The following is a 115,343-nucleotide window of genomic DNA, read 5'->3' as shown; positions in this document are numbered from 1 at the left end:
TCAACATTTTTTTATATTTTTGTTGAATTATTTTCACACATATAGTATATTTAAGGTGCGAGGTGAACAAAATGTTACAATTATATGCGAATATAAAAAATAGGCGAATTGAACTCGGAATGACTCAATCTGACCTTGCTAATAAATTAGGTTATGCAGATAAAAGTATGATTGCTAAAATTGAATCTGGAAAAGTAGATTTGTCACAATCAAAAATAGTTGCTTTTGCAGATGCTCTAAATATAAAACCCAGTGATTTAATGGGATGGGAAGATATAAGCAACAATAATATAGAACCTATAAAGCTATCATCTTCAATCACTATCCCTGTATACGGTCGTGTTCCTGCAGGAGTTCCTATTGAAGCGATTGAATCAATAGATGAGTATATAGATGTTCCTGCTGAATATGCTAAAGGTGGCAAAAGGCTTTTCGGACTAAAGGTCAAAGGCGACAGTATGTATCCTAAATATCTCGACGGAGATATTATTGTAGTCAGAGAAGAATCCGACTGTGAAAGCGGACAAGATTGCGTTGTATATGTGAACGGCTACGATGCCACTTTAAAGAAAGTCATAAAAAAGCAGACCACAATAATATTGCAGCCGCTTAATCCAGAATATGAACCGATAATGTATGAATACAACGACGAAAATCACCCGGTTACTATAGCAGGTGTCGTTGTGGAGATTAGGAGAAAGGTATGAGGTTTCTAAGGAACGTCTTATCTTCCATATGGGCTCTACTCGCTATAGGGCTTGCTTTAATATTATGGTTTGACGATTGGGAAATTTTTAAAGAAAACGTACTGATAGGTTTGATTTCCCTTTTAATTATAGGACTCATGGGCGTAAGTTCTTTTGCTATGTTCGACCATGTAGATTATTTAGATGAGAAAAATGTTCAACGAGAATCAAGAGCCTTGGCTGTCATAGCAACTTTTTTCGCAACAGTTTTTATCTTCTTTGGAATATTGATTTTTACAAATCATCAAGAAATGTGGTATACCGCAAGCGAAGTAAATCTGCTAAACGATGCACATACCCAAAATTATGATGAGGGATATGATAAAGGATACGAAGACGGAAAAACTGACGGTTATAATGATTGTTTATCGGCAGTAAGAAATCACCCAGAAAACTTTATAACTAATAATTCAAACGTATCTCAAAATAATGAAATATTATCCACAAGTGAAGCTCCAGATTCATATGTATTTGTCACTCCATCTGGAAGCAAATATCACAAAGATGGTTGCCAATATATAAATGGCAGATATGATTTATCTTATTTTGAAAATGCTGATGAAGCAGAAGCAAACGGTTACAGTCCGTGCTCTATATGTAATCCATAAAAGACAAAAGGCACCCTTCCGGATGCCAATTGCTGACTAGACCCTAGTCATTTTAGTTGTGATGTGTATCACTTATGCATATTTCCTAAAATAGTATATCACATCACGGCTGTATTTAACATACAGTTTTTTTATTGAAAGGAGTGGTATTGTGCCAGGAACAATCACACAAAGAGGTAAAAACGCATGGAGACTTCAAGTCTATGCAGGCTTTGATTTCAATGGAAAACCGATGAGATATACCAAAACATTTCACGGAACTAAAAGAGAAGCTAACGCAGAACTTGCTAATTTCTACAACGAATGTCAGCTGGGTAATATTCAACCTGGCTCAAATGTAATAGTCAATGACCTTATGGAACTATATCATAAAGAATATGTATTATTGTATCTGAAAAGCACAAGCCGAAGGAGTTTTGAAGGTATATATAAAAAGTGGATTAAAAACTCTATCGGAAAGAAAAAAGCCAACAAAGTTCAGCGTGTAGATATACAGAAATGGATTAACAATATAGCTCAGCAAGTGTCGCCTAAAACGGTCCGCAATATATATTCTATACTGCGTTCTGCTTTTAATTATGGAATTGAGTTAAACATAATCAATAACAACCCATGCAATAATATCAAAATGCCACGAAAAGAACATACAGAAGCACAGTTTTACAATATCGACCAAGTAAAACAGATCTGCAGCAGCCTTGACGAACTACCAGAAAGAGACCTTGTATTTAAGTGTGCAATACTTCTTGCTCTTTTCGGTGGGCTTCGTATAGGAGAAATAAACGGCTTAGATTGGGATGTAATTGACTTTGATGCAAATACCATACAGATTGTAAAAACCCGTATGTATGAGCCTAAAACAGGCTTGTATGAAGATACTCCAAAAACTATATCGGGTAACCGTACTGTTACACTTCCGGAAGATATAATGCTGCAACTGCAATTTTTGCAAAAACATCAAAATACTGTTAATCCGTATTTTAAAAACAATGCTGTTTTCAAGACAGACGACGGAATTATCATGCACTCTAATGTGATAAGAAATTGGTTTATGAAGTTCTGCCAAAATAGCGACTTGCCTTATTATGGACTTCATGCACTCAGACATACTCACGCTTCAATGCTTGCATCTCTTGGGGCTGAATTACCTCAAGTGAGCACACGATTAGGACACTCCACACTGTCAACTACATTGAATATTTATACTCACTTATTTGAAAATAAAGATAAAATGCTGTCGCAGCAGTTACAGGAATTTATAAAAAACGAATAGCAAATCACACCAAATTCACACCATTTTACCTATGAATAAAAGAAAACCGTTGAAATTTCAACGGTTTCGTGGAGCTAATGAAGGGAATCGAACCCTCAACCTGCTCATTACGAATGAGCTGCTCTACCATTGAGCTACATTAGCACATCGTTGCCTCTACAACAACGATGTGATTATACTATATTATTTTGCTTTTTTCAACTTTCCCAAAAGGCCTCTACAGCCCCTTTCAACATCATCATAAGTTAAGTCGAAATTGCCAGTATACCAAGGATCTGCAATATCATCCCTATCACCTTTATCATCTGCCCAGTCCAAAAGTTTAGAAACTTTACCCTCGGCATCTCCTCCTACTATGCGCAGTATATTTCTTATATTTGCGTCATCCATTCCTATAATATAGTCATAGTAAGCATAGTCGGCAGCATTCATCTGCCTTGCTTTTCTCCTGGTATATGATATGCCCATTTCGTCTAACTTACGTTTTGTACCGTGATGAGTATCGTTGCCGATTTCCTCTCTACTGGTAGCAGCTGACGCTATTTCAAACTCGTGAGAAAGCCCTTGCTTTGCCGCCATATCTTTAAGTACAAACTCAGCCATTGTGCTGCGGCAAATATTGCCGTGGCATATGAACAGTATTTTTTTCATCCTTCAAATTCCTCGCTTTTGTTGAAATTTCAATGTTTGTAAATTTATACCATTCGGCATATTTCGGCATAATTTAGCATATTTTGTAGTCAAAAGGTATAAAATTAGGTATAAAATTTTCAGTTTTATACCTCGCTTTTTTTGTCTAATAATTTCTTATTTTCGCTGTAAATCCAATACTTATTTCTTATTCTGCATATATCATATTTAAAAATACTGCAGCTTTTTTTGGTAAGCAAAAGGTATAAAACTATCAATTAAATTTCTCAGCTTCTTTATTAACCAATTTTAGCCTAATTTTTCTAATTCCTTTTTTGCATCTTCAAATTCAAAATGTGTATACGTATTTAGTGTTACACTTATATCTGAATGTCCCATAATATACTGCAATGCTTTTGGATTCATTCCTGCTTTTGCCATATTAGAGCAGAATGTATGTCTACAAACATGAGGTGTTACTTTCGGCATTGGCTCTCTATATATATTGTTATATTTAGTCCAAATGCGTTTAAAATAATGTGACCAATGCAGACTATACACTATACTGCCATTCTGATCGAAGTATAAAAATCCTGCTACTCCATCTACCATTGGCTCTATCTTTGGCGGATTTCTATTTTCAATAATCTTCTTAAAGCAATCTTCTACATCTTTAGTCATCGGAATTTTTCTATACCCGCTTTTAGATTTGGGAGCTTCGATATAATAGTCTTTAACGCTGTTCTTCTGTAATTGCCTTTTAATATGAAGTATATGATTTTTAAAGTCTATATCCGATACAGTTAAACCACAAAATTCTGAAATACGTAACCCGGTTTTAAATAGTATATAAATTCCTTCATAATACTTTTTAAAATGTTTATCTTCTTTTACAAACTGTAAAAATTTTCGTTCTTGTGCTTGAGTTAAAGCTTCTCGCCTCACACTATCATTGACAACTACATCTACAAGAGGAAAGTTGAATGGATTCTTTTTTATCAAATCGTCATCTACTGCCATCTGAAATGCAGGTCTTAAAACACCTCTTATATTATGAATGACACTGTAGCTTTTACCATCTTTTTGTTGAAGCTTAATAAGCCAATATTTGGCATCCGATATTCTAATTTTATCTATCCTCCGATATCCAAAATCCTCTTTCTTTAAAAGATTTATTACAGTTCCATATCCTCTTTTAGTAGTCGGCCTAACTCCAATTCTCGTAGTAGTATATTTTTCTACTAGTTCTAAAACTGACATATTATCGCCGTATACAGTCAATCCGTCAAATTCAGCCCTTTGTATGTCCATTTCAATTTCTCGCAACGATAGCGTTTTCTTCTTTGTAGGATCTATGGGGTCGTGACGAGTAAGCCTCCAGCTATATACAACTTTTTCTTCTCCTCGGAAATTTATATACTTGTAACGATACTTTCCATCGGACATTTGCATTTCACCATTATGCAATATCCTTCCTTTATTATCTCTCCTTTTCTTTGACATATTTGGTCTCCTGTATATATTTCTATATAATAAAGACCGTCATTACACTGAAAATTCTAGCATATGACGGTCTTTTCTGCCATAGAATACCGTTAAATTTCGTTAACATTATTAAGGTATTCTTCGAACATTTCTCTTTTAATTCTAGTTTGACTGCCGATTTCCAGAAGAAAATATTCTTTAGGATTATCTCGTATAATACCGTATAGTCTTTTCTCCCCTATGCCATAATATTTTGCGGCTTCTTGAACACTCAATGAATATTTGTGCCAAATAGGTATCTTGTTTTCCATTTGCTCACCCAGCTATCTATCAAAATAATATCCCTTAAATACAGTTCCATTATTTCGTAAGAATAGTCCTTGTTCATCTTTAGGAATAAGCTCTGATGCATCGGTATTATCAAGTATAATTTTAGATAGCACATCATCTGCTCTGCCACAAATCCTGCAATCAATGTTATTTCTTATCTGGCCGCTAAGTATATTGGCATCAGGTCTTTGTGTTGCAAGTATTAAGTTGATACCAAAGGCTCTACCTTGCCTTGCAATAGTAGAAAGCTTACTTTCAACTTGCATAATCTTTTCCTTATATTCTTTACTTGCTCCGGTTTTATCAAGTATTTCAGCCACTTCATCACAGGCAAATATAATATGGTTTAATTTATGATGACTTTTGTTATAGGCATAAATGTTTTCAGCACCAGTATTAAACAAGAGTTTTTTCCTGCGTTCTAATTCAACGATAATCTCCTCTAAACGCTCTGCGAGAATATCCATATCAGTAATAATTTCCAACTCTTTTCGCCATGCTAAGCCAAAGTCTACTCCGCCTTTAAAATCAGATATTATTACTTCTGCTCCCTTTGCCTTTGCTTGGTATAAGAGATTCTTTAAAAGTATACTTTTACCTGATCCTGTGCTGCCACCTATGAGAATATGTGGTATTGAGTTGAGATTTACTTTTTCTTGTCCTATCAGACTATCTCCTAGCACTAGTTCAAAATCAACCTTAGAAAGCATACTATCGTCCCAGGGCATAGTCATATATACATTTGAATTGTAATCTACAGCCTGCACAAATATCTGATCTAACGTTCTTCCAGATTTAATTCTAACTATTTTAATATTCAGCACAGACTCTATCTCATTTCTCTTTTCTTCCCATATACTTAGAGGAATGCCCTGACAAAAGAATTCTAATATAACAAAGCCGTCTCTTTTCTCTTTACTAATTAACTTTGGTAACTCGCCTATACTGTTTTTAAATCCAATTCTCTGAAGGTTCCAAGATACCATCTTTGCATCCATAGGCATTCCAATTAGCACCAAGTATATTAATAGTAGAAACATCATTATAAGAAAATATATAAAGGTAGCAATCTGGTTAAGGATTATATCAAAATCATCAGCATATGGCCCGATATTGTTTGCAGTATTTACAATTATGTAAACTCCGATTGTGAAAATAAATATACCAGGTATAACCTTAATCGGCTTACCTTTTATAGCCTTTATTCCAGCTGCAAGTCTTTTGAATATGCAGATGAGTCTGCCTTCCCTATGAAGTCTTTCATCTTTATACTGTTTCATTAGTCCAGGCTCCCAAATGATGCTGTTACTTTTCCCATTGCATCTACATAAAGACAGTCATCAAACAAATCTCTAAAGCAATCATCTGTTTTATCTAAATAATCGAATTCCATTTTTACGTATTGCATCGATAGCGGAATATATGACACTACAAATATTCTGTTATATCTAGCCAGCTTATCTTCTCCTACTGAAGGTAGCATTAAAGGAGTTCCTTGCAAATAGCATAAGATATCTTTAGCTGGTATCTGACCATTGAAGTTATCAAATATTATTACCTTTTGGTCTTTATAGTTCTTAAATGCAAGACCTCTATCGACATTATAGTTTGTAACACGATAAGTGTTTCTAATATCATATTTATCGTATATACACTTCAATTTGTCTGTTTTAATATCTCCATGTATGTAAGTAACTCTTAGATCTCGATTCCTAACACCACATTTTGCTTTATCAAAGATTTCAAATATATCATTCTTTTTCTCTTCTTCAGAATCTGAGTCTGTATCTTCTTCTTTATATTCGAATTCTTCATCATATGCTTCATCTTCAGCATCTTCTTCTATTGAAAAGTCATCATATTCATCTCCAAAATCGAAATATTCAAATGCTGGATCAAATTCCTCTGCTTCATCAATATCATAAAAAGTCTTTTTCATTTCTAGATTTTCTTTTTTATCATTCATCGTTTTTTCCTCCTTTAAGAATTTCAACATTTTGTCCATCTACGACGTGCCAAATCTCATCAATCTTCTTTATAAATGAGTCCCATAGGGCCTGCTTCTTTTCCTGGTAGTATGCGTACTGATATTTAAGCGGCATATTTGCTACGATATACACTTTCGTATAGCAAGCAATTCTATCTTCATATCGTGACGGAAGGGTTAAAGGATATTTATCAAGATAAGAATTGAATTCTTCAAGAATTATCTGACCTTCAAAATTGTCAAAGACGATAACATCCTGGCCCCTATAAGTATCAAAGGATATTCCCTTCTTTTCTCTGTAGTTGGTTATCCTGCATATTTCCATAAATTCGTGTCTATCATATATACACTTTAACTTATCGATACTTGCATCACCGTAGATGTATATGACCTTCAGCTCTCTACACTTATTTAAGAACTCTTCTTCCTTTATTACTTTTTTTAATGAAGATATATTGTTTGTTCTAAGTGCTAGCTTGGGTAGTTCATCTACTATTTCTGATGTACCTTTTCCTTCCTTTACAAGATCAATTAGCCTGGACATATCAGGTGACTTTTCTTCTCGCTCTGTAGGGATTTCACCGAATTCCGTAAACGTTCCCGGAATTGATGTTTTACCCTTTTCATCTTCCTTCCACTTTCCTTCCTTTTTTATATATGCCCTATTTTCTCTTACTGTTCCTCTTGCTCGCTCTATATGAGCTATGGGAAATCTTTTTTTAATCGTACTAAACCTAGTATTAGACTTTGTATAAAGAAAGATATGAGTATGCGGCGTTCCACTATCGCCTATCTCATCTGCCATGCACACATACTGATAAGAAAATCCCTTAATGATCTCCTCTATCGCATCACGATTTAGACCTGCTTTAGACGGATTATTAATTGTAATCTGCCATTTCTTTCCTTGCGGATCCATTGTTATTTTGCCTTTCAGTTCTATTTTGCGACTGCGATTTATTTCCCAAGAGGGTAATACTTGCCTCTTGGGAGGCGGCGCGCCCGCCATACCTTTTGAGAAGGCAGCCCCGGCGCGCCAAGGTGTTGAGGCTACTTAACTTCTTTGATGTCTTTTGCCTTGCAAGATAGCACCGGCTTGCCATCTATCACATATGCCCTAATTTCAAGATCTGTAAATTCCACATTCTTATATCCGTCCTGAGAAGGCTGCATCTTCTGCGGTCCGTCGATCTTAACGGAGATCTTTTCAAGCTTGTGCGCCGGAAGTGCGATGACGTACTTGTAGCCGCTTACCATACTGGTTCTTTCGCCATCCTTGTATTCTGCGATAGGGAGTACATCGATGAGTAGTTTCTGTTCGCCGATTGACTTAGTGTCAATTAATAAGTTACTAAGATTCATATCTTTTTCCTCCTTATATATCAATAGTTATATTTTCATAAGAAGATCTTCTTGCTTTCACTTTATCAGCTTTTTCGAAATCTCAATTGGGAGTTTTATATCAAAACTGCCAATTTAGAAAAAAATTTAAAAAAGCGCAAGATTTATCTCAATCCTGCGCTTTTTACTTCCTCCTAAAAATTCTTATCCATAAACTGCAAATAGCCTTCTTCGTAGATTTCTTTCAATAGCTCATATCTACTTTCAAATCTTTTTAGTGCTTGGCGTACAGTTTGGATATGTATTTGCTTTTCATTCATACATATGTATTTCATGGCCGCTAAGAATCTAGCTACATTCTTGTTCAATTTGTCCTTTTTTAATTTTTCAGAATCGACGAATCCGCCTAAATCTAATAAGTTAAGTGCATCATTGTAGTCATAGGCAAAAAATACTACCAACCAACAATAATCGTGCAAAGGCATTATTTTTTTCCTTTTGCCTTTCAAAAATTCACTTAATGCAGCTGCTTCCATTCTTACTAAGCTAGCAATCAAATTATATGTCAGATATCTGCCGTTTTCATCTTTTATATCTTTTCTTCTTTTATTTAGTTCTTCGGCAGCAACGGTATAATTTGATCGCTTATGCAAATACTGTTCTTCCTCCTCAATAAAACTTTTGTAGACATCTAATAAATGCCTATCCAAGAACTATTAATTCGAGTCGCTTAAATGTGTATCTAATCTTTCCCAATATGTTTAAATTTTCCTATTAACAATTTTTTGTGTTTAATAAATGTAAAGAGTATATTAATGCTTTTCATTACATATGTACTCCTTTCCCACATTTAAGCAAATTAAATTGAATAGTTAAATACCTCCTAAGTATCATTTTGGACATATTATGTCCAAAGCATTTCAAATCGAAATGCTTCCCCGTTAAGGGTTCCTCCTTATAAAAAAACACGCATCTCTTATTACTTCTTGCACTTCTTCTTTCTACCAGTGCCCAACTCTTTGTGCGCCCTCAGAAGTCGAACCTTACCTTCTGAGGTATCAAACTAGAAATACTTTTGTACTTCTTTATCAAAAAATAAAAACACACCAAAAACAGGCTGGTGTGGGTAAAAAAACATTAATTAAAAAAAACTACATCTTTATTATATCATATAAAAAATAAGATACAACTATTTTTATAAAAAAAGTATTTCTGTTATAAAAGCCCTGCCTTTGCAAAGAAGCATTGGCACAGCTTGTCCGCCGTTTTCTTCATTTTGTTCTGCAGGGCATCCAGAGATTTACTGATAACAGATTTTTTATCAGCCGAAACATTGCTTTCTCCCGTAATCCACTTCTGATAATTCGCCACAACCTCTAAATCCTGTTTCTGGGTTTCTGCAAAAACAGTTTCCGCAATCACTTCACAGGCTTTCTCATAAGCGGTATCTGCAATTTCTTCCACCAAAGATTCTGCATCCTCCAACTTCATTGTTATTTCTGAAAGTGCCTGTTCCTTTTCTTCCATGACCTGCTTTTGCTTCTCGATGAAAAAATCATTTTTCTCCAGATAGGCTTTTCCACCGTAGATTGGCTCACGATCCAGATGCAAACCATAGCGTTCCCAAATCTCAAACAACATTTCTCTGCACATAGCATCAAAAGTCTGCTTGCGATTGTTGTGTCTGCCCTTCGGTTTGGTTGGATCGGGAAGTGGTATTCCCAATTCCTCCAATGCCTTTTCCTGTTGGGGACAAAGCTCGCCGTATTGATTTTTACAATCAAATACATGGCGTTCCTGAATGTGTGGTGTTCCCTCATCCAGATGCAATGCCCAGTTCAGAATATGAACGTGAGTGCCAAACCTGCTTTCCATTTCTCCAAAGAAATCATTTGCAATCTGCAACAGAATTTCCGGTGGTACGGATTCTTCAATCGTACCAATTTGATAGATAGTTTCTTCCGGACAGGTCTTTTTATTTTTCAGCAAGTCCTCCACGGTTCTGTTTCTCTCCGGATGTCTGTTCTTTATATTTCTCTCATTCTGAAAGAAAATGAAATCGCCATATTGGGCGGTGTAATACATCTGCTCAACTTTTTCAAAAGAAAAATCCTGTTCGGCATCTGCATTACGGTTATCGGAAGTTGTGATACCACGATAACAGTCCCAATAAATATTTCTGTTGGCTCGTTCCGCATCAATGTGTTCACTGTTTTCCAAATCAAACCTACGGTCATTATGCTTTGGATTGTAAGCACCATTTTTACCGGAACGACCATTGTGTCGTGTCAACCTCAAAGGCTTTTCCTCCATTTCTTTTTGAGTGTTGTCAAGGAAATCGAAGCAGCTTTTGCTGCTGTCCTGCTTCATTTATGCGCAGGTAATACCCAGTACTAAGTGGCGAAACGCCACTGACTGGGCAAGGCTGCCGCCCTTGACCCGCACAGGGACATTGCATCCCCTTTACCCTTGCACAAAGAGCTGCGCCCTCTGTACTCCTGCCGGACAGCCTGTTTCAAACCACTGGCCAGTTGGTTCTCACAGCTTCTCCGTTTTCTAAGAACGCTCCACCAGAGCCTTCTGAGAAAATTTCAGGCGATAACACTTCACATATTCTGTGATCTATCATCACCTGCTCTTGTATGCCGGTACCTGCATACTCGATTTATAAATTGCCATGTCAATTTATCTTTGCAAATGAGCAAAACAAAAGCGACCAACTTTTTACGGTTGATCGCCTTTGGCTTGATCATTTGATTATTTTTTCTGCCTTTCTTTGAACCAATTATTTATATACTCTCTTTCTTTTTCATCTATTTTATAGATTTCATATACTATTTCATCAATCTGTTTATCAATTTCCACATTTGGATTATCCAACATGCTTTTTACTTTCTCAACTAATTGTGTTAGCAAAGTTTGTTCTGAAAGCCTAATAGGAATTTTTCTTACATCATTCACCAATATCTTAGGAAACAATCCTTTGGTAGCCTTTGGAGATGTAATATTATGATAAAATGACATCAGTTCTGAATTCAATATTCCAAGCACATAATATATATCAATCTTAAAATCAATACAATTGATAATAGACGGTGTATTGTAATACTCCTCTTCTGTATAAGTCGCAAGAACTCTTGGATTTGTGATTTCACGAACCAAAATTCGTGGACATCTGAAAAATTCTGGTTTTCGAGGTGCTGCTAACCAATCTCCATAGCTAATCCAATCTTTTCCATTCCACTGTAATTTATATCTATCTACATCTTTACCTCTTAATTCTCTTCTGTATGTGTCATCCTTCTGATAATCAGCATTCCAAATTTTGTTTTTAATTATTTCCTCAGAATGTCCTCTATACTTATCGTATGGTATTAATCCCTGTGATATATCTGATATTTCTCCTAATGAAATAGATTCATTTTCTATTTTTTTTGCTATCGCAATAGCAATTTCATCTTTTTCAATCAAGTTTAACCAGTTATTTATATTTTCAGTGAGTACTTGAACGTGAAGTGTTTTTTTCTTTAAAACTTTTACATTCAAATTTTCTACTGTGAGCTTTGTAAAAATTGAATCATTCCATTCTTCTTGCTTAATAAAAAATACAATACAATTTCGAACCTTTGCACTTTCAAATACATCTATTTCTGAAAGATTATCTATTTCTTTCAAGCACCAATCATTCATCAAATGTTTTCTATATTTTTCAGCAAAAACATTTGCCATAAACATATTGGGGATAATATAAGATAATATTCCATTTGTTTTTGAAAGTTTATATCCTACCTCGATAAAAAAATCCGCTGATTCATAATCCGGAACATCAGACTTCTCGTAAATACGAGATAAAACTTTTTTCTCTTTAGTAGAAAATTTTGCTCCATACGGCGGATTTCCAATTACAATATCAAAGCCTCCTTTTTCACGGAACACTCTTGCAAAATCCAACTGCCAGAGAACATACGGTTTGGATACCATATGCTTGCTCTCATTATATCTCTGAATTTTATCAGAACCACATCCTTCCAACTGTGATATAATAACCATATCTCTCAGAGATTCAATTTCGTCTTTCAGTTGTTTTTTCTTTTCCGTATTATCGCAACGAAACAACTCATTCTGTTTATCAATCAATGCACTGACAATAGATTCAAAACGAGGATGGTTCATATCCAGCTGATAAGTACTGTCACCAAACAATTCACTTTCTTTAACCAGTCTTGTTCCCTCAAACTCATCAATCAAGCTGTTGCCACAAAGAATATTGCTTTCCAAGTTTGGAAGCGGCAACGGATTTCTATGACCGTCATCCCAGCTCTGTGCGTCTGGATTTATTTCATCATCAATTACCAATGATAACCATAAACGAAGTTGTGCAATATCTACCGCAGATGGTTCAATATCAACTGCAAAGATACAGTTCTTGATGGTTTCATATTTCAATCTGTGCGGTGAACGTTCCATCTGATACATCAGTCTGGCATCGTATTGATTCATTGTGATTGCCATGTAAGCAGAAATATTCTGTCTTGCACGAACAATCTCATTCAGCATACCAAGAGGGAATGCACCAGAACCTACCGCAGGATCTGCAACTCGAACGTTCTTAAGAGCATCATCCAGTTCTTTTAAACGATTTACTTGTTCTTTGAATGATAAAATTTTTCCGGAAATCAATAGTTCTTTATTGAAATCAAATTCCATATGAGATGTACCAAATTCATCATATACACGAATGGTCTTTTCTGTATCTTGTTCACGCATATAATCCCCATATAAAATGAACTCTCTGATATCAGTTTCATCCATATGCAAAGTATTGGTCAAATAGTTGATCAAACTTTCTTGACACATATAATGTACGATTTCACGAGGTGTATAGAAAGCACCTTTGGATTTTCTATCATTTACCTCCAACAGATTTTCAAATACTTTACCCAACATTTCAGGGTCGATAGCTACCTCACGTTCCATCGGCTCATCTTCGCTTATAGTAAAGTTGTATCTGTCGAAAATATCCAGAATGCCATCTGCTTCACGACCTTTGGTCGCAGCATTGGAAAACACTTCGTTCGGAATATTGAAATTATTGTGTTCCCAATCATACCCGTCAATCGGCTCAAACAGACCGCCGGACAGGAATGGAATTCTGCAGTGCAGAGCAGGACAATACCCCTGTTCTCCACGGTTTACATTCAATGCATCATAGAATAGTGGTTCCAGTAATTCATCAAAAAAATTCTGGTTCTTCTTTTCTGCAATTTCAAACAGTTTACGCATGAAATTGTGAGGCCCACTGCCCCAAGGCTTACCCTTTACGCACATCGCAAGAACTGCTTCGTCCTCATCACTGATACTGTTTAATCCAGCACTGGAAACACGATATGTACCATCCCCAACAGGGCGATATACCATCGGAATCAGTTCTCTTGATTTTGCTCCACGGGCATAATAAGCATTCTTGTATTCTTTTTCGGTCAAAGTGTTAGGCCATGCACCTACACCCAGCCAACCTTTCTTCTGTAAGAAATACAGGAATACAATCTGCCCCATCAGCTTCTTGGCAAACTGTGCAGAAGTAAAATTATGCTGTTCTGCTTCAATGCGGAAATCTTCATTTTCTTCCAGCTTTTCACGCAGCTGATGGAATTTCTCGCAATACAGTTTGAAAAACTCATCTGTAACCTTTTCAACACTGAACGCATTTTCAAGATCATCCAGTGTAGGATGTTCCGGATTTGACATACTGTCAATGATAAATCGTTCAAATCGGCTGATCGCTGTATGGCAAGGCTCATTTTCACCCACAAGATAAGAATATCTCTTTGCCGGAGTCAGATTTTCTGTTGTCTTCAGACGTCCGTTCTCGATTTTCATTTCATAATCAAGACGAACAAACGACAATCTCCATTTCGGCTCACCTTCCGTATAGAAAGCAATGAACGCAGCGTCTGCATTAGCATTTTCAATCAGTTTTTTGGCATAGCTACGCTGAGTGCTTCTGGAATTTTCAACGTACCCCGCATTTTTCAGCTGCACTGCCATGATAATGATATTCTTTTTGTCTGGCGTTTTATAATTACCCACATGAATAGAACCTTCAATATGGGATGAAAAATTCGTAAATTCTTTTCTGAACTTGTCCGGTGACACCATGCTTACTTTCGGAAATATTTCTCGAATCAAATCCACATAATTTTTTGTATCATACGGACTTTTCAGTATTGTTTCTATCTTTTTAACAACAGCATTCATTTATCGTGTACCTCCCGTTTTCAGATAGCAGGAGAGAACAATCTGCTTTTCCCCATCCACCTGTGTTTTCTGGCTCTTGCGTTCCTCAAAGTAAGTTGGAGGTACTAATTTCAGGATTTCATAGTAAAGTTCCAGAACATCTCCAACAACTTTGCTCTTTTTCATGACATCCTTCGAAACCTTTGCCGGAATCTCACCGTTTTCCCAAAGTGCTATCAACTTCTCAATCGTCTGCTCCTGATAATCAGTAAGACGTGGCTCTGTTTTCATTGCTTTCAGCAAACGAATAATTTTTGCATCATTGCCGGCAACCATTACTTTTTCTGTAGACACTTCTTCCTCTGCCACAAGCATCTGGTCAAAAGCAGTGCTGTTACTGTCGAAGTGTTCATAAAACTTACTTGAAACACTGACTTTTGCATCATCCGGTTCTGCCTTAATCAAATCAATCGCCTGCATAAAGGACAGTTGTTTAGTCTCAGCTTCAGAGCTGACAAAAAATGTTTTTAATGCGCCCTGACGGATAAAAGTAACTGTAGAATCTTCTGATAGCTTTTCAGAAGACTTACCTGCCTTTGCTTTTTTTGGCAAACGCTTAATCATCGAAAACAGTTTCGGGTCATTATCACGAATCTGGCGGATAATAGCCAGATAAGCCAACTCAGGGTTGGTACTTTCTTCCTCTCCATCCAAATCGGATGTCAAATCCGAGAACAGCTTTTTGGAAGATACTTCTTCATCATCAGACAGATATTTGAAGTCCTCACCAAGTGTATCGTGGAAAGCCTGCAATTTTTCCAGAATACGTTCTTCTAATGGCATCTGCTTCTTACTCTGTGCAGTCGGAAAGAAGTTAAATACATAAATTCGGTCGTACTCTGTACCAACACGATTGATACGACCGACACGCTGCATGATGCGAGTTGGGTTCCAAGGAAGATCATAGTTCACAAGAACATTCGCACGATGCAGGTTGATACCTTCTGCCAATACATCCGTAGTAATAAGAAGGTCATACTTATCGTTGTTTTTATTCTTAAATTTCGGATTAAAACTATCTTCAATTTCAACTTTCAATGCTGCACCGCTCTGACCACTGAAATAGATAATTCGTTCTCCGTAAATTTCTTTTAATTCTTCATACAGATACTGTGCTGTTTCCGTAGATTCAGTAAAGACAATTGCCTTTTTTCCTTTCATCAGCGGATTTGTTGTAAGATTTCGCTTAAACTCGTTCAGTTTCGGATCATTGCCAATCAACGACCAGATAAACTGCATAGACTTCAACTGTGCCAAATCTGTCTGCAAATCACGGAAGAACTGGGAAGAAAATTCCTTTGTTTCAAATTCCATGACATCCTGTTGTTCAATCAGATACATCAGCTTCTGTGTATTGCCATCATCCAAAAGGTCGTACACATTTACTTTCTTGCTGATATAAATTTTTCCAGTCTTGGACATTTCAATGAATTTTTCATAGGATTCAATGAAACGCTCCAAAGTCTTACGGAACGCATAAAAACTGCTTTCCAGACGTTTTACAAGGATACCTTTCATAAATCCGCCCATGTTACGCTGTGCAGCAAGCATAGTTGCATACTTCTTTTTATCTTTCAGGTACAACAAAGGTGTATAACGGGCATATTTAAAATCCTTGATGATATTGATAGTCTGGGAGAACGCATCATCCGTTTCCTCGTCAAAGGAATAAATGATTTTCTCCGGACTACCTGCTTTCGGGAATGTCAATCCCTGTTTTGCAAGATCATCTGCATAATATTGCTGAATTTCACTTCTGGTACGACGAATCATAACTTCACGAATCAGCTTGTCACGAATAATTTCCGAATTCTCTCGAAGCTGTTCCATATATGCAGCCGAACCCTTTGGTTTCTTCGCAAGTTTTGCATTTAAGCCACGGAAAAAGCCTTCGATATTTTTAATACCGTTAATCGTGCCACTCTGCTTTGCCTGGAACAGATAAATCTGATTTTCCACATCACTGGTATAATTGTTAATAGGTGTTGCAGAAATTAAAATAACCTTTTTCCCACGACAAATCTGATGCAATTCTGTAAATGCCTCGGTGCCGCTGTTACGGAAACGATGCGCCTCGTCAACAAACACATAAGAGTATTTATCAGTCCCTCTTGCAATAATCTTGTCTAACTTACCAAGAGATTCCACATCACAGCGGGCAACATCAAATTCCTGCAAAACACTTCTCCAGTAATCGACCAATACAGGCGGACACACAATCAGCTTATACGCATTTCTGTTGAAACTGTTTGCAAGCATGGCGCAGATATAAGTTTTACCAAGACCTACAACGTCTGAAATAAATACGCCATTATACGCATCCAGTTTCTGTCTCGCCTGTGTTACAGCATCAATCTGATACTGTAAGCGCATATATCCTTCTGGAAGCAATGTTTCAAAATTCTCTTTGTCTGCATTGATTTCTTCTTTGAAGAATTCATATAGTGTTTTCAAATACAGCTGATAAGGGGTAATATCATCCCTCATCCAAGTGTGCTGTTCTACGGCTTCGATATAAGTGTCACGAATATCTGTACCCTGCGCCCATAGTTCTTCAAATTTATCAAGTGCAAACTTGACATCTGCGTAGTCTTTCAATTCCACATTAAATTCAAGGTTATTTACCAAACCGGCTTCAGAAAAGTTACTGGAACCAGTAATCACACTTCCAAATGTGTCCGGTACTTTCTCCTGATCCTTTCGCATGATATAAACCTTTGCATGAATCGGTGCTTCAGTGTACATACGCATTTCCAGTTTTCCAGATTTCAGCCAATCCATGAAAACACGGACACCTTTTTCCACCTGTGCGGAGCTTGTTGCTGTTTCAAATTCTTTTTCGATTTCACTTGCGATAATTTCTTTTCCATCAGTAGTTGAAATAGCAGCATATTGTGCTTCATTATTTACACGGTCAATAATTTTAACTGTATATCTATCCACATTAAGACCAACCAGTATTCTGATTCTCTCTACTTGTTCCAGAGCTTCGTACATTTTGAAAAAGCCGCTGGCTCTGAAATAACCAACAAGAACATCAAAAAATTGTGTATTGCTTTTCAGAATGGCAGCAAAGCGACTGTATAAATCTCTTTCCGGCTCATTCGTAAAAAATTTCAAATCTGTGTGAACCATGATGTTTCCTCCTGTGTTATCTCAAACGGCACTTTCCAAAATGTGTACCTTTCTGTAAAATGCCTGTTTTTTTCATTAACCTAAATCATACCACAAAAACAAGCGTTTTTCCATATATTTAAAGGCTTTCTACTGTACGTCAAGTCAGATTTTTTCCTGTATCGAAAAGGTACATATAATAGTAGCAAATTGGCTCGGAGCGGTCTTGCTTGCAAGGTCACCGGGTTGAACCTTTTTGCTACTATTTTTTATACTTTAAGTTCAAATCAATATACTTGACACTATCTAATCATTTCAATAGAATAATGTTAGTAGAAGTTAGGCCCTTAAAAGCCTGGGCGGCTCCGCCGCCAGCTTCTACTAAAAAAGAAGCAGTCCCACTAGTCGTTTCGGACATACGGACGCCGGCTTGTACAGGTGTCGGAGTGGCTATGCTTCAAAATATCTGGTTAACTCTGACGGCAATTGTAGCCCGAGCGACACTGATCAGAAATAAAGACTATCAATATTTGTAGGTTGAGGACTTGTACCCTCGACCGCTGTAGAGATAGTCTTTTTTATATAAAAAAAAGAGTTTCGCTCTAGAAACTCTTCCTTAAATTAATATAATGACGGTCTTCCTACTTAGTAATAACGTATAGGTATAAATTAGGTATAAATCATTTTTACAAATCACGCAAACATTGTTTTTTCAAGATTTAAAAGATGATATAAAATATTGCCGTGGCATATGAACAGTATTTTTTTCATCCTTCAAATTCCTCGCTTTTATCAATAATCAATCCTAAAATAATCCAAATATGCCTTATATTTATCCTGCGCCGCAAGACAAGTATCAATTAGATATCCTCTTTCTTGATTCCACTCCTTTAAGCCACGATAGTAAAAAATCTTTAAGTCGTCATCAATAATAAAGGGCACGATATTATATTTTAGACATTCCTTAAACATAATCAATCTTCCCACACGGCCATTACCATCTTGGAAAGGATGTATATGCTCAAATCTTACATGAAATTCAAGAATGTCCTCCAAAGTTTTTCCTTTCTTGCTGTTATACTCAGACAGCAATCTTTTCATCTTATCATTGACTTCTTCTGGCAAAGCCGTTTCCATCCCTCCGACCTCATTAGGTAGTTTTTTATAATCACCAACAGAAAACCAAGCCTTACCCGCATCGCTAGTGCCGGTTTTCAAAATAAGATGCAGCTCCTTTATAAGTTTTTCTGTTAATGTAGCTTTTGCATTATCAATAATCACATCAACACAGCGAAAATGATTTACCGTTTCAATAATATCATTTACATTCAAAACTTCATTTTCAACACCAATAGTATTGGTTTCAAATATATATCTTGTCTGGTCATATGTCAGACGACTTCCTTCTATATGATTTGAATTGTATGTCAAGTCAATCTGTGTTTTATGATAAATACCACCAGAATACTTATTCTTTTTTTGATCCTGCAAAATATCAAGTAAAGTAATTTGTGATTCCTTTTTCTTATTTAAACGCTCCGGCTTTTCTGCGTTTTCCGGAATACTCCAAGTCTTTCCTTTTAAAATGGCACCTTGTACTCGTCCTTGAGTGCAATAGTTTCTTACACTTCGTTCTGACATATTCCATTTTTTAGCCATTTCTCTTACCGAAATATATCTCATATATCAATTTCCTTCCAATTTAAAAGATATCTTTCATTATGAAATAGCATATCATATTATCGGCAATAAATCTATAACTGCAAAGTAATATCATTTTTTGTTTTTTGCCGATACAATAAAAGCCCACGAACATTGTCGCGGGCTCTATTACTTTGATAATCCTATTCAACTGTCACCAGCTCATATTCTCTTGTGCCGATACCGAGCTTTTCTGCATGTATAAGTCCTGCTTCCCAGTCGGTGTCAGGGTGTACAACCTTGAACAAATCGTGAACATGGTCGTGATCGTGGTCATGGTCGTGCTCTTCCACATCGGCTGCACTACCTTCAATAACAGGCTGTCTGTTTGCAGCATCTACACATGCCTGGTCAATGGCAACTGGATCAAAGGAAGCGAACATTCCTACATCAGGAATAATAGGCACATCATTGCAGCTATCGCAGTCGCACTGCGGAGAAACATCTATCAGCATGTTGATATTAAATGATGGCTTTCCGTCGATTACTGCCTTGGTGTATTCGGCAATTTTCTTATTCATTACCGGCTTAGCCTCATCCCACTTTGTCATGATAGCTTCCTTAGGACAGTATGCGATACAGAAACCGCATCCAAGGCAGTGCTCTTCATCGATAACAGCTTTACCGTCGATTACATGGACACCATCGTTGGCACAGTTCTTAACGCACATTCCGCATCCGATACATCTGCTCTTTGAAATTCTAGGTGTTCCGCTGCTGTGCATTTCCATCTTACCCTGCTTTGATCCGCTTCCCATACCGATGTTCTTAAGGCATCCGCCAAATCCGGCATTGATATGGCCCTTGAAGTGAGAAAGGGCAATTACGATATCCGCTTCCGCGATGGCTGCACCTATCTTGGCTTCCTTTACATATTCTCCGCCTTCAACAGGAATAGCTCTTTCATCGGTTCCTCTAAGACCATCGGCAATAATTGTATGCACCCCTGTGGAAAGAGGATTGTAGCCGTTCATATATGCCGCATCCAGATGATTGAGAGCGTTGTTTCTGTATCCCACATAAAGAGTGTTTGAGTCTGTCAAGAAAGGCTTGCCTCCCTTTTCCTTAATGTGGTCGCACAGAACCTTAGCATACTGCTGACGCAGAAAAGCCATGTTGCCAACTTCTCCGAAATGCACCTTTACCGCTACAAATTTATCCTGAAAATCGATTTCGTCGATTCCGGCTTTAATAATCAATCTTTTAAATTTATCGAGTATGCTGTCTCCCATTTTGACATGCATATCTGCAAAATACACTTTTGAGCTCATCTTATTTCCTCCTCTTTATTCAGATATATATATTTTATCACGAAACCGGCCTTTTGCCCATAATTAACAGATGATATCTATTCACATTAAATATTTATTCAACACGCTGCAACCTCTGAATCAACAAACGATGAAGCAATGGATTCTGACAAGGGTTCTAACAAGGATTCCGAAAGTGATCCTGTAAAGACTTCCGACGACTTTGCCATGGCAGCTGCTTTGACTCTGCTCGTTGCAGGTGGTGCAGGCTGTGCGGCACTTCTTAAAAAGAAATATATTAAATAAAATATTCCCCAAATAACTTGTTTCCATATAAAAACAGCGGCCTTTTATCCTCGGTCGCTGTTTTTCTATAAGTATATATTTTTATTCTATTTTAAGATTTCTCTTAATGCATTAAAAACTCCCTTTGAAGCAATTTCAAATATTTCCTTAAGCATATCTCCTTCTGAATGCTTTCCTTTATTGTACCAATTTCTTATTACTCCTAAAGCACCTGAGAGTTGGTAATCAAGAACTATTTCTAGTTTTTCCATATCGGATATTGTTTCTTTATGGTGAGTCATCACGCACATCATTAAATTGTTTTTAATTCTATCTCCCAATATATATTCATCGTGCCACTTAAATAATGTTTCTATATGTTTATTATTTTTAAGGAAGTTACCAGAAATCATTAACTCCACAGCATTGCCGTAAAACAACATTTTAATATCTTCAATATCCATAATTTTAGCCTTAACCGGTTCTAGCATTTCATCAACGCACTTTTCGCGCAACTCATATATATCAGTAAAATGATTGTAAAATGTCGAACGGTTATACCCTGCACTCTGACACAGCTTTCCTACGGAAATCTTTTCCAATGGTTCCTTCTCGTAACATTTCCAAAATGCTGTTTGAAATTCCTTTTCAGTATCAATACCCTTCATATTTTCCTCCGATTCTGAGTAAAAGTTTATCACAAAATGGACATTTTTCATATTATTGTCGATTGAAGTCATAAAATATGGCAGTTACCATTTGTTTATAAAGCCAAATAAGGAGACCAGTTATGAAAGCCATAGAAATAAACAATCTTACAAAAGACTATGGTAATGGAAAGGGCATATTTGATATAACCCTTTCCCTTACTCATGGCGAAGTATGCGGCTATCTTGGACCAAACGGAGCCGGTAAAACCACTACAATGCGCCACCTGATGGGATTCATAAAACCCCAATCCGGCAGCGCATCCATATGTAATATGAACTGTTGGTCTAATCAAAAAGAGATACAACAAAAGATTGGTTATCTTCCCGGTGAAATTTGCTTCCCTGATGATATGACAGGAATCGCATATCTTCATCTCATATCACGCATGCGCAGTACAAGAGATTTTTCTTTCGCTAAATCTCTAATCAATATATTTGAGTTTGATCCCAATATTAAAATACGAAAAATGTCAAAGGGTATGAAGCAAAAGCTCGGTATCGTTGCCGCTTTTATGCATAATCCTGACATATTGCTCCTAGATGAGCCCACTAGCGGTCTTGACCCTCTTATGCAGAGCAGATTTATAGACCTTATACAATCCGAAAAAGAAAAAGGTAAAACCATACTGCTTTCCTCACATATTTTTGACGAAGTTGAAAAAACTTGTGACAGAGTAGTTATGATTAGAAACGGCAGGCTAATACGCCAGATTACCGTTAAGGAAATGAAAGATGCTCAATACAAAACATACAAAATCGGATTTAATAAAGAATCCGACATAGCAACATTTGCACTCATGTATCCCAATTCAGAAATAGATAAAAACGGTAAATTCGCTATCGTTTCTATAACTGACAGTGAACTCAATCGGTTAATACACACACTTTCTCAATATGAAATTGCATTTTTCACTGAAGAAAAACATACTCTTGAGGAATATTTCATGCGCTTTTACGGAGGTGACGAAAAATGATAAGCATCCCTTATTTTAAATACATTACAAAATCCAATCTGAAATTCCTTGCGGCATTTACTATTGTTTTATGCATTTTCCTCATAGTAATGACAAATGTATTTACACCTGCCATCATGACAGATACTCAAGCAGGATTAAGCGGTACTCTTCTGGAAAATATATTAACTGGAAACGGTACTCTGATAGGCTTTATGGCAAATTCCTTTTATGCTCTTATGGCAATATTGTTTCCCATGGTGTATTCAATCCTTGTGGGAAATCGCCTCATAGCCGAGAAAATCGACAAAGGCTACCTTGCCGGTTTTTTATCTACGCCAGTAACACGCCTTAAAATAGTTTTATCAAGTGCATTATATTTTATATTATCTCTAGCTGTTATGTGGGGAATCGTATCCGCCACTGGTATTTTCTTTGCTGATATGTTTCAGCCCGATGCACTGGATATAGAGATATTTCTCAAAATGAATCTAGGTGTTTTTTTGTATCACCTTACCATCAGTAGCATTTGCTTTTGTTCTTCCTGTATTTTTAACACATCGAAGAACTCTCTTATACCTGGTGCCGGAATACCTCTTTACTTTTTTGTCATAAGCCTTATTATCAAGCTTTCAGATAGCCTAGACTTTTTAAAATATTTTACCCTTAACACTTTATTTGATACACAAAAAATTCTTGATGACAATGGTTATCTTCCCAGCTTCATCATAATGCTATCCATTTCCATAGTCCTCTATATTACAGGTACCATTATATTTACTAAAAAGGATTTGCCGCTGTAATAAAATACTTTCAAATTAAAAGCGACCCTCAAGAAGGTCGCTTTTACAATATATACAAAATTACTTATTTTATCTTATACACTCTGCCTTCATTTCTCGGCGCTGCCTTAGGATATTCATCTTTGACATATCCGATAACACAGTGGCCTATTCCCTCATATTCACCTTCTATTCCAAGGTTTTTAAGGATTTCCTTTCCTTCCGGTCTGTCAAATTCCTCCTTGGCTCTGTGAATCCAACAGCTGCCAAGACCCAGGCTGTGAGCTGCAAGCATCATGTTACCCATGACAAGGCTTCCGTCATATACATAAGTAGGTCTATTTTTATCTGCCAAAACGATAAGCACAACAGGAGCTCCATAAAATGGATCTATATCCTTACCCATGATTTCAGCATTTAATGCAGATAGCTTGTCTCTTGTTTCTTTATCTGTTACTTCTATTATTATCGGAGACTGCATACCCATGCCGCTGGCCGCATAAAGACCCGCTTCAATAACATCATCTATAAGCTCTTCAGAAGGCATATCCGGCTTAAATCCGCGGATGCTTCGTCTTTCCTTCATAGCCTTTAAAATATCGTTTCTTTCCTTCATTTCAAATCACTCCTTTTCTATTATCTATTTTATATTATATCACACATTAACTGGTACAAACTCCGCCAAAAGTTGTATACTTTACATATACGGGAAAAAGGAGGTACAAATCCATGAAAACCATAGGACTTATAGGAGGACTTTCCTGGCACTCCTCACTGCAAATGTACGAATACATAAATAACTACATAGCCGAAAAGCTCGGTGAATATAACTGCGCTGAAATGGTGCTGGTAAATGTCAATCTTCAGGATGTTTTTGTAAATCGCAAAGACGAACAGGAACAGGTGCTTTTGGAAGGAGCAAAAAAAATCGAAGCTGCCGGTTGCGATTTTTACATTATCTGCTCAAATACAATGCACAAGCACGCTCCTTTCCTGGAAGCCAATGTCAGCACACCTCTGCTTCATATAGCCGATGCAACAGCTGATGATATCCTCTCCAAAGGAATCAAAACCATAGGACTGATGGGTACGCGCATTACCATGGAAGAGGATTTTTACAAGCAGCGCCTCATAGACAAGGGCCTCGATGTGATTATCCCTGACGAAGCAGACAGAGAATTTATAGATAAGGTTCTTTATGAGGAAACGGGCTTTGGTATAGTAAAGAAAGAATCCCAGGATGCCTTTTATCACATTGCAGAAAAACTTATGGCACAAGGCGCCGAAGGAGTTATACTGGGTTGCACCGAAATAGGGCTTCTTATGCAGCAGGAGCATACAGACATTCCTCTCTTTGATACTACAATCATACACGGACTTACCGCTGCAAAGCTCGCCATCGGTGAAATGTAGACTTCAATAGAAAGGAATTCAGATGATGAATAATAATTTTAATGATCTGCGTGCTGCAGTTGTCGGTATCGGTGGCGTCGGCGGATACATCGCAGCCATGCTATGTAAGCATTATGAGCATATAACATTGGCAGCCCGTGGCAGCCGCAAAGAAAGTCTATCTCAAAATGGAATATCTATGAAAAGCGAAATACACGGCAGCTTTACTGCATATCCGGAAAAGGTGACCGAAACCTCCGATATCGGAGCCCAGGATATTATCTTTATATGCGTCAAAGGTTTTTCCGTGGAACAGGTTTGTAATGAGCTAAAGGAACAGGTAGCTGCTAATACAATCATAGTTCCGGTAATGAACGGAGTTGACAACGCCGAAAAAATACGCAAGGCCTTTCCAAAGAATATCGTTTTGGATTCCCTCATATATATTTCGGCCTTTGCCAATGAGGACTTCTCCATAAGCCAAGTAGGAACTATCGCCCCATTATATATGGGCACTATTGTAAATGACGAAAGACACAATGCTGCCGTTCATATCGTCAATGCCTTCTTAAAAGAAGCAGGTATCGACTGTCAGATTCCTGCAGACATAGAGGCTGAAACATGGAACAAATATATACTCAACTGCTCGCAAAATGTCATCACCGCATACTATGACTGCGACACAGGCCATATCAGGGAAAATCCTGAAAGAACCGCACAGTTTGAAACCCTTATGGATGAGGCATGGAGTGTAGCAAAAGCGAAAAACATAAATGTTACACAGGCGGATATAGATGAGCTTATGAGAAAGTTTCGCTATGTATTTCCTGCCACATCAACAACTTCCCTTCAAAGGGATTTTCATGACGGCAAACCCACAGAACTGGACATGTTCAGCGGCTATATAATTAAAGAGGCAGACAGGTTAAATGTTCCTGTTCCCCTCACCAAAGAACTATATACACAGTTAGTAAAAAGAATCTAATTAAGAAAAAAACACTCGACTGATGATTAAGGATTATAATTCAGCCGAGTGTTTTATTTTAACTCAATTTCTTTTATTTTCTATTCACTTTGCAGCTTTTCAAACTTGCGTACTCCTACAGTCATAAGATACCTATATGCTAGAACGGTAAGGACTGCAAATATAACCAATACCAATGTCATATAAATTTCCATGTTAAGCCCAGTATCCTTTATAACAAAGAAATACAAAAGCACAGGTATCACCACAAGAGCCATGGAAACCAGTATGGCCACAGTCGGAGCCAAGCCCTGTTTAACTGCAGCAGATTCATTTACCCAGTTAAACTTAGGATATTTCAGATTGATTATAACGCCTGCTATACCAGTAAGCGCCACAAAAGCGCACGGCACCAGTATCATTAATGCGATTCCCACAATATTCATTTCATATGTAACAGCCAAAATAATCGCCGATACCAGCACAAATGGCAAGCTTATTACAATATGCATCATCGCCTTTGCCCACAGCACATCTCTTCCTGCCAATGGAAGGGATTTTAAAATCCACAGTGTCTTTGCTTCCAGAGAAATCGTAGGTGCTGATATTATCGTAAGGGAAGCCATTGCCATAATAAGCAGACATCCCATTGCTGCAGTCATCATATGTGTAGGATCTATCATGGCGATTACCGGAGCAAAATCGCCGCTCTTAATTGCGAGATACACGGAAATACCCACCATAAAGGCAAGACCAATAGCCGCATTGAACATATACATGTTGCTGCTTCCAAGCCTTCTCATTTCGTTTACGAGAAGAGCCTTTTTGATGCCACTTTCCTTCATGGCCTTCTTTCTGTATTCTATCTTCGCACCGCCTCTCTTGGCTGTAGCAATCTTTATAAAGCTCCTTGAAACGAACAGATATATAAGTGCAAAAGGCAAAATTGTCCACAGTGCAAATATCAGCATGGAAATTATATTGCCATCGCTTATAGCAACGCCCATGTGATAAAACGGCGGCAGCGTTCCCTTTATTGCCTCTGCCACAGCCTGTCCATTTTCGATAAGCTTTTGCACATACATCTGCCACTGCATGCACACATACATGTAAAGTCCAAATAGTATCAGAGAAAGTGCCATGCTGACTATTCTCTTGCTTTTCATTTTAGAACTGATAGCTGCCACAATCCATCCAAACAGCGATGATACAGTGACTGCCAAAAGTGGGAGCAGCAATATACACAGAATATACGCAACGACGCCACCTGCGGTAAATCCGCCCAGCGCTCCGTAAACTATTCCCGCAGGCAGAGCAATTATCATCTCATAGGCATAGTTTAACAAAAGCAGGGAAATCATCCTAGAAGCCAGTATCATCGAAGGCTTAACAGGCATCGACAGTAACAGTTCATTGTCTTTTGATTCGTATATCTGCGTTTGGGTTACAAATACGCTTCCCACAAAGCACAGTAGAAATACAAAGATACCCATCATCGCAAAATACAGCCAACCTAGACCTAAAGCTATAAATGGCCTTCCTATCTGCCAAAATATCGTAGCAAACAAACCGCCTACGATAACCACAAGGAAGATTATAAGGAAAATGTATGAAGCCATTTTACCTTTGCCGCTCTTTTCTTTTTTTGAGGACTTTCCGCCCTTTGTCTTGGAAGAAGCAAACATCCCCTCAAACATGGCTTTCATCTTTATGGAAATGAGAAGTTTAAGCATCTTTTTCTCCCTCCAATTCCAGGAATACATGTTCCAGAGAAGCATCTCCCTTAACTTCCTCCATGGTGCCCGATGTAATAAGCTTACCGCCCTTGATTATAGCCACCTTATCACAGAGCTTTTCGGCAACTTCCAGCACATGGGTGGAAAAGAATATCGCCCCGCCTCTGTCACAGTGTTCTCTCATGGTCTGCTTGAGAAGATGGGAAGCCTTTGGATCAAGCCCCACAAAAGGCTCATCCATGATTATAAGCTTAGGATCATGAATCAAAGCCGAAATAACCGCCAGCTTTTGCTTCATACCGTGGGAATAGGCATTTATCGGCTGTGCCAAATCCTTTGTAAGTTCAAACATATCGGCATATTTGCTTATGCGCTCTTCTCTGTCCTGTCTGCTTACACCGAACACATCGGCTACAAAATTCAAATATTTGATTCCCGACAGGAACTCATATAAATCCGGATTGTCCGGAATATATGCAATCTTCTTTTTACATGATAATGGATCATCTTTAATGGAAACACCATCCACTAAAATATCTCCTTCATCAAAGTTAAGTATCCCGCAGCAGGATTTTATTGTAGTCGTCTTTCCTGCGCCGTTATGACCGATAAAGCCGTAGATTTCACCTTTCTGTATATGCAAAGAAAGATTATCCACTGCCTTTTTATCTCCGTATCGTTTGGTTAGATTGTTAATTTTAAGCATCTCTTTTATCCGCCTTTCACAAGTATGTTTAATGCTTTGCTCCATCCCCATTAGTAAACCACATTATGGTTAACATGTCTACCAAAGTATTGTTAAATATATGTGATTTTACACGAAAAAAAGGGAGGGCAACGATTGCCCCTCCCCCAACTGAAAAATCAGCGTTTTAGCTTATCAGTAAGCTGTATTAGTAACGTCCTTCTTTGTTCAGCATAATATCAAGGATGAGATTGTCCATCACCTGAGAACCCTTGTTTCCGAGTTCTGTAAAGTTGATGATAGTCTTTTCCGCATCTGTTTCAACGATACCGTCTGTGTTCTTAACATATACATGATCCATAGCCATGAATGCGCAGTGACATGCAGCGTTGATGCATGTGCTGATCTTAAGAGCACAGTCAGCCTTTGCTCCGTCGCACATCATACCTGTAACGTCGCCCATCATGTTGTTAACAGCGTATTTCATTTCTTCTACGCCGCCGCCCAGCAGATATACGATACCGCATGCTGCTCCTGTTCCTGCAACTGTAGCTCCGCACAGAGCAGACAGAAGTCCGAAACGTGCGTGAATATGAATTCCGATCAGGTTACTTAAAGTTACCGCACGGAAAGTCTTATCTTCGTCAGCTCCGAGAGTCTTAGCTGCGGAAAGTACGGATACTGTAGCAGTAATACCCTGGTTTCCGGAACCGGAGTTTGTTACTACTGGAACATTTGCTCCTGCCATTCTGGCATCAGCACCTGCGGAAGTTGCTTCCATAGCTCTTGTTACCAGGTCATCTCCGATGTATCCCTTTTCTCTTGCTCTTGCAATGTTTTTACCGATATTCAGGCCATATGTTCCTTCAAGACCAACTTCGCTTATCTTGGAGTTGATAGCGATAGCGTTTTCGATCATGTGAAGGTCATCCTTTTCACGGTCAAGTTCGTTAACAAAATTGTAGATTGTTTCGATGCTGAGTGTTTCGATAATCTTTTCTGCAGGTACACCTTCTACAAGAGTTCCAACATCATGCTGGCTGATAACTTCTCCGTCCTTTTCTTCGTAGATTACGTTAGTGTGAGCGGATGCGATTATAGCTCTTGCAGTATGACCTGTTTCACTTTCCAGAGTAACATCAATGTAGAGTTTTTCTGGGTTTTCAGACTTGCTCATTTCAACGTTGCCGCTGTGAACAAGTGCTGCAGCTTCTTCGATTGCTTCCTTGCTTGCGTGGTCAACTACCTGAAGTCCACGGCTAACATCTCCGCCTGTTGCTCCGAGAGCTGCCGCATAGTCCATTCCCATGTACTCTGTGCCAGGAATGCCTGCAGACATCGCGTTCTTAATCATGTTAACGCTGGCGCTTACTTTTACCTTACTAACTTTTCCTTCCAAATGAGTTCTGGCAGTAGCCGCTGTCAATGCGATAGCTGCAGGCTCAGTACAGCCTGTTGCCACTACCATTTCACTGTTAAGAATATCACATATCAACTTATGATCCATGACTTCTCCCTCCTTAATATACATAAAAAATTATACATAAATTATAGTTTATTTCACAAAAAAAATACACAGTCTATAGTCTATATCTATACTTTAAAAATTTATTATAGATAATTATAATGCGCATATTCATGACCGCTCAAATCCTTGAAAATAAAGGCTTCTTTCTCATAAATAATGTAGCTTCTTTCACTGTTTTCCTTTGGAATCGACACTGAACCCGGGTTTACATAGGTGTAAGATTGTTCTTTTTTAAATACAGGCACATGGGTGTGTCCATTTACCAAAATATCACCCTCTTTTATCTTAGGAAGATTATCTCTATTATACACATGTCCGTGGGTTAAAAACATTGTATGTCCATCCACATAAACAAGAGCATAATCAGCCAAAACAGGAAAATCCAAAACCATCTGATCCACTTCTGTATCGCAGTTTCCTCTCACGCAAAGCAGATTTTCCGCCATGGGATTTAGCATTTCTATTACTTTCTTAGGTGCGTATTCCTCAGGCAAGTCATTTCTCGGACCGTGATAAAGTATATCTCCCAAAATTATAAGTTTATCCGGTTTTTCTCTGTCATATGCCTCAAGCAGCTGTCTGCAGTATTTTGCAGAGCCGTGTATATCCGAAGCTATCATAAGTTTCATATATTTATCCTCCTTATAATCCTTTAAATCAGATTTCTTAAAATGCCGAAAACCACAAAACACGCTATGAGAGCAACGGCAATCCTGCCACTTATCTTTGAATTTGTAAGTTTTCCGTCATTTACATATGATACTGTCATTTCCGCCAATATAAACAGTATAAAGGGCAGAGAAATAAGCAGCATACCATTACTTTTAAATGCCCCGATAAAGTCCAGCTGAAACAGATTTAAAAACATGCGAGTTGCACCGCAGCCAGGACACAGATAGCCGGTCAGGCTTCTGAAGGGGCAAGGCAGATAAAAGTTTAGCCTTATCATTACAAAGGAAGCGGCAATTCCCATCAGAATCGCCCCTCCCCATATAATAATCGCTTTTTTCTTTCTCTCTTTTATTTCTGTCATAGATGCCTTACATTCTTCCCATATCTCTCATGGCTTCTTTATAAATCAAAGTATTATTTATTTCGTTCTGTGCCAATGCATATACGATAATGCCAAGGCCAAACAATTCAAGTATCAAATATACTATCCTATCATCGGAGCTTCCGCCGCCTCTTTTTTCCTTCATAATACCTGTTTTTATTCCCATACGATAAGCCCAGTATATGCCATAAATGCCGCATGTCACCAGTGTAAGCAAGAATGCAATACCGCCGGAAGTATCATCTTCACCTGAATGCTGATTTACCTCATCGGTCAAAACTATAAACCAGTAGATGCCGTATATACCGCAGGTTATAATTGTCAACAGTATGCTTACAGGCAAGCTTCTTTCCATTTCTTACTCCTTCGTTTAACATAGTTATAAGCTTTCGCCTGTTATTATAGCATATGCACATAAGTTGCGAAACGATAAACTAAAATTCCTTTTTATATATTACTTTCTGAGCTAGATACCAAGATATAAGAACTATTATCCCCGTAACCACAAGCAATAGAATTGAAAATGACATTTTCCCCAGACTTCCCAAAGACTCAATCAATCCATCTATGTCTATATCATACAAACTTAATATTTTAGCAAAAGCATAACAAGCTATGAAAATCACTACACAAGCCACCAGTACTGCAAATACACCTTTTTGTGATCCAAATTTAAGATATGTCGGAATACCTATGGAAGCAATCACCATACTTGCACATGTGAGACTAATCAAAGTGTACGCTCCTTCTTCCAAATTAGTCTGATTTCCTGTCATGTTGCTACTGATTATCATAAGTACCACAGCAATAACCGAAGCCGCTACTGCAGCCAACAAGCATGTAAGATATTTCGATGTCACATACATTTTCCTTGTAAATGGCATGGTCATAAGATAAATGAATCCATTATCCGCCTCATCGTATGAAATCGTCATAAGCCCCATGACTGCACCTATCATAACAAGATATCCACACATAAAGCCCGTACTGAAGCTTCCATTTTTTGTTGCACTGGTTAACGTTATTACCGCAACTACAACCAGTAGTATCGCTATCATAAAGTCCTGCTGCTTTATGAAAAGCATATCTTTTTTTAACAGTCCTTTCATTTTTCATCACCTCTTGCCATAAGGGATATAATATCGTCTACATTTCCCCTTTCAATAACGATACCGGAATAGTTCTCTTCATAGTAGTTGCGCCTGTCGGTCAGAGCTATAACACCAGTTTTTTCTTTTTTGATTTTCAATAAAAATTCTTTATCGATTTTTTCATACTGATCATATGTCATTTTCAATATTCCATATCCGTCTCTAATAGTATCAGTTTCCTCATGAAGCAAAATCTGTCCGTCTTCTATCAGATATACATCATCGCAAAGACCTTCGATATCACCGGAAATATGAGAACTTATAAGCACAGACCGTTCACCGTCCATCATATATTCTCTTATCATGTCAGCCATATCCCTTCTTGCCACCACATCAAGGCCTGCCGTCGGCTCATCTAGAATCAAAAGTCTTGCACCGTAAGATGTTACTGCTATTATTTTAAGCTTTGCTATCATTCCGCTTGAAAACTTTTTAATGCTTTTATTTAAAGGAAGTTCCCATGCCTTGCACCTTTCCAAAAAGCCATTTTTATCAAATTTAGGATACATAGACTCCATAAGAGAGGCGATTTCCTTCACTTTAAAATATTGGCTAAATCCACTGTCCGAAAAGACGGCACCAAGCATACGCTTCTTTTCGATTTCGCTATAAAATCCCTCATCATTAAAGACTTCTATATCTCCATCGTCCATTTTGACAAGTCCCATGATTGCCTTGAAAAGTGTACTTTTGCCTGCACCGTTTCGACCTATTAACCCAGTAATGTAGCCTTTTTTTACTTCAAGGCTCACATCGAGACAGAAGTCTCCATAATTCTTTTTCAATCCTCTAACCTTAAGCATATTCTTATCCTTCCATTAAAAGCCTTACAAGCTCAATGATTTCATCGTCGCTCATGGAACAGGCTCTGGCTTTTATTATTGCCTTCTCAAAAGCATCTTCTGTCACTTTTAAGGCCTCTTCCCTTGCCAGTTCTCTATTAGTGGAAGCAACAAAGCTCCCTTTGCCATGAACTGTAACGATAAATCCGGCTTCTTCCAAAGTATCGTAAGCTTTTTTAACAGTAAGTGCACTGATGCGAAGATCCTTTGCCAAACTTCTTACAGATGGCAACGGGTCGTGCTCAGCGAGCCTATCAGTTAAAATAAGCTGTTTCACTTGATCCACTATTTGCTCGTAAATAGGTTGCATTGATGTGTTGTTTATAACTATGTTCATAGACGCGTCCTTTCTGTTATATAAACACTATATAACAGTATATAACACTTGTCAAGGCATAATAATAGAACGACCTGTAAAAACAGGCCGTCCTAAAACGTACATCCTATTCGGATTTATTTCATGTTCGCTTTTATAACCTTTGCGAGTCTCTTTACACCTTCAACGATCTTGTCGTCAGGCATGTTGGAGTAGTTCATTCTGAATGTGTTCTTAGTGTTTCCATCAGGATAGAATCCTTCGCCAGGTACGTAAGCAACATTTTCCTTAAGAGCTTCCTTAGCAAGAACTGCAGCGTCCATGTATTCTGGAAGTTCAACCCACAGGAACAGTCCGCCAGTTGGTTTTGCAAACTTAACTTCTGGTGGGAACTCTTCTTTCATTGTGTTGTACATAAGGTCTCTTCTCTTGCCGTAAACTTCAACAAGTTTAGCAACATGAGCGTCCAGATCGTACATTTCTATCCACTTAGCAGTTTCCATCTGGGAAATAGTGGATGCCTGAAGAGCTGCTGCCTGAGCCATGAAGTTGTACTTGTCAAGGATTTCGCCATCAGCGCAAACCCATCCAAGTCTGTAACCAGGAGCCAGAATCTTGGAGAATGTTCCAAGGTAAACTACCAGGCCCTTAGTATCCAGAGACTTCAGAGCAGGCTGAGCTTCGCCTTCAAATCTCAGTTCACCATATGGGTTATCTTCGATTACAGGAATTTCATACTTGTTGATGATTTCCATGAACTTCTGTCTTCTTTCCAGGCTCCAAGTTCTGGAGGATGGGTTCTGGAAGTCAGGAATTACATAAATCATCTTAACTCTGTCTTCCTTTTCAAGGATCTTTTCAAGTTCTTCCATGATCATGCCGCCATCATCAGTAGGAACTTCGATGAATCTTGGTTCGCATGTCTTGAACGCGTTAAGAGCGCCCAGGTATGAAGGGCTTTCGATAAGAACGATATCATCCTTATCCAGGAATACTCTTCCGGAGTAATCCAGACCCTGCTGTGATCCGCTTGTAACGAGGATATTATCAACTGTAGTGTGGATATTGTTCTTTGCAGCCATTCTGTCAACGATCTGCTGTCTCAGAGGAACATATCCTTCTGTTGATGAATACTGCATCGCAGCCTGTCCCATTTCTTCCATAACGGCATTAGCTGCTTTTTCCATCTGTTCTACTGGGAACAGTTCAGGAGCAGGCATACCGCCGGCAAAAGAAATAATTTCAGGTTTAGCTGTCAGCGCCAAAAGTTCTCTGATAGCAGAACCCTTTAACAGTTCCATTCTTGAAGCAAATCTAATCATTTGATCCTTCCTTTCACTGAAGCCAGGACGGTCTCATAAAGAGATGTATAGGTGTTACTTCTATGCCGTCCAGTTCTTCTTCTTTGATATTGTTTAATATTTTCTCGTTGCAGTAAGAACCAATAATCGGAATATCAAGCAATTCGGATACCTCTTTGCACAATTTATATCCTTTCTTGATGTCTGCTGCACTCGTTTCAGACAATAAATGAGTATTGTTGATGATACCGTCCACCTTTAAGCCGGTTTCCACCTGAATGGCATCAAGATGATGCAGACAGCCCGAGACCGTAGAGGTCTCAGGTCTGTTTGCATTTATAACAAATATCATCTCACAGTCATCTGCAAGGAAATACTTTCTGAACTGGTTCAGAACCCTTGCTCCCGAGTCATCGCCACCGGCGTCAACTATGGTGTGATAGTCTTTGTTCTCAAGAGGCTTTTTGATGGCCGCAGACAAAGCCGGTAAGTCCTGTGTAATATCGTAACCGAAAGAGTTGTGGAAAACTTCAATACCCATGTCTTCCATCATATCCTGTCTCTCACGGCTTCTGAAATAAGGATTAGCTATGTCAAGGTCAACTATGGCCACTTTATCATACTGTTTCTTCAGTTCAGTAACCATATTCACCGATAGTTCACTTTTGCCGCTTCCGTAATGTCCGGTAATGATTCTGATCCGTTTCATGTTCAAAAATTCTCCTTATTCGTCCCAAGCTTCCAGTGCCTGCAGGTTAGCAGGTATCAGCTTAGCTTTCTTGCCTGTGAATACTTTGTTAAATACTTTTTCCATGATAGCAAGGCTAACAACACCAGTCTTTCTGATGATTGCGCCCAGCATTACCATGTTAGCTGTCTTAGCATTGCCTATTTTAGATTCAGCAACTTCGTTGCAGTCTACTCTGTAGATGTTAATGTCAGATCTTGTAGGCTCGATGTCTACAATTGAAGTGTTGATGAACAGGTCTCCACCTGGCTTGAGGTCCTTTTCGAACTTCTCAAGGGAAGGTCCGTTCATAACGATCAGTACGTCGAAGTCTTTAGTTACAACCGGTGAAGCGATAGGGCTGCTGGAGATATTAACTGTACAGTTTGCCACACCGCCTCTCATTTCAGGACCATAGGATGGCATCCATGTAACTTCCTTATCTTCATACATTGCTGCATAAGAGAGCATCTGTCCTATCAGCAGTACGCCCTGTCCGCCGAATCCGGCGATCAATATTTTCTTAACGTCACTCATTAGTCCTACACCTCCTCTGGACACTTGAACTGTTTAACTGGGTAGTAAGGGATCATGTTTTCTCTGAGCCACTTGATGGCATCTGTAGGAGTCAGTCCCCAGTTTGTAGGACAAGTAGACAGGATTTCTACGAAAGCAAATCCCAGCTTCTTTTCCTGTACGTCGAAAGCTCTTTCGATAGCCTTCTTAGCTTTTCTTACATCTCCAGGAGTTGTAACAGTAACTCTTTCTACATAAACAGCTCCGTCAATCTGAGAGATAATTTCAGACATCCTGAGTGGGAATCCCTGCTTCTTAGGGTCTCTACCGTCTACGCATGTAGTAGCCTTCTGACCTACCAGTGTAGTAGGAGCCATCTGACCGCCTGTCATACCGTAGATAGCATTATTGATGAAGAATGTGCAGAACTTTTCGCTTCTTTCAGCTGCGTGAATAATTTCCGCAGTACCGATGGAAGCCAGGTCTCCGTCGCCCTGGTATGTGAATACAGGTGCGTCAGGATGAACTCTCTTGATACCGGATGCAACGGCTGGAGCTCTTCCGTGTGGAGATTCGAGCATATCGATATTCATGTACTGATGTGCTACGATGGAGCAGCCTACAGGAGATACGCCGATTGCATCGCCCAGCTGTCCTCTTTCATCAAGAACTTCCATGATGAGTCTGTGCGCGATACCGTGAGTACATCCCGGACAGTAGTGAAGTTCCTTTTCGCGCATTCCCTTTGTATATTCAAAAACTGGTTTCACTTATTTCACCTCCAAAATCTCTTTAGTTCTTGCTACGACTTCGTCTGGGTCGAGGAGCATTCCGCCGTATCTGTTGATCAGTGATACTGGGTATTTTCCTCCAAGAACGTATTTAACGTCGTGCATCAGCTGTCCGCCCTTGGAAAGCTCAACGGAAATAACATGTTTAACATTATCGCCGAGTTTTTCAAATGCTTTCGCTGGGAACGGCCACAGAGTCTTAGGTCTGATCATACCAACTTTGATGCCTTCCGCTCTGAGAGCCTGTATAGCTTCCTTAGCTACTCTGGAAGTGGAACCGTATGCTACGAATACTACTTCAGCGTCGTCGAGCATAACTTCTTCCCAATCCTGAAGTTCTCTCTCAGCCTTTTCGTACTTAGGCCAGTATTCGTCGATGTAGTTTTCGAGAAGATCCTGCTGCAGCCATACGGAGTTCATTGCATGTCTTTCTCTCTTGTTCTTATGTCCTGTGAGAGCCCATGGCTTAACTGCGGCAATTGCTTCATCGCCCATTGCTGCTTCCTTAGCTTCAGGAAGAGCAACTGGTTCCATCATCTGACCGATAGTACCGTCAGCGCAGACAATAACAGGGTTTCTGTATTCGTCAGCAACATCAAATGCATGGTAAATCATGTCGCATGCTTCCTGGATGGAGCTTGGTGCGAATACGATTGTATGGTAGTCACCATTACCGCCGCCTTTTGTTACCTGTTCATAGTCAGCCTGTGAAGCCTGAATAGAACCGATACCAGGGCCGCCTCTCATTACGTTGATAAGAACGATAGGTACTTCTACTGAAGAGAGCAGGGAAATGGATTCCTGCATCAGTGCAATACCAGGGGATGAAGATGAGAGAAGAACTCTTCCGCCTGAAGCTGCAGCACCGTATGCCATGTTGACAGCTTCAAGTTCACTTCCTGCCTGGATAAATGCTCCGCCTGCATTTGCAAGTTCTCTTGACATGTATTCAGGTACTTCGTTCTGTGGTGTGATTGGATATCCAAAGTAATATCTGCATCCAGCATTGATCGCTGCCTTGGCGAATGCTTCATTACCTTTCAGTAACTGTTTTTCACTCATCTTTACGCCTCCTCTTTATAAACATTGATGATTCCGTCAGGACACATTAGCGCGCAGCTTGCACAAGCGATACATTCATCAGGATCTGTAACGTATACGTTGTGGTAGCCCTTCTTGTTTACTTTAACTTCTTCCAAAGCTAAAATGTTTTTCGGACAAACAGAAACGCAAAGCTCGCAGCCTTTACATCTGTCCTCTCTGATTGTTAATTTTCCTTTTGCCAATTTGACTCACATCCTTTTCTTTAAAAATTTAGCAATCTAAGACATAATTTTACTGCTTTAATTTTACTCTATTTTCTGTCAAATTCCAAGATATGCGAGTTTCGTTAAAGTAAACAAATATTGTCTTTATAGTCTTTTGGATATGTTTTTTGCAGATTTTTCAGAATTTTTATTCAAACCTTATTAAAATGTCAGATAATTTACGCATTTTTTCCTTTTCACGAAACTTTTACATTGACGGTACATAATAAAATAAAGTAAAATGAGTACATAGGGAGGTAGAAAAATGAGTAAAATCACAGAGCATGTAGGACAGCGCATCCGCACATGCAGAAAAAAGAAAGGCTATACCATCGAGGAATTTTCCAAGATGATTAACAAAAGTAAAGCCACTCTTTCCAAATACGAGAACGGTTCCATAGCAATCGACATAGATACCTTGCTGGATATTGCCGAAGCTTTGGAAATGGATTTGTCCCATCTGGTGGATTATATTTCACCTAAATCCAAAAGGCCTGCGGCCCACGGCAACTCGTATTTTAACAGTGCTTATTTTTATGTCTATTATTACGACGGTCGAGGCAGACGCCTTATCAAATCCTTAATGCGCCTGTCCCACAACGAGGACTATCAGAGTTCCGTCGGCATAACCCTTTATAAAGGCGTAAAGGATTTTTCCGATTATGACAACTGTGAAAACATATATAGCGGTACTCTGGAAAGCTTTGATGCAACTTCCCACGCCACTCTAATAAATCAGATTAACAAGTCAGAGCGTATACATCTGCTCCTTATGAATCCGATGCAGAGAGAGGCTCCGGCTGTAGGACTTTTGGCGGGAATCGGAGATCCACCGTACTTTTCACCGGTAGCCATAAAGATTGTCGTTTCCAAATACATACTCAAAGAAGACGATGTCTTTAATAAGGTGATAATGATAAACAAAAATGAGCTTAAGCAATACAAGCAGCACAATATGATGCTTGTTGGACCGGAAAATTACATATCGCTTCCTACGGAATAAAAAGCAGGGCTTTCCCATTATTGAGAAGGCCCGTTTTTTATGTATATGTCAGATTGCGATTCTGATTTTTATATATTATACACAAAAAAATGCACGGAATATATTATCCGTGCATAAATTTCTATATTTTACGATTAATCTTTGACTATATTACACAAGTCTTCTAAAGCTGCATCCCTGCCAGATTGCCTGTGTCTTTACACACTGTCCTGGTGCAGGTGCATGTACCATCATGCCGCCGCCTACATAGATTCCTACATGTCCTGGCATTACTACCAGATCTCCAGGTCTTGCCTGGCTTGCTGATACTGCATATCCGCATCCTGCCTGTCCGCCAGAGCTATGTGGCAAGCTTACTCCAAATGCTCTATATACATACATTGTAAAGCCTGAGCAGTCAAATCCTGATGGGCTTGCTCCGCCCCATACATAAGGTACTCCGTGGAAGCTCTGTGCATATCCTACGATACCACCGCTTGTTGATGCGTTATAGCTTGGAGCCTTGTATGTCTTGTTGCTTGAGCTTGAAGCACTGCTATTTGCTCTTGTACTTGTTGTAGTTGCTGCTACTTCTGTTACTTCTGGTTCAGGTTCCTTTGTTCCCTTTGCAACTACTTCTGTTACTGGCTGTGCTGTTATCTCTTCGGAGAATACTTCTGTGCTCTTAACTTTTCCGTTAACTACGATGCTTTCTCCTGTTACTATCTTTGCTCCATCCTTACCTTCTGTAGTTACCTTTGTTTCACCCTTTTCCAGTTCGTCTGTTTCAACTGTCTTTGTTTCATGGGCGATTGCCTGCTTTGCTACTACTGGCTGCTTTACTACGATTTCAAAGTATGGATCTGATGTTTCGTTCTGAGCAAGTATATCTTCTGTTGCTTCAGATATTGTCTTTACATCTACAGCTTCTGCTGTTACATATTCCTTTTCCACTACCTTGATGGCTGGTGTTACCATTGCAGTTTCAAGGCTGTTATCCTTGCCGTACTGCTTTTTGATATTTTCCACTACCATGTTGGCATCTGATTTTGACTGGAGCACTGCTATTTCTTCGTCTCCTGCCATTATTGCGTGAGGTGTGCCTTCTCCGCTGCTTGCTGCGTATGCTACTCCTGCAGCTGCATCATACAGTACGAAGGTTCCCAGCATCATCACTGTAAGTCCCACACATATAAGTTCCTTTGTTTTTCTCTTAAGACCTCTCACGTTGTCGTATGCTTTTTTAAGCGTCGCTTCGAGGCTTTTGTGTTCAAAGTTAATCATAAATGTCTCCTTAAAGTCTTTAGCGTTTCCGCTTTTTGCTACGGTGCTATATTACATGATGGTCTTTGTTTGGGTCAAGGAATATCACATTCTTTCACTTTTCTTCACTTTTTCTTCACAAAAGTGACAATTTAAGTTCACATTCGCTTAACATAAGACTTTATATATTTTCATTTTTTAACAAATTGATGATAGAACATAGTTCTTCATAGTGAGATAATTATATAAAATTGATTTCATTTTATGGAGGAATACAAAATGAAAAACATTCTGGTCATATATGGTTCTAAATACGGCTCCTCTGAGCAATATGCTCATATGATTGAAAAAAATATAAAATGTAAAACGGTAAAAGCAGAGTCTATCACTTCCGATATGATAAAATCCGCATGCATGTTAATCTTCATCGGTGGCATTTATGCTGGCAAGCTGAAAGGACTTGATGCCTTACATAAAAAAATACACCTCTTTAACGGCAATAAGGTTATCCTTATCGCAGTAGGTGCCAGCCCATACGACGAATCCGCAGTCAAACATCTCCGAGAAAAATGTACCAAAGGATTTCCTGAAGGAACAGCTTTCTTCTACGCTAGAGGATCTTATAACGAAAATGGTATGACTTTCACAGATCGCACCATGTGTCGAATGCTTAGGAAATCAATCTCAAAGAAAGCCCCTGATGAACTTGAACCTTGGATGATTGCAATGCTTGAAGCAGGAGAAAATAGTTGTAGCTGGGTAAACGAATCTTACCTTCAGCCAGTATATACATACATAAAAGCCGCGCAGTAGTTGCACGGCTTTTGCTTTACAAATCATATTTTAATTATTTCCTACAGGTAATTATATGGATTTACATGGCTTCCGCCCAGCCATACTTCAAAATGCAGATGAGTTGCCACAGAATCCCCTGTGCTTCCGCAGTAGGAAATTGTCTGTCCCTTGGACACCTTCTGGCCTACGCTTACAGCAAGAGAACTGTTATGAGCATATTTTGTCTTAAGTCCGTTAGAATGCTGTATTACAACCTGATATCCGTAGCTATAATGCCAGCCAGCTTCCACAACGGTACCTCCGTCTGCTGCGACTATAGGAGCGCCATAGCTTCCGGCTATATCTATACCCATATGGAACTCGTTACCGTATATAGGGCCTACTCTTCCGCCATATCCAGATACAACATTATGGCTGCTTGGGATAGGCCATGTAAAGCTTCCTGTTGTAGTACCAGAGCCCTGTGAGCTTGAAGTAGCTTTTGAGTTTGAGCTGCTTTGAGATGATGTTGCAGCCTTTTTAACTTCCTTTTCCTTAGTTCCCTTATGTATTACCTTGTCCACAGGCTTCTTTAAAACCTTTGTCTCAAGGATATTGGACTCCTTCTGCTGTCCGTTAACCAGCACAGTGTCTCCCATTATCAGAGAAACTCCGTTTTCACCTTCTGTAACTACCTTTGTCTTTCCCTCTTCAAGATCAGAATCCTCAACTGTCTTGGTTTTATATGGAACGCTTATCTTGCTGAGTCCAGAGCGTTTAACAGCAACTATAAAAATCGGTTCATCTCCGCTGTTCTTTTCTATAATGCTCTCAGCAGCATCTTTAGCGTCCATAACTTCAGGATCCTTTTCAGCCACGGCAGTTTCCACCGGCTTAACAGTTATAGCAGGACTTACAATAGCTTCCTCTGCACTGTCATTGGCACCGTAGCTATCCTTTATCAGTTCCACTGCCATTTCGCCTTCGTTATATGAGCCTACAACTGCAAGTTCAGTATCACCTGCCATAATAACATGGGATGTGTCTGATACATCCGCACCTGCGGCTCTTGCCTTTGATGCCACAGAAGCATCCCACCATACGAGGCTGACAGCCATAAACATAGCGATGCAAATCGCAGTCATTTTAAATCTATTAGAATTTTTATTCCAAATCATTTTCATGTGAAATCATTCCCTCTCTTTTTTCTAATGCTCACAATTCACATTTTACATATGAGCGATTTAGGGTCAAGACACTTAACATTTTCTTCAAATTTCCTTCACTTAATTTTAATTGAAATTAGGGCTACAGAGTAAAACTGCTGATACAAAAAATTGCACCGCGGATAAACCGCAGTGCAATTTTAAGTTTACTGTATTGTTCTGTCGACTGAGATCTTACAATCACTTATCCGATGGCTTAAATTAAGCAGCTCTCTTAGCTTCTACTTCTGCCATCTTAGGTCCAGGAATGATAAATCCGATAATCAGACCTACTATTGCAGGTACTACCCAGCCGAAGCCATATGTATCAAGTGGCAGGCTGTGGATCCAGTTCAGGCCTTCTACGCCAAATGTGTCGCAGATTGTCATGATCAAGCTCTGCAGGAAAGCGAGTCCAGCAGTGCAAACGTAAACGTTTCTCTTGAGGGACTGCTTTGAAGCGTATGAAAGCAGGAACAGTACGATTACTGGCGGATATACAAGACCGAGGATAGGTGCCGCAAATGCAACGATCTGCGAAAGTCCCAGGTTGCATATCAGAGTCGTCAGTATGCAAGTGATAACTACTGCTTTTCCGTAGCTCAGTTTACCATTAGAGATTCCTGAGAAGAAGTTAGCTGTAGCGGATGTCAGACCAATAGCTGTTGTCAGACATGCAAATGCTACGATAACTCCAAGGATGATAAGTCCTGGTCTTCCTACCAGTTCTTCAGCTATGTTAGCAAGAAGTCCTGCCTGGTTGATTGTGCCGGCAGCAACATCACTATGCCAGAGCTGACCTGTGGAAGCTCCAAGATATCCAAGTCCGCCGTATACCAGGCAGAGGAGGATAGCTGCAAGAACTGCAGCCTTAGCTGTCATTCCATTTGTTTCGCTCTTTTCAGTGTAGCCCTTGTCCTTAATGGAAGTGATGATAATCATACCAAAGAACAGTGCAGCCATACCGTCAAGAGTCTGGTATCCGTTGTAGATACCGTCTTTAACTGTAGTGTCAACCATTGCAGGCTGAATGTCTGCAGCTGGTGCTACAAAACCGATTACGATTATGATAGCCAGTGTGATCAGCAGTACAGGTGTCAGGATGTTACCTACGATGTCTACTACTCTGGATGGCTTAATAGTCAGTACCAGAACGATAGCAAAGTATACTACAGAGAATACAGCCAGTGCAATCTTGCTGTCGATTCCTGTGATAGGTGTGAATCCCATTTCAAATGTTGTAGCTGCTGTTCTTGGTGTAGCTACCAGTACGCCGATACAAAGTATCATGATAGCGTTGATAACAACACCCATTTTCTGACCTACAGTACCAGTGATCTTTTCGATATCACCGTCATATTTAATCAGTGAGAACAGTGCGATAAGTGCGATACCTGCGTCTGCGAGGATGAAGCAAACTACTCCAATCCACCAGTCAGGACCGGCTTTAACACCGAGTTCAGGCGGGAAAATCAGGTTTCCTGCGCCAAAGAACATTGCAAACAGCGCAAATCCGACCGTCATTACGTCAACGCCGCTGCGTCTCTTTTTGTTCAAGTTTTCACTCATTTTACCTCTCTCCTTTATCTCTTATTTGACTTTCTCCAGATTTTCTGCTCTTCAGCAGCTCTGATTAAGTCTTCTCTGTGATCCGGGTGAGCAAGAGAAATAAGTTTCTCTGCCTTTTCCCAAGTCGACAGACCCGCGAGATTTACAAGTCCATATTCGGTTACGAGGATGAAGCCCTGGCTTCTTGGGTCAGTAACGATATCGCCGTTGAAAGTAGGCACAATTCTTGATTTGAAGTTGCCCTGCTTATCAGTAAAGGACGATGTCATACAGATGAAGCTCTGACCGCCTTTGCCGTCAAAAGCTCCTGTCAGGAAGTCAAGCTGACCGCCCGTACCGCTTATGTGTCTCGTACCTGCACTCTCCGCGCAGATCTGACCGTAAAGGTCTACAGAAATACAGTTATTAATAGAAACAAAGTTGTCCAGCTGAGCAATGGTTTCAGGCGCATTTACGTAGTCGATAGGTGCAGTTACCAGACCAGGGTTTTCCTTAACCCAATCATAAAGGGACTGAGAACCAAGTGCGAAGCCAAATACTCCCTTGTTCTTATCGATGCTCTTGAGTCTGTTTGTAATCTTGCCTGCCTTGTACATATCCAGGTAAGCGTCTACAAGCAGCTCTGTGTGAATACCGAGATCCTTGAGATCCGACTGAGCTATCATCTGACCTACGGCATTAGGCATACCGCCGATACCAATCTGGATAGTTGAACCGTCTCTCATGTTCTCTACAACCATCTTTGCGATAGTTTCATCAATTTCTGTTGCAGCCGGTGTAGGAAGTTCCTTCAGAGGGCCGTGAGGGCCTTCTACTATCATATCAACTTCTGAAATATGAATGCTTTCGCCGAAGCCACCGAATACTCTTGGCAGATTTTCGTTGATTTCAAGAATAACAACATCAGCCTTATCCAGTGTAGCTCTTGCTGTAGCGTTGTTCACCGAGAAGTTGAAATAACCGTGTGCATCCATCGGTGGAACTGCCATCATTGCAACATTAACAGTGAGATATCTCTCGTAGTATGCAGCTACATTTCTGAATACCATAGGGATGTAGTTGCAAAGACCTCTGTCGCAGAGCTTTCTTTCATATCCTGAGCAGTGCCATGAGTTATAAGTGAAATGCTCTCTTTCAGGGTCACATTCTACAGCCTCAATAGGCTGCAGAATGAGATATCCCCTAATTTTTACATCTTCTAATTCATCTTTTCTCTTTGCGAGAGCAGCATCCAGCAATTCAGGGAAGCCCAGTGATACACTATAGTCAACCCAGTCGCCGCTTTTAACGACTTTGACTGCTTCTTCAGGAGTAGTCAGTTTCTGCTGGTACTCTTTAGTAAAATCCATAGTCTATAACCTCCTAAGTACATTCTTTTACAAATGCAAACATTAATGCTTTTTAGCAATATTATACTCTATTATACATGGAACTACTTGTTCTCTGCAAGATTTTTATAAAATTCATATCTTTCTTTTGCAGACGCTTCTGCTTCAGCAAACAGAGTTTTAGCATTTTCAGGGAAAGTGATATCCAGTGCGGAGTATCTTACTTCGCCTCTCATGAATTCAAGGAGATCCTTTGATGGTTCCTTGGAGTCAAGAGTGAGAACCTTAGTAGTTGGATTCCATCTGTACAGATTCCAGTATCCGGATTCTACGGCTGCCTTCATTTCTGCCTGAGCGTTGCTCATGCCCTTCTTGATACCGTGGTTGATACATGGAGCGTAGCAGATTATGATGGAAGGTCCCTTATGCTCTTCGGCTTCCTTGATTGCCTTAAGCAGCTGATTAGGGTTTGCACCCATAGCGCACTGAGCAACATAGATGTTGTCATATGTCATCATCAGTCTTCCAAGATCCTTCTTCTGAGTCTTCTTACCGGAAGCCTGGAACTGAGCAACGGCGCCGATAGGTGTAGCCTTTGAAGACTGTCCACCTGTGTTGGAGTAAACTTCTGTATCTACGATAAGAACGTTAACGTCTTCTCCCATGGCAAATACATGGTCAAGTCCGCCGTAACCGATATCGTATGCCCAGCCGTCTCCGCCGTACATCCACATTGTCTTCTTGTTGAGATGTTTTCTCTTTTCAAGAATTGTCTTAGCGACATCAGCGGCTTCTCCGGAAAGATCTCCTTCTTCCAGAACTGCGATAAGTTCTTCAGAAGCTATTGCAGAAGCATCCAGGTCGTCGTAAGTTTCAAACCATTTTTCGATGGCTGCCGCTTCCTTGCTGCCCGCATCTACCATGCCCTGAAGTTTTTCAACATCCATCTTAACATTTTCTCTCTGATGGATTACCGCAAGGCACATACCATATGAAAATTCAGCGTTGTTTTCAAACAGTGAGTTGGACCATGCAACACCCTTGCCCTTCTTGTTCTTGCAGTATGGCATACTTGGCATTGCAGCACCCCAAGCCTGAGTACATCCTGTAGCGTTGGCAAAGTACATCTTGTCACCGTACAGCTGAGTCAGAAGCTTAGCATAAGCTGTTTCTCCGCATCCTGCACATGCGCCAGAGAACTCAAGGAGTGGCTGATAGAACTGTGAACCCTTGATGGAGTACTTGTCTATGCCTTCTGTCTTTTCTTCGAGGGACATTGCGTATTCCCAGTTAGTCTGGTCAAGATCAACATCTTCAACCGGTACCATCTTGATAGCTTCTCCGCCCTTAGGACATGTAGCTACGCAGACTCCGCAGCTTGTGCAGTCAAGCGTTGATACCTGCATGCTGTACTTGTAGTTTTCAAGACCTTTGCCCTTTGCTTCAGTTACTACAAAGCCTTCAGGCTTAGCGGCAACTTCCTTTTCATCCAGCAGGAACGGTCTGATTACAGCATGAGGACATACATATGAACACTGGTTACACTGTATACATGCTGTTGGATCCCATACAGGAACTGCTGTTGCAATACCTCTCTTTTCGTATCTTGAAGTTCCCTGTGGCATTACGCCGTCCTTCATATCAACAAATGTGCTTACCGGCAGATCGTCACCCTTCTGAGCGTTGATAGGTACCAGTACATCGGAAATGATGGATGGAACATCCTTGGCATCAGCCTTAGCTTCGTCCTTTGCATCCTTCCAAGAAGCAGGGACATCAACCTTTACAGGAGCGTTGATACCTGCATCAACGGCTTCCATGTTCATGTTTACAATCTTTTCGCCCTTCTTACCGAATGTCTTTTTAACGGCTTCCTTCATATGCTTAACAGCATCGTCCACAGGAATTACCTGGGAAAGATTGAAGAATGCAGCCTGCAGTACCATGTTGGATCTGTTTCCAAGACCTATTTCCTGAGAGCACTTGTTAGCATCAACGATATAGAATTTAATGTCGTTGTTTGCAATATATCTCTTAACTTCTGCAGGAATATGTTCATCCAGTTCCTCAGGTGCCCAGTTGCAGTTGAGCAGGAATGTTCCGCCCGGCTTAAGCTCGGAAATAATGTCGTACTGTCTCAGATAGTTCTGATTGTGACAAGCGATGAAGTTTGCACTCTTAACCAGATATGTTGATCTGATAGGAGTATCTCCGAATCTCAAGTGGGACTTAGTGATACCAAAGGACTTCTTTGTATCATATTCAAAGTATGCCTGACAGTACTTATCTGTCTGGTCACCGATAATCTTAATGGAGTTCTTGTTGGCACCTACTGTACCGTCGGAGCCAAGACCCCAGAATTTGCAGCTTATTGTACCTTCGTTTTCGATTACGAAATCCTTGTCCAGTGCAAGGGATTTATGAGTTACATCGTCGTTGATACCGATTGTGAAGTGATTAATCGGTTCAGCGGCATCAAGATTGTCATAAACCGCCTTGATGCAGGCAGGATCTGTATCCTTTGAGGAAAGACCGTATCTTCCGGAAAGAATCATTGGTCTTTCACCGTCATATTCGTTATATGCGGAGCATACGTCTTCGTAGAGAGGTTCACCTACAGCACCTGCTTCCTTAACTCTATCTAAAACAGCAATCTTCTTAACTGTCTTAGGAATAGCGTTGAGCATGTGCTTTACGGAGAACGGTCTGTAAAGATGTACCTGCAGCAGACCCAGCTTCTGACCTTCGCCGTTGAGTCTGTCGATAACCTCCTGAGTTGCACCGCATACAGATCCCATTGCTATGATGAGCTTGTCTGCATCAGGAGCTCCGTAGTAGTTGAATATATGGTATTCTCTTCCTGTAATCTTTGAGATTTCAGTCATATAGCTTTCAACAATATCAGGAAGTGCTTCATAATCAGCGTTGTTTGCTTCTCTTACCTGGAAGTAGATATCAGGGTTCTGAACTGTTGATCTCATTGTAGGAGTTTCAGGGTTCATAGCCTCATCCTTCCACTTTCTCAGTGCTTCCTTGTCCAGCAGCTTTTCAAACTCATCGTATGTGAGAGCTTCAACCTTCTGAATTTCGTGGGAAGTTCTAAATCCGTCAAACCAGTGCAGGAATGGAATTCTGCCCTTGATGGCTGACAGATGTGCAACACCGGCCAGGTCCATGATTTCCTGTACGCTGCCTGTAGAAAGCATTGCAAAACCTGTCTGTCTGCAGTTCATTACATCGGAATGATCTCCGAAGATTGAGAATGCGTGTGTTCCGACAGTTCTTGCAGCCACATGCAGTACGCCCGGATGTCTCTGTCCTGAGATTCTGTGAAGAGTAGGAATCATCAGCATCAGACCCTGGGAGGATGTGAATGTGGTAGCTAGAGCACCGGATTCCAGGGCACCGTGAACGGCACCTGCAGCACCGGCTTCAGACTGCATTTCTACCAGTCTTACCTGCTGACCAAAAATGTTTTTCTTACCGTTTGCCGACCATTCGTCAGTCTTTTCCGCCATCGGAGAAGACGGTGTGATCGGGTAGATACCTGCAACTTCTGTAAAGGCATATGCGACGTATGCCGCAGCTTCGTTACCGTCTACGATTTTAATTACTTTGCTCATTTTGTCCTCCATTTGTATAAACACAAAACACTAAAAACATAAAAAAAACACAATAAATGTATCTTTATTTATTTTAATACTGAATTGTCAGAATCTCAATAAAATTTTGCTTAAGTACAATCTTAAAAAAAAAGAAGAAGCAGCCTTTTGGCCGCTTCTCGGTCACTTTAAAAGTGAAATGTTTTTTAGTATGGTATACCCTGCTTTCTTCTTTCAGCGTATTCAGCTGTAGCAGTGAACAGCGCGTCTGTAGAAGAGTTGAGTGCTGTTTCGCAGGAGTCCTGAATAACTCCGATGATGAAACCGATACCAACAACCTGCATAGCGATATCGTTGGAGATACCAAACAGGCTGCAGGCCAGTGGAACCAGCAGCAGAGAACCTCCGGCAACACCGGATGCTCCGCAGGCACTGATGGCAGATACGATACACAGCAGGATCGCTGTAGGCAGGTCTACCTCAACGCCAAGGGTATTAGTTGTTGCCAGTGTCAGTACAGAAATTGTAACCGCAGCACCGGCCATGTTAATAGTTGATCCCAGAGGGATAGATATTGAGTAAGTATCCTTGTCCAGACCCAGCTTTTCGCACAGGCTCATGTTTACAGGAATGTTGGCTGCGGAACTTCTTGTAAAGAACGCATACAGACCTGATTCTCTGATACATCTCCATACCAGCGGATAAGGGTTCTTTCTGATGTTTATAAACACAATAATCGGATTCATAACAAATGCTACGAACAGCATTGTTCCAACCAGGAGCAGTATGATTTTACCGTACTGTGCCAGGGAAGAAAATCCTGTGGAAGCGATGGCGTTGAACACCAGACCCATAACACCCAGAGGAGCGAACTTGATAACCCATCTAACGATCTGAGATACGCCGTCGGAAAGGTCAGCTATAACAGTCTTAGTAGTGTCGCTGGCATGCTTGATTGCAAGACCGAGCATAACAGCTGCCGCCAGAATACCGATGTAGTTGGCAGTTGCGATGGCGTTGATTGGATTGTCAACAACGCTCATGAGAAGATTTCTCATGACTTCAACGATTCCTCCCGGAGGAGCAACATCGCTGGATGAAGCATCAGGAAGTGCCAGTTCCAGTTTAAATATGAAGCTTGCGATAACCGCTACAGTACCAGCCAGGAATGTACCCAGAAGGTAGAGAACGATGATACGCTTCATGTTAGTTTTCTGTCCTGCTTTGTGCTGCGCGATAGCAGATGTAACCAGGAACAGTACCAGTACAGGAGCTACTGCTTTGAGGGCTCCTACAAACAGGTCTCCGAAGAAAGGTATAAATGAGAGCTGTTCAGGGAAGAGCAGCGCAAGGATTATACCTATAATGAGACCAATGATGATCTGCTGAACAAGACTCATCTTGTTCCAGAACTTAACGATTGATTTCACTTGTAAAACCTCTCTTTTCTTATAGAATTAACTTATATATTTATTTGCTCAAGATTTCTCTTGCAAATAATCTCATATGCTCGGCTTTTTCCTCACTCATAAATTCATGATCATAGCCGTGGTCCTTTTCTCCTTCAACACCTATGTAATTCATGCCGCCATGCTTAGAATAATTTGTAAGTCCCATGTTCCACACCGAATTACCCTTTTCCGGTCTGTATCCGCTTGAAGTTATGGAAGCAAATTTCTTTCCTTCCAATAGACGCGGTCCATTCTGTCCCATATATGTTTTATTACAGCAATAGATGAGACGATCCATGGCCGCCTTCATAGGCGCAGTGCAGTACCATGAGTAAATAGGCGTAGCATAAATAAGAATATCGCACTCTAACGCCTTTTTAATTACACTCTGCATATCGTCCTTTAAGGCACAGTCAGGCTCATTCATATTGTGCTGACAATGCAAACATGCTACACAGCCTTTGATGTCCATATCGTAAAGCCAGTCTGTTTCACAGCTTACACCGTTTTTTTCCATTTCGTCTATAAATGGTTCAAGCAGCGCCGCTGTATTACCGTTCTTTCTCGGACTTCCCATAAGTATATAGCATTTCATGGTTTTCCTCCTTTTTTTTTGAGAAAACGACTTGTCCAGTTTAACATATTTCTTATCGTTTTACAATCTTTCTTACGATAATACATAGGATTGTTGTTACAACCATATCAGGCAGTGTATTTCCCACCGGTATATCCACGGTCATAAGATATCTGTACAGAAGGAAGCCTATCACCCATACGATAAGCGCAGGAGCATCAAAGGCTTGCTGTTTTCCACCATCCACAACGACTTCCCTTCTCTTTATTATGAAGTAGTCGGCTATCTGTATTGCTATCATCGGTGCAAATACCGAACCGATAAGATAGAGAAAATCTGTTATGTCGTCCATCGGGAAAATCATAGCGCATGTGGTGCCTATAACACCGGCAGTAACTGCCGCCCACTTTTCCTTTATCTTAGATGAAAGGGATACGCTGGAAACACCTGCAGAAAAGGCATCTAGGAAAGTAGTTGTTGCCGTGGAAAGTATTACTATGAGAAGTCCCATAACTCCCAAGCCTGCCTTAAGCATTATAACCGCAATATCGCTTTCTCCTGTAAATATCGCCGCAGACATTCCTATAATGTACATCCAGCAGCTTACAAGACCGTATACTCCTGTGCTGACAGCTGCTGCCGCCACAGGCTTTTTAGCTTCTCTTGTGTAGTCGCTGACAACAGGAAGCCAAGAAAGAGGCATCGCAACGGAAAGCTCAACGGCTGCTCCAAAGCTCATAGCTTCTCCTGCCGCCTGGGTATCAGGCATGCCGTTTTTAAATATGAGCCAGCAAAGTACGGCTGTCATTATAAATAAAGCTGCCATTACCACAGTGTTTACCTTGCCAAGATTTTGAATTCCTATCATTATCAGGACAATAACACATATACCTATTATCAATGCCCACAGCCAGTTGCCTGCGTTAAACACATTATTAGCCGCAAGGGCACCGTCGTAAATCATTATGGCTGTCCAGCCCGTAAGCTGTATCACATTGAGCAGTGCAAACAAAAGTCCGCCCTTTGTACCGAAGCTCACCTTTACACTTTCCATGGAGCTTTTTCTCATGCTGCCGCCTATGACGCCTGCCATGAAGAATAGGGCACAGCCGATTATATGTCCTATTATTATGGCCAAAAGCCCCTTCTGAAATCCCAAAGGCGCAAAATATGTACCTGTAAGGATTTCTGCAATGGAAACTCCGGCTCCAAACCAGATGAGTCCGTTGGCAAATAGAGAAGTTCTCTTGGGTTCTCCAATCTGTCCGTTTATCTGTTCGCTCACTTTGTCACCTCCCAGTCGGTTGTCACGGCAAATCCGTGATTCATAGGGCCGCTGCCTGCTCCGAGATTAAGCATGGCGCCAAGGGCCAGAGAAATGTATTCCTTGCCTTTTTCAACGGCATCCTTCATGGACATACCCTTTGCCAGATTTGATGCAATGGCGCTGGAAAGGGTACATCCTGTACCGTGGGTATTAGGATTATCAATTTTCTTTCCGTAAAACCACTGAGGTCCTTCCTCTGTATAAAGCAGGTCATTGGCATCGTTCATGGCATGACCACCCTTTAAAAGCACAGCACAGCCGTATTTTTCAAATATAGCCTTTGCTGCCGTTACCATATCATCAGGACTTTCAATCTTCCTGTCGCTTAATACTTCACCTTCTGGGATATTAGGCGTAATCACATCGGCCATAGGCAAAAGCTTTTCCTTAAGGGTATCGATAGCTTCATCGCTTATGAGTTTTGCACCGCTGGTGGCAACCATTACAGGATCCACAACTATGTTTTTAGCCTTATACTCCTTAAGCTTTTCGGCAATGGCTTCAATCAGCTCCGATTGGGAAACCATACCTATCTTTACCGCATCAGGATAAATGTCTGTAAATACCGCATCAAGCTGCTGCTTTAAAAAATCTCCGGTCACATCCATTATCCCGGTTACTCCTGTAGTATTCTGGGCTGTCAGAGCAGTTACCGCACTCATGGCGTAAACTCCGTTGGTTATCATGGTTTTGATATCCGCCTGAATACCTGCACCGCCGCTGCTGTCGCTTCCGGCGATAGTCAATGCTGTTTTCATATATATAACCTCTTTTCGTAAAATATTTTTCTTTTAGTTTAATCGTTTATTCGTATAATCGCATCTGCCATAAGTCTGAATTCATCCCAGTCATGGCGTGATGTTTCATCATAGACAGCAGCCACCTTCATTCCAAGACTTTTAGCTGTTTTTGCCGAATAAAGACCATCTTCAAAAACCCAAGTTTCCTTCGGAGAAGTTCCCATAAGTTCCAATGCTTGGTTAAATATTTCCGGCTCTGCCTTGCTGTGACCTACCTCCGTACATGTAAAAATACCGTCAAAATATTTATCCAGTCCCAGTCTTTCAAGACAAGGCATAAATACATCTCTGTCGGTGGAAGTTGCCACAGTCAACTTAACGCCTTCCTCTTTAAGCGTTTTAATAAGTTCAATCATGCCTTCCTTCGGCTGAGCGTCATTTATATAAAAGCCGCGAATCACATCGTTTACTCCTGCGGAAATCTCCTCAGGCTTCATATTGGGAAGGAAGTTTTCCTGAATATACTTTCCCGCATCGCCGATGGTCATGGCAAAAAGTCTCTTTCCCAAATCATCATCGCCTTTTATACCATGTTTTTCCAAAAACATCAGTCCGGCTTTGTCCCAGATTTTCATGCTGTCAATGACAGTTCCGTCAATGTCGAATATCGCACCCTTTATATCTTTATAGGCGCTACTGTCAGCAGGAAGGATTCTTTCCGTATTGGCACATAGTCTTTCGCAAGCATCTTTTATATCTTCCTGAGCAAATATAGCGCTGATTACAGAAATGCCCACAATGCCGCTTCCCTTAAGTTCCTTTATGTTATCTTCGGTTATACCGCCAATGGCAACGACCGGTATGCTTACGCTTTGGCAGATTTCCTTAAGGGTTTCAAAATCCACTTCACTGGCATCATCTTTAGAGGATGTCGGAAATACTGCTCCCACTCCCAGATAATCGGCTCCGTTTTTTTCCGCCGTTACTGCTTCCTCAACGTTCTGAGCGGAAACTCCCAGTATCATATCCTTTCCTGCGAGTTTGCGTACATCGTCTGCGTGCATATCCTCCTGGCCTACATGTATGCCGTCGGCGCCCACTTCTATGGCAATCTGCACGTTATCATTTACGATAAATGGAATTCCTCTGCTCTGGCAGAGCGTCTTCAGTTCCTTAGCCTGGGCGAGAAAGTCATCATATCCCAGTTCTTTCTCTCTAAGCTGTATCATGGTAACTCCACCATCTATGGCTTTTTTACATTCGTCGGCAAGGGTCACGCCATCCTTAAGCCATTTTCTGTCGGTTACCGCATACAACAACAAATCCTTATTTTTCATTTCAGATGATTTCATATTTTGCGCCTTTCTCAAGCTCCTTGCCTGTCATATTGCAGATAGCATCTATAATTCTGTTTCTCATTGTGGAATTGCCTTCCTGGACACCGGTTCTAGAATACATAATTTCTCCGCCATTTTTTGCTTTTTCTCCCGCAAGACCCATGGAAGCCACAGCTGCCGCAACAGCTTCAAGGTGATTATCCGGGTTTGCAGCAACATAGGCTGCAGTCATGCCGCTGAGCTGGCATCCTGTACCTGTTATCTGTCCCATTTCGGCAACGCCGTTTCTAATTATATACGCTTTGTCAGCATCTGCCACTATGTCGATGGCTCCTGTAACTGCTATAACACAGCTTCTTTCCTTTGCAAGTGCCTTTATAGCATCAACTGTTTCAGCCAGATTTTCATCTGTTACACGGTCTGCAATATCCGCATCTACACCCTTTGTGCTGCCTTCTCCTGTCCACAGGGTCTTTATTTCCGAAATGTTTCCTCTGATAACATCAGGCTTTATTTCGTCGGCAATCTTAATAGCAGTCTCGGTTCTCAATCTGCTGGCTCCTGCTCCCACAGGGTCAAGTATTACAGGATGACCCAGTTCTTTTGCTTTTTTGCCGGCTTTAAACATTCCAGGTATCGTTCTCTGGTTTAATGTTCCGATATTGATGTTCAGAGCCCCGCAAATGGTAGTTATGTCTTCTACATCTTCGATGTCATCTGACATTATAGGGCTGGCTCCTGTAGCCAAAATCACATTTGCCACATCGTTTACTGTTACATAGTTTGTAATGTTGTGTACCAGCGGTGTGTTTTTTCTTACGTTTTCAAGTCTTTCTCCGAGCATGATATCATCTCCTTTTCTCTGCCCGCAGCTTTAGGGAAGAAATTAAAAGGCGGAGCCGGGGCTCCGCGCTTTACTCTTCGCATATCTCTTTGCACATCTAAAATGACGCTTTCCTACGGTGGCATTATCCACATCAGGTTCAAAGGGTCTAAGCGCTTGCTTACTCTCAGTCCGTTATCCGAACTCCCCGCAGCTGTATTTTATTTATAGTTTTAATTGATAGCTAAATGATATTTATACTACACCTCTTTTGCCAGAAACATGTTCAGGAATTATTTCGATTACCGCAGTTTCAGCCACGGCTTTATCAACATATTCCTGTCCTTTTTCCACAAAGTCTCCATGGTGTCTCTTTACAAGGATCATGAGTTTTTCCTTTTTTTCGGCTTCGTCTTCGATAAATTTTACCTTACCAAAAACCACAGCGCTTTCATAAGTGCTTGTAAACACTTCCTGAATTATTTCCTCAGTGAGTACAACCGAAAAGGATACCTTAGGGTCCTTTTTCATGGCGTCAAATTTATATCCCGCCATTGCACTGTGAAACAGGATATTTTCTCCATCCATGCAATAGTTTACCGGAACGGAATAAGGATAGCCCTCTTCACCGTTTACAGCCAATGTACCAAGATGTCCTTTTTCAAGGATTTCGAAGGCTTCGGCTCTTGAGATTTCCTTATCTTTTCTTCTTATTTCCTTTCTCATGATATGCTCCTCTCATAATAATATTTTACATATTACAGCATATGCTCTTACATGTTTTTAAGAGCTTCTTCGTATTCCTTTGCGCTGGCAGTTACAGCTATGCCGCCTAAGGATGTTTCTCTATGCTGTACCGGCATCAGCTTTCCTACCCTGTACATAGATTCTATCACTTCATCAGCATCAATGCCACACTTCATTCCGCCCATGGCAAGGTCCGCACTGAGAAGTGCATTTACCGCCTGAGAAGCATTACGCTGAGCGCAAGGTATCTGTACAAGACCTGCAACCGGATCGCATACCAGCCCCATTATGTTTATAAGGGAGATTGCAAAGCTTTCAATACATTCCTCTGCGCTGCCGCCCTTCATATATACTGCTCCTGCTGCAGCCATTGCCGCTGCCACACCGCATTCTGCCTGACATCCACCTTCGGCGCCGGAAACAGTGGCATTTTCCACAGCCAGTGCTCCCGTACCGGAAGCTACCACATAGGCTTTTACTACCCTGTTATCATCTGCACCAAGCTCTTCAGCAAGGGTTTCCAAAACTGCAGGAACTATACCGCAAGAGCCTGCAGTCGGCATTGCACAGATTTTGCCCATTGCCGCATTAACCTCACTGCAGGAAAGAGCCTTTGCCATTGCCTTATTTACAAGGCCGCCACACAGGGTATCGTTTTTATCAGTATATTCCTGCTGGTCTGCCGACATTCCGGAAATGAAAGTCTTCTGAAGATCATTGTCTCTGCCTGTCGCAGCTTCTGATGAATCTTTCATTATTCCACGCCTTTTTGTCATTTCAGCAATTACATCTTCCCTTGTTTTTTCCGTTTTACTTATTTCATTGGCTATTATCAGTTCGGCCAGATCTCCGTTAAAGTTTTCTACCTCCCTGAGCATACCTTTTAAACTGTTGTACATATTATTCTCCCGTCGTTATATCTCTTTACAGATGTTTAATTACTTTAACGAATTTGATTTCCTTGTAATCTGCAAGCTTAGCTGCCAGTTCCTCGTCGATGTCACCGTCAACTTCCACTATACACATGGCATCGGCATCCTTGGCGCTTCTGCTCACATTCATAGTAGCGATATTTATATCGTACTCGTTAAGAAGTCCTGCCACATGGCTTATTACACCTTTTTTGTCGTTCTGTCTGACAAATATTGTGGTGAGATTTCCTCTAATCTTTACATCATATCCGTCAATCTTTGTGATTACGATTTCTCCTCCTCCTATGGAAGCACCCTCAACGCTGACAATCAGTTCATCTCCGTCATAGAAGTTTATTCTTACGGAATTCTCATGAGCGTTTTCGAGTGTTATTTCTCCGAAAGAAAAACCAAGTCCTTCCTTTTCTGCGATTTCAAAGGATTCAGGAAGTCTTGCATCGTCTTCCTTTATGCCCATAACTCCTGCCAGAAGCGCCTTATCCGTTCCATGACCTTTGCCTGTCAGAGCAAAAGAGCCGTGAAGGAAAAATTCCACTCTGTCAAATTTATGATCGCATATCTGTCTTGCAACTCTGCCGAGCTTTGCAGCTCCTGCTGTGTGTGAGCTGGATGGGCCGATCATCACCGGTCCTGCTACGGTAAAAATGCTGGTATTCATGTCTTTTCCTTTCTCATATAAATTCAGTGTCAGTAAATGTCAGTTACTTTTCCTACTTTCTATACCACAAAAAGAAGACTTTAAAAGCCTTCTTTTTTCAATCTTAAAATTCTGCCGTTTTCGGTGTTCTAGGGAACGGCAGCACATCTCTTATATTGCTCATTCCTGTAACATACATTATCATTCGCTCAAATCCAAGTCCGTAACCGGAATGCTTAACTCCGCCGTATTTTCTAAGCTCCAGATACCACCAGTAGTCCTTTTCCTCAAGTCCCATTTCATCCATTCTGGCTTTAAGGACATCAAGTCTTTCCTCTCTCTGGCTGCCTCCGATAATTTCACCGATGCCCGGTACAAGAAGGTCACATGCAGCAACTGTCTTGCCGTCTTCGTTTAGTCTCATATAGAAGGCCTTTATATCCTTTGGATAATCAGTTACAAATACAGGTTTTTTGAAGACCTCTTCAGTTATATATCTTTCATGTTCTGTCTGAAGATCTATACCCCATTCAACCGGGTAGTCAAACTCTTTATCCGCTTTTTTGAGAAGCTCAACGGCTTCGGTATATGTGATTCTTACAAAATCAGATTCGACGATATTTGTCAGTCTGTCGATGAGACCCTTGTCGATGAAGTTGTTGAAGAATTCCATTTCCTCAGGAGCGTTTTCCATAACGTATCTGATGATGTATTTAATCATAGCCTCGGCTGTCTGCATATTTCCTTCAAGATCGCAGAATGCCATTTCCGGCTCTATCATCCAAAATTCCGATGCATGTCTTGCGGTATTTGAGTTTTCCGCACGGAAAGTAGGTCCGAAAGTATATACATCTCTAAAAGCCATTGCAAAGATTTCTGCTTCCAGCTGACCGGACACTGTAAGGTTTGTTTCCTTTCCAAAGAAGTCTTGGCTGTAGTCCACCTGTCCATCTGCCATAGGAGGATTTGCCGGGTCAAGGGTTGTTACTCTGAACATTTCTCCTGCACCCTCCGCATCGCTGCCTGTGATTATTGGAGTGTGAACATATACAAATCCATTTTCCTGGAAGAACTTATGAATCGCATAAGCCACCAGAGAACGCACTCTGAACACCGCTGAGAATGTGTTACTTCTCGGTCTGAGATGAGCGATTTCTCTCAGATATTCGAGACTGTGTCTCTTTTTCTGAAGAGGATAATCGGAATCAGAGCCCGCTTCGATTTCAACTTCTTCAGCCTTAAGCTCAAAAGGCTGCTTTGCTTCCGGAGTCAGCACCAGTGTACCTCTTACCTTGAGAGCTGAAGCTATCGGCGCCTTGGAAATTTCCTGGAAGTTATCTATTTTATCCGCTTCATATACAACCTGAAGGGATTTGAAAAAAGAACCGTCATTGAGTTCCACAAAGCCGAATTTATTGGAGCCTCTGTTGGTCCTTATCCAGCCTCTGACAGTGATTTCTTTGTCAGCATATTCATTTGTGTTTCTGAACAGTTCCTTTATTCGTATGTCCTGCATTTTATCTTTTCCTTTCCCAATATATTAGGCCGCGGATGCCTTTAATTAAACTTATCTAGTCCATCACGCAACCGCTAATTATTATATATGTTTTAGTGACTCTTTTCAATCAGCGGTTTTAAAAAGCTATAATTCTTTTTTTGCCATATTAAATGATATTCTGTTGTCGCATATGACTCGTCGATCTCCAAAATTTTCTTTCCCTTAGGTGCTGCCCTTTCCTGCAAACTGGCATCGGTAACAAAGGATGGAAAGGCTTCCGTCTCAGCTATGCTGCCAAAAACATCGTAATCATCCATCATCAGAAAGTGTGCATTGGGAAGTTCTTTTTTTACAAGGGAATACCAAAACCCTATATTTGAGTAAAGCAGCAGGTTCTGACCATCAATATCCTTTCCGGTAATTTTATCTTTTTGAGCCAACGGATGTTCATAGGGCACCACAAGAAACAACTTTTCTTTTCCAAATGGCATCTTCTCGATATCCTCATCCCCTTGGACATCGCCGTGAATAACACCTATTGTATAAGCTCCATCTTTGACACCTTTTATAATTTCCTCGTTGTTTTTAAAAAGCTGTGACGATACCGCCATCCCGTCATATATCTCTGCAATCATCGGAGCAAGATTCCACAAAGGTACCGGTGCACATGAAGCTATAGTTATAGTATGTCTACTTCTGTCTAGCCTTCTTATTCTTTCTTCCATTTCCCTTTCACGGGCTAGAATATCCTCTGCCAGCTTAACTGCTAGTTTCCCATTTTCATTTAAGACAAGCCTGTTGCTCTTTCTTTCAAACAGACTGACACCAAGTATATCCTCTATCTTTTTCATGGAATTACTTAAAGCAGGCTGGGATATGTGCAGTTTTTCCGAAGCACCAGATAAAGTTCCCGTCTGTGCAAAAGCAACAAGCTGCTCCAAAAGATACATTTCTATCATGATTTTCTCCTATACTATAAGTGATAGTTATATCAGCTTCCGTTATTCGTATTGTACATCAGCGAAATTCAAAAGTAAAATTTATTTAAGAAATCAAATTACAATCTCAAAGGAGGTAGACAAATGGAATATGTAACCCTTAACAACGGAATAAAAATGCCTATGGAAGGTTTCGGTGTTTTTCAGGTGCCTGACCCTTCCCAGTGTAAGCAAGCAGTGATTGATGCCATAGAATGTGGATACAGGTTGATTGATACAGCAGCTGCATATATGAATGAAGAAGCTGTAGGAGCCGCCATAGCAAAATCAGGTGTACCAAGGGAAGAACTGTTTATAACTACAAAGCTGTGGGTACAGGACGCTTCCTACGAAGGTGCAAAACAAGCTGTAAAAGCCTCTCTTAAAAAACTTGGAACAGATTACATCGATCTCTATCTTATCCATCAGCCTTTAGGAGATTATGTGGGTGCATACCGTGCCATGGAAGAAATGTATAAGGAAGGAACTTTAAAAGCCATAGGTGTATGCAATTTCTATCCTCACAGGCTCCTTGATTTATGCGAAACTGTGGATGTAATACCTGCAGTAAATCAGATAGAGCTGCATCCGTTCTTCTCTCAAAAGAATGCCCTTGAGCTTATGAAAAACTACGGTATAACTCCGGAAGCCTGGGGACCTTTTGCAGAAGGCAACTTCGGTATATTTACCCATCCCGTACTAACTGAAATAGGGAATAAATACAGTAAGACTCCTGCTCAGGTTGCATTGAGATGGAATGTACAGAGAGGCGTTATTGTTATACCTAAGTCTGTTCACAGAGATCGCATGGAACAGAATCTCGATATATGGGACTTTTCCCTTACTGATGATGATATGAGCAAAATTGATGCTCTTGATGTTGGCAAAAGCCAGATTGTGGACCATACTAGCACCGAATTTATGAAGATGCTTCATGAGCTTAAGATTCATGACTGATTGTAATCGTCTGTCTAAATTAAAACCATATATACTACAACAGGCAGTCATATGCGACTGCCTGTTTCTATAACAAATTCTATAATCACGGTAACCATTTCGCACCGCATTCTGGGCATGTAAACCCTTCAATGCCTACACCCGTAGTAAACCAACTATAGCCACATTCCGGGCAGAAGACATTTGGTTCTCCAAAATAATCATCTTCTTCAGATGTATTATTCTCTTCTTCCATATAAATTTCAGATGCATTATTATTCTCTTCCATCCACTTTTCCATTCCGCCATTGCAAAAATAGTCCACACGAGCATCAAATTCTTCATCCTTCAACATTTCTCTGCTTGTAAAAGAAATTGAATCATTGGATGATATCACACTATCGTTTAAATCAGTTAATCCGTAAAAGTCCCAACTTATTGCTTTTAGTTTTGATGGAACAAATAATATATCATCTTCGACAAATGATTTACCACTTTTGCCTATTAAATCCGGCGCAACTATATTTGCAGGAGCTTCAATTCCTAATATAAGAGGATCTTCTTTATATTGAAGCTTAGGCGGTTCAGATGATGCTTCATTCTTTTTTAGCGTTTCAATATCTTCATACGAAACCCATAGATAAATATCTGTATCTTTTATGCGATAAGTTATAGGATCGCCAAATTCAGCTTTCTGTAATTCCAATTCGTATCCCGCTTGTGAAATATCACTCAAAGTACTTGGTTTTCTTAGATAATTGATTAAATTTTCTTTATCCAAATTCTGTCTAAGAGGTTCATCTGATTTTTTGTCTAATTTAAATTTCACTTTAGCGTTCTCAAAAGATATTTCTGACTCTTTGACTTCTGTTGCTAATGATAGTTCAATACCATCATTTTTAAGTTCTATTGACAGCGTTCCACTATTACTTTCACTATCTACGAAATCAGCATTAATGTTATTTACATTTACTTTAGAACTTTCACTTAATCTCACAAATTTTTCATCAATAACTTCTGAAACATCTACCGTAGCGCTTTGAATATCTAAAAATTGTATATGCATCGAAATATTAGTTTTTTCATCTTTATAATATCCTGCATACTGTTGATAAAGAAATTCTAATTGATTTTTACTGTCTTTATATTCTTGAATATTATATAAAATATCTATTGCATCAGCATATTTACTATTTTCTATATGCTCCATCGCTTTATTATATCTAGCTTTATCACTCAAAGAATATCCAATAACGATACCCACTATGCATATAATTATACAAATGATAGATATAACTATTGAAATCTTCCTCCTTTTCTTTCTTTTTTCTGAATCAACTTTCTGGGAGATTGTCATAAAATCTGTTTCTTTATCTCGTCCCAAAGCATTCAGAATTCCATTCACCAAGTCTGCTGAAGCAGCAATTCTATTATAATCCAGTGCTTGTATTGATGAAATTTCATTTGGTATATCTGATACATCCATGTCTGAAAACACAGGAACTATTGTTTTACCTTCTAATAATTCTTTATTCTTTTCCAAAAGAATTTCAAAATTATTTTTTGAAGTCCCAACAATTACAATAACTCTTGCTATTGCCATAGCAGAATGTATTGCTTTTTCCAGTTCGTCCCCAGTCATTCCATCTGTAGATATTCTATTATAAAATGTTTTAATATCGTTGCTTTCTAATCTTTGATATATATCTTGCGCTATAATAGAATCTTTTGTTCTTCTTCCTGCGTTATCATATTCTACATAACAAATAGATACTTCAATATTTTCAAATATATCAGTTAATGCAAATTGGCTTCCACAATTTTCGCAAACATATATACCATCTTTAATATGAAGCTTTCCACCACAGTTTTTACATATCATAAATACTCCCTCTATAGCCATTCATCTCTGACAATTGATTTAACCTCAAGTTTCTCTGGTCCATTTGAATATATATATCCCTTATATACATTCCCATTCCTTGAAATGATAGAGTTTTTATCAACATATACAACATCGTTCATAATAACTTTATCATCACCTAATTTGGTCAGTTCATGCTTCTTATTAACTACATATATATCTAATCTTGGATTAATATCCTCTGTTACATGCAGATATTGCATCTCTGCGTCAATAATATCTAAATCATCCCATTTAGATACTGTGCCATTTGCAAATTCATAACCAGTATTCTCATCATTAATGGCTAATATATATATTTCGTCATTATTAACTCCACCACATGTCACATATACTTTTTTTATATTGCTAATCCCGTCCAGAAACGATTCTGCTTCTTGCGAGCGCATATTTTCTGAAAATACTCCTTTTACTTTTCCATCTGTCTGTAAACCTAAAATCACCCCACTGTTATCATAGGCAAATGATTCAATATTATGCCATTCTTTTATTGGTTCAATCCATTTATCTGTATGATATGGATGTTCTACAAGCATTGTTCCATCTGATTTTAAAGCTACATTAGTATTTGAAAATCCATCTGATATTTGTATTACATCCTCCCAATCATTTTCTAAATTGTTATTATCAGCCGAATTCATAAGATATCCATCTTCATATAATACATATGGATTTTTCGTAATATCAGTATCTCCTCCCCTATTAGGACATAACGCTATTGATACGACTTCCCCATGTTCATTCGTGTTCATATCATTATTCGTAATTCCAGCATTTATGTTCAAAATTTCTGCTTCACCATTTGTTGATATATAATATTCATTACCACCCATCTCAGTATTCATCACAGTGGCAGTAGCCAAACTATTCCGCCATGATTTTTCGGCTTCAATTTTTTTATCTTCTGAATCTTTAAAACCATCTAAAGCTTCAAATCCCCAAGCAGCTTCTGCATAATCACCATCATAAAGTTGTTGTATCGCCACTTCATATTCCTGGCTTTCTTTTATATAATTCTTTATATGTGGAATTGCAGCTATTGTGCCTATGATAATAACAACAGAAGCAATGAACACTCCTATTTTTATCTTTTTATTACGAGCTTTTCTCTTTTCTGCCAACATTACAGGAAGAGGAATGAGTTTTTTTATTCCTCTAACCAATTCAGTTATATTTTCTTCTCCACTAATTTCCTGAGCCGAAAGAATAGCAAACTCATCTGGTAATTCATCTCTTGACATATCAAAATACAAAGGTATTAATACCTTGCTGTTATCCTGTTGTCTTAAATTCAGAAATCTATTCCACTCATTTTTTACCCATGGTGCTTCTAAATTATCTTTGCTGGAGCTAACAGTCAACATAACTTTACTCGAAGATAGTGCTGCATAAATATATGGTTCGTATTCTGTTCCAATTTTATTTTCAAGAGTTATTCTTGAAAAAAACACTTTATAGCCATTCTCTGTTAACTTTTCATAGATCTTCTGAGCTTTAATGCTGTCTTCAGTTCTATTTCCATTTACATCAGTTTCTTTATATGAGATAAATATATCAAAAGGTTTTTCCTTTCTTGAAATTTCGAGAATTCCTTTTTGTATCTCATGTATTATATTTGCATATTCTTGATAAAGAGTTCTCTCTTCTTCGTCTGCATATTCAATAGCTTTTTGGTAATTGTTATCATCAAATATTGACTCATAATATGTTCTATTACAAGTTGGCACATATTTACCAGTCATTGAATCACTGACAAATGTCACTCCATATTTACATAACACTAAATCCCAATATATCTCTGCGTCTTTAGGAGCTATTGATAACAACTGATTAAATACGCTTTCCGCTTTATCATATTCACCATGCTGTAAATAGTTATTCCCGCTTTCAAATAAACGTCTTTCACTCTCATCTGTAAATCTCGGAAACACCTGCTTAGTTCCACAATAATCACATACAGCCACTCGACTTACAGAATCTAAAGTAACACTGCCACCACATATTTTACATTTATAAATCATATACTCCACCTATTTCAAATCTATCCAAATGCATGGTCTAATGCCTTTTGCTCTTACAACCTGATCCCCCTCGTCCACTATTTCCCCTGAGGCGGATACATATATCGCATTAGCATCTACTTTAGTTCTAAGCCACCATTCTTTTTCTGCATCAAGTATAGATTGGTCCTCTAAATCTTCGGCTTCTCTATATCCCATTAAAAATATTTTACAGTCAGTTCCGTCAATTTTAGTTGGCATAATAGATTCAAGCTGTTCATCAGAAAATGCTTTTATGAATTCATTATTTAACCATTCATATATCGAACTTTCTGTCCAATCAACATTCTTTAAATCTTCATTATATGGCATCTCATTAATCGCTTCATCCGCAATCAAGTACATACTATCGTTATCCGTTTCAATAATTCTCCAAGCTATTGGGTTCTCTTTATAAGTTCCATAATAAACAACATCTTCTTTGGCTAATCTATTATGAATTTTTTCTATCTGTTCTTTGCTATCCTTATAATCTCCTAACTCCTTATATATATTAATCGCATCAACATAATTTCTATCCTCAGTTTTTTCGAGTGCAAGCTGATATTTTTCTGCATTTATTTCATCATTGCAGAGTTCGATCATCGTTTTACTGTTATCAAATCCATCCAATTCCACGAATATCTTTTTAGCTTCTTCATACTTTTCATTTTCATATAAAGCCATACCATCTGCATATAGATTTTTTGGAATTACAACGAAACATATTACTATTGCAATTGTCGCAAGTAGGCCTACGGTTCCCACCGTTATAGTAAGATACTTAACTCCAGAATTGTCCTTACTAATTTTAGGTTCTTTTGTATTTTTTAATAATCTACATTTTGCATTTCTCTCCTTCAAAAGAGAATCTATTTCGATAATATCAGCTATAGCTTTTTCCTTATCTGCAATGTTATTTTTCAAATGTGATATTACATATTCAATCTTTATTTCTATGTCACGAAGTTTTGAATGACTCATTGGATCACTAAATTCAATATCTTCTTTAAGCTGATATAATTTCTTCTGCAAATCCACATCATCGGTTTTTATTAAAGACACTTCATGTTTCATATTACTGATAAATATGACTTTATCTGCAATATATGATTCTTTTTCAGCAATATTATCTATTGCAGCTTTTGATGCCATTACTACTATGACAAATACGCCCGTCAAAATAGTATCTGTAATGATTGCACCAATATATGACATAATACTAGCTATCTGTAATACTCCAGCTATAATCTGTAATACAAAATATAACCAAGCTATATTAACTATAGGCAAGTTGCGAAACATCCTATCTCTGCTATCTGAAGAAAACAAAGCAATCATAACTGACATGAAAAGAATGACAGCTAAAGTGACAAAACTATATCCAATCCAAAATGTTATAGTATGTTTTACAGGAGTAAAAAAAGCAACAATATTAAACATGACCAGTACTATTACTGATGTAGCTGCTGCTATACCTTTTCTTTTATTAAAATTCATCGTTTCTCCTCCCATTAAAGACTACTAAGCAATTTCTGTTTTTCTACATTAAACTCTTCATCAGAAATAAGTCCACTGTCTTTCATTATTTTCAGTTTCTCTAGTTTTATCTTAAACGCTTCCAAACTATTATCTTGAACATTATTATAATTAGGTGATATTGATTGACCTACAGCATCATTCATCATGCCGCCAACCATACCTCCGACAGCACCTCCAACTCCTGCCATAGTTCCTAAACCAACTCCCATATTTGTAAATTCTCCAACAGCTTCATTCTCTGCAACTTTTTCTGCTACATCAAATCCTCTTTCCTGCTGATATGTATAACCTTCTTGAGTTCTTTTTTTAGCTATAGCTTCTGACTCAATTACTAGTTTTCTTGCTTCAGTTTCCTGTTCAATAATATCTACTTTCTGCTGTATCTGTGCTGCAGCAATATCCGAATACTGCCTTATATATATATCTTTAAACTTCTCATATGCCGTTTCGCCATCAGGTTTAGCAATTGTCGTTACAAAAAACTGATCTAAGGATATTCCATATTCTAAAAAATCAGGTGTTAAAGCTACTTTAAGCGATTCAGAAAACTCATCCATATGTGCATCAACTTCAAATATGCTATAAGTTGCATTTTGCATTGTATGAGCGATATATGGTTTAATTTTCGACATAAGAAATGATCTAAATTGTGCAACAAGACCATTTTGTGTTAACCCTGTTTCAGTGCCTATTAACTTTACCAATAATCTTCGCGAATCTCTTACAGAAAGTGACATTTCACCTGAAGCTCCTATTTGGAGTGGAAACTTGTAAGTGGGTTCCATATATTGCACCTGACTATCTGTTCCCCATTTTATTGCCATCTGTTGCGCTTTATTTATGAAATACACTTCGCAATGAAAAGGTGTTTTCATCCCTGTAGGTAAATTTAGAAATCTTCGAATCAAAGGAATATTTTGTGTATCTAGTGTGTATCTACCTGCTTCAAAAAGGTCAAGCGCCTGTCCATTCTTAAAAAATACTGCTTCTTGAGACTGATGTACAATAAGCTGCGACATAGTATTAAAATCTTCAATCGGTGACTTCCATACAAAAGTTTCATTATCACCTTCATATTTTATAATCTTAGCTAAAGCCATTATTCATCCTCCACAACATTACATAGTTACATAAATTCTATATTTTGTTACATCCTGCTTTTATAACGCATTTGCCACAATTCGGATTCTTCTTACAAATATTTAGATGGCCTTTCGCACAATACGACCAAAGTACATAATCAATCCATGCATTTGAACAATTCATATTAGCAGAAATATCATTAACTATATAAATTGCTTCGTAATCTTGAGCCTCTTTTCTTAATGACCATCCTAACCTTTCACTTCCCATAATCCTCTTTAAATGTATATCCGGCTTTGCAATATCATAGCCTGCATTACGAAGATATTCCGCTGTCAAAGCTACTCCCATTTCCTTAAATTTAGGCGCAAGATAATCTATTAGAGTTATCATTCCATCAATATAATTAATCTCATTTGCAATTAATTCTTTGTAATATTTATCAATGCCTACCTTATTATCAATTACTACTAACCATTCAATATTGCTTTTTAAAGCCTCCACTTGTTCCTTTATTCTTCTATTGCCAAAATGCTTGTCACAAATAGCATTTTTTACTTCATCATTATTGTATTCTTTTATGAAATCAACATCATAGTCGTAAAATATCTTATCCAAAGCTCTAATTTTACCCGTTTCCTCATCAATTTCTTTTTCCAAACCACTCCAACATCTATTTGATGAAAACATAGAATATACCATCGCTCTTATATGATCTTGAATACCAAAAACAATACCATTTTTTCTTTTATTTATTTGAATAGGAATGGGTGATTTTTCCCATCTGTTATTCCATTCACTATCTTTGCTGGCATAAGCACTTATCTTTTCAATAATTTCACACTTCGAATCAATAGTAACCATAATATTATCTCCTTATTTCATGACTATTTATCATTTTAAATGATATAACTCGTTTTGTGTATTGTCAACTCGTATTGCAGATGTGAGAGTTTTTTACAAATTTTGCATGTACTATTTTATACGGAGGTATACAAAATGAGTTTTGGCAATAATTTACGCGTTTTAATAAAAGAAAGAAATCTTACACAAAAAGAAGTAGCAAAACAAATTAACATGGCGCCTTCAACTCTTGGAAGTTATGTTCAAGGCACCCGTGAGCCTGATTTTGCTACTCTCAAAACTATAGCTGATTATTTTGATGTCTCTATCGACTATCTATTAGATCATGATATACATAAATATTCTTCTCCATTAGATAAAGAAATGTTTCATGTTTTTTCATCTCTTGATGAAAATGAAAAATGTATTTGCATTGAACTGTGCAAAGTATTTGTTAAAATGCACTTTACTAATAAAAACCCTCGTTAATTAGTATAATGAAAACGCTAAAAGGAGACCCAATGGAGACACTTCGTAAGGAAGTTGTCTCCCTTTCGCTTTTGTAGTCAGCCAAAATGATTGAATTGTAAGGATAATTCAACTTATAACGGAGGATTACATAATGAAAAACTTTATTGAAGAATTTTACTACGGAAACATTGAACCACAAGCGGGAAGCACAAAGCAAAACAAGGCTGTTCAGAAACAAATGGAAAACTTGATGACAAATGAAGATTTCCTGACAACAGTGCTATCTGATGAAAACAAAAAGCGGTTTCTTGATTATGTAAACGCTTGGGACATTGTGAACGGAGAACCTAATTTAGACAGTTTTATTATGGGATTTCGTTTAGGAGCTTAACTTATGCTTGATACCTTTATCACCTCTGAAACCCCTTTTGAAGATTTATTGAGGGAGTGACAGCGTTGAAAGGAAAATATTACATAGTGCTTAATGAATACGAGCGTAGAATTATTATTAACAGCCTGAACGAATTAAGAAATCGTTTGATTGCCAAAGGAAGATACACAGACGCAGTTGACGAGCTTTTGCTTAAAATTATAAACGCAAAGAAAAAGAAGTTCAAAGTGATCTACAAGGAGGCGTGATTATGCAAAAGAATATTTATAACGAACAAACAGGTATCAGCTATACATTACAAGGTAATTATTATCTTCCTGATCTCACATTACCACCCGAAGAAGAAAAGCACATTGGCGTATGGGGACAGCGGCACTTGCGCTATCTCAAACAGCACCGCAGGATACTTTACACCAATCTGCTCACAAGCGGCAGGCTGAACAGCTATCTTGCTGATATTAATGAACAGGCAGAGAATATGTTTCTTAAGTTGGTAGAACAGATGGCAGAGCATGAGGGTATATCCGAAAAACTCAAATCCGAACATTCGATGGAATGGATAGGCAGGATGAACGCACTGCGTGAATCGGCAGCGGAAATCGTGAATGCAAAAGTAATTTTTGCATAAACCGAAACTATGAAAAGCGGTGCCATCAAGCCTGTAACACTTTGAAACACAAAAACGAGGGGTAAGGTGTTTACACCTTACCCCTTAAAGTTTAGACTTAAAAAACGGTTTAAAATCAAGCTTTTTCATCCGCTATTTTTCGATTTCCAACAGATCAGATATGCTTTCGCATACAAAAGCATATCTTGATGTATTTTCGCAATACAATCCTGAAACGAAGGAAAATAACAAAACCCTTGATATCATGATGGAAAATGCGATCTAAACATATTTTACGAGAAATCAGGAAATTCATTGAGATTTCGCAAACTTTGTGCTATACTACCCTTATCATGACAATGAGGTGAACCGTATGGCAGTACAATATAACAAACTGTGGAAACGGCTGATCGATATGAAAATAAAAAAATCCGCCTTAACTGAAATGGCAGGTGTTTCGGCTTCCACCATTGCAAAGCTCAGCCATGACGAATATGTGAGCCTTGAGATTTTAGAACGGATCTGCCGGGCGCTTCACTGTGAAATCGGCGATGTGGTGGAACTCAGGAGGGGGGCCGAAGAATCATGAAGCGGCAGAAAATCACATCCTCAGAGCTGCTTTGCGCAATCTGTTTTGCATTATGCTTTTTTGCCTTTATGCTGACGGAGGCGTTTATCAACGAGCGCTGTGCCGTGATTCTCGGAAGCAGTGCCGTAAATCCCGTATATACCTTTGGGCTTGTCTGCACAGGATTGGGATTCCTTTCGTTTTCCCTGCTGCGCCGCCTCTGTAAAAAAGAAAAATCAAGGAAAACGGCGCAGACCATTCTTGGTATTCTGTGCATTGGGGCGGCTGTGGTTTTGCTTTTTGCAAACCAGCCGGCACTCTTCCTGACAAGCTCTTCCGCAGCCCTGCTGCTGACCGGCCATATCAGTGGATGTGTGTATTACAATACGGCCATGTATTTTGCCGGGAGCCGGTATACGGGACGATTGATCGGCACGGGTATGGGGGCGGCGATCCTGTTACAGTTTGTGGTACAGAATTTAATACCGCAGTCTGTCGCCTTTATCATCAGCATTATTTTCAGCGTTGCGTTTGTCATGTATTTTATCATGAAAGCGCCGAAGGACTGGATTCTGGAAAATCCTTTGCCCTATTCGTCGGAGACCCGGAAAGATTTCAAAAAAGCGCTGCTTCTGATCGTCGCGGTGGTACTTATGAGTCTTGTAGCCGGAATGATCGACAGCGTGCTGACAGCCTTCAATGCCGAAAAATCTTATGATATTTACGGCGGCGTTCGTCTGTTCTATGCACTGGGGCTGATTCTGGCGGGGTTTCTTGCAGACATCAGGGAACGGAAATATCTTCCCCTTTCCACCGTATGTACGATCCTGCTCTCCTCTGTCTGTATGTTCTTTCTCTCGGATGAAGTCAGCTATTTTGCCGGTACTGCGCTGATGTATCTGTACAGCGGCTTTTATGTGATCTTTTTCACGGTGATGTTTCTGGATTTTGCGCCCAAAAGCAGCAGGCCGGAGCTGTGGGCGGGTATGGGGCGCATTGTACGCAGCTTTACGGTAGCGGCAACCGTGCTGCCGGCGTTCAACATCTATGGCGCAGTTGGCAATACGGTGTTGGCTGTAGTGAGTTGCCTGCTGTCTATCCTGATCCTGCTGGTATTGCTGCCGTATCTGAGCAGTGCCGCCGTTTCTCCCAAACCGACAGAGGAGCTGCCTTCCGAAAGTCGTGAACTCTCCCCGCAGGAACGGCTGAAGCTCTATGCCCGGCGCTGTTCCCTGACTCCCCGGGAGACGGAAGTATTGGAAAAGTTATTGACGACCGAGGACGGCGTACAGGAAATTGCCGACAGCCTGTATATCTCCCGGCGGATGGTGCAGCGGTACATCTCTTCTATTTATGAAAAGACCGAAACCAAAACACGCCTCGGCCTGTTCCAAAGCTATATGAATTTTACAGAGTAAATTTTATTTGGGCATAACGCTGCTTTTCGCGAGAAAAGTAGCGTTATTTTTATGTATTTTTTCAAGATGTCACACATGTGAACCCCCGTTTTTGCAAGAATGGCGCGTATGTGAACTACAAAATGATGGAATTTGTATGTATCATATAAGAGTGATGGTGTGTGTTAGCATGCGATTATCAGTGCGAGCCGGAGATGAAGAAATGTTTTCGGCAAGTGAAAACATTTAAGCCGAGGGCATAAGATCACAAAACACAAAAAGGAGGCGATAGTATGAGAGCGGTTCAGCGCATTCTGCCATATACCAAGCAGCTGGTGCTGTATGCGCTGTATGATGTTCTGGATTCGGAAGAAAGCGAATACGACAAAGCGGAAAACGGAGGTATCGCCGCCGAAGTGACCGTTTACGGAAACAGAAGCGGATTTACGCTGTCCGTGTCCGAACAGCCGCCCGCTACCGTCCTGACTGTGGAGATCAGCGCCCCCTATGGTGGACTTTCCCGGCAGGGCGAGCAGCGTGCGGTGGATTATCTGGCAAACCGTGTGGAACAGCTGCTGGAAAATGAGCTGAAATTATCGGTTATGATGAAATCAAAAGGAGGAAACATAACATGAACACAAAAAGAAGAAAAACAGGGGCAAGACTGGGGGCAATACTGCTCAGCCTGTGCTTATTGGTGGGGCTGCTGCCTGTGACCGCGTTTGCGGCGGATCCGCCTACCAAAAGAGACACCTACAACGCCTATTCCGATGAGGTCATCGCAGGCGGCTCGGACAGCCAGGTGTATGCCGTCACCATCGAGAATGTGGACGGGGCGGATCTCCACTATGTCTATTCTCCCAATGCCATCCACTCCAATGAGTTGATGGAGCAAATCCGGGCGGGGCTGGATGAGCCTTATAAATCCCTGATCCCCACTTTTGAAGAAAATGTCTTCGTCACTGGTCTTCTCTGTTTCAGCCGGGATCAGGCCAAGTATGAAGAAATGAAGCTGAACTGGGATGACCCAAAAGCCGTGGCAGATGCCTTGATTTCCGGCAGCGGCAGTGTCAGCGTTGTGCCCAACGACGCCGCCATTTCCGTGACGGATATCTCTGATTTGCATGCCGACGAAAAGGTCGTGTCGGAAAAGCAGCTTGCTGCGGAGGACTTTTATACCAACCCGCCGGAACTTGGCCAGTTGGGAAAAGGCGAAAACCGGGTGGAGGCCATGGTAGGTGTGACCTACCGCACAGAGACTGTTGAAGACAAGGCATATTATGATGTTTTTAACACCATGCACGTCGCCCAAATCTACTCCTACACCGCCACAAAGGTTGCGCCTGCGTCAGACCCCATCGACCTGCCGGTGAGGGTGCTGGAGGAGGGAGATGCGGAGTACTCCCCGGCTCCGGAGCTTTCCGCGACCTTTACCCCGGACACTGCGGTGACCGTGGGTGAGTTTAACGAATATCAGGGACTTGCCATCGACTACTACAACCCAATGGTTGACGCACAGCTCAGCGAAGGCTACGACATCCAGGCGGGCTACACCGTCTCCATTCCCCTTGAGAACTACCAGGGCGAAACCCTCAGCGGAACGCTGACGATTCCTCTGCCCCAGGGATATGACGGAGCGACTGCCCGAATTAAAAACGGAGCGGCGGCAAGCAGTTATACCGCCACCACCGTCACTTTCCCGCTGACGCTGGATGTATCCGGCGGTACAGCCGAGGCGTTTGAATTGCTGATCGAATACAAGGAAGCGCAGGAGCCGGTACAGCCGCCGGTTATTATCGCCGGAGCCAACGGCAGCTGGCAGAAGAGCGGCACAGACGGGCTCAGCTTCACGTCTGACGCTGAATATGCTGATTTCCTGAAAGTCATGGTTGACGGCAAAGAGCTCAAGACTACCGACTACACGGTAAAGGAAGGCAGCACGATAGTCACCCTGAACGCAGCTTATCTTGAAACGCTATCCGTAGGCAAGCACACGCTTGAGATCGAATCGAAAAACGGCATAGCCAAGACGGAGTTTACGATCACGGCGGTGCAGGGCGGAGATGACAGCCAGACCGGCGGAGACAACCAAACCGGCGGAGATAACCCGACCAGCGGCGATGACACCACGACGCAAGCCCCGAACAAAAATGATGGAGCCACATCCAGCCCGCAGACCGGCGATAACAGCAATATGCTGTTATGGGTAACCCTGTTATTTGTGTCGGGAGCCGGATTGCTCGGAGCAGTTGTCTACAGTAGAAAGAAAAGATACAATCCGTAACCAATGATCGAACTGTCCTGTGAATTTCACAGGACAGTTCGATTGAAAAGGGGTTACCATCTTGACAAGCAAACATTTGTTCCATATAATATAAAGTGACAGTTTATCTGTCCTGCAACTGAATATATTTTCACAAATTGATTGAGAGAACGGCAATAAGCCGGACAACACCTGCGGCATGCTAATGAAAATGCCGTCGCTTCCAAGCTGCCCTGAACTGTCGGCAGAGGGTAAAGCGTAAAAGACAGTTTCGACTTTGAATTTCAAAGCCGGTTACATAAATGTGAAGCCACACCGCAAGGGATAAGTCTATCCTTTTGCGGGAAGTCGGTACGCATTTGTGTGCCGGCTTTTTTTGTTGCCCGAAAGCCGGTTACAACTGAATGACCGGCTGGATGGAATATGATTTTGCCAAGACCCTTTGCGTGAGCAGAGAGAGCGAAACGACGCTGCGGTGAGAGTCCGGGGCAGGGATAGAAAAACGACGTTCAGACAGACCGGCAAAAAAAAGAGAAATAGTGTGTCCACAACAGTAACGAGCATCGGATTTTGATACCCAAAATCCAAATCCACAGCCTAAAGGCGTGTGGACTAACTCAGGGGAAGCACCCCTGAATACCCCCTTACAAAGCCAAAAACACAAGAATGGAGATGATATATTTTGAGCAGGAAACAAAGTGATAAAAAGGTCATAACAGTAAGACTGAGCGAAGAAGAAAAACAAAAGCTTGAGCGTTGTGCTAACCTTTGCGGATTGTCACAGTCCGAATTCATAAGGCAGCTTTGTGCAGGTAAAACACCGAAAGCAAAGCCGCCACGGGAGTTTTGGGAACTGCTGAATGCCCTCTACTCAGTCCATAACGGTTTCAAGAAATGCGCAATATATGAGCCTTCTGCACTTACAATCTGTAAAGAAATCGAGTGCTTAATATTAGATTTGCAGGAGGTGGGATAATGGCTACAACTTCACTTTGGCATATCAAAGGCAGATTAAAAGACCTGATCGACTATGTAGAAAATCCCGAAAAGACCGTATCAAAAGATAAATGCTTGCAGGACTTCTACAATGTCTTTTCCTATGTCAGCCGACCCGAAGCTACTGAAAACGGAGAGTATGTTTCCGCCATTAACTGCTTAAAAGAGATTGCTTTGCGGCAGATGATACTCACCAAAAAACAATACGGAAAGGACGACGGATATATCGCTTGGCACGGGTATCAGAGCTTTAAGCCTGATGAGGTTACACCACAGCAGGCACACGAAATCGGATTGAAACTGGCAAAGGAAATGTGGGGCGATCGGTTTCAGATCATCGTCACTACCCACCTTGACAAAGACCATATTCATAATCACTTCGCCTTTAACTCCGTTTCTTTCCTTGACGGCGGAAAATACAACTACTCTAATTCTGAAAGGCAAAGGCTTCGTGATGTATCAGACCGAATCTGCCGGGAACACGGCTTGTCGGTTATCGAAAAACCGCATAAAGCACCATCAAGGCAAGTATGGCTGGATGAGAAAAGCGGTAAACCGACACGCTACAATGTGTATCGGGAAGATGTGAGAGAAGCGGCAAACTTCAGCCGTAACCCTTACTATATGGAGGACTATCTCAGACGAAAAGGATATATCACCGACTTTACGGGAAAGCATTGGCAGATACGCCTGCCGCAGTATGAACACTTCACAAGGCTTGATACCCTTGATGAGAAATGGACGCCGGATCACTTTAAAAGAAATATGGGAGCATACGCAAGATACGGAAACCGCAGAGCAGAAATCACCTATCCACCTCAAATGCCGCAGGACTTGCGAAGCTGGTTTAAACCTTTCCAAAAGACAAGTCATATCTATCGTCTTTATCTGCACTACTGCTATCTGTTGGGCGTTCTACCGAAGAAAACAACTTATCGTCCTACAAGTCCTTATCTCAAAGAGGATCTGCGGAAGCTGGACGAGTTGTCCAATCAGGTACGGTATATGAGCAAATACGGAATCGAAACTCTTGAAGATCTATATGCCGACAGAGAAAAGCTGCAAGGAGAAATGGACAAGCTGACCGCTTACCGCACCAAGCTGCAAAACAAAATCCGCAGAGCCTTACCAGCCGAAAAAGAGATTTTGAGAGAAGAAAAAGCAAAGGTTACGGAACAGATTACTTCTCTGCGAAAGCGCTTGAAACTGAACAAAGGCATAGAGGATCGGTCGGTAAAAATTCAAGAAAAAACGGATCTTCTCTATGCCAATGAATACAGAGCGAAAGAAGAACAACAGCATAAAAAATCACAGCGAAAGGAGCGTGACGCACGATGATCTATATTGACGAAAATGGAAATCCAATTCAAGAAACTGATGAATTGCAGGAGGTAATTGATAATATTACCGATAAACTCGCCCAAATGACAAAGGAAGAACGGCTTGCTTGGTTTGAGCAGTCCATCTATCCCGAACCCTTAAAGTTTACGAATGAAATTGACGGTACGGTATATATCGTCAGAGCGTTTTTTGATGAAACTGCAAGCGAAAGCTTTGAAGAAAAGCTGCGAAGAATTATGATAAAGAGATGAGAAAAAATCAGGCTATCACTTTAAAGTGTTGAAGTTTAGCGGAAGATATGGTATGATAACAGTATCCTACAATTCATATCATATCTGGCTGTGGAAAGGAGAAATATGAGCAAACAGTCAGTAAAAATTACTGCTCTCTACTGTCGTCTGTCCCGTGACGATGAACAGGACGGACTATCGGGCAGTATTAAAAATCAGCAGTCTATCCTTGAAAAGTACGCAAAGGAGAACGGATTCAAAAATACCCATGTATTTATTGACGACGGTTGGTCGGGCGTAACTTTCGCAAGACCTGCTTTTACAGAAATTATGGAGCTTGCGGAACAAGGATTGATTGAAAATCTTATCGTCAAAGACCATTCAAGATTGGGACGAAACCGCTTGATTGTCGGTCAGCTTTTGGAAGAAGAATTTGACCGATTGGGTATTCGATATATCGCCATTATGGATAATATTGATACCGCAAAAGGACTAAGCGACATTGTTCCTATGCAAGACTTATTCAACGAATGGCACGCAAAGAACACAAGCCAAAAGGTACGCAATGTTTTCAAGAACAAGGGAATGGCAGGCATACCGCTTACCACCAATCCACCTTTCGGGTATATGAAAAATCCCGAAAATCCAAAGGAATGGCTGATAGACGAGCCTGCCGCAAAGATTGTCAGGCGAATCTTTGAAATGTGTGTTTCAGGCTTAGGACCGACACAGATCGCCAAGAAGCTGAAAGCTGACAAGGTTATGACGCCTACGGAGTATTGGAACAGTATTGGCAGGAATTGTGGTAACCCACCCGAAAGACCGTTTAACTGGTGTCCGGCAACCGTTTCAGATGTTCTTGCTAAGCAGGAATATTGTGGGGATACGGTCAATTTCCGAAGCACAACAAAGTCTTTCAAGAACAAAAAGAAGATTGAAAGACCGCAGGAGGAATGGCAGATCTTCCCGAACACGCACCCTGCCATTATTGACCGTGAAACCTTTGAGCTTGTGCAGGAACTCAGACGACACCGCCGGAGACCAACAAAAAGCGGAATTGTCAGTATGTTTTCGGGACTTCTCTACTGTGCTGATTGTGGTGAGAAGCTGTATTACAGCGTGACAAACAATTACAAGCGAGAGCAAGCCTATTTCTTCTGTTCATCCTATCGTAAAAACTCTGATGTGTGCTCTGCCCACTATATCCGTGAGAAAGTGGTGGAGGACAATGTTCTCGAGAATATGCGGCGGGTATTTCGTTATGTTCAGGCTTACGAGAAAGAGTTTGCCAAACAGCAGATGAAATGCTATGGAGAGGAAAAGCAAAAGGAACTGTCCGAAAAACGCAGGGAACTTACTAAAGCCGAAAAGCGTATCAAAGATATTGATTTGCTGATTCAGAAGATTTACGAGGACAATGCAATGGGCAAGCTTTCCGACGAACGCTTTGCCACAATGTCAATGGCGTATGAGGAAGAACAGAGAAGCCTCAAAGAAGCGATACCCGATATGCAGGCGTACCTTGAAACCGAAACGGACAAGTCTGAAGGCTTACAGCGTTTTATTGACAAGGTAAAACAGATTACGCAGCCGACCAAGCTTACTCCCGAACTGGTACACGAATTCATTGAAAAGATTGTGATACACGAACGGAGATACCTTGGCGGAAAGCGTTATCAGCTAATGGACATCTATTACAACGGCGTTGGTGTGATACGAGGGCTTACCCCTGAAGAAATGGAAGAAGCCTTTCAGGAACACCTTGCCAAATGCAAGATAAACAAAGCAAAGACGGCGTAACCAATGGCTACACCGTCCCAAACAATCAATATTTAATTCAATTACAAGAGCGACCTTGGGGCACCTTCCTTACGGCGGGTGCCCCAATTGAGTCTCCTTTCAATTAAACCGTTTTTTAATGAATTAGAATCTTCTATCTAAATCTTTTTCTTCAAGCCCGTTTCTTTCCGCCAGTATCCTCCAGCCCGCTTCACTGCTCTGCTGATACTCTTCCCTTGATATGCTTATGTTGCCGTAGATATTTTCTTGGTCGGTTTTGTCATGCTCAACAGCATCCATGAGTTTTTCAAAGAGCTGTGGCATATTGCTCTTAAGTCCGCCTCCTGCAGGAAGCTTGCGTGCCTGTGGCAGCGCTCCGCTTCCGCCAAAGCCTACAGCCATGCCGAAGGAAAATCCCATACGCACCGTCCAGTTTTTAAGAATATCAATGGCAAGGGCCGCCTGATACCCTTCGTGAAGTCCGCAGTTTACAAAGGCATATACCTTAATATCGCCACCCTTCACGAACTTATCCTTGTTAGCTTCCATCTCCCTTGCACAGTACAGAAGATTTGCAGGGAAAATATCAACATACAGTGGGAAAGTAAACATTAGTATATCCGCTTCATAAAGCTTTTGTTGCTGCTCGCTATCAAGGCTTTCGCTGATGCCATCTCCCATAAGTTCCAACACATCAACGCTTATATCCTCCGGAATGAAGCTTTGCATATCATTTACAACGACACCAGTAGCGCCTTTGCTACCCCTAGGGCTGCCGTTTAATATTACCATCCTTTTCATACCAAAGCCTCCTCTCCCAAACCTGCTGCCTTAAGAGCCTCGTCGCAGCTGTTATAGAAATTTACTTCCCATTTGCTGAAGCCTAAATTCTTAGAATTTCTTTCAAGAAGCCTTTTTGCTGTGTCCTTTTCCCTTTCGGTTATATCGCTTCTATAAAAATATACTCTAACCATCGGATCATTGTCATACCTCATAGCGTGGTGCATTTCACCGTCAACGATGGCAAAGTCAGCATGAAGATATGGAAGTATTCTGTCCAGCTGTATTTTCAGATCCGGGCTGTAGCCTCCATACACACATTCGGAGACTATTATAAACTCATCGCAGTGAGCCATTTTAGTTCCTTGCTCCTGACAGGCATCGGGGATTACGCATTTACCCGGAGTTTTAACAAAGCATCCGAAGCATCCCATGCAGTGATGGACGCCCTCAGGCTTTGTAACATCAGTCATAACAAATCTGTTCATCGGTATTCTCCTTTCGGCGACTTACCGTCGCAACCGCTAATTCATAATAGTAATATATCAGAATACTTTAGCAAAATAAACCATCGCCGTTGCAAAAACATATGACAGCGGCTAAACTATATACATAAGGATACAAATAAACTCTAACAAACATCAGGAGGTTTAGGAAATGGCTAATATAGAAAAGCTGAGAGAAAATCTCGAAAGAAGAGGCTTTAAAACATCTTACTTTGAAACAGCTCAGGAGGCTGTGGATTATCTTGATAAGGAAATAGACGGTGTTAGCGTAGGTATCGGCGGCTCCATGACAGTTAAAGCCATCGGACTTTACGACAAACTCAAAACCCACAATGAAATGCACTGGCACTGGGAAGGCGGCACACTGGAGGACGCTGCCCTTGCTCACACATATATTTCATCAGCCAACGCCGTAGCTGAAACTGGAGAAATCATCAACATCGACGGCAACGGCAACCGTGTTGCATCACTGATATTTAAACACAATAAAATCTATATCATAATCGGCGTGAATAAGATTGAGCCTGATTTTGATAAAGCCCTTTGGAGAGCGAGAAATGTAGCTGCACCTAAGAGAGCCCAGAGCATGAATGCCAAAACTCCTTGCGCAGCAAAAGCCGACAAGTGTTATGACTGCAACAGTCCCGGCAGAATCTGCCGCAGCCTAACTGTGCTGTGGGGCAAGTCCATGATGGAAAGCCAGGACACCGAGGTTGTTATCATCAACGATGAGTTTGGAATGTAATTTAATACTGAAAACAAGAAAATCCGGCATGTTATTTTGTGCCGGATTTTTCATTGCAACTATTTTCAATTATCTTATCTAAATACTCTTCAACTTCATCGATAGTATAACCTTCAATACCGTTAGCTCTATCCTGCTCCACTGCTAAAAGTTCATCTCTTAATTTTAGCATAGCTTCGTCCTTTGTCATAAAAACACCTTCTTTCTATATTACTTATATAAAAATAGATTAATACCATTCCCACCAATAATCAAATGCCTTTTTATACTGGCCTCCCTTTATCGGCATAAATTCATTTGGCATATTTCTGATTCTACGATTGGTCGCTCGCTTTAAATACTTTTGGCATTTGCTGTTACTTGCGCGCTTAATTATCCATATGTCTTTATTCGCTTTATAAACTACAAAGATTGAAGGCTTATAATAGCCACGCTTTCTAATCTGTTCGGTTAAATGTAATTCACGATATCGTTTTTGCGCTAATCTCTTAGCTCTCTTTTCCTTATTGTCGGTATGTTTTTCATAATACTGCATAAAATCCACCTCTAAAAGCAATTTTAGCATTTTATCACTCACAAAAAATTTAACTTATAGTTAACATAAAAGAACTACTGCATCTCAATATGCAGCAGTCCTGTATCTTATTGTTATGCAAAATTCATTATATTACTTACAAAACAAGTTCTACCATATACAATGGTAAATCCACAAAATCCTCATGCTTATTATAATCAGACATTGAAATTCTTAAGGCCTTTTCCGGTTTGTATTTTTCCATATATGTTCTAAAACTCTTTGCTTTCAGGTTAAGTTCCGCCTTGACTTCCACAGGTATTACATTCTCTCCGTTGTCCAACAGAAAATCTATTTCGCAACTGCCCCTATCGTTTGTGTAATAGTATATCCCCAGGTTCTTTTTTGTTTTTAGCTGCTGCAAAACATATTGCTCAGTTAATGCTCCCTTGAATTCAGTAAAAAGTTCATCTCCGTCAAGTAAAATCTTTTGACTTATCCCGGTCATACATCCCAGCAGCCCTATATCCAACATAAAAATTTTAAATGCCTTGAGATCTTCGTATGCCTTGAGAGGTAATCCTGGTTTTGTCACGCGACTCACCTTATGAATCAAACCACAGTCGGAAAGCCACATTATTGCCGTTTCAAATTCCTTTGCCCTTGCACCATCTCTGATGACACCATATATAAACTTTTTATTTTCCTTTGAAAGTTGAGAAGGTATACTTTCCCAAACCATCCTTATCTTAGGTACAATGGCAGTCGGAGCGTGTTTTGAAAAATCTTGTTCATAGGCATTCAATATCCTATTTTGAACTTCTCTGACTTCATCATAATCCCCTGTCTCTGAAAAAGTCATTACAGCTTCCGGCATGCCTCCTACAAAATAATATTCCTTCAAAGCTTCCTTTAATTTGCTTTTCATGGAAGCTATCATTTCTACATCTGCTGATTCAAGAATTCCTGCAAGGCTATCTCTATCCGTTCCTTTTAAAAACTCGTTAAATGATAGAGGATATAGTTTTAAAAATTCCACTTTCCCCACTGGAAAAGATGTACCACTATGCATAGCGATTCCCAACAGAGAACCTGCACACACAATATGATACTCCGGTGCAACTTCATAAAAATATTTTAACGACGCTAACGCTCTTGGTGCCTCTTGTATTTCATCAAATATTATCAATGTATTATTAGAGTTTATTTTTGTGCCAGTATATATCTCCATACCTTTAATTAGTCTATTCACATCCAAATCAGAAGAAAACAACTCTCTGATATTCGTTTCTACATCAAAATTGATATATACTGTGTTTTCGTATTCTTTATTTCCAAATTCTTTCATTAGCCAGGTTTTCCCAACCTGTCTGGCACCTTCTATTACAAGTGGTTTTTTGTTTGCCTTGTTCTTCCACTTTTTAAGTTCTTCTATGGCATATCGGTACATATAATCACCTCTGTTCCTATAAGTTAGATATATTATATAGCGTGTATTACACTTTTTGCAACGAAAAAATGTAACTCATTACACTTTTTACAACGAATAAATGTAAATCGTTACACTTTTTACGGCGAATATAATTTTTTTCTTATTATTTAATCAATCAGCTTCCCTCTCGAAAGCATAAAAAACAATCTACCCAATGCGTACTTTTGAACTTCAATCATTTCTTCTCCTGAAATATTGCCGCCGCGACACAGTACTTCCATGCCTCCTCCAAAATCTTTAATAAATATATTTGTTTCTTCAAATTCGTTTCTTATGTAAAAGGATTTTCTTGCAACGCGCTGACTGTAGTTATCTGCTTCCTGTATAAGTCTTTCAATAAGAAGCACTGTTCTTTTACCTTTGTGCCGCGCGTGAATTTCATCAAGCATAAGACTTCCCACGCCTTTGCCCCTTCCCTCTGCGGAAACTGCAAAATATTCTATCATAACTATATCTTTATATTCGGTAAGCATGATAAAGCCTGCCACAATGTTATTTTCCAACGCTATAAGTATTTCCGACTTGCCCCTTTTGACAGATCTTTTAATTGAAGCAAAAGGCTTCCTCTCATTTTTAGGGAAAGCTTCTTTATAAATCTTCTTTATCTCTTTCCACTGACTTTTTTCAATCTTTTTAATTTCCATCTTTTCCACACTCCTAATTATTTTAGTTATTGTGGAATATGATAAACTGTATAGTTACTATACTGTCAAGGAAATTGCTTTTCTGATTTTAACTCTCAATACTAACCCAAATCCCCATACAAAGCAGCCGCAAACAACAGTTAAAATCATTTCAAAAGTATTATCTGCCAATAGCTTAGTGAGTGTTATGGTAATTATAATCCCAATAAAAATTAAAATTTCAGTTAAAACAGCAAATGTTTGAAGCTGCGATTTTGTTTTAAAAATATTCAATGCAGATTTTTCACCATGAACAGTCTTTTCTTTGTCTGTCATCTTTCTTGCATAAAGCAACTCTGATATTTGAATATCAAGAATTTCGCATAACGGCTCATAAAACGATAAATCTGGCATTGTCTTTCCGGTTTCCCATCTTGAGATAGTTTTATCGCTGACACCTAATGCTTCAGCCAGCTGCGCTTGAGTCAGACCTTTTTGCTTTCTGCATTCGGATATAAATTTGCCTATTTTCTGCTGATTCATTCAGTGCGTACTCCTTTCTTCAACTCCTATGCTATCAAAATTCCGCAAAAAAGAACAGGACACAAAATGAGAATGACACCTCAATCACAAAAAATTTAAAAGGTATCAGTGAAAATCATTGATACCTTTCTTTTGTAGCATCTATGTTATACTAAATTTTTTTCTTTCTTCCAAATACAAGCGTTGCTCCGGCTGCAGCGGCGGTTATCGCCATGATTCCTGCAGCAGCATAATTACTTTCATCGCCTGTCTTGACATTGTCAGTTTTACTACTGTTATTATCAGAACTTATATTGTCTGCTTCTGCCATGTTATCATTTCCATTATTCGCATCTGTAACAGGCTTATCCTGAGGATTATCTGTGTCCGGTTCATCATCTGGAGTTTCTGTTCCCGGAGTGTTAACATCTCCTCCGGTTGTATCCATATTCACTTCAACTCCTTCAGAAGCTACCGTAAATTTATATGTTTTATCTCCGTAAGTTGTTGAGTACAGCGACTTTACTATTCTGTACTCACCATTTTCATCAGCGTTAAAACTTCCACTAAGTGTTTCTGCCTGATCACTTAAAATTTCCTCATAAACAACAGTCCAGCTGCCATCGGCATTCCTCTTCTGAATTTCTGTCTTTATATCCCAATCGTAGCCTCTCTCATCCATTATTGTGCTGATTGATTTACCTGTATATCCTTCGTTTTCCAGCATCTGAATATATCCATCCATATCTGTGATTTCTGCGTCCATACTGCTGGTTGTCGAATCATACCAAAGCAAAAGGTCTAAAAGGCTCAATGTTTGTTCCCAGATAATATGACCGTCTTTATCTGCTGTTAATTTCGGCATTGCAACTGTTTTCTGAGGGAAAACTTTTCCATCTTTACCAACAATATTTCTCACTTCGTCATCTACAGCGGCAATTGTGTTAAGTTGCAAATCCAGTGAGTTCATTACTATACCTTCAGGTAAAATATCTGCTGTAAATTCTTTAATATTATTATCTGAAAGGTACAGATTATCTAAATTAGCATTATCTGCAAATGTTCCTGTGCTGATTTCTGATATACTGTTTGACGCAAGATTCACTGTCTTAAGATTTTTCATACCGGAAAAATCTATATTGCTTATACTCTCAATAGCATTATGATCTGCATAAAAGCTGCTGAGATTATTCATTTCCGAAACACAGTTAGGTATTTTGGCAAGTTTATTATTATCAATAAACAGCATCGACAGATTCTTAAGATTTTCTGCAAAATCATCTGGCATTTCTTCGATATTATTATTACTGAGTGCAAGACTTGTAAGAGTTTCCAATCCGCTAAATGCTTCACTCTCAATGTCCACTATACGGTTTGTGCCGAAATCTATTTCACTCACCGAATCAAGTCCATCCATGTCTCCTGTTTCAATACCGGTAATCATGTTAGTCGACATATAAATAAGTTTAAGATTGCTACTGTTTGCAAAGAAATCTTCAGGTATATCATAGATGAGATTATTTTGCAGATATAAATTTTCCAGCCCGGTAGCTGTTTTGAGCAAATCTGCGGGAAGTTCGCTTATTTTATTTCCGGAAAGGTTCAGACTCGTCACTTTATCGCTGAGATTTCCCGCCAGCATACTTATATCCGTCAAACCATAATCAGCCAGATTAATATCACCTGTTATAGCCTGTATTTCTTCAGCCGATATGCTTTCATCTCCGTCAGTATCATAGCCTTCGTTTATCAGAGCGGCTGTCAGAGCTTCATTACCATCCGGAGCAGCTGTTTCCTGAAAAGTATATCCTTCCCATCCTTTTTGCATATTTGAAAAAGTCATATCAAGTTTAGTGTATTTATCGTAATTTCCAATATCGCTGATCTGACCACCCATAGCAGTAACCAGCACTGCTCCTTTATGTTCCTTGTCAAGTTCGCTGATTGAAAAAGTAAATTCCTGAGCCGGATACTGACCCGTTGAATCCGGAGTTCCAACATCCACTCTTGTAGCTTCCGGATATACACCGCCAGATTCGACACTAAAATCCAACAGGAATGACACAAGGCCTGTATTCAGCATAGAAATCTTCATTTCGCCGTTCTGAACAGTCAGTTTTACATTAGGATCGAAAACGCCCTGCAGCATTGATGCAGTATCCTTACCTTCTTCATTTGCCGTAAAAGATAGTGTGTATACTCCGTCTGCAACAGGCTGCTGCTCCATATCACCTGCGCTGCCTGCATCTTTCTGAGATACAAATGAAGCTGTCTGTCCGTTCAGATTTATCGTGATTTCTTTATCTGCATATCCCGGGACTTTTATGCTGATTATATTTACTCCCTCCTTAAAAGCACTTAGATTCAATACAAAGCCATCCATTATAGATACATAGTACGAATTCTGAATGTAAGCTCCCTGAGACAGACTGTATGATGTACCGTTAACACTGATCTGTCCATCTCCGTTATTTATGGCATTTGCATATGCAGATGCATCTGTATCAGCAGCATATCTGTCAATTTCCGCAAATGTAACAAAACTGTTGTTTGCATCTTCCTTAACATATTCACATTTAGTTACTTCAGGTCCCGTTTTTACTTCTTTGTTAACCACCGTTCTCTCGATAATCGTCTTTCCGTTCGAAGCCATCACATCATGTACAGAAGCCGCCTGTGCTATTGTCGTCATGTGCGGTGCTGCCATCAGAGCAGCCATGGCCACTGCCACAATTTTAAATCTGTTTTTCATTGAATTCTCCTATCTGTTAAAATTTAATCGCATTAAGTTAGTCTTTCCTAACCATTTATTATGATACATTCATAAGAAATTCAAATCAATTTCAACTTTGTCGCACAAGCGATACAATAAAACATATCTGCAATCCCGATGCCTTTAAAATCAGATTTTCTTTGCAGGGGTGCAGATATGCAAACAATGGATATCTAAACTGATATACCGGTTATACTATTTCAGCACAGCCGGTCTTACTTTACCTGCCAGCTGCTCAAAGCGTTTTTGCATTTTTATACCATGAACATATTATCTGAATTGCGGATAAGATATTGTTCCGCAGGAACAAATTAATGCCTTCTGTAATAATCAGGATCACCACAGAGAACAATCGCTTTATATCCTAACTCTTTTGCTATCACTTTTGAGCGGTCAAGCAGCAATGCTCCGATGCCTCTGTTCTGATATTCCGGCAGCACGCCTATAGGTCCCAAGGTTACAATGTCGTATTTACATCCATCATCACCCTTAATATGTGATTTAACGCACATTGAGCTAATGATCTGCGCAGGCAGGTGTATAGTAGTTCCAGAAAGCTTCGCGTATAAGATTTTCCTCTTCATAATGATCTTTTATCATTTAATTTCTTAAAATTATATTCAAATGGCTTTTCCTCCATATAAAATTGATAAAATATTAAAAACAGACAGCCCTGTTTAAAGAGCTGCCTAAAACACATTTACTATTTTTCAAGCGGTTTCATTGTCGGGAACAGTATTACGTCCCTGATGGAAGGCGCGTTTGTGATAAGCATAATGATTCTGTCAACACCGATACCAAGGCCGCCTGTAGGTGGCAGACCAACCTCAAGGGCATTTACAAAATCCTCATCCATCGGATGTGCCTCATCATCTGTACCGTCATCCAACTGAGCCTGCTGAACCTTAAATCTTTCATACTGATCGATAGGGTCATTAAGCTCGGAGAAGGCATTTGCGATTTCCCATCCGTTGATGTACGCTTCAAATCTTCTTGTTATACGAGGATCCTCAGGATCTCTCTTGGCCAAAGGTGAAATTTCCACCGGATGACCTGTTACGAAGATAGGACCGTCCATAAATCCTGGAGCATCTTCGCAGTATTCTTCAAACATTTCTGCGATAATCTTGCCCCTTGTCCAGTCTTTAAGCTCTTCGTTTTCCATACCATAATCGGCCGCTGCCTTTCTGGCTTCTTCATCGGTTTCGATTGTGGAGAAGTCAACACCTGTTATCTTCTTAACGGCTTCTGCCATATCGATTCTGTTCCAAGGCGGAGTTACATCAAACTGCTTGCCCTGGTATTCGATAATAGGTGTGCCGTTTGCTTTCATTGCAGCCTTGTAAACAATCTGTTCCAGAACATTCATAACATCTTCCATGTTGGCATAGGCCATGTAGCATTCCATGGAAGTGAATTCAGGGTTGTGGTTTCTGTCCATACCTTCGTTTCTGAACATCTTGCCCATTTCATATACTCTGTCAAGACCACCGACGATAAGTCTCTTAAGATAAAGCTCGTTGGAAATTCTCAGCTTCATATCAAGATCCAAAGTGTTGTGGTGAGTGTTAAACGGTCTTGCGTTTGCTCCTCCGGCTATTGTAGTGAGGATTGGTGTATCCACTTCCAGATATCCGAAGTCCTCTTCCAGAACTCTTTTGATTTCCTTGATGATAGCCGCTCTCTTTACGAAAGTGTCTCTTACATCCTTATTCATGATAAGGTCAACATATCTCTGTCTGTATCTGAGATCTGTGTCCTTAAGACCGTGCCACTTATCAGGAAGCACCTGCAGTGACTTGGAAAGAAGCTTAACCTCGTGAGCCTTTACGGAAATTTCTCCGTGACGAGTCTTAAACACTTCGCCCTTTACTCCGAGAATGTCACCTATATCATAGGTTTTAAACCATTCGTATTCCTCAGGAGTTATGCCGTCCTGTCTTACATATACCTGGATTCTGTCCTGCTTATCCTGAATGTCTATAAACGAAGCCTTACCCATGCCTCTTTTAGCCATGATTCTACCGGCGATGGATACTTCCTTTCCTTCCAGGCTTTCAAAGTTGTCCTTTATATCCTGGCTGTAGTTGTCTACATCCCACTTTTCTTCTATAAAAGGATTTCTTCCTGCTTCCTGAAGCTTCTTAAGCTTTTCTCTTCTTATCTGTCTCTGTTCGCTTAATTCTTCTTCAGTTATTTCAGTTTCCTGAACTTCCGCTTCCTGCGGCTGGTTGTTTCTGTTTTCTTCGCTCATTGTTACCTCTCCCATTAAAATTAGTTGCTTACCTTGAGTATATCGTAGGAAATCTTACCGTCCGGAACTTCAACCTCAACGGTTTCACCGATTTTAGCTCCGATAAGGGCTTTTCCCACTTCTGATTCGTTGGATATTCTTCCTGAGAAAGGATCTGCTTCCGTGGAACCAACTATCTGATAAACTACAACTTCTTCTTTACCGTTTTCCTTGAGAGTAACAGTGTTACCAACATTGACTACATCCTTTTCAAGGTCGTCTTCGTCGATAACTTTGGCGTTTCTTATCATTGTTTCCAGCTTGTTGATTCTCTCTTCAAGCTCTGCCTGTTCTTCCTTGGCTGCGTCGTATTCAGCGTTTTCTGAAAGGTCTCCAAAGCTTCTCGCTTCCTTGATCCTTTCAGCAACCTCAGCTCTTGTTACGGAAACCGCCGTTTCATATTCCTCTTTTATCTTTTCCAGTCCTTCCCTGGTAAGCAATACTTCTTCTGTCATTTGTGTACTCCTTTCACTACTCAATTATGTTTTTCGCGATATCCTCCCGTCCCGTGACGAAAACTGTATTCGCGTATTTCATTCCAAATTTAACTATATCTCCAATTTTAAGCTCCCGCTTTGCCTCCTGAATATCAAGAAGGGTATGATCGCTGGAAGCGCCTAAAACTTCGATTCCTTCTTCCAAAGGCTCCAACATTTCAGGGTAACCGTAGTCCACCTTTCCCGCTGATGCTATCGCCCTTTTTCTGATGCCCCTATCTTCATAGGTGGGAACATTTCCGAAGGCGTCGCATTTAATTACTCCCTGGGGATATGATGCTTTATCTCTTATCTCTGATATTTCAGCCTCAAGGATGAAGGCGTTTTTTTCAACTCCGGGTATGGTACAATGCCATATATCCTCAAGATCCCTTGCTGAAAGCCAGCCTTCGCCGATTCTCAGCATATTCACTCTCGGATGCATATCTTTAGCAAGCACCCTCGGAATCGATGTGGTGCCGCCGCCGCTTATGTACTTAAGCCTTCTGCCTATGGCACTTTCCACAGTTTCCGCTACCTGCACCAGTTCATCCATCTTTTCCACGGTAACATCTATTGCTCCGTAGCAGCCTAGATTAGTGCCGACTCCTGCTAAAATCAGATTATCTGCCTTCTGCTCAGCGTAGATTGCCGCCTGCACTAGCTGATCTGTTTCCCAAAAGCCTTCCCTTAAATCTCCTAAATCAGCCATAAGTATTACCTGATGCTTTTTATGCTGTTTGCCTGCCTCAGTATCTAAAAACTCAAGGGCTTCTAAGCTGCTTACAAGACTTATATCGGCTACCTCTACTACATCTGCAGCTTCCGACGGTGCCGGTATCCTAAGCATCAGCCTTTCTATATCAGGAGCGATTTCCTTAGCTCTCCTAAGCTGTTCGAGTCTTGATGAGCCTATCATCTCGGCTCCTTCCTCTGCTGCAGCCCTGATTGCTTCAGGAATTCCATTACAACCCTTTATCACAAAGGCGGGAAATATCCCGGCGTTTTCGCAAAGTTTCTTTACAGCTCTGACATTGCCTCGAAGCTTTTTCATATCCACAGTAAGTCTCGGATATTGCCTCATTTGTTTTCCTCCGCAAATCTTATGATTTTCTTGGAGGTGTTTTTCTTAAGCTCTGCCTTTCTGACATTTATCTTTCTTATCTGCTTATAAACAGGATTTATGGCGTTGTATTTGTCAACAACCTCCCATACCAGATTTTCCAGTTCCTCGTCAGACATATCTTCGCCGTAGAATTCCTCCACGCCTTCCATATCCAAAACGATGGAAGCGGCGATAATTGTATCGTTTTTGTTTTCCGCCTCTGTCTGGTAAACCATGGATTCTTCGATTATAGGGGAAAGGTTGAGAGTATATTCAACCTCTTCCGGATAAACATTTTCACCGTTTTTGGTGATAATGACATTTTTCTTTCTTCCTGTTATATATGCATATCCCTGCTCGTCGATATATCCCAGGTCTCCTGTATGGAACCATCCGTCCTGAACAACCTCAGCTGTTTCCTCAGGCATCTGGTAGTAACCCATCATAACATTAGGTCCCTTTACGCAAAGCTCGCCGATGCCCTCTTCGTTTACATCTTGCACCTCAAGCTTTATGCCCGGGAATTCGATTCCTATGGATGATGCCACAGGGGCAGTATCAGGATTTAACGCAGCCAGTGGAGCACATTCAGTTAGTCCATATCCCTGAACAGCATTGATGCCAAAATCTCTTATCCCGTCCAAAACCTCCGGACTTATTGCAGCTCCTCCGCATATCATTATCCTCATTCTGCCGCCAAACACAGCCAGAATATCCTTAAAGAATATCTTGCCGATATTTATTCCGACCTTTTTAGTCTTATTGTTAATACCTATTACCTTCTTGAGAGTGTTTTCCTTGCCCTTCTTTCTTACATTTTGCCATATTTTTTTATACAGCTTTTCAAATATGGCTGGAACTCCCAAAAACATAGTAGGCTTAATTTCTTCGAGATTTTTAGTTATGTACTTGAGGCCTTCGCAGTAGGCTATGGCAGCCCCCTTATACAAAGGCATCATAAATCCGCATGTACACTCGTAGGTGTGATGCACTGGTAGCACGGAAAAGAATATATCATAGGAATTAACCTTGAGAATTGTCGGTGCAAGCATTATATCGCTGGCAAGGTTTTTCTGGGAAAGCATAACTCCCTTGGACCTGCCTGTTGTACCGGAAGTAAACAACAGCACGCTCATTACATCCGTATCAATTTCCGCGTCCAAAAATCTTCTGTCGCCTTTAGCTATAAGCTCTCTACCTCTTTCCACAAGACCGTTCCAGGAAAGGGATATGGCGCTGTCCTCGGCAGCATCCATGTTTATGAGAACAGCCAGCATATTGGTGTTCTTTTCTTTAATGCTTCTGAACATTTCCTCGTATTTTCTATCGAAAATAACAGCACTTACCTGGGCCTGGGTTATAAATTCCTCCAGAGTTTCTGCCGGAAGTTCCTTGTCCAGTGGCACCACAACACCTGTGCCGCATACTGTTGCCAGATAGGAAAGAGCCCATCTTGAGGAATTGGCTCCTATTATCGCTATCCTTTTATCCTTTAATCCAAGATCCACAAGGGCAGTTCCCAGGGCATTCATCTTTTCTGTCATTTCCCTGTATGTGGTTTTGCCGTAAGGTGCGCCCTTCTTTTCCTTTTCGTAAAAGGCAACATTATCCGGATAAAGGGCTGTACTTGATAAAATCATGTCCCTTATATCCGTGATAGGTCTTGATTCCTTATACTTTACAGCAGGTCTCGGATCGTTGTTTACCAAATCGGCTATTTCCTGCGCCCACTTTCGGTCCGCCTCTTTAGTGGACCAGGTTCTTTCAAATGACATCTTACTGATCTCCTCCGTTCAGATTGCTTTCGAGATGTCTCTTTATCTTTCTTGTAGTCGTCTTTTCAAAGTCAGTCTCTCTTATCCCGAAACGCTTTACTCTCTTATATGTCGGCATATTTTCATTTACGCCGTCTATTATGGACTGCATCAGGGCACGAAGCTCCTCGTGGCTTATATCACCCTTTTCGTCCTTTATAAACTGATAGTTAGGATATATTTCAGCCTTTACGATAACATCATCGTTTCTCGGTCCATCCACTCCGTGTACCAATACCTCTTCGATGTAATCGCTTTTAGATAGATAATATTCAACTTCCTCAGGGAAAATGTTTTTACCGTTCTTGGTAACGATAACGCTTTTCTTTCTTCCCGAAACATAGAGGAATCCGTCTTTATCCATATATCCGTAGTCTCCGGTGTACAGCCATCCGTCTCTTATGGCCTCCGCCGTAGCTTCTTCATTGTGATAATAACCCAGCATCACCGAAGGACCTTTACATATGATTTCACCGATGCCGTTTTCGTCTTCATCGACGATTTTTACCTCTGTACCCGGCATAGGCAGTCCTACGGAAGCAGGTCTGCTGTATCTGTCCTTGTTAACCGCAATTATAGGGGCATTTTCTGTCATACCGTAGCCCTGAATCATCGGAAATCCCATTGCCTGATAGTCTTCAATTACGGCAGGATTTATCGCAGCTCCCCCTGCAATAAACAGAGAAATAGCACCGCCAGTAGCTTCGTGAATCTGTCCAAAGATTTTCTTTGTTATCCAAGGATGATTGTATAGCTTCCACTTTTTAGAAAGCTCTACCATTTTCCTTAAGGTGTCCGCCTTACCGGCTTTTTCTACCTTTTTCCATATCTTTTTATGCATCATTTCAAAAATGAGAGGCACAGCCAGCATTACATTTGCCGGAATCTCTGCCATATTTTCCTGAATGTGCTTAAGGCCTTCACAAATTGCCAGAGTCATCCCCTGGTAAAGCCCAGTCATTATGTGACATGTCATTTCATATGTATGATGCATCGGCAATACCGAAAGGCCTATGCCTTTTTCCATAATCTGCACATACTTTGACATGTTATAGACATTTGCCGATATATTTCGGTGGCTTAGCATAACGCCCTTTGCAAGGCCTGTTGTTCCTGAAGTAAACAGCAAGGCTGTCATTGCATCTTTATCTATTTCAGCGTCTTTAAATCTGCTATCGCCTTCTTCAATGAGCTTTTCGCCTTTTGCTATTAGCTTTTTAAAGGAAAGCTCATAGCCTTCATCTTCTTCCAGATCCATGCGTATGAAATGCTTTATGCTTTTTATGGCATCCTCGTATTTCATCACTTCATTCATGGTCTTTGTGAGCTTTTTGGAATATACCACCGCAGATACTTCGGCACGACTGAGAAGGTTTGCAACTTCCAATGCCTTAAGCTCTCTATCTATAGGTACGATTACCCCTGTTCCGTTTACAGTTGCAAAATATGTAACAACCCACGGATAGCTGTTTTCACCGATTACGGCAATTTTTTCGCCTTTTAGACCCATATCGATAAATGCGGTACCAAGGCCGTTTATATCCTTTTCAAATCTGCTGTATGTAACAGGCACAAATTTTCCGACTTTTTTATCCTTATACAGGAAAGCCGCTTGATCTGCGTGAGTTTCAAAGCTTTCCGCCAAAAGTTCTCTTAAGTCAGATATCTCTCTCGGATTATATAAACTATCTTTATATTTAACTTTGTTCATTGCCGGTACTCTCTTTTACTCTTCACCAATAAACTTGCTTACTATCTCAATGGCATCCTCTATGCAGCCGTTGCATGATCTGAGCATTTCGCCGCCATCAAGGCCTTTAAGCTTGCTGCAGATTACAGAACCGTTCTTTTCTTCAAAGGCATCCATAAATCCGCTGCCTATTTTATAAGTATCCTGCTTGCTTGTAACTTTTTCTGTATTTCCGTCTGCATTTTCAAGTCCTGCAAGCAGAACCATTGCAGTAACTGCACCGCATACGCCCTTAGTGCCTGCGATGCCTCCGCCAAAACCTTCACTGATTTTAAGAAGTGTTGACTCGTCTATTCCATATCTGTCCTTAAAGGCGCATGTTACCGCCTGAGAACAGCTGTATCCTCTTTTTCTGCTTTCAATTGCAATCTGTTTTCTTTCTTCTGTTTTCATATTTTCTACCTCCTGAATATCTTTGTTATTATATCATATTGTAACTGCATCCTTCAACAGATAGGTCGAATTTGCAAATTCCCTTATACGTGCAATATTGACAGGCTTCAACATTACCCACCTTTTTAGGCTTAATGCCGATTTCTCCCTGTGATAGTTCCTCTGCCATTTCCTTTACCTTACTCATGACTTCACCGGTCAAAGCATCAAAGTCGGTTTTGCTCATTATCCTGTTTTTTCCTTTAAAGATTTTACCCTCCGGGTCTATGGCCTCTGTAACGCCACTGTCTCCCAAAAGGAATCCGTCCAGCTTATATTCGCTGTCCAGATTTGCCTCTCGGTCTCTTTTGCCTGTTTTCTTAGGATTTTTTACCATCGCATCCTTTACATGGAAGTAAAAGGCTCCTCCCGGCTTAAGATCAATACCCGAGGATGCCATCAGGTATATAAACAGCTGCAGCTTTACTCCCGCCTTTGCCTCAGCTTCGTTATAGCTGTCCTTACCTGATTTGTAGTCTATTACCTTGCTGTAATCGTCCTTGAGAATATCAAATCTGTCTATCTGACCCTCTATGAGAACTTTGTCAGTTGCAGCCAAAGCAGGCAGCTGCTTGTTTTCTCCGAAACCTGCTTCAAACATCATATCCTTTATGCTGCCCTTTCTCACCTGCTTTATAATCATCCAAATAGAATCGTTGCAGACTTCTTTAATTCGCTCGTACCTGTATTTTTCCACATTGCCGCGTTTTAAAAGCCCTTCATTGTATTCCGATGCTATCTGCGACAGCATTTTTTCCGTCATTTCCTCGACATCCTGTCTTGTGACCGTCATCCACGGAGAATTAGAATCCGTTATATCCATGCCCTTTTCTTTAAGGCCTTCGGACAGTTTTTGGGAAACTCCCATTATGCAGCTGTGATAGATGCTGCCCGCTTCAGGGGCTTCCACCTTGTATTCCTTAATTTCCTCAGGTCTAAGTCCGTATGAAATAAAATGGGCGAAAGGACATTTACCGAACTTTTCCATTCGTGACGGACTGACCTTAAGGATTCCCTCTTCTGTTTTTCTGTAAAGCTCTGCTGCCCTTGCACCTTCGCTGCTGCCTACACCAAATCTTTCGGTAATTGCATCTGCAATTTTTTGCACATCTTCACTTTGGGAAAACCATGAAAAAACTTCAGCCCATACCCTTTGATCAAATTTTACGCCTTCATCTTCTTCCTCTTTTCCCTCTGCGATTTCTCTCATGGCACCGATAAGATTATTTACCGCAGCATCTCTGCCTCCTATAAAGTTCTCTGGATTCCCCTCTGCAAAAATATCCTTTTCCGGCTTTATTTTAAGCATCTCACAGACTTCAGAAAATACCTGGGAAGCCTCAACTCCCTTTCCCTCGTTGTCGGAAGCCGCATAACTCATATAAAGATGCTCCTCCGCCATGGAAAGATTTCTGTATATGGCCATGGATTCCTCCATGCTCATCAAGCTTCCCATATTGCATATGTCTATATCGTTTTCTGCAAGGATTTCCTTTTCCTCTTCACTTAATATGCCAGCTTCATCTCTGTCCATGGGAAGCATGCCCTCTGAAGCATCGAGAACAACAACAGCCTTTACACGGTTTCGTCTTGTCCTCTGCATATTACCCATAATCAGACTGTCAGCTCCCGGAGGTATCAATCCCAGCTTAACAGCTGAAAGTCCAGTGTTAAGTAACTTTGAAAATTCTCTCGCAGATATTTTTTCATCTCCGATAATCTCTTTCATCTGATTGAAAATATCCGTCATCTTATCCCATATCTGCACGGTCTGCGCAGATTGCTCCAGCATGCCTGCTTTATCCTGACTTTCTGCCATGGCATTGAGCTTATCCACAACTGCACATCTTCCTTCCATGTGCCTTATTATGGCATCCACTCTTTCCGATAGATTTTCTGTCTCCTTAAATTCCTGGCAAAAAGCTTCAATAGGCTCAATTACCTTTTTCCTTATATTTTCAATTTCTTTAAGGCCTTCATCCCCATAGACTCCAGCCCCTAGGGTAAATGGTTTTATCCATCTGCCTCTGGTTATGCCGTATCTTTCAGCATATATCTCAAGACTGTTTGCTTCCTCTGCATCAAGCACCAGTCCGCTTTTGATGTATTTCATCACATCCTCTCTGCGATAAAATCTTTCAGCTACATCCAAAAGCGCTACAGTTGCCATAACAACTGGATGACCTGTAATATCTCTCTTATTGTCGATAAAGAGCTTCATTCCGTATTCTTCAAAAACTCTTTTATACAGGTATCCTTTGTTTTCCAAGTCATTGGAAATAACAGCTATATCTCCGTATTTATATCCTCTAGCTCTGACAAGGGATTTAACATGAGCAGCTGCCGTCGCCGCTTGGTTGTAAATATTGGCGGCTCTTACCACTTTTATGCCACCGGCGCTCTCTGTGATTTCAGGTACTGCTGTAAAAAGTTCCTTTTCTATGTGAGCAATATCCGGACTCATTTTTCTTTTATATGCATCATCTATTTTAGATATTTGTACATCCGAATAATCCCTTTTAAATCTGTTTATAAGGCGTCCTGTCAGAGCAAACAGTTCACTGCTTTTATCTTCATCAGAATATGTCAGCACGATATTAACCGCTTTAGCCCATTTTTCAAGGCTTTTTATTACGGTTAAATTTTTTTCAGTAAAGGAATCAAAGGCATATATCCATATGCTGCTTTCTTTTACAAAATCCGCCTTATCCATATTTTCAGCAAACAGACTGATTTTGTCCTCGCTGTCTGTGTACTTGTCCTTTATGGCCGCCTCATAATCTTCAAAAATTAGCTGCATTTCCGACAGCTTTCTATGCAGAAGGCTGCCTTCCTCAATATGACTTTTTGCTTCATTCAGATTTGCCGGACTTACCTCGTGCTGCTTAAATTCAGAAATCAGATTGTTTACAAGGGAAACAAAATCCTGCTTTAAGGCGCTTCCGCCAAAAACCTCCAGCTGCTCCCTTCTCTTGGCGATTATGCCCGTAAGAAGCATCTGTCTGCCTTCCAAACCTATAAAGTTTTTCCTGATACCAGCCTTATCAAGCACTCTGTTTCCCAGTCTTGAAAAGCTCATAACATCAAGATCTATAAAAGCATCCTTGTGCAAATAAAAGAAGGCGTCCTTCTCAGCCTGCAGCGTAAACTGATCAGGTACGATGAGTATGGTTTTGCCTTCCGTATGTTCGTATATAAATTTCGATTTATCTATATCTTCTCTGCCGTAAAATATGTTCAGCATTAGAATTTCTCCAAAACATCAAAAATATCTTCAGCTCTTTGCAAAATCTCGTCGGGAGCATACTCTCCCATATCCTCAGGCTTTTTATCAAGCACATTCCATCCCACCAGTATGGACTTGACTCCTGCCCTTTTGGCACTGATAAGATCATACATGGTATCACCTATCATTACTGTATGTTCCGGTGCAGAGCCAAGTCTTTCCATTGCCATGTAAATCGGCTCCGGCTCAGGTTTATGCTTTTCACATTTATTGGCGGTGATAAGCTCATCAAAACAATTTAAAATCCCGCACATTTCAAGGCCCTCCACAGAGGATTTTTCTCCCCTTGATGTCACCAGTGCTACTTTAAATCCTCTGACCTTAAGCTTTTTTACCATTTCCACAACACCGGGAAATGGCTTCATCATCTGCTCGTGATGTTCTGCCTGATATTCCTTATATATGGCAAGGGCATCATCGGGATCCATTTCCGGAAAGAATTTTTCAAGGGAGGTTCTGAGTGGCTCCCCGAAAGTAACCTTTAAAACCTCCTCTTCAGGCTCTATGTTTCTTGTAACTTTATATAGATGCTTCCAGGAATTTACGATTCCTTCTCTGGTATTCATCAAAGTTCCGTCAAAATCTATCAGAACCGTATCTATCATAATAATCTCCGTTTCTATTAGCTATCAGTTATCTATCAGTTTATTTAAGCTTCATTGTAAGGGAAATCTTTTGTCTTTCCTTATCAACCTCGAGGATTTTAACCTTTACAGTATCACCTACGGAAACCACATCCATAGGATGCTTTATAAATCTGTCGCTCATCTGAGAAACATGAACAAGTCCATCATTTTTTACACCGATATCCACGAAGGCCCCGAAGTCTACAACATTTCTGACGGTTCCCGTCATTTCCATTCCCGGCTCAAGGTCATCAAAGTCCCTTACATCCCTTCTAAATACAACCTCCGGCGCATCCTCTCTTGGGTCTCTGCCCGGTTTTTTAATTTCCTCAACTATGTCTCTTACGGTAAATTCACCGATTTCCAGCTCCTGGGCCATCTTATCCATAGCTTTGCCAAGATTCTTTAGCGGATTATCCTTTTTAGGAGCCATATCCTTTAAAGCCGCTAAACCTTTCGCTCTGCTCTTTGGTCTTTCCTGCTCATTTGGTGCAAACTGGGTGCATACTCTTTCCTCAATATCAGCTACTCCGCCCTTTGCCAAATCTTCGCCCTTTATGCCCAAGGTCTTTAAAACTCTTTCAGCAGCTTCATAAGACTCTGGGTGAACGGATGTGGCATCAAGAGGATTTTTACCGTCGGAAATTCTTAAAAAGCCTGCACACTGTTCAAAGGCTTTAGGTCCAAGCTTAGGAACCTTCTTAAGCTGCTTTCTATCGCTAAATGGACCGTTTTCCTCTCTATATGCAATTATATTTTTAGCAACGGCACTGCTTATACCTGCAATATGCGAAAGCAGAGAAGCAGAAGCCGTATTAAGATCAACACCTACTCTGTTTACACAATCCTCCACAACATCATCCAAAGCCTTTTCCAGGTTTTTCTGATTTATGTCATGCTGATACTGACCTACACCTATGCTCTTTGTAGGTATCTTAACAAGCTCTGCCAAAGGGTCTTGAAGCCTTCTGCCAAGAGACATCGCGCCTCTCGTGGTTACATCTAGATCAGGATACTCTTCTGTGGCAAGCTTCGATGCCGAATACACTGAAGCGCCCGCCTCATTTACTATTGTGTATCTGATATCCCTTCCGGATTTTTTAATATATGAAGCAACCACCTCTTCGGTCTCACGGCTTGCTGTACCGTTTCCGATTACTATGGTATTTATCTTAAATCTATCTGCCAGTTTTTCCAGAGTTCTTTCGGTACCGGCTATATCTTCCTTAGGCTTAGTAGGATAAATTGTCGTATAAGCAAGGAGCTTTCCTGTTTCATCTATTACCGCTACCTTACATCCAGTTCTGTAGCCTGGGTCTATGGCTATAATCCTTGCACCTTTTACAGGAGGTGTCATAAGCAGCTTTTCGGTATTTTTAGCAAAAATCTTAACCGCTTCAGCTTCCGCTCTTTCCGTAAGAGCATTTCTTGTCTCCCTTTCCACGGAAGGCGCAATAAGTCTCTTATATGAATCCGCTATAGTTTCATTGAGAATCTCTGTAAATATCGAATCGCTGTTTGTAATCACCTTATCGGCAATGGCTCTTTCCATCGATTCGGTATCGGTTTCCACCTTAACCTTTATAAATTCTTCCTTTTCTCCTCTGTTTATCGCCAGCACTCTGTGATTTGGCATCTTTGATACAGGCTCACTGGAATCATAATACATTTCATAGACGGATTTAGCCTCCGGATCTGTGGCCTCTGTTTTTATCATGCCATGAGCAGCGGTTTTTTCTCTGATGATATCAATGATTTCTGCATCATCGGAAATCATTTCAGCGATTATATCCATGGCTCCCTGAATTGCATCCTCAGGAGTTTCTACTCCCTTTTCTGCGTCAACAAATTCCGCCGCCAGCTCCTTTGGCTCCCCTTCCGTAAGTTTCTGCTCAAGGAAAGTGAGTGCAAGAGGTTCAAGTCCCTTTTCTCTCGCCTTAGACGCCCTTGTGGCCTTTTTCTGTTTGTATGGCTTGTACAGGTCTTCAACTCTCTGAAGAACTTCGGCCTTCATAATCTCAGCCTTAAGTTCTTCTGTCAGTTTTCCCTGCTCATCTATAAGCCTTATAACCTCTTCCTTACGCTCTTCAAGTCCTCTCAGATATGCCAATCTTTCGTCGATGGCTCTCAGAACTTCATCATCAAGGCCTCCTGTAGCTTCCTTTCTGTATCTGGCTATAAAAGGAATCGTGTTGCCCTGGTCGATAAGGTCTATTGCCGCACTGACCTGGCTTTCACGAACTCCAAACTCTCCTGCTATTTTTGCCGCTATATCCGTCATCTGTTCTCCTGTTTTATATGATAATAACTATGCTGTATCCTATATCTTTTGCTTAAGTTCTTCATTGATAAAGTAATCCAGATCTCCGTCTAGCACTTTGTCTACATTTCCCACTTCAGCTCCGGTTCTATGGTCCTTTACCATGGTGTATGGATGGAACACATAGGATCTAATCTGGCTTCCCCATGTAATCTGTGAAAAGTCTCCTTTAAGCTCCTTAAGATTTTCCTTATGCTCCTGTTCTGCCAGTTCCATGAGTTTTGACTTGAGCATTCTCATGGCCATTTCCCTGTTCTGATGCTGAGATCTTTCGTTCTGGCAGGACACCACAATATTTGTCGGAATATGTGTAATCCTAATGGCAGAATCCGTCTTATTTACATGCTGACCGCCTGCTCCGCTGGATCTGAAAGTATCTATCCTCAAATCCTCAGGATCGATTTCCACGGTTATCTCATCGTTGATTTCAGGCATTACATCCACCGATGCAAAGGAAGTATGTCTTCTGCCTGAAGAATCATAAGGAGAAATCCTTACAAGTCTGTGAACGCCCTTTTCGTTTTTAAGATAACCGTAGGCGTTTTCTCCTTCTATAAGAAGTGTTGCGGATTTGATGCCGCCCTCCGTATCCTCTTGCAGATACAAAAGCTTTACACCGTATCCGTTCTTTTCTCCGTATCTTGTGTACATTCTTAAAAGGATTTCCGCCCAGTCCTGAGCATCTGTTCCGCCTGAGCCTGCATGAATATTAAGAATCGCATTACTGGCATCATATTCTCCTGTGAGAAGTGTCTTTATCTTTACCTTTTCGAACTTCTCATCGTATTCCTTACCGAGATTGATGACCTCCGCTGCAGTAGCTTCATCGTTTTCCTCTTCTGCCAGCTGAATCATAACCTCGATGTCCTCAAGGCTCTTTTCCAGATCTTCGTATTCACCTAGCTTATCCTCAAGGGCTTTTTTGTTTTTTAAAACACCCTGAGCCTTTTCTCCGTCATTCCAGAAATCCTCTTTCATGGTCTCCTTTGTGAGACCGTCTATCTTTTCCCTAAGCCCAGCCGGGTCAAAGGGACTCACCTACCTCTTTAAGGTCTGCTGCCATCTGGGGCAATCTGCCCTTCAGTTCTTCCAGCATAACCATTTAAATCACCCCTTTATTTATCTTTTCCGCAGCAGTATTTATACTTCTTGCCGCTGCCGCAAGGACAAGGGTCGTTTCTTCCAACCTTTGGTTCTTCTCTCTTTACAGGCTGCTGCTTAGGCTTTTCCCTTTCAGGTACCTGCGCTGCCTGAGGAGCTCCCGCTGCCATTGCCTGCTCTGCTGCCATCTGTCTTTCAACCTCTGCAACATCTTCCTTCTTTTCTTCGCCGCCGGAAATAATTTCCTTACGCTCTGTCTTTGTTGCAAGGGTTACATTGTAGCAGAATTTCACGGTGTCTTCCTTGATGGAACCGATCATTTCCTCAAACATATCAAAGCCTTCCTGCGCATAGGCTCCGGCAGGATCCTGCTGACCGTATCCTCTAAGGCCGATACCACTCTTAAGCTGATCCATGGCATCGATGTGATCCATCCACTTGCTGTCCACAACTCTTAAGAGAATCATTCTTTCCAGCTCTCTCATACGGTCTACACCGATTTCCTCTTCCTTTTCCGTATAAAGCTTTGCAAAGGCTTCCTTAATTTCTTCAATAAGGCTTTCCTCTGTCATGGACATCAGATGGTCTTCGCTGGTATCAACTCCTTCAAATCTCGGACAAATTCGTCTGAGATTCTTTGTAAGAGTCTCAAAATCCCATTCCTCAGGGAACTTGCTGCCGGCTGTTACAGGAAGCACGCAGCTTTCAATAAGTTCACCTGTCATATTGGTGATATATTCCTTAAGGTCCTCACCAAAGAGAACTTTCTTTCTTTCTCCATAGATGATTTCCCTCTGCTTGTTCATTACATTGTCATACTGCAGGACATATTTTCTTGCTCCGAAGTTCTTGCCTTCCACTTTTTTCTGAGCGTTTTCAATGGAACGGGTAATCATCTTTGCTTCGATTGCTTCATCCTCGCCAAAGCCCATTCTCTGAACCATAGCCTGCATTCTCTCGCCGCCAAATAGTCTTAAAAGTTCATCTTCCATGGAAATGCAAAATACTGTTTCACCAGGGTCTCCCTGACGACCGGAACGACCTCTCAGCTGGTTATCAATTCTTCTGGATTCATGTCTTTCGGTACCTATTATGCAAAGACCGCCGGCATTTCTAACCCTCTGCTGCTCGTCCTTTCTTTCTTCCTTGAACTTATCATGAAGTCTCGTAAACTCTTCTCTTGCAGCTTTAAGCTCAGGATCATCGGTAGGAATAAGAGTTGCCGCAAAGGCGATTACATCGGAAGGATAGCCTTCCTTAGCCATTTCCTTTCTTGCTTCAAATTCCGGGTTACCACCCAGGATAATGTCCGTACCACGACCGGCCATATTTGTTGCAATTGTAATAGCCCCCTCACGACCGGCTTCGGCTACTATCTGAGCTTCCTTTTCATGATTCTTTGCATTAAGTATATTAAAGCCCTTAATGCCTCTCTTTTTAAGCATTCCAGCTATGAGCTCGGAATTTTCTATGGAGATTGTACCAACCAGTACCGGCTGACCCTTTCTGTGGGCTGCCTCCACTCTGTCTGCAATGGCGTGATATTTTCCTCTTTCAGTAGTATATACCGCATCCTCGTTATCGATTCTCTGAATAGGTTTGTTTGTAGGTATTACCACAACATCCATGTTGTAAATATCACGGAATTCGTCTTCTTCAGTTTTAGCCGTACCTGTCATTCCGGACAGCTTCTGATACATTCTGAAATAGTTCTGCAAGGTGATTGTAGCAAGGGTCTTGGATTCAGATCTTACTTCTACACCTTCCTTAGATTCGATAGCCTGATGCAGACCGTCGCTGTATCTTCTTCCGAACATCAAACGACCTGTAAATTCGTCTACGATTACTATTTCTCCGTCCTTTATGATATAGTCAACATCCTTTTTCATGATGTAATTGGCTTTAAGAGCCTGCATTACATGGTGGTTTACTTCCATGTTTTCAGGGTCGGCGAAGTTTTCAATTTCAAAGTAGGCTTCGCACTTTTTAACACCATCTTCAGTCAAGGAAACCTGTTTATCCTTTTCCTCAACGGTGAAATCCTCTTCAGCCTTAAGACCTTTAACGAATACATCCGCCTTTTTATACATATCGGTGGATTTGTCTCCTCTACCGGAAATAATGAGAGGTGTTCTTGCCTCATCTATGAGGATGGAGTCCACCTCGTCGACAATGGCAAAGTTAAGTTCTCTCTGCATCATGTTTTCCTTGTAGAGAACCATATTATCTCTCAGATAGTCAAAACCGTATTCGTTATTTGTACCATATGTTATATCCGCCTGATAGGCTGCCTTACGCTCTTCTGTAGGAATACCGTGAATAACACAGCCCACTGAAAGTCCTAGGAAGTTGTAGCACTTGCTCATCCACTCGCAGTCACGCTTTGCCAGATAGTCGTTGACAGTTACCACATGAACGCCCTTGCCTTCCAAGGCATTAAGATATACAGGAAGTGTTGCCACCAAGGTTTTACCTTCACCTGTTTTCATTTCAGCTATTCTACCCTGATGGAGAACGACACCACCTATAAGCTGCACTCTAAAGTGTTTCATACCGAGAGTTCTTGCTGCTGCTTCACGACATACCGCATAGGCCTCTGGAAGAATATCGTCCAGAGTTTCACCGTTTTTAAGTCTTTCTTTAAATTCCGGTGTTTTGGCCTTAAGCTCATCGTCGGAAAGAGCCTGCATGCTTTCGTCAAGGGCTTCAATTTCGTCTACTATTTTTTCTACTTTTTTGACTTCTTTGGCATTGAGATCACCAAAGATTTTTTCCATTAATCCCATATTTTTCTACCTTTCCTAACTTATCTTTCTTATCTTTTTATCACACATTGATTACTTCTTTACACAACTAATAAATTATACCATAAATAGCGCCAAAAAAATCATAAAAAATAGGCTTTCCAATAAGGAAAGCCCTAAGCGTATCGAACCCTTAGAGAGATTCGTCAATCTTCTGTTTTTATCGCTTATATTTTTTAATTTCCTGTCGGAATAAACGGCCTTACAGCATCCGCCAGATTATGGATATTTCTTGTCTGAATAAACACCTTACCCTGTCCATGGAATTCATTTACAACACCTTCGCCAGTCTTAAATCCGAAGGTTCCGGAAGCCACATGTATATCGTAATCCAGTGAAGCATCCCATGCTACCACATGTTCGTTATCAATGGTGAGCGGTTTATCCGGTGTAATTTCCATTGTAAGTATATCTCCAAAGGCAGATACTAAAATGTTTCCTGTTCCCTGAGTTTCCATCACAAAGAATCCACCTGTGCCACCCATAAATGCTTTTCCTATGCTCTGGGATTTCATAACATATTCAACTCCGTTATCACAGGCAAGAAATGCTCCTGTATTAAGTCTATACTGTGTAGCTCCGCTCACATCAAGGCTTACGATTTTGCCCGGTGTTGCCGGTGCAATGCCTATAAATGCATCGTCGGAAAGACCATGAGCGTGGGTTATAAAGATGCTTTCGCCGCTGGTTACGCTGCGGCCGATTGCTCCAAGCACTCCGCCAAGACCTTTTTTACCGCTGTTCATCTTTCCTTCCAATTCCACATTGGAAAGATAAGCCATTGCTCCATTTTCGATTTTAACGGTTTCGCCGTTTATAAGTTCAATATGTACTAAAGGGCAATCAGAATCGCCTAAAATTTTATACTTCATTTTATTTCTCCATTTACTTTAAACATTCAGCACCTTGCTGAGAAAATCTTTAACTCGTTCTTCCTTAGGATTGTCAAATATCTCCTCCGGAGTTCCTTCCTCCACAAGATATCCGCCGTCCATAAATACAACTCTGTCTGCAACTTCTCTGGCAAATCCCATTTCGTGGGTAACTATAACCATTGTCATGCCTTCGGCAGCCAGATTTTTCATTACTTCAAGTACATCCCCTACCATTTCCGGGTCCAGGGCAGATGTAGGCTCGTCAAAGAGCATAGCTTCAGGCTCCATGGCAAGGGCTCTTGCAATGGCAACCCTCTGCTGCTGTCCACCGGAAAGGGACTTTGGATATTCGTCGGCTTTATCAGCTAAACCAACCATTTCCAAAAGTTCATGGGCTCTTTTAACTGCATCGGCCTGAGACATTTTAAGCACATTTATAGGCGCCATGGTGATGTTTTCAGTTACCGTTTTGTGAGGAAAGAGATTAAAATTCTGAAACACCATACCCAATCTCTGTCTCACCTTATTTATATCCACATTTGGATCATTTATCTTTTCATCATCCAGATATACCTCACCGGAAGTAGGCTCCTCCAAAAGGTTTAAGCATCTTAAAAAAGTACTTTTGCCTGAACCTGAAGGTCCTATAACGCAGACAACTTCTCCCTTTTCTATATTTTCATCTATTCCTTTGAGCACTTCGTTGTCTCCGAAGCTCTTATGTAAGTCCTTAACTCTTAACATCTGTAGACATCCTCCTTTCCACATAATTCATTATCTTTGAAAGAGGAATTGTCAGTGTCAGATATACAAATGCCGTACCAAAGTAAGCAGGGAAATATACAAATGTGGATGACGCCCACAGCATACTTGCCCTTGTTATATCTGTTACGGAAATTACAGACAATATCGCTGTTTCCTTAATCAGAGTTACAAACTCATTACCTAAAGCCGGAATAATAATCTTTACAGCCTGAGGGATTACAACAAGTTTCATGGTCTGTCCATGGGACATACCAAGAGACCTTGCCGCTTCAGACTGACCCTTATCTATAGCCTGAAGACCGGATCTGATGATTTCTCCCACATATGCCGAAGAGTTGACACCACAGGCAATTATGCTGGCAATTACCGGTGTATCCCATGTGAACATTATTCCGTTGCTCTGAAGCAGCATCGGAAGACCCATATACAATATCAGGGCCTGTACTACCAGAGGAGTACCTCTAAGTACATCAACATATACCGATGCTATTCCTCTAAGCACTTTTACATTTGATGTTCTGCATAAAGCGACAATCAGGCCTAATACCAGACCAAGCACAACGGCTACACCGCTGATAAGCAGTGTAGTCGTCGCTCCGCTATATGCAATTTTTATACCTTCAATATAATCCTGCATCTAACGATTTTCTCCTTTACTAATTCAACTGTAACCTTTTATTTTTCTGCCAGTCCCCATTTTTCAAGGAGTTCATCAAATGTTCCGTCTTCCTGAACATTCTTAAGTCCTGCGTTAATCTTGTCAAGAAGTTCTGTGTTGCCCTTCTGAACTGCAATACCGTAAGATTCAGTTGTTACGTTTTCACCTACGATTTTAATGATGTCAGGCTGCTGGTTCATGTATTCCAGAGTTACAGGCTTGTCGTTAAGCAGAGCATCAACTGCACCAGTGTTTACTGCCTGTACTGCATCGTTAACCTTATCAAATCCAACTGCTTCTGCAATCTTACCTTCTTCTTCAAGCTGCTGAGCTACATCCATGCTGCTTGTTCCAACCTGGTAAGCAACCTTCATATCGCTTGTCAGATCGTCAACAGAATTAATTGTGTTGTTGTCATCAGCTACTGCCAGTACAACGCCGGAGTCAAAGTAAGTTTCTGAGAAGTCAACTTCTGCTTTACGTTCATCGCTTGCCCACATACCTGCAGCTACGATATCAGCGTTTCCGGACTGAAGTGCCGGGATAAGGCCATCAAAGTTGTAGCTTACAAATTCAACGCTGAATCCCTGATCTTCAGCTATAGCATTCATAAGATCCATATCGAATCCTACGATGTTACCGTCTTCGTCAGTTGTGTCAAACGGTGGGAATGTAGGTTCAGTTGCTACTGTATAAACCTCACCGCTGTCGCCGCTGCCGCTATCGCTGCTTCCGCAAGCTGTTACTCCTACTACCATGATCAATGCCATGCATACGATTGAAATTTTCTTAATCCAGTTTTTCATTTCCTCTCTCCTTTTCCGAACTCTTTGTTCTTTTTAACTATTTTTCGATACGCAATAAGTTTTCTTAACCTTAAACTTTTTTAATTTTGTAACCGGTCTTTTTATCTCCTGCCGGGTACAGTAATAGTTATACACCCATACAAATAATTTTGCAAGCATTTTTTGAAAATTTATTCATATTTTTTGCATATCCGAATATTTTTTGTATATTTTCTTTCGTGTTTGTGTATTTTTCGTGTATATTTATACTATGCAGCATATTCTTTCCAAAACTTTTTTTGAGCGAAAAACAAAATCGAGGTTAAGATAGCCTCGATTTCAAATATTATTTATATTTATTTTCACTTTAAAGCATACCCAATTCATTCATTTTGTCGAAAACCCTAGCTATGCCATCCTGCAGATTATCCGTATCCATCACAGCGCTTTCCATAGGGCAAAGGCCGTCACCTGTGCGGTTTATAATCTTTGGTGTCTTTTCATCATATGAATATGACATGTCGTTGATTTCCATAATCTTTTGCGCCGGCTCACTTATTAGCTTGCCGTGAACATATGCAGCGTTTCCATCAGCCATAAACATTGCACTGGCTTTACCTATTACCTTGTCCACCACAACGGCATCTTCTAGATCTCCGCAAAACCACGCATCTGCCACTGGCGCTATGCTGCCTCCCGTATGTTCAAATATTATGCCGTCTTTATATATAACGCAGGTTGTATCATCACCAAAGAAATTATTTTTAAGCTCTTTGGCAATGGCTGCATTTATTTCCGTTTCATGTCTGTTATTACAGTTGATATCTGTCATATCAGTATTCACCGTTTACCTTTCTGAGAAGTTTAACCATCGGCGGTATCAGCGCCAGCTGAAGTATCATACCCGGCACTCCCGCACTGATGGAAAGGAAGAACATCTGCATGTTCAGTCCCGCTATGCCAAGCAGGTTTATCATTATTACATACATCAAACCGCTGGCTATTCTACCGCATATCATTGTCACAATTAAACCCAGATATACGCTTTTTATTTTCTTTCCCACAATTCCAGCAGCTGCACCGTAACACATAATTTCCACTGCCATTATCGGCATTGTAAGCACAGGCGGCATCTGGAAAAGCATACATGAAATAACAGGGCTCAAAAAACCTACTATCATTCCAGATCTGCTACCTAACAGATATCCGGCCAGTATTGCAGGTATATGCATCGGCAAAAGCACTTTACCTACATCCGGCACCGGCAGAAAATGAAACATCTGCGGCAATAATATTCCAAGAGCTAAAAACAGTCCCGTATATACAACTGTTTTACTTGTACTTCTTATATTCTGATTCATAATTACACCTCTCCTTTAGTCTATTTACGATTAGCATTTCTTTTTGCAAAGGTTTTTTATAACGCACTCATCACATTTCGGATTTCTTGCAGTACAGCATCTTCTTCCGTGAAAAATAAGGCTGTGATGAGTTTTGGTCCATCTGTTTTCAGGAATCGTCTTCATCAAGGCCAGTTCTGTCTTTAAAACATCTGGTTCATTTACAAGGCCTATCCTGTTTGAAACTCTAAACACATGAGTATCAACAGCGATTCTCTGATGCCCAAAGCCCACTGCCATTACCACATTTGCCGTCTTGCGCCCTACTCCAGGAAGCTTAACAAGCTCCTCATCTGACTCCGGCACTATACCATCGTATTTTTCCACAAGCATTTTAGCCAGGTTGATGATATTTTTCGACTTGGTCCTGTACATTCCGATTGTTCTTATTATCTCCGCAACTTCCTTTTCATCGGCCTGAGCCAACTGTTTTGGAGTTTCATATTTTTTAAAAAGTTCCGGCGTAACCTTGTTTACACTGACATCTGTCGTCTGTGCCGACAGCACCACTGCAAGTAGCAGATGAAACACACTGTCGTAATCAAGGGCGCATTCCGCATCCGGATATTCTTTTTCTAAAAGATCTAAAATTTCATTGACCTTTTCTTTCTTCATCGCCATTTTGGTCCTCCGATAGCCTAAAGTCAATTTTTTCTCTCTTTATCCTTTTTCTGTATATATTTACCGCTAAAGTGAAAATATAATCATACAAGAGGAACATTATCACTCCACCGATGATGATTATCGCCATAGGCATATCAGGAAGCTCGATGTTCCCCAGAAAAAGCCCCTTAAAAAACTTCAAGGAAGCAGCCGATATGACACCGAAGAATACAACTTTAACTACAATCTGTGCCCATGCCGCACTGATTTTTTCTGTATAATACTTTACAAATCCGTACAGCCCAAAAAACAATCCGTAAGGAAGTATTGCAAATTTATTAGGCACCAGTATAAACGACAGAATGAGCGCCCCCACATAGACTAGCGCTCCTCCCTTTAATCCGTTTTCCATTATAACGACACCGGAAAACAGTCCTGCGATGGCATAAAAAGTCATCTCTGTACCCGGTATCAGTGAAGCTCCCACAAGGGAAGCTACTGTCAACGCCAGGCACAATGCAGATACTGCCAGCTTCGTGGTGTCCGTTCTTTTATAAGCACCGTTCATGCTTTATTCCTCCCAAGAGCAATTACAAACATTTAAAACTTAAATGCAGTCACAGCACATATCCAGACAGCAATAGCACTGTAGTGCCTGACAGAAAGCATCCTCTGTGGATCTATATCCTCTACCTGCTGCTGCGTTTCTGTATACTCCGCCGGAGCTCATAAGAGCACTTAACGCTCTTCTGTATTCCTGATTTTGAGGATCCATGCTTACGGCCTGCTGAATTTTACTCATGGCATCATCATACCAACCTTTTTTATATGAAATCATACCGGAAAGGAATATCCACTCGGCATTCTTAATTTGGATTCTACTGAGCATAGCTTCAGCTGCACCTAAATTGCCCGCATCTATTTCCCTTCTTATGGATTCAAACTGTGGATCTCTTGAACCTCCGCCATAAGAACCGCCGGAAGCACCTGCCCCCTTATTTTTCATCAGCATTTCATAAGCCTCATTGACTTCTCTAAGTTTTTCTTCCGCCAAATCCGCCAATGGATTATTCTGATATTTGTCAGGATGATATTTTTTTACAAGCTCCCTGTATGCAGCTTTAATTTCCTCTTCCGAAGCGTTTTCCTTCACTCCAAGGACTTCATACGGATTAATCATTATCGTCTTCTCCTTTTTCTTCTTTGCCGAGCACTTCTTCTGTCTTTTTAAGAAGTCCTACATATACTATATTCTCTATTATTCCTCTGTTTTTCTTTATATCTAAAAGGTCAAAGGCCTTTGCAATTTCCGAAAGATAGATTACGAGATTTCTCTCCACATCTTCTTTTATTCTTTCTCTGAAAGCCGTTGCCCCCTCATCCTTATACTCAAATCTGTATAGCAGCGGATTATATGCACCGCTTTCTATGTTTTCCTCTATATCGTCATAGGCATCCATAAGATAAATCCATTTGCCTAAATGGTATCCTACCCTTGACAGTATTATTTCGCTTTCCTTTATATCACATCTAACGCTGACAGTTTTTAGCCCTTCCGAAAAAATGGTTTCCATTATTTTAGCAAAGGCTTCCGCCGCTGCATCTATACTGGCACACTTTTTCTCTTCAAGGCTAGTAAGACCAGACAGGTTTTCTTCTATTCTGGTACACAACTCCGGCCTTGCAGACTTCAGTTTTTCAAATCTGCCTTTCATCATACTGCTGATTGCCTGAGCCTTTTTATTTCCTTCATCTCTGATATCATCGGCTAATTTATACCATGCAAGTATTAGCATGACATCAGCTGCAAAATCAATAGCATCCGAATAAGCTATGGCCTTTTTCTTAACAGGATTTATTATGCAACCTTCTCTAGAGAGGTTTTCTCCTTCGTCATCAAGACAATCTAGTACAACTGCCAAAAAAGCCGCATCATAGCTCAGTACCATTCTCGGTATCTGTCCATATCTTCTGCCGATGGATTTGCAGACACCGCAGTAGTATGCTTTATACAATTCTGCTTCTCTGACCTTCATCTCAGGTCTATATGCAACTACATATCCCAGCACATCCATCCCTTCTTTCTTTTTTTACATTCACGGACGCTATTGTATCATAAATGCCTTGGATATTCCACAAAAGAAATCCTAAATTACAATATATTTATTTTCCTTTTTATACCTCTAAAACATTGACATAAACCTACTGGGGTTATATGATTGTATACAAGAATACAATCGCACAGAACGGAGGTAATTATGGGTAAAACTTTAGCATACAAGATACTGGAAAATCATCTGCTTGCAGGAGAGCTTGTTCCAGGTACTGAAATCACCATTAAAATGGATCAGACCCTGACTCAGGACTCTACAGGCACAATGGTTTATCTACAGCTTGAAGCAATGGATGTGGACAAGGTTAAAACTGAGCTTTCAGTTGCCTACATCGATCACAACACACTTCAGACGGGCTTTGAAAATGCCGATGACCACGCATTTATAAAAAGCGTAGCCAAAAGACACGGAGTGCTTTTCTCAAAGCCTGGTAACGGCATATGCCACCAGCTTCATCTGGAAAACTACGGTATCCCAGGCAAAACTTTGCTAGGATCCGACAGCCATACACCAACAGGCGGCGGACTTGGCATGATTGCCATAGGTGCCGGCGGACTTGATGTGGCTGTTGCCATGGCAAAGGGCACATATTCTTTGACAGTGCCTAAGGTAATCAACGTTCAGCTTAACGGAAAACTCAAGCCTTGGTCATCTGCCAAGGATGTAATACTCAAGGTTCTTCAGGAACTCACCGTAAAAGGCGGCGTAGGTAAAATCGTAGAATACACAGGCGAAGGAGTAAAAAGCCTTTCAGTAACAGACAGAGCGACAATCACAAACATGGGAGCAGAGCTTGGAGCGACAACATCCATTTTCCCAAGTGATGAAAACACTAAAAAATACCTGGAATCCCAGGGAAGAGGTGAAGACTTTGTAGCTCTAGCAGCGGATCCTGATGCAGTATACGACGAAACTCTGGTTATCGATCTTGATCAGCTTGTACCGATGGCAGCAAAGCCTCACAGCCCTGACAATGTTGATACTGTGGCAAACATCGGCGAAATCAAAATCGATCAGGTTGCCATTGGAAGCTGCACAAACTCTTCATATGCAGACCTTATGAAAGTAGCTGCTATCCTCAAGGGCAAAAAGGTTCATCCTGATGTTTCCCTTGTAATATCACCGGGCTCAAGCCGCATACTCAAAAAGCTGGCTGAAAACGGAGCTCTCGCAGATATGATAGGAGCCGGCGCAAGAATCATCGAAAACGCTTGCGGACCTTGCATCGGTATGGGACAGTCACCTAAATCCGGAGCTGTTTCCTTAAGAACCTTCAATAGAAACTTTAAAGGAAGATCAGGCACTTTAGATGCCCAGGTATATCTGGTAAGCCCTGAAACTGCTGCAATCTCAGCAATAAGAGGAGTTCTTACCGACGGTAGCACCTGTGGCGAGGCTATGCCAACCATAGAGGATGCAGACTTCCCTAAAAACGACAACTTTATTATCTATCCGGAAGGCTGCAGCGTAGACAACACTCCTGTAGAAATGGGACCTAACATTAAACCTTTCCCAAGAAATGAACATCTTACAGATACAGTTGAAGCAGAGGTTTGTCTCCATGCCGGCGATAACATCACGACAGACGATATTATGCCGTCGGATTCAAGACTTCTGCCTTACAGATCCAACGTGCCTTACCTTTCAAACTTCTGTTTTGAAAAGATAGACGCAGGATTTGCAGAAAGATGTAAAAATGCAGGAGCTTGTGCTATAGTCGGAGGCGAAAACTACGGACAGGGTTCCTCCAGAGAGCATGCCGCACTGGCACCTTTATATCTGGGAGTAAAATTTGTACTGGCCAAGTCCTTTGCAAGAATACACAGATCAAATCTGATAAACAGCGGAATACTACCACTGGTATTTGAAAATCCGGCAGACTACGACGACTTTGCCATAGGCCATAAATTGGTAATCGAAAATGCTATTGCTCAGCTCGACGGCGAAGCAATCACAGTTAAGAATCTGACCAACGGCAAGGAATACAAAGCTCGTGGCAACTTCTCAGATCTTGAAAAGAAAATGATACTGGCAGGAGGTAAAATCAACCTCATCAAGGGAGAATAATATGGAAGATAATATCTTAAAGATAAAACAGATAATAGAAGAGCAGCTAGCCAGAGTGGAGAGAATGAAGGCCAACAACACTCCTACCGACTTTGCCGCTCTTGATAAAATAATCATAGGCGCCGCTGCCGGTGACGGTATAGGTCCGGTTATTATGAAAAGCGCCAGAGCCGTACTGGAAAAGCTGCTGGCAGATGAAATAGCATCGGGCAAAATCGAAATCAGGGATATCGAAGGTCTTACCATAGAAAACCGCGTTGAAAAAATGCAGGCAGTACCTGATGATGTTTTAGAACAGATAAAGCAGTGTCATGTATTGCTTAAAGGACCTACAACAACACCAGGCAAGGGAGACGGCCTTCCAAATATTGAAAGTGCCAATGTAACCTTAAGACGCGAACTGGATCTCTTTGCAAATGTTCGCCCTGTAACTGTTCCAGAAAAGAATATCGACTGGATATTTTACAGAGAAAATACAGAAGGTGAATATGCCTTAGGCAGCCGAGGCATAGATATTTCCGATGAAATATCCATGGACTTTAAGGTAACAACAGATGCCGGTACAAAACGTCTTGCCCGTGCGGCTTTCGAATACGCAAAAAACAACGGCAACCTTAATGTTTCCATAATAACAAAGGCGAACATAATGAAAAAGACCGACGGAAAATTCCTAAGCCTATGCTACGAAATGGCAAAGGAATATCCTGAAATCAAAACTGACGACTGGTACGTGGACATCTGTGCTGCAAATCTGATTAACGATCAGATTAATTCCAACTTCAATGTTTTTATCCTTCCTAATCTCTACGGCGATATAATCACCGATGAAGCCGCTCAGATTCAGGGAGGCGTGGGTACAGCCGGAAGTGCAAACATCGGCAACAGATACGCAATGTTTGAAGCTATCCACGGCAGTGCTCCTCGTATGGTAAAGGACGGCATTGCAGAATACGCAAATCCTGCCAGCCTCCTTAAGGCCTGCGAAATGATGCTGCGCCATATAGGATACACAAATAAAGCAGAAAAACTGTGTGCTCTGGTGGATGAAGCTTCAGCAGCTTTAGACATGCCGGGAGACGGCACAGGCAATACTGCCGCTGAGTTTACTGATTTTATCTTACAGAAACTTTAGCAAAACCCGTAAGAAAGAAGGAAAAGCAAATGGCAATTTCAGCTGACTTATATACCACTTTAAGAGACGACATACTTAACGGCACAATTACAAGCGGCTCTAAGCTTACGGAAAAGGTCCTTTGCGACAAATACGGCATAAGCCGCACCCCTGTCCGTGAGGCTCTTCAAAAGCTTGAAATAGAAGGTCTTGTGGAAAGCATACCAAACCGCGGATTTTTCGTGCTTGGCTTAAGTAAACAGGACTATCTTGATATGTTCACTTTAAGAAAGGTATATGAGATACAGGCCATTACATGGGCCATTGAAAGGGTAACCGACGAAGAATTTGAAGAGCTGGAAGAGCTCTACGAATTTATGGAATTTTACACCATGAAAAACGATATGGCTAAGATGCTTGTCATCAACATGAACTTTCATCAGATGATATACACGGCTTCACATAATAGGATGCTTAAAAACCTGCTTTCCTCCTATCAGGAAATGCTTAAGCATGCAGAAAGTCCCTTCGCCAATAAAAGCGATGACTATCTCAAGCAGGTATTCAAAGAGCACAGCGCCATATTTGAAGCATTCCGAAAACGGGATGTGGATGCCGGCATAGCTGCCATGACGATTCATATGGATAATTCCAAACAGCGTTATCTCGAACATATGAAATAAACTAAATAAAACAAACAAACGGAACTCCATTAAAGCGGAGTTCCGTTCAGACCGTAGACAAAGACCCAGTCTCAATTTCGAGATTGGGCTTTTTCTTTTTCCCACATAAAACTTTAGAGGTGGCTTTAGTTCATAATTGGTATCGGTTTAGTTACAATATTTCTTAAATACTGCAATAATCGTTTGAAAATTGAAGTATCAGTAAGGGTACTGTTTTTTCTTGATAGTATCCTTACTAATTTCTTCATATTCATACAAGCAAAGGTGAGTCCAACTTTCATACTCATCTTCGCTTTTCCAATCTGCTGTGTATATCTCATAGCATGATGCTCTTTTGCCGTA

108 protein-coding genes, 1 tRNA gene, 1 pseudogene and 1 riboswitch are annotated in these 115,343 nt (G+C 40.5%); of the genes and pseudogenes, 27 read left to right on the top strand and 83 right to left on the bottom strand.

Annotated features, from left to right (window positions below; genetic code table 11):
* Window positions 1-71 precede the first annotated feature (71 nt).
* From INF20_RS04445 to INF20_RS04435, 3 genes are all read left to right on the top strand, one after another.
* Window positions 72-707 carry a LexA family protein gene (locus tag INF20_RS04445; RefSeq protein ID WP_226385174.1) on the top strand — a complete coding sequence of 212 codons (636 nt, stop codon included), beginning with the start codon at window positions 72-74 and terminating at the stop codon, window positions 705-707.
* Window positions 704-1,354, top strand: coding sequence for an Ada metal-binding domain-containing protein (locus tag INF20_RS04440; RefSeq protein ID WP_226385173.1), 651 nt, complete (start codon window positions 704-706; stop codon window positions 1,352-1,354). The genes INF20_RS04445 and INF20_RS04440 overlap by 4 nt, the downstream gene beginning before the upstream one ends.
* Window positions 1,355-1,505: 151 nt before the next feature.
* Complete coding sequence (locus INF20_RS04435) at window positions 1,506-2,627, top strand: tyrosine-type recombinase/integrase (protein WP_226385172.1); 1,122 nt, start codon at window positions 1,506-1,508, stop codon at window positions 2,625-2,627.
* Window positions 2,628-2,696: 69 nt separating this feature from the next.
* Here INF20_RS04435 and INF20_RS04430 read toward each other — a convergent pair.
* The 14 genes from INF20_RS04430 to INF20_RS04365 all read right to left on the bottom strand — a co-directional run bounded on the left by INF20_RS04430 (window position 2,697) and on the right by INF20_RS04365 (window position 20,783).
* A tRNA-Thr gene (locus INF20_RS04430) sits at window positions 2,697-2,771 on the bottom strand.
* A gap of 39 nt (window positions 2,772-2,810) precedes the next feature.
* Window positions 2,811-3,278 carry a low molecular weight protein-tyrosine-phosphatase gene (locus INF20_RS04425; RefSeq protein ID WP_226385171.1) on the bottom strand — a complete coding sequence of 156 codons (468 nt, stop codon included), beginning with the start codon at window positions 3,276-3,278 and terminating at the stop codon, window positions 2,811-2,813.
* Between the two features lie 288 nt (window positions 3,279-3,566).
* Entirely contained in the window at window positions 3,567-4,760 is a 1,194-nt protein-coding gene (locus tag INF20_RS04420) for a tyrosine-type recombinase/integrase (RefSeq protein WP_226385170.1), read from the bottom strand.
* A 92-nt stretch (window positions 4,761-4,852) separates the two neighbouring features.
* Window positions 4,853-5,053 (bottom strand): excisionase, encoded by a 201-nt coding sequence (locus tag INF20_RS04415; protein ID WP_226385169.1) that lies wholly within the window; start codon window positions 5,051-5,053, stop codon window positions 4,853-4,855.
* A 12-nt stretch (window positions 5,054-5,065) separates the two neighbouring features.
* Window positions 5,066-6,352, bottom strand: a complete 1,287-nt coding sequence (locus INF20_RS04410) for an FtsK/SpoIIIE domain-containing protein (RefSeq protein ID WP_226385168.1) — start codon at window positions 6,350-6,352, stop codon at window positions 5,066-5,068.
* Entirely contained in the window at window positions 6,352-7,038 is a 687-nt protein-coding gene (locus INF20_RS04405; protein WP_226385167.1) for a DNA polymerase V family protein, read from the bottom strand. Before INF20_RS04405 ends, INF20_RS04410 begins: the two co-directional genes overlap by 1 nt.
* The gene (locus INF20_RS04400) at window positions 7,031-7,978 is read right to left on the bottom strand and encodes a viral replication protein (protein WP_226385166.1); all 948 of its coding nucleotides are present in this window, start codon (window positions 7,976-7,978) and stop codon (window positions 7,031-7,033) included. The genes INF20_RS04405 and INF20_RS04400 overlap by 8 nt, the downstream gene beginning before the upstream one ends.
* Window positions 7,979-8,109: 131 nt before the next feature.
* Window positions 8,110-8,421: a hypothetical protein gene (locus tag INF20_RS04395; RefSeq protein WP_226385165.1), complete on the bottom strand. Its 312-nt coding sequence runs from the start codon at window positions 8,419-8,421 to the stop codon at window positions 8,110-8,112.
* A 173-nt stretch (window positions 8,422-8,594) separates the two neighbouring features.
* Entirely contained in the window at window positions 8,595-9,053 is a 459-nt protein-coding gene (locus tag INF20_RS04390) for a hypothetical protein (protein ID WP_226385164.1), read from the bottom strand.
* Between the two features lie 562 nt (window positions 9,054-9,615).
* Window positions 9,616-10,698: a plasmid recombination protein gene (locus tag INF20_RS04385; RefSeq protein WP_226385163.1), complete on the bottom strand. Its 1,083-nt coding sequence runs from the start codon at window positions 10,696-10,698 to the stop codon at window positions 9,616-9,618.
* A 459-nt stretch (window positions 10,699-11,157) separates the two neighbouring features.
* Window positions 11,158-14,658: an Eco57I restriction-modification methylase domain-containing protein gene (locus tag INF20_RS04380; RefSeq protein ID WP_226385162.1), complete on the bottom strand. Its 3,501-nt coding sequence runs from the start codon at window positions 14,656-14,658 to the stop codon at window positions 11,158-11,160.
* Entirely contained in the window at window positions 14,659-17,832 is a 3,174-nt protein-coding gene (locus INF20_RS04375) for a helicase-related protein (protein WP_226385161.1), read from the bottom strand.
* Window positions 17,833-18,603: 771 nt separating this feature from the next.
* The gene (locus tag INF20_RS04370) at window positions 18,604-19,494 is read right to left on the bottom strand and encodes a Fic family protein (RefSeq protein ID WP_226385160.1); all 891 of its coding nucleotides are present in this window, start codon (window positions 19,492-19,494) and stop codon (window positions 18,604-18,606) included.
* Between the two features lie 161 nt (window positions 19,495-19,655).
* A complete protein-coding gene (locus INF20_RS04365; RefSeq protein ID WP_226385159.1) occupies window positions 19,656-20,783 on the bottom strand; it encodes a DUF362 domain-containing protein in 1,128 nt (375 codons plus the stop codon).
* Window positions 20,784-20,921: 138 nt separating this feature from the next.
* On the opposite strand from INF20_RS04365, the gene INF20_RS04360 reads away from it, so the two are divergent.
* Window positions 20,922-21,068, top strand: coding sequence for a hypothetical protein (locus tag INF20_RS04360; protein WP_226385158.1), 147 nt, complete (start codon window positions 20,922-20,924; stop codon window positions 21,066-21,068).
* A gap of 86 nt (window positions 21,069-21,154) precedes the next feature.
* Here the strand turns inward: INF20_RS04360 and INF20_RS04355 are convergent, their stop codons facing one another.
* A complete protein-coding gene (locus INF20_RS04355) occupies window positions 21,155-21,715 on the bottom strand; it encodes a TetR/AcrR family transcriptional regulator (RefSeq protein WP_226385157.1) in 561 nt (186 codons plus the stop codon).
* 122 nt (window positions 21,716-21,837) lie between these two features.
* On the opposite strand from INF20_RS04355, the gene INF20_RS04350 reads away from it, so the two are divergent.
* Both INF20_RS04350 and INF20_RS04345 read left to right on the top strand, forming a co-directional pair.
* Window positions 21,838-22,731: an ABC transporter ATP-binding protein gene (locus INF20_RS04350; protein ID WP_226385156.1), complete on the top strand. Its 894-nt coding sequence runs from the start codon at window positions 21,838-21,840 to the stop codon at window positions 22,729-22,731.
* Entirely contained in the window at window positions 22,728-23,513 is a 786-nt protein-coding gene (locus INF20_RS04345; protein WP_226385155.1) for an ABC transporter permease subunit, read from the top strand. The genes INF20_RS04350 and INF20_RS04345 overlap by 4 nt, the downstream gene beginning before the upstream one ends.
* Window positions 23,514-23,577: 64 nt before the next feature.
* Here INF20_RS04345 and INF20_RS04340 read toward each other — a convergent pair whose 3' ends face one another.
* Entirely contained in the window at window positions 23,578-24,108 is a 531-nt protein-coding gene (locus INF20_RS04340) for a nitroreductase (protein ID WP_226385154.1), read from the bottom strand.
* A gap of 113 nt (window positions 24,109-24,221) precedes the next feature.
* On the opposite strand from INF20_RS04340, the gene INF20_RS04335 reads away from it, so the two are divergent.
* Both INF20_RS04335 and INF20_RS04330 read left to right on the top strand, forming a co-directional pair.
* Window positions 24,222-24,905 carry an aspartate/glutamate racemase family protein gene (locus tag INF20_RS04335; RefSeq protein ID WP_226385153.1) on the top strand — a complete coding sequence of 228 codons (684 nt, stop codon included), beginning with the start codon at window positions 24,222-24,224 and terminating at the stop codon, window positions 24,903-24,905.
* 22 nt (window positions 24,906-24,927) lie between these two features.
* Complete coding sequence (locus tag INF20_RS04330) at window positions 24,928-25,869, top strand: ketopantoate reductase family protein (protein ID WP_226385152.1); 942 nt, start codon at window positions 24,928-24,930, stop codon at window positions 25,867-25,869.
* A gap of 80 nt (window positions 25,870-25,949) precedes the next feature.
* On the opposite strand, the gene INF20_RS04325 is transcribed toward INF20_RS04330, so the two are convergent.
* The 15 genes from INF20_RS04325 to INF20_RS04255 all read right to left on the bottom strand — a co-directional run bounded on the left by INF20_RS04325 (window position 25,950) and on the right by INF20_RS04255 (window position 37,781).
* A complete protein-coding gene (locus tag INF20_RS04325; RefSeq protein ID WP_226385151.1) occupies window positions 25,950-27,581 on the bottom strand; it encodes a putative ABC transporter permease subunit in 1,632 nt (543 codons plus the stop codon).
* Window positions 27,574-28,290, bottom strand: a complete 717-nt coding sequence (locus tag INF20_RS04320) for an ABC transporter ATP-binding protein (protein ID WP_226385150.1) — start codon at window positions 28,288-28,290, stop codon at window positions 27,574-27,576. Before INF20_RS04320 ends, INF20_RS04325 begins: the two co-directional genes overlap by 8 nt.
* A gap of 187 nt (window positions 28,291-28,477) precedes the next feature.
* Window positions 28,478-29,776: an L-cysteine desulfidase family protein gene (locus INF20_RS04315; RefSeq protein ID WP_226385149.1), complete on the bottom strand. Its 1,299-nt coding sequence runs from the start codon at window positions 29,774-29,776 to the stop codon at window positions 28,478-28,480.
* A 104-nt stretch (window positions 29,777-29,880) separates the two neighbouring features.
* Window positions 29,881-30,426, bottom strand: coding sequence for a phosphodiesterase (gene yfcE, locus INF20_RS04310; protein ID WP_226385148.1), 546 nt, complete (start codon window positions 30,424-30,426; stop codon window positions 29,881-29,883).
* A 23-nt stretch (window positions 30,427-30,449) separates the two neighbouring features.
* On the bottom strand, window positions 30,450-30,830 hold the full coding sequence (locus INF20_RS04305; protein ID WP_226385147.1) for a DUF2752 domain-containing protein: 381 nt from the start codon (window positions 30,828-30,830) through the stop codon (window positions 30,450-30,452).
* 7 nt (window positions 30,831-30,837) lie between these two features.
* Window positions 30,838-31,206 (bottom strand): DUF4234 domain-containing protein, encoded by a 369-nt coding sequence (locus INF20_RS04300; protein ID WP_226385146.1) that lies wholly within the window; start codon window positions 31,204-31,206, stop codon window positions 30,838-30,840.
* A 79-nt stretch (window positions 31,207-31,285) separates the two neighbouring features.
* Window positions 31,286-31,960 (bottom strand): ABC-2 transporter permease, encoded by a 675-nt coding sequence (locus tag INF20_RS04295; RefSeq protein WP_226385145.1) that lies wholly within the window; start codon window positions 31,958-31,960, stop codon window positions 31,286-31,288.
* Window positions 31,957-32,805, bottom strand: coding sequence for an ATP-binding cassette domain-containing protein (locus tag INF20_RS04290; RefSeq protein ID WP_226385144.1), 849 nt, complete (start codon window positions 32,803-32,805; stop codon window positions 31,957-31,959). Before INF20_RS04290 ends, INF20_RS04295 begins: the two co-directional genes overlap by 4 nt.
* A 4-nt stretch (window positions 32,806-32,809) precedes the next feature.
* A complete protein-coding gene (locus tag INF20_RS04285) occupies window positions 32,810-33,181 on the bottom strand; it encodes a GntR family transcriptional regulator (RefSeq protein ID WP_226385143.1) in 372 nt (123 codons plus the stop codon).
* Window positions 33,182-33,297: 116 nt separating this feature from the next.
* Window positions 33,298-34,482, bottom strand: coding sequence for an aminotransferase-like domain-containing protein (locus tag INF20_RS04280; RefSeq protein WP_226385142.1), 1,185 nt, complete (start codon window positions 34,480-34,482; stop codon window positions 33,298-33,300).
* A 13-nt stretch (window positions 34,483-34,495) separates the two neighbouring features.
* A complete protein-coding gene (locus tag INF20_RS04275) occupies window positions 34,496-35,170 on the bottom strand; it encodes an ATP-binding protein (RefSeq protein ID WP_226385141.1) in 675 nt (224 codons plus the stop codon).
* A gap of 15 nt (window positions 35,171-35,185) precedes the next feature.
* Window positions 35,186-35,725: a 2-oxoacid:acceptor oxidoreductase family protein gene (locus INF20_RS04270; protein ID WP_226385140.1), complete on the bottom strand. Its 540-nt coding sequence runs from the start codon at window positions 35,723-35,725 to the stop codon at window positions 35,186-35,188.
* 5 nt (window positions 35,726-35,730) lie between these two features.
* Complete coding sequence (locus tag INF20_RS04265; protein ID WP_226385139.1) at window positions 35,731-36,474, bottom strand: thiamine pyrophosphate-dependent enzyme; 744 nt, start codon at window positions 36,472-36,474, stop codon at window positions 35,731-35,733.
* Complete coding sequence (gene vorB / locus INF20_RS04260; RefSeq protein ID WP_226385138.1) at window positions 36,475-37,557, bottom strand: 3-methyl-2-oxobutanoate dehydrogenase subunit VorB; 1,083 nt, start codon at window positions 37,555-37,557, stop codon at window positions 36,475-36,477.
* Window positions 37,558-37,559: 2 nt separating this feature from the next.
* Complete coding sequence (locus INF20_RS04255) at window positions 37,560-37,781, bottom strand: 4Fe-4S binding protein (protein WP_226385137.1); 222 nt, start codon at window positions 37,779-37,781, stop codon at window positions 37,560-37,562.
* 286 nt (window positions 37,782-38,067) lie between these two features.
* Here INF20_RS04255 and INF20_RS04250 point away from each other — a divergent pair, with 286 nt between their 5' ends.
* Window positions 38,068-38,805: a helix-turn-helix domain-containing protein gene (locus INF20_RS04250; RefSeq protein WP_226385136.1), complete on the top strand. Its 738-nt coding sequence runs from the start codon at window positions 38,068-38,070 to the stop codon at window positions 38,803-38,805.
* A 150-nt stretch (window positions 38,806-38,955) separates the two neighbouring features.
* On the opposite strand, the gene INF20_RS04245 is transcribed toward INF20_RS04250, so the two are convergent.
* Window positions 38,956-40,068, bottom strand: coding sequence for a C40 family peptidase (locus INF20_RS04245; RefSeq protein WP_226385135.1), 1,113 nt, complete (start codon window positions 40,066-40,068; stop codon window positions 38,956-38,958).
* A gap of 258 nt (window positions 40,069-40,326) precedes the next feature.
* Between INF20_RS04245 and INF20_RS04240 the strand changes: the two genes are divergently transcribed.
* Window positions 40,327-40,860 carry a flavodoxin family protein gene (locus tag INF20_RS04240; protein ID WP_226385134.1) on the top strand — a complete coding sequence of 178 codons (534 nt, stop codon included), beginning with the start codon at window positions 40,327-40,329 and terminating at the stop codon, window positions 40,858-40,860.
* A gap of 41 nt (window positions 40,861-40,901) precedes the next feature.
* Here the strand turns inward: INF20_RS04240 and INF20_RS04235 are convergent, their stop codons facing one another.
* From INF20_RS04235 to INF20_RS04160, 15 genes are all read right to left on the bottom strand, one after another.
* Complete coding sequence (locus INF20_RS04235) at window positions 40,902-42,005, bottom strand: peptidoglycan DD-metalloendopeptidase family protein (RefSeq protein WP_226385133.1); 1,104 nt, start codon at window positions 42,003-42,005, stop codon at window positions 40,902-40,904.
* Between the two features lie 243 nt (window positions 42,006-42,248).
* Window positions 42,249-43,595 (bottom strand): branched-chain amino acid transport system II carrier protein, encoded by a 1,347-nt coding sequence (brnQ, locus tag INF20_RS04230; protein WP_226385132.1) that lies wholly within the window; start codon window positions 43,593-43,595, stop codon window positions 42,249-42,251.
* A gap of 14 nt (window positions 43,596-43,609) precedes the next feature.
* Window positions 43,610-44,944, bottom strand: coding sequence for an acetyl-CoA hydrolase/transferase C-terminal domain-containing protein (locus INF20_RS04225; RefSeq protein ID WP_226385131.1), 1,335 nt, complete (start codon window positions 44,942-44,944; stop codon window positions 43,610-43,612).
* An 83-nt stretch (window positions 44,945-45,027) separates the two neighbouring features.
* The gene (gene nifJ / locus INF20_RS04220) at window positions 45,028-48,546 is read right to left on the bottom strand and encodes a pyruvate:ferredoxin (flavodoxin) oxidoreductase (protein ID WP_226385130.1); all 3,519 of its coding nucleotides are present in this window, start codon (window positions 48,544-48,546) and stop codon (window positions 45,028-45,030) included.
* 185 nt (window positions 48,547-48,731) lie between these two features.
* Window positions 48,732-49,955 (bottom strand): serine/threonine transporter SstT, encoded by a 1,224-nt coding sequence (gene sstT / locus INF20_RS04215; RefSeq protein ID WP_226385129.1) that lies wholly within the window; start codon window positions 49,953-49,955, stop codon window positions 48,732-48,734.
* Window positions 49,956-49,995: 40 nt separating this feature from the next.
* Window positions 49,996-50,571: a flavodoxin family protein gene (locus INF20_RS04210; protein WP_226385128.1), complete on the bottom strand. Its 576-nt coding sequence runs from the start codon at window positions 50,569-50,571 to the stop codon at window positions 49,996-49,998.
* 52 nt (window positions 50,572-50,623) lie between these two features.
* Entirely contained in the window at window positions 50,624-51,835 is a 1,212-nt protein-coding gene (cytX, locus tag INF20_RS04205) for a putative hydroxymethylpyrimidine transporter CytX (protein WP_226385127.1), read from the bottom strand.
* A complete protein-coding gene (gene thiD / locus INF20_RS04200; RefSeq protein ID WP_226385126.1) occupies window positions 51,832-52,635 on the bottom strand; it encodes a bifunctional hydroxymethylpyrimidine kinase/phosphomethylpyrimidine kinase in 804 nt (267 codons plus the stop codon). The genes cytX and thiD overlap by 4 nt, the downstream gene beginning before the upstream one ends.
* Window positions 52,636-52,673: 38 nt before the next feature.
* Entirely contained in the window at window positions 52,674-53,969 is a 1,296-nt protein-coding gene (gene thiE / locus INF20_RS07985; RefSeq protein WP_318959505.1) for a thiamine phosphate synthase, read from the bottom strand.
* Window positions 53,956-54,798 (bottom strand): hydroxyethylthiazole kinase, encoded by an 843-nt coding sequence (gene thiM / locus INF20_RS04185; RefSeq protein ID WP_226385125.1) that lies wholly within the window; start codon window positions 54,796-54,798, stop codon window positions 53,956-53,958. Before thiM ends, thiE begins: the two co-directional genes overlap by 14 nt.
* 93 nt (window positions 54,799-54,891) lie before the next feature.
* Window positions 54,892-54,999, bottom strand: a riboswitch (TPP riboswitch).
* Between the two features lie 33 nt (window positions 55,000-55,032).
* A complete protein-coding gene (locus INF20_RS04180) occupies window positions 55,033-55,503 on the bottom strand; it encodes a pyridoxamine 5'-phosphate oxidase family protein (RefSeq protein ID WP_226385124.1) in 471 nt (156 codons plus the stop codon).
* Window positions 55,504-55,550: 47 nt separating this feature from the next.
* Complete coding sequence (gene sdaAA, locus INF20_RS04175) at window positions 55,551-56,423, bottom strand: L-serine ammonia-lyase, iron-sulfur-dependent, subunit alpha (protein ID WP_226385123.1); 873 nt, start codon at window positions 56,421-56,423, stop codon at window positions 55,551-55,553.
* A gap of 25 nt (window positions 56,424-56,448) precedes the next feature.
* Window positions 56,449-57,114, bottom strand: coding sequence for an L-serine ammonia-lyase, iron-sulfur-dependent subunit beta (gene sdaAB, locus INF20_RS04170; RefSeq protein WP_226385122.1), 666 nt, complete (start codon window positions 57,112-57,114; stop codon window positions 56,449-56,451).
* 103 nt (window positions 57,115-57,217) lie between these two features.
* Entirely contained in the window at window positions 57,218-58,609 is a 1,392-nt protein-coding gene (asnS, locus tag INF20_RS04165; RefSeq protein WP_226385121.1) for an asparagine--tRNA ligase, read from the bottom strand.
* 92 nt (window positions 58,610-58,701) lie between these two features.
* A complete protein-coding gene (locus INF20_RS04160; protein ID WP_226385120.1) occupies window positions 58,702-59,550 on the bottom strand; it encodes a LysR family transcriptional regulator in 849 nt (282 codons plus the stop codon).
* 123 nt (window positions 59,551-59,673) lie between these two features.
* Between INF20_RS04160 and INF20_RS04155 the strand changes: the two genes are divergently transcribed.
* Window positions 59,674-60,525: an aldo/keto reductase gene (locus tag INF20_RS04155; protein ID WP_226385119.1), complete on the top strand. Its 852-nt coding sequence runs from the start codon at window positions 59,674-59,676 to the stop codon at window positions 60,523-60,525.
* Between the two features lie 85 nt (window positions 60,526-60,610).
* On the opposite strand, the gene INF20_RS04150 is transcribed toward INF20_RS04155, so the two are convergent.
* The 5 genes from INF20_RS04150 to INF20_RS04130 are packed head-to-tail and all read right to left on the bottom strand — an operon-like array spanning window position 60,611 to window position 67,956.
* A complete protein-coding gene (locus INF20_RS04150; protein WP_226385118.1) occupies window positions 60,611-62,407 on the bottom strand; it encodes a TFIIB-type zinc ribbon-containing protein in 1,797 nt (598 codons plus the stop codon).
* Entirely contained in the window at window positions 62,398-64,449 is a 2,052-nt protein-coding gene (locus tag INF20_RS04145; RefSeq protein WP_226385117.1) for a TIR domain-containing protein, read from the bottom strand. Before INF20_RS04145 ends, INF20_RS04150 begins: the two co-directional genes overlap by 10 nt.
* A 9-nt stretch (window positions 64,450-64,458) precedes the next feature.
* Window positions 64,459-65,967 carry a DUF6273 domain-containing protein gene (locus INF20_RS04140; protein ID WP_226385116.1) on the bottom strand — a complete coding sequence of 503 codons (1,509 nt, stop codon included), beginning with the start codon at window positions 65,965-65,967 and terminating at the stop codon, window positions 64,459-64,461.
* 14 nt (window positions 65,968-65,981) lie between these two features.
* Window positions 65,982-67,109 carry an SPFH domain-containing protein gene (locus INF20_RS04135; protein ID WP_226385115.1) on the bottom strand — a complete coding sequence of 376 codons (1,128 nt, stop codon included), beginning with the start codon at window positions 67,107-67,109 and terminating at the stop codon, window positions 65,982-65,984.
* Window positions 67,110-67,146: 37 nt separating this feature from the next.
* Window positions 67,147-67,956 carry a hypothetical protein gene (locus tag INF20_RS04130; RefSeq protein ID WP_226385114.1) on the bottom strand — a complete coding sequence of 270 codons (810 nt, stop codon included), beginning with the start codon at window positions 67,954-67,956 and terminating at the stop codon, window positions 67,147-67,149.
* 135 nt (window positions 67,957-68,091) lie between these two features.
* Here INF20_RS04130 and INF20_RS04125 point away from each other — a divergent pair, with 135 nt between their 5' ends.
* The 12 genes from INF20_RS04125 (at window position 68,092) to INF20_RS04070 (ending at window position 77,999) form a co-directional block, all read left to right on the top strand.
* Window positions 68,092-68,424: a helix-turn-helix domain-containing protein gene (locus INF20_RS04125; protein WP_226385113.1), complete on the top strand. Its 333-nt coding sequence runs from the start codon at window positions 68,092-68,094 to the stop codon at window positions 68,422-68,424.
* Between the two features lie 133 nt (window positions 68,425-68,557).
* Window positions 68,558-68,797, top strand: coding sequence for a DUF6809 family protein (locus tag INF20_RS04120; RefSeq protein WP_226385112.1), 240 nt, complete (start codon window positions 68,558-68,560; stop codon window positions 68,795-68,797).
* 65 nt (window positions 68,798-68,862) lie between these two features.
* Entirely contained in the window at window positions 68,863-69,045 is a 183-nt protein-coding gene (locus INF20_RS04115) for a hypothetical protein (RefSeq protein ID WP_226385111.1), read from the top strand.
* A gap of 2 nt (window positions 69,046-69,047) precedes the next feature.
* Complete coding sequence (locus INF20_RS04110; protein WP_226385110.1) at window positions 69,048-69,425, top strand: TnpV protein; 378 nt, start codon at window positions 69,048-69,050, stop codon at window positions 69,423-69,425.
* 352 nt (window positions 69,426-69,777) lie between these two features.
* Window positions 69,778-69,993, top strand: coding sequence for a helix-turn-helix domain-containing protein (locus INF20_RS04105; RefSeq protein ID WP_226385109.1), 216 nt, complete (start codon window positions 69,778-69,780; stop codon window positions 69,991-69,993).
* Complete coding sequence (locus INF20_RS04100; RefSeq protein ID WP_226385108.1) at window positions 69,990-71,390, top strand: LuxR family transcriptional regulator; 1,401 nt, start codon at window positions 69,990-69,992, stop codon at window positions 71,388-71,390. Before INF20_RS04105 ends, INF20_RS04100 begins: the two co-directional genes overlap by 4 nt.
* Before the next feature lie 272 nt (window positions 71,391-71,662).
* Window positions 71,663-72,004 (top strand): hypothetical protein, encoded by a 342-nt coding sequence (locus INF20_RS04095; protein ID WP_226385107.1) that lies wholly within the window; start codon window positions 71,663-71,665, stop codon window positions 72,002-72,004.
* Window positions 72,001-73,653, top strand: a complete 1,653-nt coding sequence (locus INF20_RS04090) for an LPXTG cell wall anchor domain-containing protein (RefSeq protein WP_226385106.1) — start codon at window positions 72,001-72,003, stop codon at window positions 73,651-73,653. The genes INF20_RS04095 and INF20_RS04090 overlap by 4 nt, the downstream gene beginning before the upstream one ends.
* Before the next feature lie 661 nt (window positions 73,654-74,314).
* The gene (locus INF20_RS04085) at window positions 74,315-74,608 is read left to right on the top strand and encodes a DUF6290 family protein (protein WP_226385105.1); all 294 of its coding nucleotides are present in this window, start codon (window positions 74,315-74,317) and stop codon (window positions 74,606-74,608) included.
* Window positions 74,608-75,966 (top strand): relaxase/mobilization nuclease domain-containing protein, encoded by a 1,359-nt coding sequence (locus INF20_RS04080; RefSeq protein WP_226385104.1) that lies wholly within the window; start codon window positions 74,608-74,610, stop codon window positions 75,964-75,966. Before INF20_RS04085 ends, INF20_RS04080 begins: the two co-directional genes overlap by 1 nt.
* Window positions 75,963-76,220 (top strand): transposon-encoded TnpW family protein, encoded by a 258-nt coding sequence (locus tag INF20_RS04075; RefSeq protein WP_226385103.1) that lies wholly within the window; start codon window positions 75,963-75,965, stop codon window positions 76,218-76,220. Before INF20_RS04080 ends, INF20_RS04075 begins: the two co-directional genes overlap by 4 nt.
* A 105-nt stretch (window positions 76,221-76,325) precedes the next feature.
* A complete protein-coding gene (locus INF20_RS04070) occupies window positions 76,326-77,999 on the top strand; it encodes a recombinase family protein (RefSeq protein ID WP_226385102.1) in 1,674 nt (557 codons plus the stop codon).
* A gap of 123 nt (window positions 78,000-78,122) precedes the next feature.
* Here the strand turns inward: INF20_RS04070 and INF20_RS04065 are convergent, their stop codons facing one another.
* Both INF20_RS04065 and INF20_RS04060 read right to left on the bottom strand, forming a co-directional pair.
* Window positions 78,123-78,779: a hypothetical protein gene (locus INF20_RS04065; protein ID WP_226385101.1), complete on the bottom strand. Its 657-nt coding sequence runs from the start codon at window positions 78,777-78,779 to the stop codon at window positions 78,123-78,125.
* Window positions 78,776-79,246, bottom strand: a complete 471-nt coding sequence (locus INF20_RS04060; RefSeq protein WP_226385100.1) for an NAD(P)H-dependent oxidoreductase — start codon at window positions 79,244-79,246, stop codon at window positions 78,776-78,778. Before INF20_RS04060 ends, INF20_RS04065 begins: the two co-directional genes overlap by 4 nt.
* Window positions 79,247-79,415: 169 nt before the next feature.
* Between INF20_RS04060 and INF20_RS04055 the strand changes: the two genes are divergently transcribed.
* Window positions 79,416-80,009: a lactate utilization protein gene (locus INF20_RS04055; protein ID WP_226385099.1), complete on the top strand. Its 594-nt coding sequence runs from the start codon at window positions 79,416-79,418 to the stop codon at window positions 80,007-80,009.
* A 31-nt stretch (window positions 80,010-80,040) separates the two neighbouring features.
* Here the strand turns inward: INF20_RS04055 and INF20_RS04050 are convergent, their stop codons facing one another.
* The 28 genes from INF20_RS04050 to INF20_RS03915 all read right to left on the bottom strand — a co-directional run bounded on the left by INF20_RS04050 (window position 80,041) and on the right by INF20_RS03915 (window position 111,095).
* Window positions 80,041-80,199, bottom strand: coding sequence for a hypothetical protein (locus tag INF20_RS04050; RefSeq protein ID WP_226385098.1), 159 nt, complete (start codon window positions 80,197-80,199; stop codon window positions 80,041-80,043).
* Window positions 80,200-80,238: 39 nt separating this feature from the next.
* Window positions 80,239-80,544 carry a hypothetical protein gene (locus INF20_RS04045; RefSeq protein WP_226385097.1) on the bottom strand — a complete coding sequence of 102 codons (306 nt, stop codon included), beginning with the start codon at window positions 80,542-80,544 and terminating at the stop codon, window positions 80,239-80,241.
* 136 nt (window positions 80,545-80,680) lie between these two features.
* Entirely contained in the window at window positions 80,681-81,973 is a 1,293-nt protein-coding gene (locus INF20_RS04040; protein ID WP_226385096.1) for an ATP-binding protein, read from the bottom strand.
* Window positions 81,974-82,122: 149 nt separating this feature from the next.
* Window positions 82,123-82,659, bottom strand: coding sequence for a GNAT family N-acetyltransferase (locus INF20_RS04035; RefSeq protein ID WP_226385095.1), 537 nt, complete (start codon window positions 82,657-82,659; stop codon window positions 82,123-82,125).
* A 57-nt stretch (window positions 82,660-82,716) separates the two neighbouring features.
* Window positions 82,717-83,181, bottom strand: coding sequence for a helix-turn-helix domain-containing protein (locus tag INF20_RS04030; RefSeq protein ID WP_226385094.1), 465 nt, complete (start codon window positions 83,179-83,181; stop codon window positions 82,717-82,719).
* Between the two features lie 151 nt (window positions 83,182-83,332).
* A complete protein-coding gene (locus INF20_RS04025) occupies window positions 83,333-85,912 on the bottom strand; it encodes an NEAT domain-containing protein (RefSeq protein WP_226385093.1) in 2,580 nt (859 codons plus the stop codon).
* Window positions 85,913-86,244: 332 nt separating this feature from the next.
* Window positions 86,245-86,517 carry a GNAT family N-acetyltransferase gene (locus tag INF20_RS04020; RefSeq protein ID WP_226385092.1) on the bottom strand — a complete coding sequence of 91 codons (273 nt, stop codon included), beginning with the start codon at window positions 86,515-86,517 and terminating at the stop codon, window positions 86,245-86,247.
* A 119-nt stretch (window positions 86,518-86,636) separates the two neighbouring features.
* Window positions 86,637-88,187: a lysine--tRNA ligase gene (gene lysS / locus INF20_RS04015; RefSeq protein ID WP_226385091.1), complete on the bottom strand. Its 1,551-nt coding sequence runs from the start codon at window positions 88,185-88,187 to the stop codon at window positions 86,637-86,639.
* Between the two features lie 20 nt (window positions 88,188-88,207).
* On the bottom strand, window positions 88,208-88,681 hold the full coding sequence (gene greA / locus INF20_RS04010) for a transcription elongation factor GreA (protein ID WP_226385090.1): 474 nt from the start codon (window positions 88,679-88,681) through the stop codon (window positions 88,208-88,210).
* A 16-nt stretch (window positions 88,682-88,697) separates the two neighbouring features.
* Window positions 88,698-89,786 carry an alanine racemase gene (locus tag INF20_RS04005; RefSeq protein ID WP_226385089.1) on the bottom strand — a complete coding sequence of 363 codons (1,089 nt, stop codon included), beginning with the start codon at window positions 89,784-89,786 and terminating at the stop codon, window positions 88,698-88,700.
* Window positions 89,783-91,582: an AMP-dependent synthetase/ligase gene (locus INF20_RS04000; RefSeq protein ID WP_226385088.1), complete on the bottom strand. Its 1,800-nt coding sequence runs from the start codon at window positions 91,580-91,582 to the stop codon at window positions 89,783-89,785. Before INF20_RS04000 ends, INF20_RS04005 begins: the two co-directional genes overlap by 4 nt.
* 1 nt (window position 91,583) lies before the next feature.
* Window positions 91,584-93,332: an AMP-dependent synthetase/ligase gene (locus INF20_RS03995; RefSeq protein WP_226385087.1), complete on the bottom strand. Its 1,749-nt coding sequence runs from the start codon at window positions 93,330-93,332 to the stop codon at window positions 91,584-91,586.
* 15 nt (window positions 93,333-93,347) lie between these two features.
* Window positions 93,348-93,764 (bottom strand): C-GCAxxG-C-C family protein, encoded by a 417-nt coding sequence (locus tag INF20_RS03990; protein ID WP_226385086.1) that lies wholly within the window; start codon window positions 93,762-93,764, stop codon window positions 93,348-93,350.
* Window positions 93,765-93,792: 28 nt separating this feature from the next.
* Window positions 93,793-97,047, bottom strand: coding sequence for a PD-(D/E)XK nuclease family protein (locus tag INF20_RS03985; protein ID WP_226385085.1), 3,255 nt, complete (start codon window positions 97,045-97,047; stop codon window positions 93,793-93,795).
* Entirely contained in the window at window positions 97,047-97,694 is a 648-nt protein-coding gene (locus INF20_RS03980; protein WP_226385084.1) for an HAD family hydrolase, read from the bottom strand. Before INF20_RS03980 ends, INF20_RS03985 begins: the two co-directional genes overlap by 1 nt.
* Window positions 97,695-97,734: 40 nt before the next feature.
* Window positions 97,735-99,996: a Tex family protein gene (locus INF20_RS03975; protein WP_226385083.1), complete on the bottom strand. Its 2,262-nt coding sequence runs from the start codon at window positions 99,994-99,996 to the stop codon at window positions 97,735-97,737.
* A gap of 39 nt (window positions 99,997-100,035) precedes the next feature.
* Window positions 100,036-101,137, bottom strand: a protein-coding gene (gene prfB / locus INF20_RS03970; RefSeq protein ID WP_226385082.1) for a peptide chain release factor 2 whose coding sequence is annotated in 2 segments (ribosomal slippage) — window positions 100,036-101,061 and window positions 101,063-101,137 — 1,101 coding nt in all. Because the reading frame shifts where the segments join, the coding sequence is not laid out codon by codon here.
* 13 nt (window positions 101,138-101,150) lie between these two features.
* Window positions 101,151-103,922, bottom strand: coding sequence for a preprotein translocase subunit SecA (gene secA, locus INF20_RS03965; RefSeq protein WP_226385081.1), 2,772 nt, complete (start codon window positions 103,920-103,922; stop codon window positions 101,151-101,153).
* Between the two features lie 194 nt (window positions 103,923-104,116).
* On the bottom strand, window positions 104,117-104,812 hold the full coding sequence (locus INF20_RS03960) for a TIGR00266 family protein (protein WP_226385080.1): 696 nt from the start codon (window positions 104,810-104,812) through the stop codon (window positions 104,117-104,119).
* An 18-nt stretch (window positions 104,813-104,830) separates the two neighbouring features.
* Window positions 104,831-105,559, bottom strand: a complete 729-nt coding sequence (locus INF20_RS03955; protein ID WP_226385079.1) for an amino acid ABC transporter ATP-binding protein — start codon at window positions 105,557-105,559, stop codon at window positions 104,831-104,833.
* Window positions 105,546-106,217: an amino acid ABC transporter permease gene (locus INF20_RS03950; RefSeq protein ID WP_226385078.1), complete on the bottom strand. Its 672-nt coding sequence runs from the start codon at window positions 106,215-106,217 to the stop codon at window positions 105,546-105,548. The genes INF20_RS03955 and INF20_RS03950 overlap by 14 nt, the downstream gene beginning before the upstream one ends.
* Before the next feature lie 38 nt (window positions 106,218-106,255).
* Entirely contained in the window at window positions 106,256-107,044 is a 789-nt protein-coding gene (locus INF20_RS03945) for a basic amino acid ABC transporter substrate-binding protein (protein WP_226385077.1), read from the bottom strand.
* A gap of 346 nt (window positions 107,045-107,390) precedes the next feature.
* On the bottom strand, window positions 107,391-107,855 hold the full coding sequence (locus INF20_RS03940) for a DUF1893 domain-containing protein (protein WP_226385076.1): 465 nt from the start codon (window positions 107,853-107,855) through the stop codon (window positions 107,391-107,393).
* Window position 107,856: 1 nt separating this feature from the next.
* The gene (locus INF20_RS03935) at window positions 107,857-108,384 is read right to left on the bottom strand and encodes an ECF transporter S component (protein WP_226385075.1); all 528 of its coding nucleotides are present in this window, start codon (window positions 108,382-108,384) and stop codon (window positions 107,857-107,859) included.
* 30 nt (window positions 108,385-108,414) lie between these two features.
* Complete coding sequence (nth, locus tag INF20_RS03930) at window positions 108,415-109,038, bottom strand: endonuclease III (RefSeq protein ID WP_226385182.1); 624 nt, start codon at window positions 109,036-109,038, stop codon at window positions 108,415-108,417.
* Window positions 109,016-109,594: a hypothetical protein gene (locus tag INF20_RS03925; RefSeq protein WP_226385074.1), complete on the bottom strand. Its 579-nt coding sequence runs from the start codon at window positions 109,592-109,594 to the stop codon at window positions 109,016-109,018. The genes nth and INF20_RS03925 overlap by 23 nt, the downstream gene beginning before the upstream one ends.
* 39 nt (window positions 109,595-109,633) lie before the next feature.
* Window positions 109,634-110,206, bottom strand: coding sequence for a J domain-containing protein (locus INF20_RS07980; RefSeq protein WP_318959503.1), 573 nt, complete (start codon window positions 110,204-110,206; stop codon window positions 109,634-109,636).
* A complete protein-coding gene (locus INF20_RS03915) occupies window positions 110,199-111,095 on the bottom strand; it encodes a DUF5685 family protein (RefSeq protein ID WP_226385073.1) in 897 nt (298 codons plus the stop codon). The genes INF20_RS07980 and INF20_RS03915 overlap by 8 nt, the downstream gene beginning before the upstream one ends.
* Window positions 111,096-111,284: 189 nt before the next feature.
* Between INF20_RS03915 and INF20_RS03910 the strand changes: the two genes are divergently transcribed.
* The 3 genes from INF20_RS03910 to INF20_RS03900 are packed head-to-tail and all read left to right on the top strand — an operon-like array spanning window position 111,285 to window position 115,001.
* A complete protein-coding gene (locus tag INF20_RS03910; protein WP_226385072.1) occupies window positions 111,285-113,207 on the top strand; it encodes an aconitate hydratase in 1,923 nt (640 codons plus the stop codon).
* A gap of 1 nt (window position 113,208) precedes the next feature.
* A complete protein-coding gene (locus INF20_RS03905; RefSeq protein ID WP_226385071.1) occupies window positions 113,209-114,339 on the top strand; it encodes an isocitrate/isopropylmalate family dehydrogenase in 1,131 nt (376 codons plus the stop codon).
* 29 nt (window positions 114,340-114,368) lie between these two features.
* Window positions 114,369-115,001 (top strand): GntR family transcriptional regulator, encoded by a 633-nt coding sequence (locus INF20_RS03900; RefSeq protein WP_226385070.1) that lies wholly within the window; start codon window positions 114,369-114,371, stop codon window positions 114,999-115,001.
* A gap of 125 nt (window positions 115,002-115,126) precedes the next feature.
* Here the strand turns inward: INF20_RS03900 and INF20_RS03895 are convergent.
* Window positions 115,127-115,343 (bottom strand): annotated as a pseudogene (locus INF20_RS03895) (IS5/IS1182 family transposase); the annotation flags it as partial.

It is taken from the genome of Gallibacter intestinalis (assembly GCF_014982745.1).
GTDB lineage: Bacteria > Bacillota > Clostridia > Peptostreptococcales > Anaerovoracaceae > Gallibacter > Gallibacter intestinalis.
Note: the sequence above shows the minus strand (reverse complement) of the source record. Positions and strands in the feature narration are given on the sequence as shown.

Bases quoted from the DNA above. Each gene is read 5' to 3' on its own strand.
- INF20_RS04445 (WP_226385174.1), top strand. From the start codon at position 72: ATGTTACAATTATATGCGAATATAAAAAATAGGCGAATTGAACTCGGA.
- INF20_RS04440 (WP_226385173.1), top strand. From the start codon at position 704: ATGAGGTTTCTAAGGAACGTCTTATCTTCCATATGGGCTCTACTCGCT.
- INF20_RS04425 (WP_226385171.1), bottom strand. From the start codon at position 3,278: ATGAAAAAAATACTGTTCATATGCCACGGCAATATTTGCCGCAGCACA.
- INF20_RS04420 (WP_226385170.1), bottom strand. From the start codon at position 4,760: ATGTCAAAGAAAAGGAGAGATAATAAAGGAAGGATATTGCATAATGGT.
- INF20_RS04415 (WP_226385169.1), bottom strand. From the start codon at position 5,053: ATGGAAAACAAGATACCTATTTGGCACAAATATTCATTGAGTGTTCAA.
- INF20_RS04410 (WP_226385168.1), bottom strand. From the start codon at position 6,352: ATGAAACAGTATAAAGATGAAAGACTTCATAGGGAAGGCAGACTCATC.
- INF20_RS04405 (WP_226385167.1), bottom strand. From the start codon at position 7,038: ATGAATGATAAAAAAGAAAATCTAGAAATGAAAAAGACTTTTTATGAT.
- INF20_RS04400 (WP_226385166.1), bottom strand. From the start codon at position 7,978: ATGGATCCGCAAGGAAAGAAATGGCAGATTACAATTAATAATCCGTCT.
- INF20_RS04395 (WP_226385165.1), bottom strand. From the start codon at position 8,421: ATGAATCTTAGTAACTTATTAATTGACACTAAGTCAATCGGCGAACAG.
- INF20_RS04380 (WP_226385162.1), bottom strand. From the start codon at position 14,658: ATGAATGCTGTTGTTAAAAAGATAGAAACAATACTGAAAAGTCCGTAT.
- INF20_RS04375 (WP_226385161.1), bottom strand. From the start codon at position 17,832: ATGGTTCACACAGATTTGAAATTTTTTACGAATGAGCCGGAAAGAGAT.
- INF20_RS04370 (WP_226385160.1), bottom strand. From the start codon at position 19,494: ATGAGATATATTTCGGTAAGAGAAATGGCTAAAAAATGGAATATGTCA.
- INF20_RS04365 (WP_226385159.1), bottom strand. From the start codon at position 20,783: ATGAGCTCAAAAGTGTATTTTGCAGATATGCATGTCAAAATGGGAGAC.
- INF20_RS04360 (WP_226385158.1), top strand. From the start codon at position 20,922: ATGGATTCTGACAAGGGTTCTAACAAGGATTCCGAAAGTGATCCTGTA.
- INF20_RS04355 (WP_226385157.1), bottom strand. From the start codon at position 21,715: ATGAAGGGTATTGATACTGAAAAGGAATTTCAAACAGCATTTTGGAAA.
- INF20_RS04350 (WP_226385156.1), top strand. From the start codon at position 21,838: ATGAAAGCCATAGAAATAAACAATCTTACAAAAGACTATGGTAATGGA.
- INF20_RS04345 (WP_226385155.1), top strand. From the start codon at position 22,728: ATGATAAGCATCCCTTATTTTAAATACATTACAAAATCCAATCTGAAA.
- INF20_RS04340 (WP_226385154.1), bottom strand. From the start codon at position 24,108: ATGAAGGAAAGAAACGATATTTTAAAGGCTATGAAGGAAAGACGAAGC.
- INF20_RS04335 (WP_226385153.1), top strand. From the start codon at position 24,222: ATGAAAACCATAGGACTTATAGGAGGACTTTCCTGGCACTCCTCACTG.
- INF20_RS04330 (WP_226385152.1), top strand. From the start codon at position 24,928: ATGATGAATAATAATTTTAATGATCTGCGTGCTGCAGTTGTCGGTATC.
- INF20_RS04325 (WP_226385151.1), bottom strand. From the start codon at position 27,581: ATGCTTAAACTTCTCATTTCCATAAAGATGAAAGCCATGTTTGAGGGG.
- INF20_RS04320 (WP_226385150.1), bottom strand. From the start codon at position 28,290: ATGCTTAAAATTAACAATCTAACCAAACGATACGGAGATAAAAAGGCA.
- INF20_RS04315 (WP_226385149.1), bottom strand. From the start codon at position 29,776: ATGGATCATAAGTTGATATGTGATATTCTTAACAGTGAAATGGTAGTG.
- yfcE (WP_226385148.1), bottom strand. From the start codon at position 30,426: ATGAAACTTATGATAGCTTCGGATATACACGGCTCTGCAAAATACTGC.
- INF20_RS04305 (WP_226385147.1), bottom strand. From the start codon at position 30,830: ATGACAGAAATAAAAGAGAGAAAGAAAAAAGCGATTATTATATGGGGA.
- INF20_RS04300 (WP_226385146.1), bottom strand. From the start codon at position 31,206: ATGGAAAGAAGCTTGCCTGTAAGCATACTGTTGACAATTATAACCTGC.
- INF20_RS04295 (WP_226385145.1), bottom strand. From the start codon at position 31,960: ATGAAAGGACTGTTAAAAAAAGATATGCTTTTCATAAAGCAGCAGGAC.
- INF20_RS04290 (WP_226385144.1), bottom strand. From the start codon at position 32,805: ATGCTTAAGGTTAGAGGATTGAAAAAGAATTATGGAGACTTCTGTCTC.
- INF20_RS04285 (WP_226385143.1), bottom strand. From the start codon at position 33,181: ATGAACATAGTTATAAACAACACATCAATGCAACCTATTTACGAGCAA.
- INF20_RS04280 (WP_226385142.1), bottom strand. From the start codon at position 34,482: ATGATTAGATTTGCTTCAAGAATGGAACTGTTAAAGGGTTCTGCTATC.
- INF20_RS04275 (WP_226385141.1), bottom strand. From the start codon at position 35,170: ATGAAACGGATCAGAATCATTACCGGACATTACGGAAGCGGCAAAAGT.
- INF20_RS04270 (WP_226385140.1), bottom strand. From the start codon at position 35,725: ATGAGTGACGTTAAGAAAATATTGATCGCCGGATTCGGCGGACAGGGC.
- vorB (WP_226385138.1), bottom strand. From the start codon at position 37,557: ATGAGTGAAAAACAGTTACTGAAAGGTAATGAAGCATTCGCCAAGGCA.
- INF20_RS04250 (WP_226385136.1), top strand. From the start codon at position 38,068: ATGAGTAAAATCACAGAGCATGTAGGACAGCGCATCCGCACATGCAGA.
- INF20_RS04245 (WP_226385135.1), bottom strand. From the start codon at position 40,068: ATGATTAACTTTGAACACAAAAGCCTCGAAGCGACGCTTAAAAAAGCA.
- INF20_RS04240 (WP_226385134.1), top strand. From the start codon at position 40,327: ATGAAAAACATTCTGGTCATATATGGTTCTAAATACGGCTCCTCTGAG.
- INF20_RS04235 (WP_226385133.1), bottom strand. From the start codon at position 42,005: ATGAAAATGATTTGGAATAAAAATTCTAATAGATTTAAAATGACTGCG.
- brnQ (WP_226385132.1), bottom strand. From the start codon at position 43,595: ATGAGTGAAAACTTGAACAAAAAGAGACGCAGCGGCGTTGACGTAATG.
- INF20_RS04225 (WP_226385131.1), bottom strand. From the start codon at position 44,944: ATGGATTTTACTAAAGAGTACCAGCAGAAACTGACTACTCCTGAAGAA.
- nifJ (WP_226385130.1), bottom strand. From the start codon at position 48,546: ATGAGCAAAGTAATTAAAATCGTAGACGGTAACGAAGCTGCGGCATAC.
- INF20_RS04210 (WP_226385128.1), bottom strand. From the start codon at position 50,571: ATGAAATGCTATATACTTATGGGAAGTCCGAGAAAGAACGGTAATACA.
- thiD (WP_226385126.1), bottom strand. From the start codon at position 52,635: ATGAAAACAGCATTGACTATCGCCGGAAGCGACAGCAGCGGCGGTGCA.
- thiE (WP_318959505.1), bottom strand. From the start codon at position 53,969: ATGAAATCATCTGAAATGAAAAATAAGGATTTGTTGTTGTATGCGGTA.
- thiM (WP_226385125.1), bottom strand. From the start codon at position 54,798: ATGCTCGGAGAAAGACTTGAAAACGTAAGAAAAAACACACCGCTGGTA.
- INF20_RS04180 (WP_226385124.1), bottom strand. From the start codon at position 55,503: ATGAGAAAGGAAATAAGAAGAAAAGATAAGGAAATCTCAAGAGCCGAA.
- sdaAA (WP_226385123.1), bottom strand. From the start codon at position 56,423: ATGTACAACAGTTTAAAAGGTATGCTCAGGGAGGTAGAAAACTTTAAC.
- sdaAB (WP_226385122.1), bottom strand. From the start codon at position 57,114: ATGAATACCAGCATTTTTACCGTAGCAGGACCGGTGATGATCGGCCCA.
- asnS (WP_226385121.1), bottom strand. From the start codon at position 58,609: ATGCAGGACATACGAATAAAGGAACTGTTCAGAAACACAAATGAATAT.
- INF20_RS04160 (WP_226385120.1), bottom strand. From the start codon at position 59,550: ATGATAGAAATGTATCTTTTGGAGCAGCTTGTTGCTTTTGCACAGACG.
- INF20_RS04155 (WP_226385119.1), top strand. From the start codon at position 59,674: ATGGAATATGTAACCCTTAACAACGGAATAAAAATGCCTATGGAAGGT.
- INF20_RS04150 (WP_226385118.1), bottom strand. From the start codon at position 62,407: ATGGCTATAGAGGGAGTATTTATGATATGTAAAAACTGTGGTGGAAAG.
- INF20_RS04145 (WP_226385117.1), bottom strand. From the start codon at position 64,449: ATGATTTATAAATGTAAAATATGTGGTGGCAGTGTTACTTTAGATTCT.
- INF20_RS04140 (WP_226385116.1), bottom strand. From the start codon at position 65,967: ATGAATTTTAATAAAAGAAAAGGTATAGCAGCAGCTACATCAGTAATA.
- INF20_RS04135 (WP_226385115.1), bottom strand. From the start codon at position 67,109: ATGGCTTTAGCTAAGATTATAAAATATGAAGGTGATAATGAAACTTTT.
- INF20_RS04130 (WP_226385114.1), bottom strand. From the start codon at position 67,956: ATGGTTACTATTGATTCGAAGTGTGAAATTATTGAAAAGATAAGTGCT.
- INF20_RS04125 (WP_226385113.1), top strand. From the start codon at position 68,092: ATGAGTTTTGGCAATAATTTACGCGTTTTAATAAAAGAAAGAAATCTT.
- INF20_RS04120 (WP_226385112.1), top strand. From the start codon at position 68,558: ATGAAAAACTTTATTGAAGAATTTTACTACGGAAACATTGAACCACAA.
- INF20_RS04110 (WP_226385110.1), top strand. From the start codon at position 69,048: ATGCAAAAGAATATTTATAACGAACAAACAGGTATCAGCTATACATTA.
- INF20_RS04105 (WP_226385109.1), top strand. From the start codon at position 69,778: ATGGCAGTACAATATAACAAACTGTGGAAACGGCTGATCGATATGAAA.
- INF20_RS04100 (WP_226385108.1), top strand. From the start codon at position 69,990: ATGAAGCGGCAGAAAATCACATCCTCAGAGCTGCTTTGCGCAATCTGT.
- INF20_RS04095 (WP_226385107.1), top strand. From the start codon at position 71,663: ATGAGAGCGGTTCAGCGCATTCTGCCATATACCAAGCAGCTGGTGCTG.
- INF20_RS04090 (WP_226385106.1), top strand. From the start codon at position 72,001: ATGAACACAAAAAGAAGAAAAACAGGGGCAAGACTGGGGGCAATACTG.
- INF20_RS04080 (WP_226385104.1), top strand. From the start codon at position 74,608: ATGGCTACAACTTCACTTTGGCATATCAAAGGCAGATTAAAAGACCTG.
- INF20_RS04075 (WP_226385103.1), top strand. From the start codon at position 75,963: ATGATCTATATTGACGAAAATGGAAATCCAATTCAAGAAACTGATGAA.
- INF20_RS04070 (WP_226385102.1), top strand. From the start codon at position 76,326: ATGAGCAAACAGTCAGTAAAAATTACTGCTCTCTACTGTCGTCTGTCC.
- INF20_RS04065 (WP_226385101.1), bottom strand. From the start codon at position 78,779: ATGAAAAGGATGGTAATATTAAACGGCAGCCCTAGGGGTAGCAAAGGC.
- INF20_RS04060 (WP_226385100.1), bottom strand. From the start codon at position 79,246: ATGAACAGATTTGTTATGACTGATGTTACAAAGCCTGAGGGCGTCCAT.
- INF20_RS04055 (WP_226385099.1), top strand. From the start codon at position 79,416: ATGGCTAATATAGAAAAGCTGAGAGAAAATCTCGAAAGAAGAGGCTTT.
- INF20_RS04050 (WP_226385098.1), bottom strand. From the start codon at position 80,199: ATGACAAAGGACGAAGCTATGCTAAAATTAAGAGATGAACTTTTAGCA.
- INF20_RS04045 (WP_226385097.1), bottom strand. From the start codon at position 80,544: ATGCAGTATTATGAAAAACATACCGACAATAAGGAAAAGAGAGCTAAG.
- INF20_RS04040 (WP_226385096.1), bottom strand. From the start codon at position 81,973: ATGTACCGATATGCCATAGAAGAACTTAAAAAGTGGAAGAACAAGGCA.
- INF20_RS04035 (WP_226385095.1), bottom strand. From the start codon at position 82,659: ATGGAAATTAAAAAGATTGAAAAAAGTCAGTGGAAAGAGATAAAGAAG.
- INF20_RS04030 (WP_226385094.1), bottom strand. From the start codon at position 83,181: ATGAATCAGCAGAAAATAGGCAAATTTATATCCGAATGCAGAAAGCAA.
- INF20_RS04025 (WP_226385093.1), bottom strand. From the start codon at position 85,912: ATGAAAAACAGATTTAAAATTGTGGCAGTGGCCATGGCTGCTCTGATG.
- INF20_RS04020 (WP_226385092.1), bottom strand. From the start codon at position 86,517: ATGAAGAGGAAAATCTTATACGCGAAGCTTTCTGGAACTACTATACAC.
- lysS (WP_226385091.1), bottom strand. From the start codon at position 88,187: ATGAGCGAAGAAAACAGAAACAACCAGCCGCAGGAAGCGGAAGTTCAG.
- greA (WP_226385090.1), bottom strand. From the start codon at position 88,681: ATGACAGAAGAAGTATTGCTTACCAGGGAAGGACTGGAAAAGATAAAA.
- INF20_RS04005 (WP_226385089.1), bottom strand. From the start codon at position 89,786: ATGAGGCAATATCCGAGACTTACTGTGGATATGAAAAAGCTTCGAGGC.
- INF20_RS04000 (WP_226385088.1), bottom strand. From the start codon at position 91,582: ATGTCATTTGAAAGAACCTGGTCCACTAAAGAGGCGGACCGAAAGTGG.
- INF20_RS03995 (WP_226385087.1), bottom strand. From the start codon at position 93,332: ATGAACAAAGTTAAATATAAAGATAGTTTATATAATCCGAGAGAGATA.
- INF20_RS03990 (WP_226385086.1), bottom strand. From the start codon at position 93,764: ATGAAAACAGAAGAAAGAAAACAGATTGCAATTGAAAGCAGAAAAAGA.
- INF20_RS03985 (WP_226385085.1), bottom strand. From the start codon at position 97,047: ATGCTGAACATATTTTACGGCAGAGAAGATATAGATAAATCGAAATTT.
- INF20_RS03980 (WP_226385084.1), bottom strand. From the start codon at position 97,694: ATGATAGATACGGTTCTGATAGATTTTGACGGAACTTTGATGAATACC.
- INF20_RS03975 (WP_226385083.1), bottom strand. From the start codon at position 99,996: ATGACGGATATAGCGGCAAAAATAGCAGGAGAGTTTGGAGTTCGTGAA.
- secA (WP_226385081.1), bottom strand. From the start codon at position 103,922: ATGGGATTAATGGAAAAAATCTTTGGTGATCTCAATGCCAAAGAAGTC.
- INF20_RS03960 (WP_226385080.1), bottom strand. From the start codon at position 104,812: ATGAAGTATAAAATTTTAGGCGATTCTGATTGCCCTTTAGTACATATT.
- INF20_RS03955 (WP_226385079.1), bottom strand. From the start codon at position 105,559: ATGTTAAGAGTTAAGGACTTACATAAGAGCTTCGGAGACAACGAAGTG.
- INF20_RS03950 (WP_226385078.1), bottom strand. From the start codon at position 106,217: ATGCAGGATTATATTGAAGGTATAAAAATTGCATATAGCGGAGCGACG.
- INF20_RS03945 (WP_226385077.1), bottom strand. From the start codon at position 107,044: ATGAAAAACTGGATTAAGAAAATTTCAATCGTATGCATGGCATTGATC.
- INF20_RS03940 (WP_226385076.1), bottom strand. From the start codon at position 107,855: ATGACAGATATCAACTGTAATAACAGACATGAAACGGAAATAAATGCA.
- INF20_RS03935 (WP_226385075.1), bottom strand. From the start codon at position 108,384: ATGAATCAGAATATAAGAAGTACAAGTAAAACAGTTGTATATACGGGA.
- nth (WP_226385182.1), bottom strand. From the start codon at position 109,038: ATGAAGAAAGAAAAGGTCAATGAAATTTTAGATCTTTTAGAAAAAGAA.
- INF20_RS03925 (WP_226385074.1), bottom strand. From the start codon at position 109,594: ATGAACGGTGCTTATAAAAGAACGGACACCACGAAGCTGGCAGTATCT.
- INF20_RS07980 (WP_318959503.1), bottom strand. From the start codon at position 110,206: ATGATTAATCCGTATGAAGTCCTTGGAGTGAAGGAAAACGCTTCGGAA.
- INF20_RS03910 (WP_226385072.1), top strand. From the start codon at position 111,285: ATGGGTAAAACTTTAGCATACAAGATACTGGAAAATCATCTGCTTGCA.
- INF20_RS03905 (WP_226385071.1), top strand. From the start codon at position 113,209: ATGGAAGATAATATCTTAAAGATAAAACAGATAATAGAAGAGCAGCTA.
- INF20_RS03900 (WP_226385070.1), top strand. From the start codon at position 114,369: ATGGCAATTTCAGCTGACTTATATACCACTTTAAGAGACGACATACTT.